107 protein-coding genes, 1 tRNA gene and 1 riboswitch (1 of these 109 running past the window's edge) are annotated in these 111,372 nt (G+C 63.7%); of the genes, 73 read left to right on the top strand and 35 right to left on the bottom strand.

The genetic code is table 11. The features are described 5' to 3' along the window. Positions 1–122: the beginning of a LacI family DNA-binding transcriptional regulator gene (locus AZ34_RS15525; RefSeq protein WP_035609695.1), read on the bottom strand. 904 nt of this gene lie to the left of the window's left edge; only the first 122 of its 1,026 coding nucleotides appear in the window; the start codon lies at positions 120–122; its stop codon lies off the left edge, out of view. Positions 123–315: 193 nt separating this feature from the next. On the opposite strand from AZ34_RS15525, the gene AZ34_RS15520 reads away from it, so the two are divergent. From AZ34_RS15520 to AZ34_RS15505, 4 genes are read left to right on the top strand one after another with little or no spacing between them, the layout of a single operon-like run. Then, complete coding sequence (locus AZ34_RS15520) at positions 316–873, top strand: gluconokinase (RefSeq protein ID WP_035611945.1); 558 nt, start codon at positions 316–318, stop codon at positions 871–873. Continuing rightward, complete coding sequence (locus AZ34_RS15515; RefSeq protein ID WP_035609692.1) at positions 870–1,376, top strand: TRAP transporter small permease subunit; 507 nt, start codon at positions 870–872, stop codon at positions 1,374–1,376. The genes AZ34_RS15520 and AZ34_RS15515 overlap by 4 nt, the downstream gene beginning before the upstream one ends. A gap of 3 nt (positions 1,377–1,379) precedes the next feature. Next, positions 1,380–2,675 carry a TRAP transporter large permease gene (locus tag AZ34_RS15510; RefSeq protein ID WP_231495551.1) on the top strand — a complete coding sequence of 432 codons (1,296 nt, stop codon included), beginning with the start codon at positions 1,380–1,382 and terminating at the stop codon, positions 2,673–2,675. 38 nt (positions 2,676–2,713) lie between these two features. After that, positions 2,714–3,733, top strand: coding sequence for a TRAP transporter substrate-binding protein (locus AZ34_RS15505; protein ID WP_035609690.1), 1,020 nt, complete (start codon positions 2,714–2,716; stop codon positions 3,731–3,733). 126 nt (positions 3,734–3,859) lie between these two features. On the opposite strand, the gene AZ34_RS15500 is transcribed toward AZ34_RS15505, so the two are convergent. Continuing rightward, on the bottom strand, positions 3,860–5,074 hold the full coding sequence (locus tag AZ34_RS15500; RefSeq protein WP_035611941.1) for a XylR family transcriptional regulator: 1,215 nt from the start codon (positions 5,072–5,074) through the stop codon (positions 3,860–3,862). A 349-nt stretch (positions 5,075–5,423) separates the two neighbouring features. Between AZ34_RS15500 and xylF the strand changes: the two genes are divergently transcribed. The 5 genes from xylF (at position 5,424) to AZ34_RS15475 (ending at position 11,002) form a co-directional block, all read left to right on the top strand. Continuing rightward, the gene (xylF, locus tag AZ34_RS15495) at positions 5,424–6,449 is read left to right on the top strand and encodes a D-xylose ABC transporter substrate-binding protein (RefSeq protein WP_035609687.1); all 1,026 of its coding nucleotides are present in this window, start codon (positions 5,424–5,426) and stop codon (positions 6,447–6,449) included. 59 nt (positions 6,450–6,508) lie between these two features. Then, on the top strand, positions 6,509–8,077 hold the full coding sequence (gene xylG / locus AZ34_RS15490; RefSeq protein ID WP_419670221.1) for a D-xylose ABC transporter ATP-binding protein: 1,569 nt from the start codon (positions 6,509–6,511) through the stop codon (positions 8,075–8,077). Continuing rightward, positions 8,074–9,270: a sugar ABC transporter permease gene (locus tag AZ34_RS15485; protein ID WP_035609682.1), complete on the top strand. Its 1,197-nt coding sequence runs from the start codon at positions 8,074–8,076 to the stop codon at positions 9,268–9,270. Before xylG ends, AZ34_RS15485 begins: the two co-directional genes overlap by 4 nt. Before the next feature lie 69 nt (positions 9,271–9,339). After that, a complete protein-coding gene (locus AZ34_RS15480) occupies positions 9,340–10,107 on the top strand; it encodes an SDR family NAD(P)-dependent oxidoreductase (protein WP_035609681.1) in 768 nt (255 codons plus the stop codon). After that, positions 10,085–11,002, top strand: a complete 918-nt coding sequence (locus AZ34_RS15475) for an SMP-30/gluconolactonase/LRE family protein (protein WP_051509931.1) — start codon at positions 10,085–10,087, stop codon at positions 11,000–11,002. Before AZ34_RS15480 ends, AZ34_RS15475 begins: the two co-directional genes overlap by 23 nt. A 4-nt stretch (positions 11,003–11,006) precedes the next feature. On the opposite strand, the gene miaB is transcribed toward AZ34_RS15475, so the two are convergent. After that, the gene (gene miaB, locus AZ34_RS15470) at positions 11,007–12,401 is read right to left on the bottom strand and encodes a tRNA (N6-isopentenyl adenosine(37)-C2)-methylthiotransferase MiaB (protein ID WP_051509930.1); all 1,395 of its coding nucleotides are present in this window, start codon (positions 12,399–12,401) and stop codon (positions 11,007–11,009) included. A 111-nt stretch (positions 12,402–12,512) separates the two neighbouring features. On the opposite strand from miaB, the gene AZ34_RS15465 reads away from it, so the two are divergent. Both AZ34_RS15465 and AZ34_RS15460 read left to right on the top strand, forming a co-directional pair. Then, positions 12,513–12,590 (top strand) — tRNA-Met (locus AZ34_RS15465). 142 nt (positions 12,591–12,732) lie between these two features. Next, positions 12,733–13,569 carry an LOG family protein gene (locus AZ34_RS15460; protein WP_035609679.1) on the top strand — a complete coding sequence of 279 codons (837 nt, stop codon included), beginning with the start codon at positions 12,733–12,735 and terminating at the stop codon, positions 13,567–13,569. Between the two features lie 28 nt (positions 13,570–13,597). Here the strand turns inward: AZ34_RS15460 and AZ34_RS15455 are convergent, their stop codons facing one another. After that, positions 13,598–13,960, bottom strand: coding sequence for a GFA family protein (locus AZ34_RS15455; RefSeq protein WP_231495550.1), 363 nt, complete (start codon positions 13,958–13,960; stop codon positions 13,598–13,600). Positions 13,961–14,217: 257 nt separating this feature from the next. Here AZ34_RS15455 and AZ34_RS15450 point away from each other — a divergent pair, with 257 nt between their 5' ends. Beyond that, entirely contained in the window at positions 14,218–14,604 is a 387-nt protein-coding gene (locus tag AZ34_RS15450; protein WP_035609677.1) for an HU family DNA-binding protein, read from the top strand. Between the two features lie 75 nt (positions 14,605–14,679). On the opposite strand, the gene AZ34_RS15445 is transcribed toward AZ34_RS15450, so the two are convergent. Then, entirely contained in the window at positions 14,680–15,360 is a 681-nt protein-coding gene (locus AZ34_RS15445) for a GNAT family N-acetyltransferase (RefSeq protein WP_035609675.1), read from the bottom strand. Next, entirely contained in the window at positions 15,357–15,866 is a 510-nt protein-coding gene (locus AZ34_RS15440; protein WP_051510204.1) for a MarR family winged helix-turn-helix transcriptional regulator, read from the bottom strand. The genes AZ34_RS15445 and AZ34_RS15440 overlap by 4 nt, the downstream gene beginning before the upstream one ends. A 252-nt stretch (positions 15,867–16,118) precedes the next feature. Here AZ34_RS15440 and AZ34_RS15435 point away from each other — a divergent pair, with 252 nt between their 5' ends. From AZ34_RS15435 to AZ34_RS15415, 5 genes are read left to right on the top strand one after another with little or no spacing between them, the layout of a single operon-like run. After that, positions 16,119–18,278, top strand: coding sequence for a TonB-dependent siderophore receptor (locus tag AZ34_RS15435; protein WP_035611936.1), 2,160 nt, complete (start codon positions 16,119–16,121; stop codon positions 18,276–18,278). A gap of 17 nt (positions 18,279–18,295) precedes the next feature. Further along, entirely contained in the window at positions 18,296–19,045 is a 750-nt protein-coding gene (locus tag AZ34_RS15430) for an ABC transporter ATP-binding protein (protein ID WP_035609672.1), read from the top strand. Next, a complete protein-coding gene (locus AZ34_RS15425; RefSeq protein ID WP_035609669.1) occupies positions 19,042–20,469 on the top strand; it encodes an ABC transporter permease in 1,428 nt (475 codons plus the stop codon). Before AZ34_RS15430 ends, AZ34_RS15425 begins: the two co-directional genes overlap by 4 nt. Then, positions 20,466–21,863 carry a DUF3526 domain-containing protein gene (locus AZ34_RS15420; protein ID WP_035609667.1) on the top strand — a complete coding sequence of 466 codons (1,398 nt, stop codon included), beginning with the start codon at positions 20,466–20,468 and terminating at the stop codon, positions 21,861–21,863. Before AZ34_RS15425 ends, AZ34_RS15420 begins: the two co-directional genes overlap by 4 nt. A gap of 5 nt (positions 21,864–21,868) precedes the next feature. Further along, positions 21,869–22,399, top strand: coding sequence for a hypothetical protein (locus AZ34_RS15415; protein ID WP_051509926.1), 531 nt, complete (start codon positions 21,869–21,871; stop codon positions 22,397–22,399). Between the two features lie 53 nt (positions 22,400–22,452). Here AZ34_RS15415 and AZ34_RS15410 read toward each other — a convergent pair whose 3' ends face one another. From AZ34_RS15410 to ilvA, 3 genes are all read right to left on the bottom strand, one after another. Further along, positions 22,453–22,893, bottom strand: a complete 441-nt coding sequence (locus tag AZ34_RS15410; protein WP_081767253.1) for an SRPBCC family protein — start codon at positions 22,891–22,893, stop codon at positions 22,453–22,455. 388 nt (positions 22,894–23,281) lie between these two features. Next, the gene (locus AZ34_RS15405; RefSeq protein WP_155831840.1) at positions 23,282–26,527 is read right to left on the bottom strand and encodes a hypothetical protein; all 3,246 of its coding nucleotides are present in this window, start codon (positions 26,525–26,527) and stop codon (positions 23,282–23,284) included. Positions 26,528–27,149: 622 nt separating this feature from the next. Then, entirely contained in the window at positions 27,150–28,721 is a 1,572-nt protein-coding gene (gene ilvA / locus AZ34_RS15400) for a threonine ammonia-lyase, biosynthetic (RefSeq protein ID WP_035609660.1), read from the bottom strand. Between the two features lie 156 nt (positions 28,722–28,877). Here ilvA and AZ34_RS15395 point away from each other — a divergent pair, with 156 nt between their 5' ends. Next, positions 28,878–29,330 carry an OsmC family protein gene (locus AZ34_RS15395; RefSeq protein ID WP_035609658.1) on the top strand — a complete coding sequence of 151 codons (453 nt, stop codon included), beginning with the start codon at positions 28,878–28,880 and terminating at the stop codon, positions 29,328–29,330. Then, the gene (locus AZ34_RS15390; protein ID WP_035609655.1) at positions 29,327–30,238 is read left to right on the top strand and encodes an SDR family NAD(P)-dependent oxidoreductase; all 912 of its coding nucleotides are present in this window, start codon (positions 29,327–29,329) and stop codon (positions 30,236–30,238) included. The genes AZ34_RS15395 and AZ34_RS15390 overlap by 4 nt, the downstream gene beginning before the upstream one ends. 12 nt (positions 30,239–30,250) lie before the next feature. Here AZ34_RS15390 and ruvC read toward each other — a convergent pair whose 3' ends face one another. The 4 genes from ruvC to AZ34_RS15370 all read right to left on the bottom strand — a co-directional run bounded on the left by ruvC (position 30,251) and on the right by AZ34_RS15370 (position 35,015). Beyond that, positions 30,251–30,799: a crossover junction endodeoxyribonuclease RuvC gene (gene ruvC / locus AZ34_RS15385; RefSeq protein WP_035611934.1), complete on the bottom strand. Its 549-nt coding sequence runs from the start codon at positions 30,797–30,799 to the stop codon at positions 30,251–30,253. 40 nt (positions 30,800–30,839) lie between these two features. Then, positions 30,840–31,646 (bottom strand): transglycosylase domain-containing protein, encoded by an 807-nt coding sequence (locus AZ34_RS15380; protein WP_035611933.1) that lies wholly within the window; start codon positions 31,644–31,646, stop codon positions 30,840–30,842. A gap of 329 nt (positions 31,647–31,975) precedes the next feature. Next, entirely contained in the window at positions 31,976–32,857 is an 882-nt protein-coding gene (locus AZ34_RS15375) for an energy transducer TonB (protein WP_035609652.1), read from the bottom strand. Positions 32,858–32,921: 64 nt separating this feature from the next. Next, positions 32,922–35,015 (bottom strand): ribonuclease catalytic domain-containing protein, encoded by a 2,094-nt coding sequence (locus AZ34_RS15370; RefSeq protein ID WP_035609649.1) that lies wholly within the window; start codon positions 35,013–35,015, stop codon positions 32,922–32,924. Between the two features lie 186 nt (positions 35,016–35,201). On the opposite strand from AZ34_RS15370, the gene AZ34_RS15365 reads away from it, so the two are divergent. The 6 genes from AZ34_RS15365 to AZ34_RS15340 all read left to right on the top strand — a co-directional run bounded on the left by AZ34_RS15365 (position 35,202) and on the right by AZ34_RS15340 (position 41,002). After that, a complete protein-coding gene (locus tag AZ34_RS15365) occupies positions 35,202–35,825 on the top strand; it encodes an outer membrane beta-barrel protein (protein ID WP_035609646.1) in 624 nt (207 codons plus the stop codon). 58 nt (positions 35,826–35,883) lie between these two features. Then, positions 35,884–36,681 carry a hypothetical protein gene (locus AZ34_RS15360; RefSeq protein ID WP_155831839.1) on the top strand — a complete coding sequence of 266 codons (798 nt, stop codon included), beginning with the start codon at positions 35,884–35,886 and terminating at the stop codon, positions 36,679–36,681. A gap of 186 nt (positions 36,682–36,867) precedes the next feature. Beyond that, the gene (locus AZ34_RS15355) at positions 36,868–37,695 is read left to right on the top strand and encodes an SDR family oxidoreductase (RefSeq protein WP_035609644.1); all 828 of its coding nucleotides are present in this window, start codon (positions 36,868–36,870) and stop codon (positions 37,693–37,695) included. Positions 37,696–37,718: 23 nt separating this feature from the next. Then, complete coding sequence (locus AZ34_RS15350) at positions 37,719–39,032, top strand: flavin-containing monooxygenase (protein ID WP_155831838.1); 1,314 nt, start codon at positions 37,719–37,721, stop codon at positions 39,030–39,032. A 48-nt stretch (positions 39,033–39,080) separates the two neighbouring features. Continuing rightward, on the top strand, positions 39,081–40,010 hold the full coding sequence (locus AZ34_RS15345; RefSeq protein WP_081767252.1) for a bile acid:sodium symporter family protein: 930 nt from the start codon (positions 39,081–39,083) through the stop codon (positions 40,008–40,010). Continuing rightward, positions 40,007–41,002 carry an SDR family oxidoreductase gene (locus AZ34_RS15340; protein ID WP_035609641.1) on the top strand — a complete coding sequence of 332 codons (996 nt, stop codon included), beginning with the start codon at positions 40,007–40,009 and terminating at the stop codon, positions 41,000–41,002. Before AZ34_RS15345 ends, AZ34_RS15340 begins: the two co-directional genes overlap by 4 nt. Before the next feature lie 26 nt (positions 41,003–41,028). On the opposite strand, the gene AZ34_RS15335 is transcribed toward AZ34_RS15340, so the two are convergent. Then, complete coding sequence (locus AZ34_RS15335; protein ID WP_035609638.1) at positions 41,029–41,697, bottom strand: Smr/MutS family protein; 669 nt, start codon at positions 41,695–41,697, stop codon at positions 41,029–41,031. 57 nt (positions 41,698–41,754) lie between these two features. Beyond that, the gene (gene radC, locus AZ34_RS15330) at positions 41,755–42,426 is read right to left on the bottom strand and encodes a RadC family protein (protein ID WP_035609635.1); all 672 of its coding nucleotides are present in this window, start codon (positions 42,424–42,426) and stop codon (positions 41,755–41,757) included. A 134-nt stretch (positions 42,427–42,560) separates the two neighbouring features. On the opposite strand from radC, the gene AZ34_RS15325 reads away from it, so the two are divergent. From AZ34_RS15325 to AZ34_RS15300, 6 genes are all read left to right on the top strand, one after another. Beyond that, positions 42,561–43,010 (top strand): FKBP-type peptidyl-prolyl cis-trans isomerase, encoded by a 450-nt coding sequence (locus AZ34_RS15325; protein ID WP_035609633.1) that lies wholly within the window; start codon positions 42,561–42,563, stop codon positions 43,008–43,010. Positions 43,011–43,036: 26 nt separating this feature from the next. Beyond that, the gene (gene ispH / locus AZ34_RS15320; RefSeq protein WP_035611928.1) at positions 43,037–43,972 is read left to right on the top strand and encodes a 4-hydroxy-3-methylbut-2-enyl diphosphate reductase; all 936 of its coding nucleotides are present in this window, start codon (positions 43,037–43,039) and stop codon (positions 43,970–43,972) included. A 488-nt stretch (positions 43,973–44,460) separates the two neighbouring features. After that, positions 44,461–45,774: a serine--tRNA ligase gene (serS, locus tag AZ34_RS15315; protein ID WP_035609630.1), complete on the top strand. Its 1,314-nt coding sequence runs from the start codon at positions 44,461–44,463 to the stop codon at positions 45,772–45,774. A gap of 102 nt (positions 45,775–45,876) precedes the next feature. Next, positions 45,877–46,437 carry a peroxiredoxin gene (locus AZ34_RS15310; protein ID WP_051509924.1) on the top strand — a complete coding sequence of 187 codons (561 nt, stop codon included), beginning with the start codon at positions 45,877–45,879 and terminating at the stop codon, positions 46,435–46,437. A gap of 20 nt (positions 46,438–46,457) precedes the next feature. Next, positions 46,458–47,135: a response regulator transcription factor gene (locus AZ34_RS15305; RefSeq protein ID WP_035609628.1), complete on the top strand. Its 678-nt coding sequence runs from the start codon at positions 46,458–46,460 to the stop codon at positions 47,133–47,135. Next, the gene (locus AZ34_RS15300) at positions 47,132–48,472 is read left to right on the top strand and encodes an ATP-binding protein (protein WP_035609625.1); all 1,341 of its coding nucleotides are present in this window, start codon (positions 47,132–47,134) and stop codon (positions 48,470–48,472) included. Before AZ34_RS15305 ends, AZ34_RS15300 begins: the two co-directional genes overlap by 4 nt. 21 nt (positions 48,473–48,493) lie before the next feature. Here the strand turns inward: AZ34_RS15300 and AZ34_RS15295 are convergent, their stop codons facing one another. From AZ34_RS15295 to AZ34_RS15275, 5 genes are read right to left on the bottom strand one after another with little or no spacing between them, the layout of a single operon-like run. After that, positions 48,494–49,192: a hypothetical protein gene (locus AZ34_RS15295; RefSeq protein WP_081767251.1), complete on the bottom strand. Its 699-nt coding sequence runs from the start codon at positions 49,190–49,192 to the stop codon at positions 48,494–48,496. Beyond that, on the bottom strand, positions 49,189–49,971 hold the full coding sequence (locus AZ34_RS15290; RefSeq protein WP_035609622.1) for an SDR family oxidoreductase: 783 nt from the start codon (positions 49,969–49,971) through the stop codon (positions 49,189–49,191). The genes AZ34_RS15295 and AZ34_RS15290 overlap by 4 nt, the downstream gene beginning before the upstream one ends. After that, positions 49,968–50,684: a TenA family transcriptional regulator gene (locus AZ34_RS15285; RefSeq protein ID WP_035609619.1), complete on the bottom strand. Its 717-nt coding sequence runs from the start codon at positions 50,682–50,684 to the stop codon at positions 49,968–49,970. Before AZ34_RS15285 ends, AZ34_RS15290 begins: the two co-directional genes overlap by 4 nt. 11 nt (positions 50,685–50,695) lie before the next feature. Beyond that, a complete protein-coding gene (locus tag AZ34_RS15280) occupies positions 50,696–52,135 on the bottom strand; it encodes an AMP-binding protein (RefSeq protein ID WP_035609616.1) in 1,440 nt (479 codons plus the stop codon). Further along, positions 52,132–52,767, bottom strand: coding sequence for a thermostable hemolysin (locus AZ34_RS15275; protein ID WP_035609613.1), 636 nt, complete (start codon positions 52,765–52,767; stop codon positions 52,132–52,134). Before AZ34_RS15275 ends, AZ34_RS15280 begins: the two co-directional genes overlap by 4 nt. A gap of 196 nt (positions 52,768–52,963) precedes the next feature. Then, positions 52,964–53,057, top strand: a riboswitch (glycine riboswitch). A gap of 186 nt (positions 53,058–53,243) precedes the next feature. Here AZ34_RS15275 and AZ34_RS15270 point away from each other — a divergent pair. From AZ34_RS15270 to AZ34_RS15255, 4 genes are all read left to right on the top strand, one after another. Then, entirely contained in the window at positions 53,244–54,500 is a 1,257-nt protein-coding gene (locus tag AZ34_RS15270; RefSeq protein WP_035609610.1) for a D-amino acid dehydrogenase, read from the top strand. 144 nt (positions 54,501–54,644) lie between these two features. Beyond that, entirely contained in the window at positions 54,645–55,592 is a 948-nt protein-coding gene (tal, locus tag AZ34_RS15265; RefSeq protein WP_035609607.1) for a transaldolase, read from the top strand. Between the two features lie 25 nt (positions 55,593–55,617). Next, complete coding sequence (gene pgi, locus AZ34_RS15260) at positions 55,618–57,216, top strand: glucose-6-phosphate isomerase (protein ID WP_035609604.1); 1,599 nt, start codon at positions 55,618–55,620, stop codon at positions 57,214–57,216. Further along, positions 57,213–57,872 carry an HAD family hydrolase gene (locus tag AZ34_RS15255; RefSeq protein WP_035609603.1) on the top strand — a complete coding sequence of 220 codons (660 nt, stop codon included), beginning with the start codon at positions 57,213–57,215 and terminating at the stop codon, positions 57,870–57,872. The genes pgi and AZ34_RS15255 overlap by 4 nt, the downstream gene beginning before the upstream one ends. Positions 57,873–57,911: 39 nt before the next feature. Here AZ34_RS15255 and AZ34_RS15250 read toward each other — a convergent pair whose 3' ends face one another. Further along, on the bottom strand, positions 57,912–58,673 hold the full coding sequence (locus tag AZ34_RS15250; protein WP_035609600.1) for a CPBP family intramembrane glutamic endopeptidase: 762 nt from the start codon (positions 58,671–58,673) through the stop codon (positions 57,912–57,914). A 195-nt stretch (positions 58,674–58,868) separates the two neighbouring features. Between AZ34_RS15250 and AZ34_RS15245 the strand changes: the two genes are divergently transcribed. From AZ34_RS15245 to AZ34_RS18120, 9 genes are all read left to right on the top strand, one after another. Further along, entirely contained in the window at positions 58,869–59,846 is a 978-nt protein-coding gene (locus AZ34_RS15245; protein WP_035611922.1) for an MBL fold metallo-hydrolase, read from the top strand. Between the two features lie 280 nt (positions 59,847–60,126). Further along, positions 60,127–61,434, top strand: coding sequence for an ABC transporter substrate-binding protein (locus tag AZ34_RS15240; RefSeq protein WP_035609597.1), 1,308 nt, complete (start codon positions 60,127–60,129; stop codon positions 61,432–61,434). A 48-nt stretch (positions 61,435–61,482) separates the two neighbouring features. Next, positions 61,483–62,340 (top strand): carbohydrate ABC transporter permease, encoded by an 858-nt coding sequence (locus AZ34_RS15235; protein ID WP_035609594.1) that lies wholly within the window; start codon positions 61,483–61,485, stop codon positions 62,338–62,340. A gap of 178 nt (positions 62,341–62,518) precedes the next feature. Then, the gene (locus AZ34_RS15230; RefSeq protein ID WP_035609592.1) at positions 62,519–63,337 is read left to right on the top strand and encodes a carbohydrate ABC transporter permease; all 819 of its coding nucleotides are present in this window, start codon (positions 62,519–62,521) and stop codon (positions 63,335–63,337) included. A 20-nt stretch (positions 63,338–63,357) separates the two neighbouring features. Beyond that, positions 63,358–64,404: an ABC transporter ATP-binding protein gene (locus AZ34_RS15225; protein WP_035609589.1), complete on the top strand. Its 1,047-nt coding sequence runs from the start codon at positions 63,358–63,360 to the stop codon at positions 64,402–64,404. Positions 64,405–64,479: 75 nt separating this feature from the next. Further along, complete coding sequence (gene dalD, locus AZ34_RS15220; RefSeq protein ID WP_051510203.1) at positions 64,480–65,895, top strand: D-arabinitol 4-dehydrogenase; 1,416 nt, start codon at positions 64,480–64,482, stop codon at positions 65,893–65,895. A gap of 19 nt (positions 65,896–65,914) precedes the next feature. Further along, positions 65,915–66,904, top strand: coding sequence for a carbohydrate kinase family protein (locus tag AZ34_RS15215; protein WP_035609586.1), 990 nt, complete (start codon positions 65,915–65,917; stop codon positions 66,902–66,904). 81 nt (positions 66,905–66,985) lie between these two features. Next, positions 66,986–67,927: an AraC family transcriptional regulator gene (locus AZ34_RS15210; RefSeq protein WP_035609583.1), complete on the top strand. Its 942-nt coding sequence runs from the start codon at positions 66,986–66,988 to the stop codon at positions 67,925–67,927. 145 nt (positions 67,928–68,072) lie between these two features. Further along, positions 68,073–68,396, top strand: coding sequence for a J domain-containing protein (locus tag AZ34_RS18120; protein WP_081767250.1), 324 nt, complete (start codon positions 68,073–68,075; stop codon positions 68,394–68,396). A gap of 151 nt (positions 68,397–68,547) precedes the next feature. On the opposite strand, the gene groL is transcribed toward AZ34_RS18120, so the two are convergent. Beyond that, positions 68,548–70,194 (bottom strand): chaperonin GroEL, encoded by a 1,647-nt coding sequence (gene groL / locus AZ34_RS15205; RefSeq protein WP_035609581.1) that lies wholly within the window; start codon positions 70,192–70,194, stop codon positions 68,548–68,550. Between the two features lie 134 nt (positions 70,195–70,328). Further along, positions 70,329–70,619, bottom strand: a complete 291-nt coding sequence (gene groES, locus AZ34_RS15200; RefSeq protein WP_006298219.1) for a co-chaperone GroES — start codon at positions 70,617–70,619, stop codon at positions 70,329–70,331. Positions 70,620–71,363: 744 nt separating this feature from the next. Here groES and AZ34_RS18570 point away from each other — a divergent pair. The 3 genes from AZ34_RS18570 (at position 71,364) to AZ34_RS15190 (ending at position 74,019) form a co-directional block, all read left to right on the top strand. After that, positions 71,364–71,501 carry a hypothetical protein gene (locus AZ34_RS18570; protein WP_197026573.1) on the top strand — a complete coding sequence of 46 codons (138 nt, stop codon included), beginning with the start codon at positions 71,364–71,366 and terminating at the stop codon, positions 71,499–71,501. A 348-nt stretch (positions 71,502–71,849) separates the two neighbouring features. After that, on the top strand, positions 71,850–73,256 hold the full coding sequence (dbpA, locus tag AZ34_RS15195) for an ATP-dependent RNA helicase DbpA (protein WP_035609577.1): 1,407 nt from the start codon (positions 71,850–71,852) through the stop codon (positions 73,254–73,256). A 1-nt stretch (position 73,257) separates the two neighbouring features. Further along, positions 73,258–74,019, top strand: coding sequence for an RNA pseudouridine synthase (locus AZ34_RS15190; protein WP_081767249.1), 762 nt, complete (start codon positions 73,258–73,260; stop codon positions 74,017–74,019). Positions 74,020–74,124: 105 nt separating this feature from the next. Here the strand turns inward: AZ34_RS15190 and AZ34_RS15185 are convergent, their stop codons facing one another. Beyond that, positions 74,125–75,039 carry a LysR family transcriptional regulator gene (locus AZ34_RS15185; RefSeq protein ID WP_035609575.1) on the bottom strand — a complete coding sequence of 305 codons (915 nt, stop codon included), beginning with the start codon at positions 75,037–75,039 and terminating at the stop codon, positions 74,125–74,127. Positions 75,040–75,156: 117 nt separating this feature from the next. Between AZ34_RS15185 and AZ34_RS15180 the strand changes: the two genes are divergently transcribed. The 8 genes from AZ34_RS15180 to AZ34_RS15145 all read left to right on the top strand — a co-directional run bounded on the left by AZ34_RS15180 (position 75,157) and on the right by AZ34_RS15145 (position 83,293). After that, complete coding sequence (locus AZ34_RS15180) at positions 75,157–75,582, top strand: GlcG/HbpS family heme-binding protein (RefSeq protein ID WP_035609572.1); 426 nt, start codon at positions 75,157–75,159, stop codon at positions 75,580–75,582. Between the two features lie 60 nt (positions 75,583–75,642). Further along, positions 75,643–75,915, top strand: a complete 273-nt coding sequence (locus AZ34_RS15175; RefSeq protein WP_035609569.1) for a hypothetical protein — start codon at positions 75,643–75,645, stop codon at positions 75,913–75,915. Between the two features lie 43 nt (positions 75,916–75,958). Then, positions 75,959–76,990, top strand: a complete 1,032-nt coding sequence (locus tag AZ34_RS15170) for an amidohydrolase family protein (RefSeq protein WP_035609566.1) — start codon at positions 75,959–75,961, stop codon at positions 76,988–76,990. After that, positions 76,987–77,895 (top strand): VOC family protein, encoded by a 909-nt coding sequence (locus AZ34_RS15165; protein ID WP_035609563.1) that lies wholly within the window; start codon positions 76,987–76,989, stop codon positions 77,893–77,895. Before AZ34_RS15170 ends, AZ34_RS15165 begins: the two co-directional genes overlap by 4 nt. Before the next feature lie 18 nt (positions 77,896–77,913). Further along, entirely contained in the window at positions 77,914–78,777 is an 864-nt protein-coding gene (locus AZ34_RS15160) for a fumarylacetoacetate hydrolase family protein (RefSeq protein WP_035609561.1), read from the top strand. A gap of 2 nt (positions 78,778–78,779) precedes the next feature. Continuing rightward, the gene (locus AZ34_RS15155; RefSeq protein WP_051509923.1) at positions 78,780–80,345 is read left to right on the top strand and encodes a bifunctional 3-(3-hydroxy-phenyl)propionate/3-hydroxycinnamic acid hydroxylase; all 1,566 of its coding nucleotides are present in this window, start codon (positions 78,780–78,782) and stop codon (positions 80,343–80,345) included. 46 nt (positions 80,346–80,391) lie between these two features. Beyond that, a complete protein-coding gene (locus AZ34_RS15150; protein WP_051509921.1) occupies positions 80,392–81,375 on the top strand; it encodes a Bug family tripartite tricarboxylate transporter substrate binding protein in 984 nt (327 codons plus the stop codon). A 187-nt stretch (positions 81,376–81,562) separates the two neighbouring features. After that, complete coding sequence (locus AZ34_RS15145) at positions 81,563–83,293, top strand: tannase/feruloyl esterase family alpha/beta hydrolase (protein ID WP_197026572.1); 1,731 nt, start codon at positions 81,563–81,565, stop codon at positions 83,291–83,293. Positions 83,294–83,323: 30 nt separating this feature from the next. On the opposite strand, the gene AZ34_RS15140 is transcribed toward AZ34_RS15145, so the two are convergent. Further along, the gene (locus AZ34_RS15140) at positions 83,324–84,244 is read right to left on the bottom strand and encodes a LysR family transcriptional regulator (RefSeq protein WP_035609557.1); all 921 of its coding nucleotides are present in this window, start codon (positions 84,242–84,244) and stop codon (positions 83,324–83,326) included. Positions 84,245–84,404: 160 nt separating this feature from the next. Here AZ34_RS15140 and AZ34_RS15135 point away from each other — a divergent pair, with 160 nt between their 5' ends. After that, the gene (locus tag AZ34_RS15135) at positions 84,405–84,797 is read left to right on the top strand and encodes a RidA family protein (protein ID WP_035609555.1); all 393 of its coding nucleotides are present in this window, start codon (positions 84,405–84,407) and stop codon (positions 84,795–84,797) included. On the opposite strand, the gene AZ34_RS18450 is transcribed toward AZ34_RS15135, so the two are convergent. Continuing rightward, complete coding sequence (locus AZ34_RS18450; protein WP_197026571.1) at positions 84,794–85,036, bottom strand: hypothetical protein; 243 nt, start codon at positions 85,034–85,036, stop codon at positions 84,794–84,796. The two genes, AZ34_RS15135 and AZ34_RS18450, sit on opposite strands and share 4 nt — an antisense overlap. A gap of 25 nt (positions 85,037–85,061) precedes the next feature. Here AZ34_RS18450 and AZ34_RS15125 point away from each other — a divergent pair, with 25 nt between their 5' ends. Then, positions 85,062–85,838, top strand: coding sequence for a phosphatase PAP2 family protein (locus AZ34_RS15125; RefSeq protein WP_197026570.1), 777 nt, complete (start codon positions 85,062–85,064; stop codon positions 85,836–85,838). Here AZ34_RS15125 and AZ34_RS15120 read toward each other — a convergent pair. Continuing rightward, positions 85,835–87,139 (bottom strand): NAD(P)/FAD-dependent oxidoreductase, encoded by a 1,305-nt coding sequence (locus AZ34_RS15120; protein WP_035609553.1) that lies wholly within the window; start codon positions 87,137–87,139, stop codon positions 85,835–85,837. The two genes, AZ34_RS15125 and AZ34_RS15120, sit on opposite strands and share 4 nt — an antisense overlap. Before the next feature lie 45 nt (positions 87,140–87,184). After that, a complete protein-coding gene (metK, locus tag AZ34_RS15115; RefSeq protein ID WP_035609550.1) occupies positions 87,185–88,369 on the bottom strand; it encodes a methionine adenosyltransferase in 1,185 nt (394 codons plus the stop codon). A gap of 142 nt (positions 88,370–88,511) precedes the next feature. On the opposite strand from metK, the gene AZ34_RS15110 reads away from it, so the two are divergent. Together AZ34_RS15110 and AZ34_RS15105 are read left to right on the top strand one after the other, a co-directional pair. Beyond that, positions 88,512–89,348: a lysophospholipid acyltransferase family protein gene (locus AZ34_RS15110; protein WP_035609547.1), complete on the top strand. Its 837-nt coding sequence runs from the start codon at positions 88,512–88,514 to the stop codon at positions 89,346–89,348. Beyond that, positions 89,348–90,217 carry a lysophospholipid acyltransferase family protein gene (locus tag AZ34_RS15105; RefSeq protein ID WP_035609543.1) on the top strand — a complete coding sequence of 290 codons (870 nt, stop codon included), beginning with the start codon at positions 89,348–89,350 and terminating at the stop codon, positions 90,215–90,217. Before AZ34_RS15110 ends, AZ34_RS15105 begins: the two co-directional genes overlap by 1 nt. Here the strand turns inward: AZ34_RS15105 and AZ34_RS18115 are convergent. Further along, entirely contained in the window at positions 90,211–90,825 is a 615-nt protein-coding gene (locus tag AZ34_RS18115) for a YrbL family protein (protein WP_081767247.1), read from the bottom strand. The two genes, AZ34_RS15105 and AZ34_RS18115, sit on opposite strands and share 7 nt — an antisense overlap. Positions 90,826–91,094: 269 nt before the next feature. Between AZ34_RS18115 and AZ34_RS18110 the strand changes: the two genes are divergently transcribed. From AZ34_RS18110 to AZ34_RS18095, 5 genes are all read left to right on the top strand, one after another. After that, positions 91,095–92,441: a 3-deoxy-D-manno-octulosonic acid transferase gene (locus AZ34_RS18110; protein WP_081767246.1), complete on the top strand. Its 1,347-nt coding sequence runs from the start codon at positions 91,095–91,097 to the stop codon at positions 92,439–92,441. 68 nt (positions 92,442–92,509) lie between these two features. Then, on the top strand, positions 92,510–93,517 hold the full coding sequence (locus tag AZ34_RS18105; RefSeq protein WP_081767245.1) for an NAD-dependent epimerase: 1,008 nt from the start codon (positions 92,510–92,512) through the stop codon (positions 93,515–93,517). A gap of 67 nt (positions 93,518–93,584) precedes the next feature. Further along, entirely contained in the window at positions 93,585–94,448 is an 864-nt protein-coding gene (locus AZ34_RS15095) for a glycosyltransferase family 2 protein (RefSeq protein WP_197026569.1), read from the top strand. A 13-nt stretch (positions 94,449–94,461) separates the two neighbouring features. Next, on the top strand, positions 94,462–95,583 hold the full coding sequence (locus AZ34_RS18100) for a hypothetical protein (RefSeq protein WP_081767244.1): 1,122 nt from the start codon (positions 94,462–94,464) through the stop codon (positions 95,581–95,583). A gap of 54 nt (positions 95,584–95,637) precedes the next feature. Further along, on the top strand, positions 95,638–96,933 hold the full coding sequence (locus tag AZ34_RS18095; protein WP_081767243.1) for an O-antigen ligase family protein: 1,296 nt from the start codon (positions 95,638–95,640) through the stop codon (positions 96,931–96,933). Here AZ34_RS18095 and AZ34_RS15085 read toward each other — a convergent pair. Then, complete coding sequence (locus AZ34_RS15085) at positions 96,904–97,608, bottom strand: glycosyltransferase family 29 protein (protein ID WP_035609537.1); 705 nt, start codon at positions 97,606–97,608, stop codon at positions 96,904–96,906. The genes AZ34_RS18095 and AZ34_RS15085 overlap by 30 nt on opposite strands. Here AZ34_RS15085 and AZ34_RS18445 point away from each other — a divergent pair. Further along, entirely contained in the window at positions 97,607–98,290 is a 684-nt protein-coding gene (locus AZ34_RS18445; protein ID WP_155831836.1) for a hypothetical protein, read from the top strand. The genes AZ34_RS15085 and AZ34_RS18445 overlap by 2 nt on opposite strands. A 12-nt stretch (positions 98,291–98,302) precedes the next feature. After that, positions 98,303–99,055, top strand: coding sequence for a hypothetical protein (locus AZ34_RS18440; RefSeq protein ID WP_155831835.1), 753 nt, complete (start codon positions 98,303–98,305; stop codon positions 99,053–99,055). An 80-nt stretch (positions 99,056–99,135) separates the two neighbouring features. Here the strand turns inward: AZ34_RS18440 and AZ34_RS15080 are convergent, their stop codons facing one another. Next, entirely contained in the window at positions 99,136–99,960 is an 825-nt protein-coding gene (locus AZ34_RS15080; protein ID WP_035609535.1) for a hypothetical protein, read from the bottom strand. A 69-nt stretch (positions 99,961–100,029) separates the two neighbouring features. Here AZ34_RS15080 and AZ34_RS15075 point away from each other — a divergent pair, with 69 nt between their 5' ends. Next, positions 100,030–101,049 carry a polysaccharide pyruvyl transferase family protein gene (locus AZ34_RS15075; protein ID WP_035609532.1) on the top strand — a complete coding sequence of 340 codons (1,020 nt, stop codon included), beginning with the start codon at positions 100,030–100,032 and terminating at the stop codon, positions 101,047–101,049. Between the two features lie 38 nt (positions 101,050–101,087). Here the strand turns inward: AZ34_RS15075 and AZ34_RS15070 are convergent, their stop codons facing one another. Together AZ34_RS15070 and yihA are read right to left on the bottom strand one after the other, a co-directional pair. Further along, entirely contained in the window at positions 101,088–102,086 is a 999-nt protein-coding gene (locus tag AZ34_RS15070) for a Stealth CR1 domain-containing protein (RefSeq protein WP_035609530.1), read from the bottom strand. 87 nt (positions 102,087–102,173) lie between these two features. Beyond that, on the bottom strand, positions 102,174–102,887 hold the full coding sequence (gene yihA, locus AZ34_RS15065) for a ribosome biogenesis GTP-binding protein YihA/YsxC (RefSeq protein ID WP_081767242.1): 714 nt from the start codon (positions 102,885–102,887) through the stop codon (positions 102,174–102,176). Positions 102,888–103,099: 212 nt separating this feature from the next. Here yihA and AZ34_RS15060 point away from each other — a divergent pair, with 212 nt between their 5' ends. The 5 genes from AZ34_RS15060 (at position 103,100) to AZ34_RS15040 (ending at position 109,332) form a co-directional block, all read left to right on the top strand. Beyond that, on the top strand, positions 103,100–103,747 hold the full coding sequence (locus AZ34_RS15060) for a c-type cytochrome (RefSeq protein WP_035609528.1): 648 nt from the start codon (positions 103,100–103,102) through the stop codon (positions 103,745–103,747). 178 nt (positions 103,748–103,925) lie between these two features. Then, positions 103,926–106,061 (top strand): cytochrome c biogenesis protein ResB, encoded by a 2,136-nt coding sequence (locus tag AZ34_RS15055; RefSeq protein WP_155831895.1) that lies wholly within the window; start codon positions 103,926–103,928, stop codon positions 106,059–106,061. A gap of 4 nt (positions 106,062–106,065) precedes the next feature. Next, complete coding sequence (ccsB, locus tag AZ34_RS15050; RefSeq protein WP_035609525.1) at positions 106,066–107,433, top strand: c-type cytochrome biogenesis protein CcsB; 1,368 nt, start codon at positions 106,066–106,068, stop codon at positions 107,431–107,433. A 179-nt stretch (positions 107,434–107,612) separates the two neighbouring features. Beyond that, a complete protein-coding gene (gene msrP / locus AZ34_RS15045) occupies positions 107,613–108,608 on the top strand; it encodes a protein-methionine-sulfoxide reductase catalytic subunit MsrP (RefSeq protein WP_035609523.1) in 996 nt (331 codons plus the stop codon). A 67-nt stretch (positions 108,609–108,675) separates the two neighbouring features. Further along, positions 108,676–109,332 (top strand): sulfite oxidase heme-binding subunit YedZ, encoded by a 657-nt coding sequence (locus AZ34_RS15040; RefSeq protein WP_197026568.1) that lies wholly within the window; start codon positions 108,676–108,678, stop codon positions 109,330–109,332. Here the strand turns inward: AZ34_RS15040 and lysA are convergent, their stop codons facing one another. Both lysA and lptM read right to left on the bottom strand, forming a co-directional pair. Then, a complete protein-coding gene (gene lysA / locus AZ34_RS15035) occupies positions 109,333–110,664 on the bottom strand; it encodes a diaminopimelate decarboxylase (RefSeq protein ID WP_035609521.1) in 1,332 nt (443 codons plus the stop codon). It abuts the gene before it with no gap. Continuing rightward, positions 110,661–110,999 (bottom strand): LPS translocon maturation chaperone LptM, encoded by a 339-nt coding sequence (gene lptM / locus AZ34_RS15030; RefSeq protein WP_231495548.1) that lies wholly within the window; start codon positions 110,997–110,999, stop codon positions 110,661–110,663. Before lptM ends, lysA begins: the two co-directional genes overlap by 4 nt. 11 nt (positions 111,000–111,010) lie before the next feature. Between lptM and cyaY the strand changes: the two genes are divergently transcribed. Then, positions 111,011–111,340 carry an iron donor protein CyaY gene (gene cyaY, locus AZ34_RS15025; protein ID WP_035609518.1) on the top strand — a complete coding sequence of 110 codons (330 nt, stop codon included), beginning with the start codon at positions 111,011–111,013 and terminating at the stop codon, positions 111,338–111,340. Positions 111,341–111,372: the final 32 nt, after the last annotated feature.

Raw genomic sequence — 111,372 nt, 5'->3', positions numbered from 1 at the left:
GCCACGCCGCGCTCTCCGCGCAGCGCGCGCGAGGCGGTGATGGGGCTGACGTCGGCGGCTTGGGCCACGTCGTTGAGGGTGACGCGACCGCTGGAACGGCTGCGGCGCGGGTGCTGGCTCAAGGGTTATCCCTGCGAATTTGGAAAGCGCGACTGCGGTAGGATAGCGCTACCAACACGGGAATACAAGGCTGCCAGGCCGCGTAAACCGGTCTCTCAGGGTTTTCATCCGGATTTCTCGACTCAGCTTCATGCATTTGCGCGGCAGGCACTTGGCCTGCCGTTTTGACAGAGCATGGGACAGCGCTACCAAATCATGTCCGACACACCCTCCTCCGCACCCGATGCCGGGTCCGCACCGCAACACCTCGTGGTGATGGGCGTGGCCGGCTGTGGCAAATCCAGCCTGGCGCAGGCCGTGGCCCGTGAAATGGGCTGGCGTCTGCACGAGGGGGACGACTACCACTCGCCCGAGAACGTGCGCAAGATGCGCGCGGGCATCCCCTTGACCGATGACGACCGTGCGGGCTGGCTGGAGCGCCTGGGTCAACTGCTCGCCGCCGAACCCGGTGCGGTGCTGACCTGTTCCGCGCTGCGCCGCGTCTACCGGGATCGCCTGCGGGCCGCCGCGCCCGGCCTGCGCTTCGCCTTCATGGGCCTGGACCAGGACGCCGCGCGCCAGCGCGTGGCAGCGCGGCCCGGCCATATCTTTCCGGTGAGTCTGGTGGCGAGTCAGTTCCAGACCCTGGAAGACCCCAGCGGCGAAGCGGGCGTGTTGACGCTCGACGCCCTGCAGCCGCTGGACCTGCTGTGCCGCCAGGTCTGTGACTGGCTGCGCCAGCCCACGCCCCAGACCGGAGCGCCCCAGGCATGAACCACGACGCCTCCACCCCGGCCCCGTCCGCCTTCCAGAAGTTCAGCAGCCTGCTCATGGCCCTGTGCCTGGCCGTGATGGCCTTGGCGGTCTTCATCAATGTGGTGTTGCGCTACGGCTTCGGCAGCGGCGTGGCGGCCAGCGAAGAACTCTCGCGCCTGCTTTTCGTCTGGCTGGTGTGCATCGGTGCGGTTCCGGCCTACGCGCGCGGCGAACACATGGCATTCACCGCCTTGGTCCGGCGTTTTCGCCATCGCGCGGTCATGCCTTGGCTGGCGCGGCTCATCCATGCGCTGGTCGCACTGGCCTGCGCCATGCTGGCTTGGGGTGCCTGGCAACAGGTGCTGGTGGGCATGAGCAGCCACAGCGTGGTGCTGCGTTATCCCGCAGCCTTGTTGCCCTTGCCGGCCTTGTTGTGCAGCGTGGCCATCGGCCTGATGGCCTTGCGCAACCTGGTGCGTGGGCAGTTGCCGGATTTCGGTCATGAAGCCGAAGTGGAGTGAGTGGTGAGTCTCGAAGCGCAAGCCTTTCTTGTTTTCTGCCTGGGCATGGTGTTCTTCATGGGCCTGGGCGTGCCCATGGCCTTTGCCCTGGTGCTGACCGGCGCGGGCATGGCATGGACGCTGGACTTCTGGGACACCCAGTTGCTGGCTCAGAACCTGGTGGCTGGCATCGACAGCTTCCCGCTGCTGGCCGTGCCTTTCTTCATCCTGGCGGGCGAGCTGATGAACGCGGGCGGGATCAGCCGCCGCATCATCGAGATGGCGCGCGCTTGGGTGGGCCACATCCGTGGCGGTCTGGGTTTCGTGACCATCGGCGCGGCCATGCTGATGGCCAGCATGAGCGGTTCGGCCCTGGCGGACACTGCGGCCTTGGCCACCATCCTGCTGCCGATGATGAAGTCGCATGGTTACCCCATGGGCCGCTCGGCCGGCCTGATGGCCGCGGGCGGCATCATCGCGCCCATCATCCCGCCGTCCATGCCCATGGTGATCTATGGCGTGACGACCAACACCTCGATCTCCCAGCTGTTCCTCGCGGGCCTCGTGCCCGGCATCATCATGGGCCTGGGCCTGGTGATCGCCTGGCGCATTGAGAGCACGCGTTTGACTGGCGTGCAGCGCGACGAGCCCATGCCCTACAAAGCACGCCTGCGTGCGACCGGCAAGGCCTTTTGGGCCCTGCTGATGCCGGTCATCATCATCGGTGGCATGAAAACCGGCGTGTTCACGCCGACCGAGGCGGCGGTGGTCGCGGCCTTCTACGCCCTGGTCGTCGCCACCCTGGTGCACCGTGAAATGAGCCTGACGCAGTTGCATGGTGTGCTGGCCCGCGCGGCCAAGACCACGGCCATCGTGATGTTCCTGTGCGCGGGCGCGCAAGTCGCCAGCTACATGGTCACGCTGGCCGACTTGCCCGCCGTGCTGACCGGCTGGCTCGGCGGCCTGACCGAGAACCCCAAGCTGTTGATGCTGGTGATGATGGGCGTGCTGGTCCTGATTGGCACCGCGCTGGACTTGACGCCCACCATCCTGATCTTCGCGCCCGTCATGCTGCCCATCGCGGTCAAGGCCGGCATCGACCCGGTGTACTTCGGCCTGATGTTCGTGCTCAACGGCACCATCGGCCTGATCACCCCGCCCGTGGGCACCGTTCTGAATGTGGTGGCGGGCGTGGGCCGCATGCGGCTGGACGAGGTGATCCGCGGAGTCAGTCCTTATCTGGTGGTCTACCTGGCCATCCTGCTGCTCTTCATCGCTTTCCCGCAGATCGTCACCGCGCCCGTTGCCTGGCTGCGCTGACGACTTTCATTTCTCTCAATGCTTCTAGGAGACTCCCCATGAAATTGATTCGACGCACCTTGCTCGCCGTCACCTCGGCCGCGCTGCTGGCCGCGCCCCTGGCTGGTTTCGCGCAGGACGTGAAGTCGCGCATCATCCGCTTCGGCTACGGCCTGAACGAGCAGTCCAACCAGGGCCGCGCGGTCAAGGTCTTCGCCGACGAGGTGGCCAAGGCGTCCAACGGCAAGCTGCGCTTGCGCGCGGTCGGCGCTGCAGCCCTGGGCTCGGACGTGCAGATGCAGCAGGCCCTGATTGGCGGCGCGCAGGAAATGATGGTGGGCTCCACCGCCACCCTGGTCGGCATCACCCAGGAAATGGCGCTGTGGGACACGCCTTTCCTCTTCAACAACACCCAAGAAGCCGACGCCGTGCTGGACGGTCCGGTGGGCCAGAAGGTGATGGACAAGCTGCAGGAAAAGGGCCTGGTCGGCCTGGTCTACTGGGAAAACGGCTTCCGCAACCTGACCAACAACAAGCGCCCGGTCACCAAGGTGGAGGACATGGACGGCATCAAGCTGCGCGTGATGCAGAACAACGTCTTCCTCGACAGCTTCAAGATGCTGGGCGCCAACGCCGTGCCCCTGCCTTTCTCCGAGCTGTTCAGCGCGCTGGAGACCAAGACGGTCGACGGTCAGGAGAATCCCTACAACACCATCTTGTCGAGCAAGTTCTACGAAGTCCAGAAGTACCTGAGCGTGACCAATCACGTCTACAGCCCCTGGATCGTGACCGTCAGCAAGAAGTGGTGGGACACCCTGTCCAAGGATGAGCAGAAGATCCTGCTCGACGCCGCGAAGAAGAGCCGTGACTTTGAGCGCAAGGACACCCGCGCCGAGGCCGCCCAGGCTCTGGCGGATCTGCGTGCCAAGGGCATGCTGATCAACGAGCTGACCCCGACCGAAACCGACCGCATGCGTGCGCGCCTGACCCAGGTGAACGCCAGCATCGCCAGCAGCGTGGGCCAGGCCCTGTGGGACGAGACCCAGGCCGAACTCAAGCGCCTGCGCGCGAAGAAGTAAACCGCTCCCAGGTTTGCCCCAACCGCCCGCCGCGCACCGCGCCGGGCGGTTTTTTCTTGCGCGGGACCGTCTTGCCTGGACGGTCGTCGCAGAGGAACCCGCGCCCCGTTGCGGCACGCAGGACCTTCATGCGCGGGCGCCCGAGGTCATGCGCTCCTGGTACTCGCGCGGCGTGCAGTCAAGCTCACGACGGAAGACGGCGTACATGTACTGCAGCGTGGTGAAGCCGCTGCGCACGGCGACGTCGGCGCTGGACGCGTCGCGCCGCGCGAGCATCTCCTTGGCGACGTCCAGCTTGTGGTTGAGGATCGCCTGGTGCACGGTGCAGCCCAGGTCGCGGCGGAAATGGTCTTCCAGCGCCGAGCGCGAGATGCCCACGTAAGCGGCCACCTGCTCGGTCTTGATGCCCTGGCAGGCGTACTGCCGGATGAAGTGGCGCGCGCGCATCACATGAGGATTCGACAGGGGTTGATGGCGCGAGGATGCGAGCGCGTTGATGCCCACCGGCGGAATGAGGACCCGGTGCCCGGGCAGTCGCACGCCGCCCAGCATCTGATGCAGGAGGTGCGCGGCGGTGCGACCCATTTCCTCGGTGCTTTGGATGACGGAGGACAGCGGGATGCGCCCGAGGGTACGCGCCAGCGGGTCGTTGTCGATGCCGATGATGGCGACTTGGTCGGGGACGGCGAGATCGGCAAGCAGGCATGCCTGCAGCAGATGGCGCGCGCGCGCGTCGTTGACGGCAATGATGCCGACCGGCTTGGGCAGGGCCCGCAGCCACTCGATCAACTGGGCGCTGGCCTGGTTCCAGGCCATTGCGCTGGTGAGCAGGCCACGGTAAATCTCCTCGCGCGTGCGCGCGCCGGGCTCATCGGTCTGACGCAGCCGCAGATAGATCCGTTCGCGTTCCTGTGCCCAGCGGTAGCCCGCCGCTTCAGGCAGGCTGTAGAGCGCGAAGTTCTGCAGACCCGATGCGATCAGGTGGTTGTAGGCCAGCGATATCAGTTGCGCGTTGTCGATCGCGACGTAGGGGTGCTGACTCGGATAGGCCGCCGGGTCTTCGTAGGACGCACCGATCGCGACGATGGGCAGGCGGCAGTGTCGCAGGGCTTCGGCGACGGCGGGGTCGTCGAAGTCGGCGATGATGCCGTCGCCATCGAAGTGCTCGATGCCGGCGAGCCGGCAGTGGTAATCGTCCTCGAGAAACAGGTCCCAGGTGACGCGCGTCGAACGCAGGTAGTCGCCAATGCCGACGATGACTTCCCGGTCATAGACCTTGTTCGCGCTGAACAGAAGCGCGATCCGATGGATGCGCGGATGCGCGGGCGAGTGGCTGTGCATGGTGGCGGACGCGGTCTCGCTGTACATCGACTTGTCTCCGTGGAGGGCCAGGCGCGGCTCGGAGGCCATGCGTTCTTCTTGTTAGTACCTAGGTGGAACTACCAATTCGGTTGGCTGGGCCCAGGCGTCGACCGCGATGATAAATAAACATTAGATTCTTTGGCCGATTTCACAATCGACCCCGCGAAAGGGGAGGGCTACGATGAAGACGCTCTGCGTGGTGTGTCCCTGAAGGACCGCGAGCGACGGGGGCGGATTCTCACGCGGCGTTGCGCCGCATGCCGGGTCCGCGCTTGCAGTGATGACCGATGCATCGGTCCATCGATCCCTACAAACAGGAGTGAGACAAATGATCTTCAACAAACGTCGCACCGTATTGGGTGCACTGGTGTGCGGCGCGGTCCTCACCGGCTCGCTGCTGGGTCCCTTGGCGCATGCCAGCAAGGAGCGCCCGGAAATCGGTTTCAGCATCGACGACCTGCGCGTCGAGCGCTGGGCGCGTGACCGTGACTACTTCGTAGCCGCGGCCACCCAGCTCGGCGCCAAGGTGTCGGTGCAATCGGCCGATGCCAACGAGGCACGCCAGATCGCCCAGATCGAGAACATGATTTCGCGCGGTATGGACGTGATCGTGATCGTGCCCTTCAACTCCAAGGCCCTGACCAATGTCGTGGCCGAGGCGAAGAAAGCTGGCATCAAGGTATTGTCTTATGACCGCCTGATCCTGGACGCCGATGTCGATGCCTATATTTCCTTCGACAACCACAAGGTCGGTGAAATGCAGGCACAAGGCGTCTTCAACGCGCGTCCGAAGGGCAACTACTTCCTGCTGGGCGGCTCGCCGACCGACAACAACGCCAAGATGCTGCGCGAAGGCCAGTTGAAGGTGCTGCAACCCGCGATTGACCGGGGCGACATCAAGGTGGTCGGCTCACAGTGGGTGCCCGAGTGGAGCCCGTCGACCGCGCTCTCCATCATGGAGAACGCGCTGACGGCCAATGGCAACAAGATCGACGCCGTGGTTGCCTCGAACGACGGCACGGCTGGTGGCGCGATCCAGGCGCTGGCCGCGCAACGCCTGGCCGGCAAGGTGCCGATCTCGGGCCAGGATGCCGATCTGGCCGCCGTCAAGCGCCTGCTGGCCGGTACGCAGACCATGACGGTCTACAAGCCGCTCAAGCAGATCGCGAGCACGGCGGCCCAGCTGGCGGTGGACCTCGCCAAGGGCGTCAAGCCGTCCTACAACGCCCAGTACGACAACGGCCGCAAGAAGGTCGACACCGTGCTCCTGCAACCGACCGTGCTGACCAAGGCGAACATCGATCTGGTCGTCAAGGATGGTCTCTACACCCAGGCGCAGATCAGCGGCAAGTGATCCGTTGCTTCTGATCGTTGGGTGGGTGCGTCCTGTCATGCACCCACCCTCCTTTATGCGTGGAGAACAGCATGGCACAAGCTTTGTTGGCGATGCGTGGCATCGTCAAGGCGTTCGCGGGCGTCAAGGCGTTGGACGGCATCGACTTGACGGTGATGCCGGGTGAGTGCGTGGGTCTGTGCGGCGAGAACGGCGCGGGCAAGTCCACGCTGATGAAAGTGCTGTCGGGTGTCTACCCGCATGGCAGTTGGGACGGTGAAATCCTTTGGGACGGGACGCCGCTGCAGGCGCGGGGCATCCGTGACACGGAACGGGCCGGCATCGTCATCATCCACCAGGAGCTGATGCTGGTGCCCGAACTGTCGGTGGCCGAGAACATTTTCCTGGGCAACGAGATCACGCTGCCCGGTGGGCGCATGAACTATGACGCGATGTACCAGCGCGCCGATGAGTTGCTGCGCGGGCTGAATATCCAGGGCATCAACGTGGCCCAGCCGGTCATGAACTATGGCGGCGGGCATCAGCAACTGATCGAGATTGCCAAGGCGCTGAACAAACGGGCCCGGCTGTTGATCCTGGACGAACCCTCGTCCTCGCTGACGGCCACCGAGATTCACATCCTGCTGGACATCGTGCGGGACTTGAAGAAACGTGGCGTCGCCTGCGTGTACATCTCGCACAAGCTCGACGAGGTGGAGGCGGTGTGCGACACCGTCACGGTGATCCGCGATGGTCGGCATGTGGCCACGGCGCCGATGCATACCTTGACCACCGACCGCATCATCACGCAGATGGTGGGGCGTGAAATCAGCAACCTGTTTCCGCGCGAGCCGCACGAGATCGGCGAGGTCGTTTTCGAGGCGCGCCACGTGACCTGCCACGATGCCAACAATGCGCAGCGCAAGCGCGTGGACGATGTTTCCTTCAGTCTGCGCCGTGGCGAGATTCTCGGCGTGGCCGGCCTGGTCGGCGCGGGCCGGACCGAGCTGATGCAGGCCGTTTTTGGCGCCTATCGTGGCGCGAGCCGCGCGCAAGTGCTGCTTGATGGCAAGCCGGTGAAGATCCGCGCACCGCTGGACGCGATTCGCGCGGGCATCGCGATGGTGCCGGAAGACCGCAAGCAGCACGGCATCGTGCCGCTGATGAGCGTCGGGCACAACATCACCCTGGCCGTCTTGCAGCGCTTCGCGCACGGCGGGCGCATCGAGGCCTCGGCGGAGCTGGACACCATACGCGTCGAAATGCAGCGCTTGTCGGTGCGCGCCGCGCACCCCATGCTGCCGATCGCGAGCCTGTCGGGCGGCAACCAGCAAAAAGCCGTGCTCACGCGCATGCTGCTGACCCAGCCGCGTGTGCTCATCCTCGACGAGCCGACGCGCGGCGTCGACGTGGGCGCGAAGTACGAAATCTACAAATTGATCTTCCGCCTCGCGCGCGAGGGCATGGCCATCATCGTCGTGTCGTCCGAGCTGCCCGAGGTGCTCGGTCTCAGCGACCGCGTGCTGGTGATCGGCGAAGGCGAGTTGCGTGGTGATTTCGTCAACGAGAACCTGACGCAGGAAGACATTCTGACTGCCGCGATCCAACCGGCGCGGCGTTCCCATGGCAGTGAAGTGATGGCAGCATGACCCCTGAAACCTTGTCCCCCTCGGCCCCGGCGCTGCAAGAAGCCGCTGGCGGCTCCGCGCCCCGTCCGCAACAACTGTTCATGCGCTACAAGATCCTGGCCTTGCTGATTGCCGTGGCCGTGATCTGGATTTTCTTCTCGGTGATGACCGATGGCGCCTTCATCACACCGCGCAATGTGTCTAACCTGCTGCGGCAGATGTCGATCACCGGCATGCTGGCCTGCGGCATGGTCTTCGTGATCATCGCGGGGGAAATCGACTTGTCGGTCGGCGCGCTATTGGGCCTGCTGGGCGGCTTGGCCGCCATCCTGGACGTGGTCTTCGGCTGGCCGATCTGGTACACGGTGCCGACGGTGCTGTTGCTGGGAACGGCGGCCGGTCTGTTCAACGGCTGGTTGTCCACCTACGGCGGCATTCCCTCCTTCATCGTGGGCCTGGGCGGCATGCTGGCTTACCGTGGCATCCTGCTCGGCGCCACGGGTGGCTCGACCATCGCGCCGGTCTCGGAGGAGTTTGTCTTCATCGGCCAGGGCTACTTGCCTCAGCTGTTGGGTCATGTCCTGGCCGTGCTGCTCTTCGTGCTGCTGGCGGCGCTGACGATCATGCGCCGACGCAGCCAGCAGCGATATGAGCTGGCGGTCGCGCCGATCTGGCAAGACGTCGCCAAGGTCGTCGTCATCGGCGTCCTGATCGCAGGTTTCATGACCATGCTGGACCAGTACGGCGGCATCCCCGTGCCGGTGTTGCTCCTGCTCGTGATGCTCGGTGTTTTTTCCTGGATCGCCACGCAGACCGTGTTTGGCCGACGCATCTATGCCGTGGGCTCCAACCTGGACGCCACGCGCCTGTCGGGCATCAACACCGACCGTGTGAAGCTGGCGGTCTTCGGTCTGATGGGGCTGATGTGCGCCTTCGCCGGCATGATCAACACCGCGCGCCTGGCGGCCGGTTCCCCGTCGGCGGGGTCGCAGGGGGAACTCGACGCAATCGCCGCCTGCTTCATCGGCGGCACCTCGATGCGTGGCGGCTCCGGCACCGTCTACGGCGCGCTGATCGGCGCGCTGGTGATGGCCAGCCTGGACAACGGCATGTCGATGCTCGATGTCGACGCTTACTGGCAGATGATCGTCAAAGGCGCGATCCTGGTGCTGGCCGTCTGGGTCGACGTGCTCTCCCGGTCGAGCCGAGCCTGATACGCGACAAAGCGCTTGTTCCTGCTCTCTACTCCCGATATCTGATCACTGACGACTGTGACTGTACCCATGGCTTATGCAATCTATCCAACGCTGCTAGACAAGAACGTGGTGGTCACGGGCGGCGGCAGCGGCATCGGCGCCGCCATCGTGGAGGCTTATGTGCAACAAGGCGCGCGCGTCACCTTTCTGGACGTGGCCCGCGCGGATTCCGAAGCTTTGGTTGCCTCCTTGGCCGGGGCACGCAACGCACCAGTGTTCCGCTACTGCGACCTGACCGATATCCAGGCTCTGAACGCGACGTTCGCCGAGATCGAGGCGCAGACCGGGCCGGTCGAAGTGCTCGTCAACAACGCGGCCAATGACGACCGCCATCGACCTGGCGAGATCAGCGCCGCCTATTGGGACCAGCGCATCCAGGTCAACCTGCGGCATCAATACTTCTGCGCGCAGGCCGTGATGGGTGGCATGAAGCGACTGGGGCGCGGGGTGATCTTGAACCTGGGATCGATCTCCTGGCATCTCGCGCAAGCGGACCTGTCGATCTACATGACGGCCAAGGCGGGCATCGAGGGCATGACGCGGGGACTGGCGCGTGATCTCGGTGGCCACGGCATCCGCGTCAACTGCATCGTGCCCGGCGCGGTGCGCACCCCCCGCCAGATGAAGCTGTGGCAAACCCCCGAGAGCGAGGCACAGTTGCTTGCCACCCAGTGCCTGCACAAGCGCGTGGATTCCGTGCATGTGGCGCGCATGGCGCTGTTCCTGTCCTCCGACGACGCCGAGTGCTGCACCGCGCGCGAGTATTTCGTCGATGCCGGCTGGTTCGGCGGCTGATGTGAACCCGCTGCATCACCTGCGGCCCGAGTGCCTGTGGCCCGTCGCTGCGACCCTCGGGGAAGGGGTGGTGTGGCATGCGCAGGAGCATGCCGTCTTTTTCGTAGACATCAAGCAACGCAAGCTGCATCGACTCGACACGGTGACTGGCGCACGGCGCAGCTGGGATGCGCCGGGGCAGATCGGTTTTGCCCTGCCGCATGTCCGCGGCGGCCTGATCTGCGGGGTGCAGGGTGGCCTGCATCGTTTTGATGCGCGCAGCGGGACATTCACGCTTTGCCTGCCGGTGGAGGCTGATCTGCCGGGTAATCGGCTCAACGATGGTCATGTCGATGCCGAGGGCGCGCTCTGGTTTGGCTCGATGGACGATGCCGAAAGCGAGGTCACAGGAGCGCTCTACCGCGTCGGGGCCGACGGCCAGCTGAGCGTTCGCGACCGCGCTTATGTGATCACGAATGGACCGGCCCGCAGCCCCGATGGCGGGACGCTCTATCACAACGACACGCTGCAGCGCGTGGTGTACGCTTTTGATGTGGGGCCTGAGGGCGTGCTGAGCCGCAAACGTGTGTTTGCCCGCATGGAAGGCAGTGGCTATCCCGATGGCATGGCCGTGGACAGCGAGGGAAGTCTGTGGGTCGCGCTGTTTGGCGGTGCACGCATTGAGCGGTTCGCGCCGGATGGCAGCCGGCTCGGTGCGGTTGCTTTCCCCTGTTCGAACATCACCAAGCTCGCGTTTGGCGGTGACGACTTGCGCACGGTCTATGTGACCACCGCCCGCAAGGGGCTGGACGACGCGGCCTTGGCGCAGCAGCCCCTGGCGGGCAGCCTGTTCACGTTTCGGGCGGACGTGGCGGGGCTGGCGCCCACGCTGTGCAGCGCCCCCTTGGGCTTCTGACAGCTCAAGCCTGGGTGGCCGTTTCCTTCGTCAGCACCTCGCCCCGCAGCGAGTGCGAGTAGGCCTGGGTGATCTTCACATCCATCATCTGGCCGATCAGCCGTGAAGTGGCAGCCTGCATGGCCGGCCCGGCGGAGAAGTTCACCGCACGGTTGCACACGGTCTTGCCGGTCAGTTCACCCGGGTCCTTGCGCGAGGGGCCTTCGACCAGGATGCGCTGCGTCGTGCCCACCAGCTTCTGGCTCAGGCGCCGCATATTGCCGTCGATCAGCGCCTGCACTTCCTGCAGGCGGCGCAGCTTGACCGCGTGCGGCGTGTCGTCCTGCAGATTGGCCGCGGGCGTGCCGGGGCGGGGGCTGTAGATGAAGCTGAAGCTGTTGTCGAATTCCATGTCCTCGATCAGCTTGAGCGTCCTGGCGTGGTCGTCTTCCGTCTCGCCGGGAAAGCCGACGATGAGGTCGGTGGCCAGCGCCAGGTCCGGCCGCACGGCGCGCAGCTTGCGCACCGTGCTCTTGTATTCGAGCGACGTGTAGCCGCGTTTCATCGCCATCAGGATGCGGTCGCTGCCGTGCTGCACTGGCAGGTGCAGGTGGCTCACCAGCTTCGGAATGCGGGCGTAGGCCTCGATCAGGCGCGGCGTGAATTCCTTGGGGTGGCTGGTGGTGTAGCGGATGCGTTCTATGCCGGGCATCTCCGCCACCAGTTCGATCAGCGCGGCGAAGTCCAGCCCGTCCTTGTTCCAGGCGTTGACGTTCTGGCCCAGCAGGGTGATTTCCTTCACACCCTGCGCGGCCAGGCCGGCCACCTCGGTCAGCACGTCGTCCAGCGGGCGGTGAACTTCCTCGCCGCGCGTGTAGGGCACGACGCAGTAGCTGCAGTACTTGGAGCAGCCTTCCATGATGCTCACGAAAGCGCTCGCCCCCTCATTGCGCGCGGGGGGCAGGTGGTCGAACTTCTCGATCTCGGGGAAGCTGATGTCCACCTGGGGACGCTTCTGCACCTCGCGGGCGGCGAGCAGCTCGGGCAGGCGGTGCAGGGTCTGTGGACCGAAGACCACGTCCACGTAAGGCGCGCGGGCGATGATGGCTTCGCCCTCCTGGCTGGCGACGCAGCCGCCGACGCCGATCTTCACGCCCTTGGCTTTGAGGTGCTGCACGCGCCCCAGGTCGGAGAAAACTTTCTCTTGCGCCTTCTCGCGCACCGAGCAGGTGTTGAAGAGGATCAGGTCGGCCTGCTCCACGTCGTCGGTCTTTTCATAACCCTGGGCCGCGCCCAGCACGTCGGCCATCTTGTCCGAGTCGTACTCGTTCATCTGGCAGCCGAAGGTTTTGATGAAAACTTTCTTGCTGGGCGCGGCGGGGAGGCTGGCGGATGTGGCTGGGGTGTCCGAGCGGTTCATGGTGTGTATCCAGAGGCTGGGTCGTCAACGGAAAGCGAACCCGCCATGATACCGGGGCGGAGGCCGACGCGCTCGGTGCCTCTGGTGATTGGGCTATAATGCGCGGCTCTTGGAGGTGTAGCTCAGTTTGGTCAGAGCGCAGGATTCATAACCCTGAGGTCGGCGGTTCAACCCCGCCCACCTCCACCAGGATAGACAAAGCCAGCCGTCTCGCGACGGCTGGCTTTTTGTTTTTCCGGAGGGTTCCGGTCGCAGCGATGGGTATGGAGTTTGCTTGCTGGATGGTGTGGGCCCCAAGTGGTGCCTGCATGTTCGGCAATTGGAGTATGTGATGAAGCTGCAACTCTTCCAGCGTCTGTTCATCCTGATCAGCGCCCTCGTCCTGGCCGGCTGCGCGAGCACCATGGACTGCCCCAGCGTGCTACCCAACGCCAGTTATACCGGCCCTTACAAGGGGGTGGACAACAAGCTGAGCGTGGCCGATCTGAGCCGTGACCTGCATTGCGCTCAGACTTTCAAGACCACCAAGTACCCGGGTGGTTTTGTCTCCATCTACGGCAGTTCACGCATCGGCGAAGCCAGCCGTCTGCCCGACCCGGCGCTGGCCCGGCAGAGCGAGGCGCTGTATGCCGACGTGATGGCCTTTGCCGAGACCTGGACACGCAAACACGGCAAGCACTACCCCGTGATGACGGGCGCCGGGCCGGGGCTGATGGAGGCGGGCAGCCGCGGTGCGCTCCAGGCGGGTGGCCCCAGCATCGGTTACACCACCTATTACGATCCGCCGCCGCGTGGTGACGCGACCAAGGTGTTCTGGAAGTACAAGGGCCAGGACTTGATCACTGATGGCCTGATCTTCTCCAGCGTTGGCATCCGCGAGTACGCCATGTTCCTGCATTCAGCGGCCATCGTGATTGGCCCCGGCGGTACCGGGACCGAGTGGGAGCTGTTCCAGATATTGGAAATGACCAAGAGCGACCAGTTGCAGCCCGTGCCCATCTATCTGGTGGGCAACAAGGATGTGCACTGGAAGAGCTTCTACGACCGGCTGGACGATATGATCCGCCGCGGAACCATCCGACAGGGTGAGGTGACACGGCATTTTGAGCATGTGGAACGTGCCGTGGACCTGCTGCCCTTGCTGGAAAAACGCCTGCGCTTGCCCTGAAGGGTTCGCTGCGCTCAAATCCGTTTGCTTACGGCATTGCGGCGCCAACCGCGCGGCGAACCGGCACACCTTCGATGTTTGCCCCATCGAGGCAGTGGACATTGATGCCCAGGTTGTCGGGTGTCACCCGCTTGCGGTGGAAGGGATAGATCCCGCACACCTTGCAGAAGTAGTGCCGGGCTGTTTTGGTGTGGAACTGGTACTCCGTGAGGGCCTCTGCGCCCGCAATGAGGCGGAAGTTGCTCTCATGCACTTTGACCATGAGAGCGTTCTTCTTCTTGCAGATGGAACAGTCGCAGGTGGTCAGTTCCGGGAAATCGGTCTCGATTTCAAAGCGGACCGCGCCGCAGTGGCAACTGCCTTGGAGTTTCTGAATTGCTCGGGATGACATGGTGGCGCTGATCGCAGGGTCTGGCGGGCTGTTGGGGATGGAGGCGGATGCAAGCGATCTTCTCATGGTGCTGTCAGGCGAGGGTCTGCGTCGATACGACTGACTGTGGGTGTCGTGCGTGGTTCCTTCAGGTAAAAGCGCCCACCCGGGGGGACGATGCACTAGTCCACCCCTTCGATAAAATCAGGGGTCGTGCAACACCGCATCCATGTTGCGTTGCGCGAATCATCCCCTTTACAACAACCGAGTTCAAGAAAATGGCAACTGCAAAGAAGAGTACCCGTCCCGCAGCGAAGAAAGCCGCGAAAGCCCCCATCGCTGTCGCGGTGCGTCCCATCAAGGAGACCTTCACCAAGGGCGCCCTGGCCAGCCACCTGGCTGAACAGTCGGGTGTCGAGCCCAAGGCCGTCAAGGCCGTGCTGGCCGCATTGGAGGTGACCGTCCTGGGCGCAATCAACAAGAAGGGCGCAGGCGAATTCACACTGCCCGGACTGCTCAAGATCGGCGTGCAAAAGGTGCCCGCCAAGCCCAAGCGCAAGGGCATCAACCCGTTCACGAAAGAAGAACAGGTGTTCGCCGCCAAGCCCGCCACGGTGCGCATCAAGGCTCGTGCGCTGAAGAAGCTCAAGGACGCGGCGCTCTGATCCAGCCACTCATTCAAGCCGAACTCGTTCAGCAGTTTGGCTTGATGCTGATGGTGGAGGGCAAGCCAAGCGCCCTCAGGCTGGGCCGCGTCGGAGCAACGCGATATTCACCGTTGCGCGCATCTTGTAGCCCAGGCTCTCGTAGAGCGAGATCGCGGCGGTGTTTGTTGTCCAGGCGTGCAGGAATGGCAGCGCGCCGCGATGCTGGATATGGGCTGTCACCGCAGCCGATAGTCGCCGTGCCAGACCGCGACCACGGAAATCGGGGTGGGTGCAGACACCGCTGACCTCGACATGCCCCGCGAAGCGCATGCGCTCCCCGGCCATCGCGGCCAGTTGACCATTGATGCGCAGGCCAATGAAGCGACCCATGGTGTGCGTTCGTGCGAGGAAAGGGCCGGGTTCGGTCAGCTGTGCGAGGGCAAGCATTTCAGGCGCATCGGCATCATCCAGTACCTGCACGTTGTCGTCCGCGTCCAGACGGCGCGACGCAACCATCTGCACGGCCGATGCCGCTTTCACCACCTCCAGGCCGGATGGCACCATGACTGGCGGTACCTGCGCTAGGTAGACGCTGTCGTCGCCCGCTTGCACCAGCGCGTGCAGCGCGGCCAGGCTGTCGGGGGTCTCGTCGGGTGTTGCCGCGAAGCGATGGATGTCAGGATGAAACCGCCGCGCACGCGCACCACCCAGGCCCCAATGCGGCTGGTCTCGCAAACTGGCCCATACAGGTCGGTCAAGGTCGGACACGCTCATGCCTCCTGCGCCCGTTGCAGCAGTGGTCTTTCCGCCAGCGCCTGCTCAAGCGCGGTGAGTTGGGCGAGCAGATCACCCTTCAAGCCTGCGCAGGCCTGGGCCACGCAGGCCTCGATGGCTGGCCAAGCCTCACCCTTGGCGCGTTGCACCAGGGTGCGTCCCTTGCGGCTCAGGCCGACGCGGCGCACCCGCCGATCTTCCTCGCTCGTTTCCGACTGCACGAGGCCATCGCCCTCCAGTCCGCTCAAGGACCGTGTGACGACTGGCTGCCTGACGCCCACCGCCTGACTCAGTTCGCCCACGCTCAAGGCGCCCAACCGGTCCAGCGCCGCGAGCAGCGGGAAGTAGGCCGCGGGTTGATCGAAGCCATGCGCCGAGAGTACCGCTTGCGTCTGCGCTTGCAAGGTCTCGCCGATGCGCTTGAGGCGTGTACCAAGACTCAAATGGCCGAGTTCCTTGACGATATCCGTTGTCACGATGATTCCTTGGATTTGAATGAATAGCATGATATGCATATTCGAGAATCGCGTCAAACCAGGTTTCAACCCAGGACATGGGGTGCCGGACAGCAAGCCAACCAGGGTTCATGGTTGCGCCGAGTGAGCACCGGCTCGGAGGCATCGGCGTTGCTTGCATGGGGGCGCTTCATATTGAGCTGCCGCTCTCGATTATTAATGATAATGAGTTAGCAATATAATTAGAGCTGAAATAAAAACACCACCTCTTGCGTCTGATTCCTCTTGCAGCCTCCAATGACCATGACTTTCTCTTCGTCGCTCCATCGTCCAGGTTTCCTGTCGCCAAGCTGGCTGACTCTGACCATCGCTTCTCTCCATGCCTCCATGGTGGGCGCCCAGACCGCCGGTGATACTTCGTTGCCCACGCTCGCGACGGTCGAAGTGGTCGGCCGCACGGCGTCGGGCGCTTATCACGCGGAAGAGGCCGCCGGAGCCAAGACCGATCTGCCCTTGCGCGAGTTGCCGCAGTCGGTGCGTGTCATCACCCGGCAGGCCATCGACGATCTGGGGGCCACAAAGCTCGACGACGTGCTGGATTACGTCGGTGGTGTTTCGCGTCAGAACAACTTCGGCGGCCTCTGGGACAACATCGCCATCCGCGGTCTTCCCGGCAACGAGAACACCGGCATGGCGACCTTGCTCAATGGCTTTTCGTCCAATCGTGGATTCAACGCGCCGCGCGACCTGGCAGGCGTCGAGCGCATCGAATTTCTCAAGGGCACGGCGGCCGCCCTGTACGGCAGCAGTGAGCCAGGTGGCACCTTGAACGTCGTGTCCAAGCGTCCACTGTGGACCACGGCCAATTCGGTTGAGGGGTATGTCGGCAGTTATGGACTCAAGCGTGGCGCGCTGGATACCACGGGCCCCATAGGCGACAACGTCGCGTACCGGCTCAACGTGGCGGTCGAGGACCGCGACAGCTTTCGCGACCATGTGGACGCCAAGCGCCAGGTTATCGCGCCGGCGTTCACCTGGAAACTCAGTCGCGACAGCATGCTCGAGTACGTGGGCGAGGTCATCCACCACGAGACGCCGCTGGATCGCGGCGTGGTGGCGGTCGACAACAAGCTCGGCAAGATTCCGCGCAGCCGGTTTCTGGGCGAGCCGTCCGATGGCGATGTGGAGGTCGACAACAGCACCCACCAGTTGATCCTCTCCCAGGCCTGGGTGGAAACCTGGCGCAGTCGCCTCGGGCTGTCCTACCGGGAAACCTCGATCGAAGGCTATTCGAGCGAACCGACGTCCCTGCAGGCCAATGGTGATCTGTGGCGGCAGCGCCGTTATAGGGACTATGCGTCTGAAGACATCGCGCTACAGGCCGAAATTCAGGGCATCGTGAATACCGGGACCGTCGAACACGAATTGCTGCTGGGCGTGGAGACCTTCCGGTTTGAAATGGACTCGGTGATGTTGCGCGCCAACCCGAGTGCGGGCAATCCGTACGCGATCAACATCTACAGCCCTGTGTACGGTCAGGCCCAAGCGACACCGGTGGCCAACACCGACACGCTGGAAGAACAGCGCAACACGGCGTTTTATGTGCAGGATGCGATCAAGCTGGCGCCGCAGTGGCGCGTGCTCGCGGGCGTGCGCGTGGACAACTACGAGCAGACCCTGGAGAACCGCAGAACCAACACCACGACGAAGCAAGACCCTTCCTCGACGTCGCCCCGAGTGGGGCTCAGTTGGCTGCCTTCGGAGCAATGGACGGTCTATGCGAATGCAGGTCAATCCTTCCGACCGAACTCAGGCGTGGACGTTGATGGACAGGGTTTTGATCCGGAAGTCGGCAAGGCCTTCGAGCTGGGCACCAAATGGGAAAACGAGGGCCAGCGCATCGGGGTGACGGCCGCGCTCTTCGATATCCGCAAAAGCAATGTGCTGACTGCCGATCCGGACAACGCCGGTTCCTCGATCGCGGCGGGGGAAGTCCGCAGCCGGGGAGCGGAACTGGACTTTGCCGGACAGGTGACCCGCAACTTGCGTGTCAATGCGAGCCTGGTGCTGAACGACGTGGAAATCACCAAGGACAACACCCTAGAGGAGGGCGAACGCCTGCTGAACGTGCCTCGGGTCAATGGCAGCCTGCTGACGGTCTACGAGGACAACTTTGCCAATGGACAACGCTATGGCATCGGGGGGGGCGTGACCTATGTCGGCGAGCGGCTGGGACAGGCCCGCACCCAGGCCGAAGCGGACGCGGGTACGCCGGAATTCAATCTTCCAGCCTACACGACGGCCAAGCTGGTGGGCTACTGGCGCCTGAACTCTTCGGTGCGCCTGACGATGGACGTCGATAACCTGTTCGACGAGACCTACTACACCAGTTCCTACAGCCGCGTCTGGGTCACGCCGGGTGCGCCGCGCACCATCACGGTCGGCATGCAGGCGAAGTTTTGAGCATGCCTGAGACCCCAATGAACGCATCACCTTCTGCTGCCCGCGCGGCCGTGCTGGACATTCGTGGCGTCGTTGCTGGTTATGGCGACACCGTGATACTGCGGGGCCTGGACCTCGCCATCCAGGCGGGGGAGATACATGCCCTGCTGGGTGCTAACGGCGCCGGCAAAACCACCACGCTCAATCTGCTGCTGGGTTTCGTCCAGCCGCGCAGCGGTGAAGTCCGCGTCCATGGCGTGGATCCCGCCACGCAGCCTGTGGCGGCCCGGCGCCAGCTGGCCTACATCCCGGAAAACGTGGCCTTGTACGAGCATCTGAGCGCGGCCGAGAACGTCGCTTATCTGCTGCATTTGGCTGAGCAACCCGCCGATGCCCTGGCCATCGGCGCAGCGCTTTGCGCCGCGGGCCTGGACAGGGCGGCGCACGGCCGCCGCGTCTCGGGTTTTTCGAAGGGGATGCGGCAGAAGGTTTCGATCGCACTTGCGCTCGCGCGCAAGGTCCCGGCCTTGCTGCTGGATGAGCCGACCTCCGGTCTCGATCCTCAAGCTGCCACGGAGTTCAACCATCTGCTCGCTGCCCTGCGTAGCCAGGGGGTGGCCATCCTCATGGTCACGCATGACTTGCTGGGTGCGGCGGACATCGTCGATCGCATCAGCTTCCTGCGCGATGGCCGATTGGCCCTGCAGGTCGCCGCTGGCGCTGGGCCGGAGCGTTTTGACGTGCCCGCGTTGCACCGGTATTACGCTGGCGCGGAGGCCTTGCGATGAGCCCGGTGGTCCGCATTGCCAGCGAGGAGTGGAGACTGCTGCTGCGAGACCGGGTCGCGGTCATCGGGCTGCTGTTGCTCCTGGTCTTGACCCTGGCTTCCGCCTTGACCGCCTGGGAGCAGCGCCGCGCGGCGCATGCCGATCGGATGCGCTACCAGTCACAGGTGGATCATGAATTCGAGGCACAGCCTGACCGGCATCCTCACCGCATGGTGCACTACGGGCACTTCGCGTTCAGGCCGATCAATCCGCTGGCCGCCTTTGATTCCGGCATCGACCCCTATACCGGTCACACGCTCTTCCTGGAGGGCCACCGCCAGAACAGCGCCAACTTCGGCGACGTGCGGCAGTCCTCGCTGATGTTGCGCTTCGGCCAGTTGACGCCGGCCTTCGTGCTCCAGATCACCGTTCCCCTGCTGCTCATCTTCCTCGGCCACGCGGCCGTGGCGCGCGAGCGCGAAGCGGGAACACTGCGCCTGCTGCTGGCGCAGGGTGTGCAGCCAGGCCAGCTGGTCGCGGGCAAGCTGCTGGCCCTGGCGGGCGTGGCCTTGCTCCTGCTGGCCCCCGCTGCTCTGGCGTTGGCTGCTGTGGCCACCGCCACGTCCGCACCGCTCAGCCTTGTCCTGGTGATGCTGCTGGCCTACGGTTTGTGGCTCGCCCTCTGGGTGGTCTGCGTGACGGTGATCTCCACGCTGGCCAGGCGCGGACGGGATGCGCTGATCTTCCTGCTGGCGATCTGGGCCTTGACCGTGGTGCTGGTGCCCCGACTGGCGCCCGAGCTGGTGGCGTCCACGCTGCCCCTGCCCACGCGCATCGAAACAGAGATTGCCGTGGCACGGGACCTGGCCGCCATGGGCGACAGCCACAATCCAGATGACCCTTATTTCGGCGAGTTTCGCAAGAAGGTGCTGGCGCAATACGGTGTCACCCGCGTCGAGGATCTGCCCGTGAATTACAAAGGCATACTGGGCATGGAAGGCGAGCGACTCACGAGCGCCTTGTTCGACCGCTACGCCAAGGAGAGTTTCGGGCTCCAGCAGGCGCAGTTGAACCGGGTGGACGCGTTCTCGCTGGTCAGCCCGGTGATCGCCCTGCGCCGTGTTTCGATGATCGCGGCCGGCACCGACCTGCATGCCTATCGCCGCTTCCTGGAGCAGGCCGAAAGCCATCGTTATGAGCTGGTGCAGCGGCTCAATCGACTGCAGGCGGAGAAACTGAACTTCGCGACCGACAAGGGCAGCCTCTCGGGCCGCATCGACAAGGCGCATTGGCAGGGCATCGCGGATTTCCGCTTCGAACCCGAGGCGACATCCGCCACCCTGCGCCGCGCGCTGCCCATGTCCGGCGTCTTGCTGGCCTGGCTGCTCGGGCTCGCGGGCTTGCTGGCCTTCGTCGCCCGGCGCCTGGCGGGAGGTGCGCGATGAACTGGCTGGTGCACGAGTGGCGTCTTTTGAGTCGTTCGCGGCTGGCCCTGGGCAGCGTGTTGCTCTTGCTGCTTTTGTCCGCGCTGGCCGTGGCTTCGGGTTTGCGGGAAGTCTCCCGCCAACAGCAGACCCTGACCCACCTGGCTGAGCTGCAGCGGCAGGAACTGGCGGCGCAACAGGCCAAGCTGGCGCCCAAGGGCGATCCCGGTTCGGTCGCTTACTACACCTTTCTCGGCACCTGGGACGAGCCAGCCCCCGCGGCCTTCCTGGCCCTGGGCCTGCGCGACACGGCGCCTTATGTGCTGCGCGTGCGCGCGCTCGCGCTGCAGGCACAGTTGCACGAGGGCGAGGTGTTCAACCCCGAGCTGGCGCTGGCCGGACGTTTCGATTTCGCCTTTGTGCTCGTTTATCTGGCCCCCTTGTTCCTGATTGCGCTGCTGTATGACCTGGTGTCGGGCGAGCGGCATGCGGGGCGGCTGGGCACGCTGCAGGCCTTGCCCGGTGTCGGACGACGCCTGTGGCTGCGGCGCGCCTTGCTGCGTGCCGTGCTCGTGTTCACCTGCCTGGCGCTGCCCATGCTGGTCGGCGCCTGGGTCAGCGCCATGTCCGTGGCCGCCTCAGCCCTGGTGCTGGCCACCGTCTGCGCCTATGTGGGTTTCTGGACGGGCCTCGCTCTGATCGTCGCGTCACGGGGCGGCAGCTCCATGGTCAACGCCACCGCCCTCATGGGATGCTGGACCGTGCTCACCTTGGTGCTTCCCACCCTGGGCAATGCCGTGCTGGTGCAAGCCGTTCCCGTGCGCCAGGGGGTGGAGCTCATGCTCGCGCAACGGCAGTCCGTGCACGGCGCCTGGGATCTGCCGCGCGAGGACACCATGCAGCAGTTCTTTCATACTCATCCTCAATGGCAGCACACCGCGCCACTCCCGGAGGGCTTTCACTGGAAGTGGTACTACGCCTTCCAGCAACTGGGGGATGAGAGCGTTGCGCAGCAGGTGAGGGCGTACCGTGAGGGCATGGTGGCGCGCCAGCACTGGACCGACCGCTTGGGCTGGGTGCTGCCTGGCGTGGGCGTGCAATCCGTGCTCCACCGCGCTGCCGCGACCGACCTGTTGGCGCAACTGAGCTACCAGGACGCGGTGGCCGCGTTTCATGCGCAGCTGCGCGATTTCTACTACCCCTATCTGTTCAATGAAACGCGCTTTGAGGCCGAAGACTTCGCCCGGCTGCCGCAGTTCAAGGCGGTGGCGTCGCGTGAGCAGGTGCCGGTCGGCGCGCTCCTGGCTTTGGTGCTGGTTGCGGCGCTCATGACGCTGCTCGGTGTGCATGCGGCCCGTCGGATTGGGCAACACGAGGGGCGTGGGCAGTCCGTGCCCTCACCTGCGGGGGACTAAACGCCATGGTGATCCAAGCTGTGATCAAGGCTTCGAAAGTCGTACGTCAGGGCAAAGGCCTGGCCAGACCCTTGATTGAGCGGGGGCGCAAGCTGGAGCTTGCGTGGGATATCCGGCGTCTGCCGAGCTTTTCCGCCGCGAGTTCATGCGGTGACACGGTGCACGTATCGTTGTCCGACGAACGGCCACTGCGCGGCGGGGACGTGCTGGTCGCGGAAGATGGCTCGCTCGTCAGCATTCTCGCGGCGAAACAGCCGCTGATGCGTGTGTCCCACTGCGCGGAGCACGGAGACGTCATGGACTTGGCACGGGCCAGCTTTCAACTTGGCAAGTGGGGTGCCGCCATGAGCATCGATGGCATGTCCTTGCTCGTCGAGCGCAATCCTGAAATCAAGGTCATGCTTGAAAAAATGCATCTGCGGGTGGATGCTTGCGTAGCAGCGTTCGAACCCGTGGCGGAGCTGGCGCTGCCGCAGCGGTACGTGACAGTCGAACCGCCCAGACGCCGGCTGATCCTGGGGCCTGCGACGCATTGACTACCTCAAGCTTGAGCTACGTTTTGTACTTCTCCGAATTGTTGGGTGGCATATCAGTTGTCAGCGAAACCACCAGCCCAAGCCCTCGATTCATCGTGATTCCGAAGATCCACTCCATAGTCCACCGCAGCTTTCATGGCCATAAGCACGGACACCCATCCCGCTACCATTTCCATGCGAATTGCCTCATCAACTTGTGTGGCGACCAACGAGAGATCAGTTCCGCCTTGGCCATCGTCGCGTAGCGAGAACTCGACGATTGTTCCGAAGTACTCGACTGTGAACAACGAAGGGGCGGCCATTTTCAGGACTTTCCCGGAAAATGGCTCGTAGCCAAGAATATGGAAAGTGATCTTTCCGTCGACTTCCGGCGCCGACTCTGCCCAGTAGCTCGCCCGGCCTTCATCCGTAGAGAGGGCAGAGTAGACCTTGGCCATCGGTGAATTGAAGTGCATGTTCCAGCGGATGACACCGGTTTCGGACTGAAATGACATAAGTGAACGTCCTTGCTATGTGTTTATGCCGCCCAACGTAATGTCCAGAGCAAAGTCTGCATTACAAGTTGGGCGCTGCTCCATAAGTTGGCCATGTGTCCCTCCTGAGAGTGGCCAAACTGTTCTGTGCAATTAAAGTCGAAAACAAGGCTCTAGCATTGGCGCGGCTTTGCGGCCTATTGATTTTAGGGACTGTCGTTGCAAAGTCGAAAACAATCCTTACAGAGCGCTCGGCTTGATCTGAGAGGCTGCTCCGCAGCGGTTGCGGTCGGCGCTCCTCAACTGGCGAACTCACGCTAACTGGCGTCATGCGGTCGTTGGTACTTGCTACCTGGACCGCGCTGCAGCGTCAACTCCACAGGCCCCGTGCGATGGCACTTATCTACGATTAGGCATAGACGAGCCGAACTACGCGCGATTCACCGACTTCAACCTTTCGCGAGAATGTGAGTTTGAGGTCAACGAGGTTCTTGGTGCCATTCAACTCATCCACCTCGACCTTCACAAAGAGATCGTTGCCATAGTTGGTAAAAGTCAAAGCGCGGAATGCCTCCCGAGAAAGCAGGATCGACTGCCCGATCGGCAAAGGTGCTACAAAGACCTCGATGTCGTTGAAATCGCAGAGGTATCCGGCACCTTGGCCTTCGCGGCGACGGACCTGCAGATCATGCGGTCGCTTGTGCTCTGTACCAAAGTCGGAGTGTTGCCAGTCCCATACCCAGTCGGGGCGGGTTGAGTTGTCCAGCAAAAGGATGGGAATTCCTCCCTTTGCCAAGATCTTCTGTGATTCCTCCTTCAGCGCCTTCCAGTAGGCCGCGGAGTCGTGGACTGCAACCTCCTTGATGTCTGATCGATGCAGAACATCACGCAACACAACGATTGCTACCTGCTGCGCCATCGCGTCGGCGAAATACTCCTCCTCGTTGACTGCGCGCTGCTCCATTTGCATCTGCGTCAGTTCACCTCGGCGGATCTGCGTGAAGGAGATGGTGAAGTCCTCCAGAGTCTCGGCCATGCTTCCGATCGGGAATAGGTGAATAGGGAAGCGCCCCTTTTCCTTGTCAAACCCAGTTGACGATGCGAAGCGCCCGATTTCCAGAAGTCGATTCGGGTCGATCGGCTGAGCAGCCAAAGTCTCCTCACGTCGCACATCCAACGCCTGCTGTGCTGCCAGGAGGCCTGTCCTCACGTACTCGATAGCTGCCTGCGCAGTTACGCCGGGCCTGCCGCGGTCCTTCAGAAGGTCAATGTGATCCACCGACAGGCCAGGCTGCTCACCCAGCCGAGCAAGCCAGTTATTCAGGCGGCTTCGAAGTATCTCGATGCTGCTGTACTGGTCGACGCGAGGGTCGAACCAGACATCCAGCTGATGCTGCAATGAACGAGGCAAACCCCAGTCTGAGTTGGCCAGCACCACCAGCAGTTCCAACTGAGACTTCTGGAGCGACTCCACGTCGTCTGCGCCGCCAAACGAGTACACACGAGAGCTGACCATGTTGGGTCTGCGCATGTCCTTCACCCGTTCGACGAAGCGATCCAGCCTTCCCACATAGCCTCCACGCAACTCGCCGGAAGCAGCGAACTGTCGCACCTTCGCTACGAGGTACTCGGGCGGCGAAAGGTCACTGAGCGCATCGACCGCCTGCCCGCCCGTTTTCCATTGCTTGCCTGTAAGGAAACCAGAGGCAATCTCGAACGCCAACGAACTGCCGGCCGTTGCGACCGGAACGGCGCGAACCCAGTCAAGCATCAGCTCTATTGAGAGGAGGCGCACATCGGTCCAGTAATTTCGCAGGGCTGCCTGAAAGGCGCCCTGCTGCAACTCGGGCCTCAGTCGCTCCTGCGCTTCATCGTCAGCGCTTTCCAGACCGAACTTGGCGCAAAAGGCTGGCCAATCCAGTTTCAAATCGTCGACGGTGATGAATGCGGTCTTGTCGTAGAGCTGGTAGGGCCCGTGATCGAAATCCAGCGTGCCCCACCATTTGCTCAGCACATCCGCCAACCACTCTGCGGCAGCTTGGTCGCCGCGCAGCACAGCAGCGAGCAGCATCCGGGCCGTCTCCTCAATGTGCATAACGTTCAATCGGGCGAGCACCGGCATAGCGGCCCAGTTCACCTCCTGCGCATCGCGACTTCGCCGGGGTTTGTCAGGCCTTCCGTTCTCCCATCCCGCGACGAAAGTGGAGAGAACCTCCTCATAGACTCGGTTGAGTGGCGGCCGCAACATCACCATCTGTTTGTGACTGTGCTCGAAAATCCCTTGGTCTTCGACCCTGAACGCCCACCAGTTGCTGAGCTGGTACATCATGAGCGGCGGCATTTGCAGGAGATGTTCCCGAATCTCGACGGGCGACGCACGAAGCTCGTCGCCATCCAGGTGTTGAAGGAGGTGGCACAAGCGGCGCAGCGGCCGCGGGTCCCGACCCATGCCATCTATAGCAGCCTGAAAGACGCCCCTGTAGGCCTCACTCCAGTTTTCGTGCAACGCGCGACTGAAGAAGAGTTTCTCTGTGTCCGGCAACATGGCCCAGCTGCCTTGCTCGCCGGATTCGGTCTTGTCCAGACAGGCAGCCAGCAGCAGTCCGTGCAAGTCGACAAGCGCACTATAGGCGCGCTCGAACCCCTCGTTGTCGGACTTGGCCGCCGCGCTTCGAGCGTCAGCAGCAAGCTCATCAAGAATGGCTTGAACCCGGATGCCGTACCTCTCATGTGAAGTACGGCGAAACACCACTGACCACCTCAGCAACAGCCGTTGCCAACTGACGAGCGCCGGGCCGTCCGAAACCCGTGCCAAGGGAAAATCACCTTCGCAAGGGGTACCTGGTCTCATGGGTAAGGTCAGCAGCGGCCACGACTTGTCGACACCGAACGACTTGGTCTTCTCCGGCCGGGACCATGTCAGCGCCTTGCGATACCACGCACCCACGACCAACCGGACCAGCCATATTCGCACATCGACGAGGCGCATTTGCGACTGCAGATGCAATTCACCCTGCACGGCTCCTTCGCGAAAACCAGACCAGCCGATCTGCAGGCGCGGCCCCTCGGGCGCCTTGTCATCGCCATACGATGGCACTGGAAACCAGCCTTTGGCAATGCCACCAGCCAGCAACTGAAAGGAATTCAAGCGCTGCACGTCTCTGGGCAGGGCCACATTGACGGTGTAGCGCTGAATAACCCTGGCTTGCACCTCCGGCCGGAGGAACTCTACGGTTCGGAACAGAAAGAAGGTCGTCAGCGCCGCATTGAGGACGAACCAGGCCGTGTCGATTGTCGCCCAACCCGGCAACGACTCCGTTCCCCATGTGCTCAGCATCAAGTACTGCAGACCCATTACGACCACCAGAGCAAGGGAAGACAGGCCCGCCGCAAGCGCTCCTGAATCGAGCATGTAGAGGTGAATGAAAGCCTCCGCTGCCGGCCGGCGTTGCAGGTACACGGCGACGAAGGAAATCACGATCGGGTACACCAGCGCTGCCAGCGTGGCCTGGATGGTCCAGACGGTAGTGAAATGCGTAAGCTGCTCTGAAGCTTTCCAGTTGAACCAGGCGGGCACGAACCACTCTGGCGGGAGCATCGACACGAACACGAGCAATGCAATCTGCAGCGCGAGAAGCGAGAGAGAGAACCGCAAGGGGTGCTCGCCAGCAAACAGTAGATCTCGCTCCAACCTGGAGAAGTCAAGACGACGCCTATGGATGTTCTGCGCAAACCACGCCGCTTCATCCCGCTTGATTGCTGACCGCAACGTCCATGGTGTTCGGTAAAGGTCTCGAACCAATTTAAGAAATATGCCCATGTATAGAAGCATACGGTAGCAGCGAGGTTTGCTTGAGCAGTGGCCGAGCGACAACAGTTCAGCGACGATCGGTCTCCAGGATCAGCAAGCTTTGCGACCGCTTTTGGCGACAGCGTCTATTCGCGAGCACTTGTTGTATGACTGCAACCAGCCTGGAGCTGCCATCGCTTTGGCGAAGAGTGTGGTGTAGCGATCGCGGCCAGACTTGGCCACCCAGGTTTGCCCCGGGTACTGCCCGAAAATGGGCAATTCACCCGAAAACCTCACATAGAGCAGTCGACCAACAGGCGTCATAAACGCCCGCTAGGCCGCACCAATGCTAGGGGCCTGTTTTCGACTTCAGCAGAAAACCGGCGGCGCCCCGCTAGGCCGCATAAAACCTAGTTCCTTGTTTTCGACTTTATTTACCTGTTTTCGACTTTAATTGCTCGGAACAAAAAAAAGCAGAGGCTCCTGCTCACGCCTGCAGGAACATTTGATAGGAAGGGTTGAGCGTCTCGTCGATGTAGGAATACCCCAGCGTGGCGAGGAACTGCTTGAAGGCTTTGTCGTCTGATTTGGGCACTTGCAGGCCCACGAGGGTGCGTGCATAGTCCGCACCCTGGTTGCGGTAGTGGAAGAGGCTGATGTTCCAGTTGGGCTGCATCAGACTCAGGAACTTGAGCAGGGCGCCTGGCCGCTCGGGGAAGGTGAAGCGCAGCAGACGCTCGTCCTTGGCCAGTGCCGAACGGCCACCGACGAGGTGGCGGAGGTGTTCCTGCGCCAGGTCGTCGTGCGAGATGTCCAGGGTGGTGAAGCCGTTCCGTTTGAAGTTGGTCGCGATCTTGCTGCTCTCGCCGGGTGCGCTGGTGGTCAAGCCCACGAACACATGCGCCTTTTTCGCGTCGCTGATGCGGTAGTTGAATTCAGTCACGTTGTGCGGCCCGCCCGGCAGTTGGCCCACGACTTCGCAGAAGCGGCGGAAGCTGCCGCGTTCCTCGGGCATGGTGACGGCGAACAGGGCTTCGCGCGCTTCCCCCACCTCGGCGCGCTCGGCCACGAAGCGCAGGCGGTCGAAGTTCATGTTCGCGCCGCAGAGGATGGCCGCGTAGGTTTGCCCCTTGGTCTTGTGCTCGGCGACGTACTGCTTGATGGCCGCCACCGCCAGCGCGCCAGCGGGTTCCACGATGGAGCGTGTGTCGACGAAAACGTCCTTGATGGCGGCGCACACCGCGTCGGTGTCCACGGTGATGTAGCCGTCCACCAGTTTCCTGGCGAGGCGGAAGGTTTCCTCGCCCACCTGCTTGACGGCCGTGCCGTCGGAGAAGAGCCCCACGTCGGGCAGCATCAGGCGCTTGCCGGCCTTGACCGACTGCATCATCGCGCAGGAATCCTGCGTCTGCACGCCGATCACCTTGACCTCGGGCCGCACGGTCTTGATGTAGGCAGCCACGCCCGCGATCAGTCCGCCGCCGCCGATGGCGACGAAGACCGCGTCCAGCGGCCCCTGGTGCTGGCGCAGCATTTCCATGGCCACCGTGCCTTGGCCCGCGATCACGTCGGGGTCGTCGAAGGGGTGGACGAAGGTGAGGCCGTTCTTCTTCTGCAGCTCCATCGCATGGGCGTAGGCGTCGGAGTAGCTGTCGCCGTGCAGCACCACTTCACCACCGAGCGCGCGCACCGCCTCGATCTTGACCCGCGGCGTGGTGGTCGGCATCACGATCACGGCGCGCGTGCCCAGCTTGTGCGCGCCCAGCGCCACGCCCTGCGCATGGTTGCCGGCGGACGCGCAGATCACGCCCTTCTTCAATTGTTCGGGCGTGAGGTTGGCCAGCTTGTTGTAGGCCCCACGCAGCTTGAAGCTGAACACGGGCTGCTGGTCCTCGCGCTTGAGCAGCACGGTGTTGTGCAGGCGGCGGCTGAGGGTCTTGGCCTTGTCCAGCGACGTTTCCACCGCCACGTCGTAGACGCGGGCATTCAGGATTTTCTGCAGGTAGTCGGCGGGGGTCAGGGGGCGTTGCGCGCGGGGTTGGGCGGTTCCGGTTTTCATGCGTGGGGCGATTTCTGCTCAAAGAGACGTCGGTGGGACCAGGGCTGTCCGCTGGGGGTTGCGCGGGCAGGGCGGTGGCGCAGGGATAATTCGCGTCAACGCAAGGCAGGGGCGTGAACCCCATTTCAAACCCCCATTTTGACAAGGAAACAAGCGATGGAATGCACGGTGAGCTGGACGGGCGCAAGCGGCACGCGTTCGGGCATGGGTTTTGTGGCGGAAACGGGCAGCGGCCATGTGTTGATGATGGACGGTGCGCCGGACGCGGCCAAGCCCGAAAACGGCGGTCAGAACCTGGCGCCTCGCCCCATGGAGACGGTGCTGGCCGGCACGGGGGGCTGCACGGCTTACGACGTGGTGCTGATCTTGAAGCGTGGGCGCCATGACGTGCGCGGCTGCACGGTCAAGCTGACGAGCGAGCGCGCGGAGACCGACCCCAAGGTCTTCACCAAGATCCACCTGCATTTCACCGTGACGGGCAAAGGCATCCCGGAGTCGGCGGTGGAACGCGCCATCGCGCTCAGCCACGACAAGTACTGCTCGGCCACCATCATGCTGGCCAAGACGGCGGAGGTCACGACCAGCTTCGAGCTGAAAGAAGCCGCATGATCGATTTCAAGGGCCGGGTGGCCATCGTGACCGGCGCGGGCGGCGGCCTGGGGCGTGAACATGCGCTGGCCTTGGCCCGGCGCGGCGCAAAAGTGCTGGTGAATGACCTGGGCGGCGCGCGCGATGGCAGCGGCGCCTCGGTCAGCTCGGCGCAGGCCGTGGTGGACGAGATTCGAGCGGCGGGGGGCGAGGCCCTGGCCAATGCCGCTTCCGTGACCGATGTCGATGCCGTGCAGGCCATGGTGCGACAGACAGTGGAGGCGTGGGGCCGCGTGGACATCCTGGTGAACAACGCGGGCATCTTGCGCGACAAGACCTTTGCCAAGATGGACCTGACGGATTTCCGCCTGGTGCTGGACGTGCACCTCATGGGCGCGGTGCATTGCACGCAGGCCGTCTGGCCCGTGATGGCCGCTCAGAACTATGGCCGCATCGTGATGACGACCTCGTCCAGCGGCCTGTATGGCAACTTTGGCCAGAGCAATTACGGCGCGGCCAAGATGGCCCTGGTGGGCTTGATGCAGACGTTGGCGCTGGAAGGCGCGAAAAACGACATCCGGGTCAACTGCCTGGCGCCCACGGCGGCCACGCGCATGACCGAGGGCCTGATGCCCGACGTGGTGCTGCGCGCGCTCAAGCCCGAGGCCGTGGTGCCCGCCATGCTGGTGCTGGCCTGCGCCGACGCGCCCACCCGCGCCATCCTGTGTGCGGGCGCGGGCAGCGTGGAGGCCGCGCACATCACGCTGACCAAGGGCGCCTGGATCGGCCTGGGCGACGATGCCGACGAACGACTGCGCGAGCTGCTGGAGAAAGTCAACGACCGCGCGCGCGACAGCGTGCCCGAGAGCGGCGCCGCGCAAGGTTCGCAGGAGGTCAAGCGCGCGATGCTGAACTTCTGGCGGGCTTGAGGGCGCGGAGGATCAGTGCCCGCGCCCGTCCCGGTAGCGGCCGCTGGTCTTGCGTGACAGGGGCGAGGCCGCGCCCAGGCGCGCCAGGGTCAAGCCCGCATGGGCCTGCGTGATGGCCAGGCCCAGTGCATCCGCCGCGTCCGGCCCCGGCAGGCCGGGCAGTTTCAACAGGCGTTGCACCATGGCCTGCACCTCGGCCTTGGCCGCGCGGCCGTGGCCGGCCACGGCCTGTTTCATCTGCAGGGCCGTGTATTCGGCCACCGGAAGATTGCAGGCGACCAGGGCTGTGAGGCAGGCGCCGCGTGCCTGGCCCAGCAGCAGGGTGGATTGCGGGTTGACGTTGACGAAGACGATTTCCACCGCCGCCTGCTCGGGCTGGTAACGCGCCACCACCTCGTTCACGCCGTCGAACAGCACTTTCAGCCGCGCAGGCAGATTGCCCTGTTCCTGCTTGGCGGTGCTGATGGTGCCGCTGGCGATGTAGTGCAGGTGCTGGCCCCGCGCCTCGATGATGCCGAAGCCCGTCGTGCGCAGGCCCGGGTCGATGCCCAGGATGCGCAGTGGCGTTGGCGTGGTCATGGCGCAGGGCAGGTGGCGGGTTTCACTGCGGCAACTGCGCGAACCACAACCGGGATTCGATGACGCTCGCGCGTTCGGCCAGGTAGGCGGAGTTCGGCAGCTTCTCGAAGAAGCGCGGGCGCGGCAGCATCACGGCCAGGCGGGCCGCTTCCTCGGGGCCGAGTTGCCAGGCATTCTTACCGTAATAGCGTTGGGCGGCGGCCTGCGCGCCAAACACCCCTTCGCCCCATTCGACGTGGTTGAGGTAAATCTCCAGGATGCGTCGCTTGTCCAGCACGGCCTCGAGCATCAGCGTCAGCACCAGCTCCTGCCCCTTGCGCAGCAAGGTGCGTTCACCGGACAGGAACAAGTTCTTCGCCAATTGCTGGGTGATGGTGGAGCCGCCCACCACTTTGGGCTGGCGCACCGCCTGCTGGGTGGTGCGCTGTGCGGCGGAGCGCTGGGCCAGCTTCTCGGCGCGCGCCTGGGCGGCCGCGTTGCGCATCCAGGCTTCCTGCAGAGCGTCCCAGTCCACGCCGGAGTGGCTGGCGAAGGCATCGTCCTCGGAGGCGATCACGGCGCGCTTGAGGTGCGTGGACATCCGCTCGTAGTCCACCCACTGCTGGCGCCAGCGCAGCGGTTTGGGCTTGCGCACGACCGCCTTCTTGCCATTCGCCGCAGCGGGCGAGGTGGGGCGGCTTTCCTGCCAAAGACGGAACAGCTCCGAGCGTTCGAAGGCGGTGGATTGCGGGTCGACGCGAGTCATCAGCACGATGCGCGCGAGGAAGAAGAGCTGCAGCGCCAGCCCTGCGATCAACAGCAGGGCCAGCCAGCGCCAGAGGGCTTGCAGGGGCAGGGACAGGAGGCCACGCATGGCAGGTGGGGATCGATGGTTGGGGGCGGGGCGCTGGATGGCGTGCTGGCGATGGGCAAACCTGCTGCTCGATGGGCCGCCAGCTTGGGCATCGCCCAGGGGCGGTGCGGGCGTTGCGGCTTCGTTGGTGGGTTGCTCATTCAGCGCGTGCAACAGGGAGGGGCTGGATTCGGGATGCGGCTCAAGGCGGGTTTGATCGAAGACCGGCTCGTCGCCGCGCGCGCCAGCGCGCTGGCGTCCGGGGCGCAGCCTTCGCAGCAGTCCTTTCAGCATCCGTGCGTTTGTCCTTCAGGGCGCATCGCGGCTCAGCGCGCGGGCGCGTTGCTCACCTGGGTCTGCAGCGTGGCGTCGTGCGCGAAACGGAAGCGCGAGACCACCACGATCTGGTCCGCCTGCTTGCGCATGGCGGGCGTGAAGCTGCCAAAGGGCGAGGCCGCCTGGGCGATGGCCTGGGCGCGCCGGTCCAGTTCGCGGTCGCCGGAGCTTTGCGCCACTTCGGCGCTGACGATGCGACCTTGGGTGTCCACGGTGAGGGCCATGGTCAGCTCGCCATAGAGCTTGCGCCCGTTCACATTCGGGAAGTTGGCCGTGCCCTTGGCTTCGATGGCGCGGCGCAGGCGGTCGTAATACTGGGCGTAGGCTGCTTCGCGCGTGGCCGGGCCGATGTAGTGCTTGCGCGGGCGGGCGCTGTCCTGCTGGATGCGGCGCTCGATCTCGGCCAGCTGTTTGAGCAGCAGGCGCCGTTTTTCTTCCTGGGCGGTGTTGGCGCTGCCCGCGGCCTCACTCTGCGGCGCTGGCGCGGGCAGGCTGGCCAGCTGGGCACGCACCTGGGCCAGCAGCAGGTTCTGCTGTGCTTGCAGGCGTTGGAGCTGTTCGCTGGTTTCCTGGTCCAGGGTGTCGCCTTGCAGGTCGATCTGGGTGGCGGGCAGCGGGCTGGTGGCGCGTCCGGTCTCGAGCTCCCCCCCACCGGCCAGCTTGCTTTGGGCGATGGCCTGGGCGTCCTCGTCGCGTGCGTCGTCTTCTTCGCTGCGCGCGTTGACCAAGATGACTTCCAGCGGTGTGTCCCGGAAGGCGCGGTCAAAGGCTTCGGGTGCGACAAAGCGCACGGTCAACAGCACGGCGTGCAGGCCCAGGGACACGCCCAGGGCCCACTGCAAGGTGTTGAGCTGAAAAGTGGGGAGCCGCATGGATGGGAACAGGCGGGAATTCACGGGGCCGGATTATCGCCGCAGGGCCGCGCCGGGGCAGCCCTCAGGCTCCGCTGGCCCCAGGGTTGGCCTCGGCGTGGGCGGGGGCCTCGTTGACATCCACCGCGATGGCGATGGGGCCGGCGGCCAGGGTGTCGTCGTCCTCGCCCTCGGCAGGGTCGGCGTCGCCTTCGGCTGCGGCGGTGTCGGCATCCAAGCGCGCGATGACCGTGCCACTCACGTCCAGCGCCACTTCATCGACGGCGCCCAGCTTCACCCGCACGCGCGCGCCGCGCGGCAGGCCTTGGGTGCCCAGAACGGGCAGCACCAGAGGAAGGGTGTCAGCGCGCGCCAGGTTGTCCTTGAACACCGTGGCGTCCAGCTCGGTGATGCCTTGCTGCGCGAGGTACTTGAGGGTCCAGTAGCGCTCGATGGTGGCCTGGTAGCCGTTGTAGGCGGTGTAGGCCGCGTCGAAGGCGCTGATGATGGCGAACAGTTCCGCGTCCTTGGGCTTGAAGGGTGCGGCCAGCGCGGCTGTGCGACCGTGGCGTGCGCAGGCGATGATCTGCCACTGGTTGACCAGGTCGGTGTAACGACGCAGCGGCGAGGTGCTCCAGGCATAGCTGGGCACGCCGATGCCGGCATGCGGCAAGGCCTTGACGCCCATGCGCACCTTGACGCCAGGCGCCAGGCTGGCTTGGCTGCGGTAGATGCCGGGCACGCCCAGCTCGGCCAGCCACTGGCCCCAGCTGCTGTTGGCCAGGATCATGGCTTCGGCCACGATCAGGTCCAGCGCCGCGCCGCGCTGGCGCACGCTGATCTGTACCTGTTCCTGGCCTTGCGGCTCGCCCGCGTTGCCCAGCAGGCGGAAGTTGTAGTCCGGCCGGTTGAAGGTCTCCGGCTTGCCACGCACGATCTCGCGCTGCGCTTTGAGGTGTTTCGCCAGGCGGTGCAGAAAGCCCAATTCCCCGCGCAGCGCGGGGGTCAACAAGGCCGCGTGCGAGCCGACCTCGGGAGCCATCGCAGGCGTGAAGCTGGGATCGCTCAGCCACTGTTCCGTCACCACGGCGTCCAGTCGGTCATGGCGCAGGTTGTGGGCGATGGGCACGCGCTCCAGTTTCGTTTCGCTGTCCATCAACTCCAGCGTGTCTTCCTTGAAGCGAACGTAGAGCGACACGGCGGGGCAGGCCTGGCCCTCCTGCAGGGTGTAGCGCTGCACCACCTCGTCGGGCAGCATGGTGATTTTGTAGCCCGGCATGTAGACGGTGGACAGCCGGTCGCGGCCCAGCTTGTCGATGGCGTCGCCGCGTTGCACGGCCAGGCCGGGCGCGGCGATGTGCACGCCCACCGTCACCGTGCCCGAGCCCAGGCCCTGCACCGACAGCGCGTCGTCGATTTCCGTGGTTTGCGAATCGTCGATGGAGTAGGCCTGCACGCTGGCCGTGGGCAATTCGTCCTTGATCTCGGGCGCCACGAGGTTGGCGGGAAAACCGTAGCCCTTGGGGAAGTTGTCGAACAGGAAACGACGCCAGTGGAACTGGTAGGGCGAATCGATGGCGCCCGCCGCCTGCAGCAGGTCCAGCGGCGCCTTCTGCGTGGCGCGCGCCGCCTCGACCACGGCCTTGTACTCGGGCGCGTTCTTGTCCGGCTTGAAGAGGATCTTGTAGAGCTGCTCGCGGATCGGCTCGGGGCAACTGCCCTGGGCGAGTTGCTGCGCCCATTCGCCGATCTGGATCAACAGCAGGCGCTTCTTCTCGATCGCGGCCAGGGCCTGCTGGATGATCTCCGCCGGTGCTTTCTTGTAGCGTCCCTTGCCCGCGCGCCGGAAGTAATGCGGCGCCTCGTGCAGGCGCAGCAGCGCGGCGGCCTGCTGGGTCAATGTGGGCGGGTCCTGGAAGTACAGGGCGGCGAGTTCGGTGAAACCGAAATCATCCTCGGGCGCGAACTCCCAGGCCAGGTCCAGCTCGATGCCCTCGGCCAGGGGCTGGGCCTCGGCCAGCAGCGCGGCCGGCGCGGGTTTCTCGAACTTCAGCAGCACATTGGCCGCCTTGACCTTGACCCGCTTGCCGGTGTCCAGCTCCACTTGGAGCGAGGCGTCGGCTTCGGAGAGGATGCGGCCGGCGAGAAACTTACCGGCTTCGTCGAACAATGCAAACATCGGGGGATTGTCCCATGCCAGATGTGGCCGGTTCCATCGAGCGGGCAGTGGCATGATCGCTGGCGTGGATGGCGTTCAGAGTTACGCTATCCAATAAGAAACTGCCATGTTGGGCTTGGACAGGCAATCTGACTCCCATCCCGGTCTTTGAGTCGGACCGTGAAATCCAATCTGTAAAGGACAGCCATGAAGAAATTGTTGATCGCTGCTGTGATGAGCGTGGCAGCTGCAGGGCCTGTATTCGCCCAAGCGGGCTTCTATTTGGGTGTGGAGGGTGGTTTCACCTTTTTCGAAGACACGACGGACGAGGGGGCTGACTACTACATCAATGAGCTGGGTGCCAGCACGGTGGAAGTGGAAGAAGACAGAGCAGCGTTTCCCATCCGTCCGTTTGCGGGCTTTGAATTGAATGACAACATTGCCTTGGAGTTGGGCGTTTCCTTTTTCTCCCGTGAAATAACCGCAGAGGGGACCGCAGGCGTTAGCACCTTCAAGGACACGTATGAGCAGTCATGGCGCATCGTCGACTACTCCGTCTTGCTGCGTCCGCGGGCTTCGGGGTTCTTTGGTCGTGTCGGTGGGCACTCCACGACGTTTGACGTTGACTACAAGCGTATCGGTACGGGCTCCGTGGCCGATGACTCGAGCACGGATTCCGAAAGCAAATCTGGTCTGCTGCTGGGCTTAGGCTATGACTGGAAGATCGGCCCGGGTGCCTTGCGGGCTTCCTTTACCCACTACACCAATATGCCGGGGTACGAGGACGAGTACTTGAATCTCCTCAAGGTGGGTTACCTGTTCAAGTTCTGATATGGCGTGGCGCTCGGGCTGTCGCGTGGCATGTCTGTTGTTGCGACGAGGCTTGTTGTTGAGCGCCGCCTGCCTGACCACCGGTGCCGCATGGGCGGCCGATCCGGTGGGGCATGCCGGCGTCAGCTATGAACTCGGCCTGACGCATCACGACGAGCTGTACGAGGAGTTTGATGACGATGGCTCCAAGTTCATGCAGGAGTCGGCGTCAATGTATGGCGTCAAGGCTGTATTGCGGCAAGACTTCGCACAGCGCAGGGCGCTCAAGGCTTCGATGACCTACGCCGAGGGCGAGGCGGATTACATCGGTGCGCTGCAAGGCGGCGAATATGGCGAACTGGGCCTGAGCGGCCTGAGCCGGGAGCTGTTCGAGACGGCGCTGGTGTACGAACAAGGCGCTTGGGCCGAGCTGGGTTTCTGGCGCGGTTTCGTGCTCCATGCTGGCCTGGGTTATCGCCGTCTCGTGGACAACCTGCAGGACGCCGGGCCCAGCGGCTACAAACGCATCAACGAGCGGCTCTACACCATCCTGGGGGTCTCCTACAAATTCCAGTTGGATGAATGGGAGATCGTGCCGACGCTGGATTTCAGGCGCAGTCTATGGAGCGAGCATGTCTCGGAGTTGCCCCTGGTGGGTGGTGGCACCTATCGCTTGGTCCATGAGCAAGAAGGGACAGGCGGCGAAGCCAGCCTGATGCTGGTGCAGAGGATCGGTCGTTACCCGCTCGTGATACGCCCCTTTTATCGCTGGTGGGAAATGGACGCTTCCAATGTGGTCTACATCGGGACTGATGGCTACATCGAACCGAGGAACAGCACAAGTGAGGTAGGGCTGGACATCAGCCTGCGGTTTTAAGGCTCTGAACAGGCCCTGAGGCGATTTACTCCGCCGGCAGTACACCACCTGCCCGGCGAACGCTCGGGACCAGTTTGTCCATTGCGCCTGAAGTTTCGGTAACCGGGACGAATTCGGATATTTTTCGAGGTTCCGGGATTGCACAGTCTATGCTGCTGCAAAAGAACGACAAGCGGAGACCCTGCCATGACCTTCCCGTTCAGAAACGCGGTGCTCACGGGCGCCTGTGGTGGCCTGGGCCAGGCGTTGGCGCGTGCGCTGATCGCCCGGGGCGCGGCCATCGCCCTGGTGGGGCTGAACCGTCCGGTGCTGGATGAACTGGCCACACTGGCGCCCGAGCGCTGCTCGGTCTACACGCCCGACGTGGCCGATGCCATCGCCATGTTGGCGTGCGCAAAGGACTGGACGCAGCGCCATGGCGTGCCCGATCTGCTGATCGCCAACGCGGGCGTGGCCGGTGGCTTTGACACCGCGCAGGCCGACGACCTGGTCGTGATGCGCCGCATGCTCGAGATCAACCTGCTGGGCGTGGCCACCACCTTCCAGCCGCACCTCGCGGCGATGCGCACTTCGGGGCGTGGTGCCTTGGTGGGCGTGGCCAGCATCGCGGGCTGGCGTGGTATGCCGGGCAATGGCGCCTATTGCGCGAGCAAGGGCGGCCTGATCCGCTACCTGGAGAGCCTGCGTGCCGAATTGCGCGGCACGGGCCTGAGTGTGCACACGGTGAGCCCGGGTTACCTGCGCACCACGCTGACCGCGGGCAACCGCTTCGCCATGCCCGGCCTCATGGAGCCCGACGACGCGGCGCACACGCTGCTGGCCGGTGTGGCGCGCGGGTGCACGCACATCGTGCTACCGCGACGCATCGGCTGGCTGTCACGCGCCTTGTCTTTGCTGCCGGCCGCATGGCACGACCACCTGCTGCTGAAGCAGCCGCGCAAGCCGCGCGTGGGCGAGGCCGGTGCCACCGCCATCCCCGGCTTGCCTGCGCAGCACGACACGTCTTCTTCTTAACCCCGACGCTGACCTCTCCAACCATGAGCACCATCGACACCCGCACCCAGATTGCCCTCATCGGCGCCGGCCCCAGCGGCCTGGCTGCCGCGCGCAATCTGCAGAAACTCGGTTTGCCCTTCCAGGGTTTCGAGGCCTACACCGAGGTCGGCGGCCTGTGGAACATCCACAACCCTCGCAGCACCGTCTATGAATCGGCGCACCTGATCTCCAGCAAGACCACGACCGAGTTCAGCGAATTTCCCATGAAGGCTGAGGTGGCCGATTACCCGAGTCACCGCGAGATGCGGCAGTACTTCATCGATTTCGGGACGCACTTCGATCTGCAGAAGCATTACCGCTTTGGTGCCCAGGTGGTGGCTGCCGAGCCGGTGGGTGAGGGCGCGGCTCCGCTGTGGCGCATTCGCTGGCGTGACGCGCAGGGTGAGCACAGTGCCGATTTCAAGGGGCTGGTCATCGCCAACGGCACGCTGGCCGAACCCAATCTGCCGAAGTTTGAGGGGCAGTTCAGTGGCGAACTCATCCACACGGCGGCCTACAAGAGCGCCGAGCAGTTCCGTGGCAAGCGCGTGCTCGTGGTGGGGGCGGGCAATTCCGGCTGCGACATCGCGGTGGACGCCGTGCACGCGGCCGACAGCGTGGACATCTCGGTGCGCCGGGGCTATTACTTCGTGCCCAAGTATGTCTTCGGCAAGCCCGCTGACACTCTGGGTGGCAAGCTGCGCCTGCCGGTGTGGCTCAAGCAGAAGATGGACGCCCTGGTGTTGGGTTGGTTCACGGGCGACCCCGCGCGCTTCGGCCTGCCCAAACCCGACTACAAGATGTACGAGTCGCACCCCGTGGTGAACTCGCTGATCCTGCACCACCTGGGCCATGGTGACATCCACGTCAAACCCGATATCGCGCGCCTGGATGGCCGCACTGTGCACTTCAAGGACGGCCACGCGCAGGACTACGACCTCATCCTCTGCGCCACGGGCTACCGCCTGCACTACCCCTTCATTGCGCCCGAACTGCTCAACTGGCAGGGCATGGCACCGCGGCTCTACCTCAACATCTTCACGCCGCGCTTCGACAATCTGGCCGTGATGGGCATGATCGAGGCCAGCGGCATCGGCTGGCAGGGGCGTTATGAGCAGGCCGAACTGGTGGCGCGTTATTTCAAGGCTCAGGCCGAGGGCAAGGCGGCGGCGCAGGCGCTGAACGCCGCCAAGCGCGGACCCGCGCCCGACCTCAGCGGCGGCTTCAAGTACCTCCAGCTTGAGCGCATGGCCTATTACGTCCACAAGGACACCTACCGCGCCGCCGTGCGCGCGGCCAGCGCGGCGCTGGCCTGAGACCTGTACGTCTTCATCCATCCGCATCGACCGCCAAGGGAGAAACGCATGCTGCCTGTCGACGAGATCCGCCTCAACTTCAACCCTGCCTCGTTGGTCATCCTCAACGTGGTGCTGGGTTTCCTGATGTTCGGCATCGCGTTGGACACGCGCGGGGCCGATTTCAGGCGCGTGCTGCGCATGCCCTGGGCCATGGGCGTGGGCATTGCCGCGCAGTTCCTCGTGCTGCCGGCCGTGACCTTTGGGCTCACGCTGCTGCTGCAAGCCTCGCCCAGCATCGCGCTGGGCATGATCCTGGTGGCCTGTTGCCCGCCGGGCAATGTGAGCAACATCCTCACGCACCGGGCGCGCGGCAATGTGGCGCTGTCCGTCTCCATGACGGCCATCTCCAACGCCCTGTCCATCGTGCTCATGCCGCTGAACTTCGCCTTCTGGGCCGGTTTACACCCCACGGCCGCGCCGCTCTTTCGCAGCATCGCGCTGGACCCGGCGGAGATGGCGGGACACATCGTGGCCATCATCGGCATTCCCTTCGTGCTGGGCATTGTCTGCGCCGAGAAGCTGCCGCGCTTGACCGCGCGCATCCGCAAGCCCGCGCGTTTCCTGAGCTTCTTCTGCCTGATCGCCTTCATCCTGGGAGCCGTCGCGGGCAACTGGCGCTACTTCCTCGACTACGTGGGCCTGGTGCTCCTGGCCGTGGTGCTGCACGACGCACTGGCCTTCCTCACGGGCTACCTTTGCGCGCGTGCCAGCGGCCTGCAGGACTACGACCGCCGCGCCGTGTCCATCGAGGTCGGCATCCGCAACGCGGGCCTGGGCCTGGTGCTGATCTTCAGCTTCTTTGGCGGCCTGGGCGGCATGGCCGTGGTGGCCGGTGTCTGGGGCTTCTGGGACATCATCGCTGGTCTGGCCCTGGCCAGCTGGTGGGGCCGCAAGCCCGCCGAAGGCGCGCCTGATACGACGGAGACTGGGGCATGAGCGCAACGGCCGGTGCGCGTCGTGTCTTCATCACCGGCGCCGACGGTTTCCTGGGCCGCAGCCTGCTGGCCGAACTGGTGCGCGAGAGTCGTTTTGAATGCATCGTGGCGGCCGATGTGCGACCGGTGCCCGAGTCGGGGCGCCGGCCTGGCGTGGTCTATCTCGAGCAGGACGTGCGCGAGCGGGCGCTGGGCGAGCAGTTCGCGAAGTACCGCATCGACACCGTGGTGCACCTGGCGTCCATCGTCACGCCAGGGCGGGACTCCAACCGCGCCTTCGAATACTCGGTGGACGTGCTGGGCAGCCGCAACGTGTTGCAGGCCTGCGTGGCCCAGGGCGTGCAGCACATCGTGGTGAGCTCCAGCGGCGCGGCCTACGGCTACCACCGCGACAACCCGCCCTGGCTGCGCGAGAGCGACGCGTTGCGCGGCAATGTCGCTTTTGCCTACGCCGACCACAAGCGCCAGGTCGAGGAGATGCTGGCCGACTACCGCGTCGCCGCACCCGACCTGCGCCAGACGGTGCTGCGCATCGGCACCATCCTGGGCGAATCCGTGGACAACCAGATCACCGCCCTGTTCGAGAAGCCGCGCCTGCTGGCCATCCGCGGCAGCGAGAGCCCCTTCGTGTTCATCTGGGACAGCGACGTGACGGGCGCCATCGTGCATGCCCTGCGCACGCGCACGGCCGGCTGCTACAACTTGGCCGGTGATGGCGCGTTGCCGCTGCGCGAGATCGCGCGACGCCTGGGCAAGCCGCTGCTGGTGTTGCCGGCCTGGGTGCTCAAAGGGGCGTTGGCCCTGGGGCATGCGCTGCACATCAGCCGTTATGGTCCCGAGCAGCTCGACTTCCTGCGCTACCGCCCCGTGCTGCTCAACACCGCGCTCAAGACCGGGTTCGGCTACCTGCCGTCCAAGACCAGCAGCGAGGCGTTTGACGCCTTTGTCGCCGCGCGTGCGGCCCAGGGGCGGCCGCTGACCCGTCGGAGCTGAGGTGATGAGCGGGAGCCCGCCTGTGCTCAAGCGCCGGGCTGCAGCAGCACCACCAGCGCCCCGGCACCACCTTCAGCCGGCCGTGCCTGCACGAACGCCAGAACGTCTTTTTTTTGCGCCAGCCAACCCTGCACCCGGCCCTTGAGCACGGGGGTCTTGCCGGGTGAGCCCAGGCCCTTGCCGTGGACCACGCGCACGCAGCGCAGGCCTTGCTTGCGGGCCTCGCGGATGAAGGTGGCGAGTTGTTCGCGCGCTTCGTCGGTGCGCAGCCCGTGCAGGTCGACCTGGGCCTGGATGGCCCAATCGCCCTTGCGCAGCTTGCGGGTGACGTCAGGGCCGATGCCGGTGGCCCGATAGCTCAGGTGTTCGTCGGTGTCGAGCAGGGTGGAGACGTCGAATTCGTCGCTGATGGATTCACCCAGCACGGCGGCCTCGTCGCGTTGACGCTGGAACGGAATGGGCGCGGGTTTGTCGGTCTGCAGTTCCGCTCGCCGGGCGCTGCCGTGCTTGGCGGCGAGTTTGGGCGGCAGGGCCTGCACGGCACCGGCAGCGCGGCGGAACAAATCACCGTCGCTCTGGCTTTGGCGGGCGCGCTTTTTCTCCTCGGCCAAGCGCTCGGCCGCTTGCCGGGCCTGCGTTTCGAGCGCTTTCTTGACCTGTTTGAGGTCAGCCAGGGTATTGAACTTCGCCTTCATGTCCCGGGTTGTACACCAGTGCTCGCGGCGTTTTTCGCGCACTTGAAAACCCAGGCTTCACAACAACCCCCGTTCCGCCATGGACAGCGCCTGCCCGGGTGCGACGATCACATGGTCCAGCACGCGCACGTCCACCAGGGCCAGGGCGTTTTGCAGGTTGCGCGTCAGCAGCTCGTCGGCGCGCGAGGGCAAAACGCTGCCGCTGGGATGGTTGTGCGCCAACACGACCGCGGCGGCGTGGTGGTGCAGGGCGCGCAGCACTACCTCGCGCGGGTAGACACTGGTCTGCGCCAGCGTGCCACGAAACAGTTCTTCCAGTGCCAGCAGGCGGTGCTGGCTGTCCAGGAAGAGCACTGCAAAGCACTCGTGGGGCTTGGCCGCCAGGTGCAGTTGCAGGTAATGCTTGACCGCCTCGGGCGTGTCGAGCGCGGAGCGCGCACGCAGTTGCTGGGACAGCGCGCGGCGGGCCAGCTCCAGCACCGCCTGCAACTCGGCGCGTTTGGCTGGACCCAGGCCTTTGATGCGTTTCAGCTCATCCTGGCCGCTTTGCAGCAGGCCGGCGATGCCTTCGAAGCCGTCCAGCAACTCCTGCGCGAGCTGCAGCACGCCCTTGCCAGCAACGCCGGTGCGCAGCAGCAGGGCCAGCAGCTCAGTGTCGGACAGCGCGCCCGGTCCCCGGGCCAGGAGTTTTTCGCGCGGGCGCGCTTCGGTTGGCAAGTCTTTGACCATGGGGCGGGTATTTCGGGGCGGCGTGGCTGGGGAGGCGCCTGCTTTCTACAATGGCGGGCTACGCGCGGCCAGGGTCTGGACTTTTGCTGTCTGCGCCGTTTCAGTCTTCCACTTTTCAACCGGCAGGTTTTTTCATGAGCGCCACGCCCGCGCGGGTAGTCCCCGGCTCCTTTTTGACCCTGCATTACCGCCTGGCTGGCCCGGCCGGTGATGTGGTCAACACCTTCGGTGGCAAACCCGCTACGCTGACCATCGGTTCGGGCGAACTCGCGCCGGGCATCGAAACCGCATTGATTGGCTTGGAAGAGGGCGTGCACACCACGCTGGACCTGCCGGCGGGTGTGTACGGCGAGAAGAACCCAGACATGCAGCAATGGCTGTCACGCAAGGAGCTGCGCGAGCTGGGTGATCCGAACGAGGAGTACCGCGTGGGCGATGTGGTGCAGTTCCCCACGCCCGATCGGCAGGGGCAGTTCGGCGGCGTGGTGGTGCAGACCGGTGAGCAGGCCGTGCTGTTCGACTTCAACCATCCGTTGGCCGGCCAGCCGGTGACGTTCGAAGTGCAACTGATTGGCGTGTTGTGATGGGAGCGGTGAACGTGGGAGGCTTCATGGACGCAAGCGCAGAAATCCTTTTGGCAGAACCCCGTGGTTTTTGCGCGGGCGTGGACCGGGCCATCGAAATCGTGGAGCGCGCACTGGCCAAGTTCGGCAGGCCGATCTACGTGCGGCATGAGATCGTGCACAACACCTATGTGGTGAACGACCTCAAGGCCAAGGGCGCCATCTTCATCGAGGAGCTTGACGATGTGCCGCCGGGCGCGACCCTGGTGTTTTCCGCCCACGGCGTGAGCCGGGCCGTGCACCGCGAAGCCGAGCGGCGGGGTTTCCAGATTTTCGACGCGACCTGCCCGCTGGTGACCAAGGTGCATGTGGAGGTGGCCAAGCTGCACAAGGAAGGTTACGAGTTCATCATGATTGGCCACAAGGGGCACCCCGAGGTCGAGGGCACGATGGGCCAGCTCGACAGCGGCATCCATCTGGTCGAGGACGAGGCGGACGTGGCACGCGTGCAGCCCGCGCAGAGCGAGAAGCTCGCGGTGGTGACGCAGACCACGTTGTCGGTGGACGATGCGGCCGGCATCCTCGCGGCGGTGAAGGCGCGCTTCCCGCAGGTGCGCGAGCCCAAGCAGCAGGACATCTGCTACGCCACGCAGAACCGGCAGGACGCGGTGAAGGTCCTGAGCAGTCAGGTGGACGTGCTGGTGGTGGTGGGCAGCCCGACCAGTTCCAACAGCAACCGTTTGCGCGAGGTGGCGCACAAGCGCGGCGTGGCCGCTTACATGGTGGACAACGCGGACGAGTTGCAGGCTGACTGGTTCGAGGGCAAGGGCCGTGTCGGCCTGACGGCGGGTGCGTCCGCGCCGGAAATCCTGGTGCAGCAGGTGATCGAGCGCATCAAGGCCCTGGGTGCGGTGGCGGTGCGCAAGATGGATGGGGTGGAGGAGACGGTGAAGTTTCCGCTGCCCAAGGGTTTGAAAGTCTGAGTTTTCCGCGTGGCTTTGTGTCCTTGGTGGCGGCGCGCCTTGGGCCTGGGGGCCGGGGCGCTCATGCGGGGGCGGTCGGCTGCGCCGACTTCGCATCGCCAGGGGCCTGAACGCCTGTCCGGCATAACTCGCTGCGCGCCTTTGGCGCTCCGCTCAAACACGATGCCGGAAAACAGATGACGATGCGCCGCTCATTTCATGTGCGGCGCGGCGGCGTTCACGCCCCTGGCGATGCCACCCACCCCCGAAATCGCGTCCCGGCCCCCAGGCCCAAGGCGCTGGGTCACCCGTGTTGGCATATCACTCGTCGCGTGCCAACCATGCTGATCGAGCAGGCGTGCGGGCAGGGGGCGACCACGCCTCATGTGATTTTGCTGAACGCAAAATCGAAATCGGCGGGTTCGCCCCCTGCCCGCGCGCCTGCGACCCGCCACAGACACAGCCGCAGGTCATCAAGAGGCAGCAGCCCCCTACAATCCACCCCCATCATGCTAGACCTCAACCTGCTCCGCAAAGACCTCGACGGCGTGCTGGCCCGTCTGGAAACCCGCAAGAAGCCGCAGCCCTACCTCGACGCCGCCCAGTTCCGCGCCCTCGAAGCCGAGCGCAAGACCTTGCAGACCCGCACCGAGGAACTGCAGGGCAAGCGCAACAGCCTGAGCAAGCAGATTGGCGCCCTCATGGGCCAAGGCAAGAAGGATGAGGCCGAAGCCGCCAAGGCCGAGGTCAACGCGCTCAAGGGCGAACTGGACAGCTCCGCCGCGCGCCTGGAGCAGATCCAGGAACAGATGCAGACCCTGCTGCTGGCCGTGCCCAACCTGCCGCACGAGAGCGTGCCCGTGGGTTCCGACGAGCACGGCAACGTGGTCGTGCGCAAATGGGGTGAGCCCAAGCAATACGGTTTCACGGTCAAGGATCACGTGGATCTGGGCGAGCCCCTGGGTCTGGACTTCGACACCGGCGCCAAGCTCACCGGCGCGCGCTTCACGGTCATGAAAGGCCAGATTGCCCGCCTGCACCGCGCGCTCGCCCAGTTCATGTTGGACGTGCAGACGCGCGAGCATGGCTACACCGAGTGCTACACACCCTACATCGTCAACGGGGACACGCTGCGTGGCACGGGCCAGTTGCCCAAGTTCGAGGAAGACCTGTTCGCCGCCAAAAAAGGCGGTCAGGAGGGTGAGACCGAGAACGTGCCGCTCTACCTCATCCCCACCAGCGAAGTCACGCTGACCAATTTCGTGCGCGACGAGATCGTCGCCGAGGGTGACCTGCCCCTCAAGTTCACCGCGCACACGCCCTGCTTCCGTTCCGAAGCCGGCTCCTACGGTCGCGACACCCGCGGCATGATTCGCCAGCACCAGTTCGACAAGGTCGAAATGGTCCAGATCGTCCACCCCGAGAAGAGCTACGAGGCGCTAGAAGAAATGACTCGCCACGCCGAGGCCATTTTGCAGAAGCTGGGCCTGCCCTACCGCGTGATGAGCCTGTGCACGGGCGACATGGGTTTCGGCGCCGCCAAGACCTACGACCTGGAGGTCTGGCTGCCCGCGCAGAACACCTACCGCGAAATCAGCTCGGTCTCCAACTGCGAAGCCTTCCAGGCCCGCCGCCTGCAGGCGCGTTTCAAGAACGCCCAGGGCAAGAACGAGCTGCTGCACACCCTCAACGGCTCCGGCCTCGCGGTGGGGCGCGCGCTTGTTGCGGTGTTGGAAAATTATCAACGTGCAGACGGCACCGTTGAGGTGCCGTCTGCACTCCGCCCCTACATGGGCGGCGTGTCGGTGCTGGCGCCCGTCTGAGTTCACATGGCGGGTCCGGTATAAAGCAGACCACGCCAGTCCGGTCCGCTTTCGCGCACCGCGGCGTCCGGGGCCGCCCGCCCCGACCGAAGGAGTGAACCCATGATCTCACGACTGCGCCGCACCCTCTGTTTCGCAGGACCGGCCCTGCTGCTGGCAGGTTCCGCGCGAGCCACCGACACCCTGGCCGCCGGTCAGCCCGCCCCGGATTTTTCCCTGCCGGATCAGGACGGGCGCACGCGCCGCCTGGCCGAATGGCGCGGTAAATGGCTGGTGCTGTATTTCTATCCCAAGAACGACACCCCGGGCTGCACCACCGAGGCCTGCAACTTCCGCGACGACTGGCTGCAATTGCAAGAGCTGGGCGCCGAGGTGGTGGGCGTGAGCGTGGACACCAGTGCTTCGCACGCCGCCTTTGCCCAGAAGTACAAGCTGCCCTTCCCGCTGCTCGCGGACGCACGGGGCGAGGTGGCAGCGCGATATGGCGCGCTGTCCGACTGGATGGTCGTGAAGATGGCCAAGCGCCAGACCTTCATCATCGACCTCCAGGGGCGCATCGCCCGTATCTACCGCGCGGTGGATGCCGACAAGCATTCGGCCGAGGTGGTGGCCGATCTGCGGCGCCTGCAATCCCAGCCTCGTGCCGGTGCGACGCCGGCCTGAAATAGCACTGAGGCCTGATCGTGCGCCTGCTCATCCTCGAAGACGATCCGCAACTGGGCGAAGCGCTCAGCGGTGGCCTGCGCCAGCAGGGCCATGTGGTGGACTGGTTCACCTCCGGTCCGCCGGCCGACGCGGCCCTGCGCGGCACGCCCTACGACGCGCTGGTGCTCGATCTGGGCCTGCCCGGCACCGACGGCCTGGTCTGGCTGCGGCGCTGGCGCCAGGGTGGTCTGGCCCTGCCCGTGCTGGTGCTGACCGCGCGCGATACGCTGGAGCAACGCATCGAGGGGCTGGACCTGGGTGCCGATGATTACCTGATCAAGCCCATCGCGCTCGATGAACTGGCCGCGCGCCTGCGTGCCATGCTGCGCCGTGCCACGGGCCGCGCGACCCAGGCCGAATGGGTGCATGGTGACTTGCGTTACGACCCGGCGAGCAAGCAGGTGCGCTGGAAGGACAAGCCGGTGGAGCTGACGGGGCGTGAAACCGCCTTGCTGGAGGTTCTGCTCAAGAACCCCCAGCGTGTGCTGTCCAAGAACCAACTGCTGGAGCAACTCTACGACTGGGGCGGCGGCGAACCCGAGAGCAATGCGCTGGAGGTGCACATCCACCACCTGCGCCGCAAGATCGCGCCCGGCCTGGTGCGCACCATCCGCGGCCTGGGCTACGCACTGGGCGCCGCGGAGGACCAAGCATGAGCCTGCGCCGTCGCCTGCTGCTCTACCTGCTGATCTGCGCGCCCGTGGTCTGGCTGCTGGCCCTGGCTGGTTCATTTTTTCAGGCCCGCACCGAGGTCAACGAACTGTTCGATACCGAGATGATCCGCCTCACGCGTCAGGTGCAACTGACCCTGACGCGCGTTGGCGCCGGCGCGGACACGCGGGCGGAGTCCGAGATGCCGGCCCCGATGGTGGATGGGCAGGCCGATTTGGATTCCCTGGCCATCGTGGTCTGGGACCGTGATGGCCAGGTGGTGCTGGCTGATCGCGAGGGCGCGCAACTGCCGCTGCGGTCGGACGGCGCGGGCTTCATTGATTTGGACATCCAGCAGGAGTCCTGGCGTGTCTATTACCTGCAGTCGGCCGATGGACGCTGGCTGGTGGCCGCCGGGCAGAACCTCTACGAGCGCGACGAACTGGTGTACGGCCTCATCGGTAGCCAACTGCTGCCCTGGTTGCTGATGCTGCCCATCTTGCTGATCGCCATGGGCTGGGCTGTGCGCCAGGCACTGGCGCCCATGCGCGCCCTGAGCGATGAGCTGGGACGACGCGGTGCCGACGAACTGCAGCCTTTGCCCGCGCGCGAAGCGCCCGTGGAATTGCGCCCCCTGCTGGAAGCCATGAACGGTCTGTTCGACCGCATCGCCGCGACCTTGGCGCGCGAGCGCCGCTTCACGGCCGACGCTGCGCACGAGCTGCGCACGCCACTGGCCGTGCTCAGCGCTCAGTGGGATCGCTTGCATGGCGCGCGCGCGGACGCCGAGCGCGACCAGGCCATGCAGGCCTTGCGCGCCGGCATCGAGCGCATGGCCCGCCTGGTGGACCAGTTGTTGCGCCTCTCCAGATTGGAAGCCGCCCAGGGCTTGCCGCAAACGGGCGAACTGGATTGGCCGGAGATTGCACGCCAGGCCATGAGCGATGTGCTGCCCCTGGCCGAGCGCCGGCAAATTCAGCTGGATTGCCTGTGGCCCGAACCGCCGCAGGGGCCGCCGCAGTGGCTGGGTGATCCCAACCTCATCGTCGTGCTGCTGCGCAACCTGCTGGACAACGCCACCCGCTACGCGCCCGAGGGCAGCACGGTCAGCCTGGGTTTCGAGGTGGACCGGCTGCGGGTGGACAACGCGGGGCCGGCGTTGTCGGCCGAGCTGCTTGAGCGCCTGGGTGAACGTTTCCATCGCCCAGAGGGACAGGCCGAGAGTGGCAGCGGCTTGGGGGTGTCGATCGCCCGACGGATTGCCGAGCTGCATGGCCTCAGCCTGAGTTACGGCGCCCGCGCCGATGGCACGGGCGTGGAGGTCGTGCTGGCGCGGGCCTGACGCCCGACAGGGCGGTGCCGGTCAGTCGGCCCTGGCCTTGCCCAGCAGGGCGCGGATTTCCTCGCGTCGGCCTGTGTCGGCGATATGGCGGCCCGGGCGCGGGGGGGCTTGCAGCGCGCGCTCCAGGTAGCCGATGCCTTCGGCCTTGCGCTTGTTCTCGATCAGGAATTCGCCGTAGAAGAAATTGGGGTCGATGGCCATGGGGCTGATCTCCAGCGCTTTCTTCAGCAAGGTTTCGGCCTTGTCCTTGTCGCCAAAACCCAGCGGCCAGCCCGGTACCTTGTAGTACAGCACGCCCAGGCTGCCGTAGGCCGAGCCATCGAGCGCGCTGCCATCGATGGCGATGGCCTGTTCGTACAGGGCCTTGGCCTGCTTGACCAGGCCCAGCGCGCCCAGACCGCCTTTTTCACCCGCCAGGGAACTCACGATGATGCCTTCCCAGATCAGCGGTTCGCTGCGACCCGGATAGCTCGCGCTGACCTGATGGGCTTTGCGGGCCAGGGTTTCGAAATGCTGGGCGCGTTCCGAAGCCGGGGTCTGGTATCGGATCGCCTCCCAATCCCGCTGCAGGTTGGCGACGGCATCGTCCACCGGTGCGGCATGGGCGTTGCTCAGGAACAGCGCGAAGGCCGCGAGCAGGGGAAAGAAGACCGAGATGAGCGCGTGGCGGATGGCGGTGGTGGGACGGGCGACATGGCTCGTGTGCGGTGCGGTGTTCACGAAGTGGCTCCTTGGATGGTTTGAGCTTGGGTTTGGTTGAGATGGCGGCGGTGTTTGTCGAAGCTGCCGTCGAGCAGGGGGCCGACGGCGCCGTTCAGGCGCGCGGCCAAGCGTTCGGGCCAGCCGATGTAGCGTTCGGCGGCTTCGTCCCGAATCAGGTTGACCAGGGCTTGCGCCACGGTCTCGGGGCTGTCGCTGGCGGTGCCGGTGGCGCGGTTGTAGGCCTCGGCCTCACCCGTGTTGAAAGCAGTGCGCGTGCTGCGCGGGGCGAGCAACTGGACCAGGATCGGGGTGTCCGACAGTTCACGGCGCAGGGCTTCGGCGAAACGGTGCACGCCGGCCTTGCTCGCGCCGTAGAGGCTGAACCCAGGCAGGCCGATCGCGCCCAGGGCTGAACCGACGAAGACGATCTGTGCCTGGGACTGGCGCTGCATGTGTGGCAGCAGGGCCTGCGTGAGCAGCATGGGCGCCAGCAAATTGGTCTGCAGCACCTGCTGCATTTGCGCGGCGTCCAAGTTGTGCAGCGTGCCGAAGCCCGCCTCGCCGGCCGCGTGCACGACCACGTTGATGTCGAGCATGGCGCAACTCTCGGCGACGTGCGCGATGTCCCGGGGATCGTTCAGGTCGGCCCGGACCCAATGCCGACCCGAAGCGCTGGTCTGCTGCGCGCGGCTCACGCCCAGAACCTGAGCGCCGGCTTGGCGCAGGGCCTGGTCCATGGCGGCGCCTATGCCGCCACTGGCGCCGGTCAACAGTACACGTGCGTTTTGCAGTTTCATGCGGGTACTCCTTGCGCTTGCGGCGCGGCCTTGGCGTGTGCCGTCGCTGCGGCAGTCAACTGCGGCAAGGGCAGTCCGCGGAACACGTCGCCGTAGAGACGGAAGAAGGCGCGTGCCGCGTGCACGATGTCGGCCTGGTCGGCCGGGTCTTCGATCTGGTCCATCAGCAGCGCGAAATGCGCTGTGTGTTCCTGATCCAACGTGCCGTGCGAACGCAGGTAGCTGAAGGCGCTGTCGGGCAGGCCCAGCGGTTTCTGGATGGCATCGGCCGCCTGCAGCGCCAGGGCCACGCTGGTGCCTTCCAGCACATGGACCATGCCGAAGAAGCCCAGCGGGTTGCCGCGCGCGATGGTGTCGTAGGCGTAGGCCACCATGACTTCGGTGGCGTGCGAGGGCTGGCCATGGCGCACGGCCTCGGCGTCGCCGCCACAGGCGCGGATGTCGTTGAGGATCCATTCGTCGTGGCCGATTTCCTCCTCGACGTATTCGTCCATCGCGTCGTTCAGCCAGGCATGGTGCGCGGGCAGCGCGGCCTTGGCCGCGCGCAGCAGCGGCACGGTGTGCTTGACGTGGTGGTAGGCCTCGGTCAGGAAGGCGATGTAGCTGGGCAGGGAGACTTCCCCGCGCAGCAGCACGCCCTGGATGATGGGCGCGGACAGCAGACCCAGGCGGGCTTGTGTGGTGTCGTTCAGGAGACGGTTGTGAAAGTTCATGGTGGAGGTCCTCAGGAGTTCAGGGTTTCGGGAAGGAGGGCGCGCATGTCGCCATGCGCGTTCAGGATGGCGGCGCGTTGCGGGCGGCCGTTGGCGGTGGCGTAACCGGTCTGCGCGCTGAAGGCGGCGCGGCCCCGGGCCCAGCGCGCCACCCGCGCGTAGTCGGGCAGGGTGGTGTTGGCGGCATCGACCGCAGCTTGTAGTGCGGCGTCGGGCAGTTGGTCCTGCAGGGGCCAGAGCACGGCCCACAGGCTGGGTTCACCGTCGCCGTAGACCACGGCCTGGCGGATGGCCGGCTGGCTGCCGAGCGCTGTTTCCACCCACTCGGGCGAAATGTTGCGGCCGTAGGCGCTGATCAGCAGGTTCTTCTTGCGGCCTTGGATGTGCACATGGCCCTCGGCATCGATGTGGCCCAGGTCGCCGCTGGGCCACCAGTCGGGCGCCGGCTGGGCGTCGCCCAGGTAGCCCGCGAACAGGCTGCCCGCGACTTCGATTTCACCGTCGGCGGCCACGCGCAGGCGCGCATGGGGCAGCGGCCGGCCCACACTGCCCAAGCGCTGGGCCCCGGGCAGGTTCAGCGTCTGCACCGAAGCGCCCTCGGACAGGCCGTAGCCCTCGTAGGCGGGAATGCCCAGGGTCTGGGCGGCGGCGATCAGCGGCGCGCCCACGGCGGCACCACCGACGGCGACGAACTTCAGGCCCGCCGGCGCGCGCTGGCTGGTCTGGCGCAGCAGGCCGACCCAGGCACGCAGCATCTGCGGCAGCAGGATCATGCTGTCGGGCGCATGACGCAGCACCGCCGCGTGGAAGGTTTCCACGTCGAACTGCGAGGAGCCCTGCCAACCCAGCTCTGCCAGGGGCGGCGTGATCAGCAGCGCGCCCTGGCGGCGCGCGGCCATCTGACCGGCCACGTTTTCCAGCAGCACGGCGAAGGGCAGCACACTCAGGTGGCGGGTGATGCCCAGCGGCCCCAGGGCTTGCACCACGCCATCGGCCACGCGTTCCATGGCGGCCTGGCGCAGGCAGACGCCCTTGGGCGCGCCGGTGCTGCCCGAGGTGTAGGTGATCTTGGCCGTGCCAGCGGGTTTGGTCAGGCCCTGCGCGGGCAGGCGCGCCAGACTCAGTGCTTGGCCGGCGACCTCGAGGGCCTGCCAGGGCAGGATCTTCCAGGCGGTGGCCGCGGCTGGAGCGGCCACCAGGGTGTCCACGCCGGCGGTCTGCAGCGCGTGCCGGATCTGGTCGGGCGTGAAGAAAGGCGGCAGCGGCACGTGCACGATGCCGGCGCCTGCGGCGGCTTCGTCCAGCACCGTGATGGCAGCGCCGTTGTCCAGCAGCGTGGCCAGCACCCGGGTGCCTGCCTGATGCAGTGCCTGCTGCGTCGCACGCACGGCTGTGCTCAGCTCGGTGGCGGTCCAGTCACGCTGGCCGTCATGAAGGACGACGTGGTTCATGACAGGCTCCAGCGCCGGGCGAGCGCGCGCAGGCCCAGGTCGAGGCGGCCGGCCACGACCACCGGACGGTGGTCGTAGTAGCTGCCCCAGTCCGCCGCGTCGGCGCCGAGTTGGGCGGGGTCGGCCATGCCCAGCGCCAGCGGCGTGATGCCCAGGCGCACGAAGAGGTGCTGCAGTTCCTGCGTCAGGGTGCTGACCACCCATTCCAGGTCCAGGCTGGCCAGGTGTGGCCCCATGAGGTGGATCAGACGCTTGCCCGCGCCGGGCTGTACGGCCGAGAGGTGGCCTACCTCGACGATGCGCGCGCGCGAGACGCCCGCGGGGCTGTCGCGCCCGAGCAGGGCTTCGACGGGGTCGGACAGGTAACGCTCCAGGAACAGCGGGCCGCCGTCCGCGACGCGGTAGCCGGCGGCGGCGCTGATGTCGCCAGCCTCGTCGCGCAGGCTGACCAGCATGGGCGCGAAATGGCGGACACGGGCGCCGTAACGTTCCAGATAGACATCGTGGATGAAGCGTTCGACCTGAACGCGCTCTTCATCGTCCACGGCGTGGACAGCGAGGTGCCGCCGGCCCGGGGGCAGTGCGGCGACCGAGAGACCGTTGGAAGGATGGTGGGATACCTGGGCCAGCATGTGCAATCCTTTGCGCGAGGGGCGTGGTTGGGATGGCGTGATCTTGGGCGCCGAGCCTTAAGCGCAAATTAAGTGGCGCATCGCGGTGCCGCCACCGCGCGCGGCGAATCGTGAGCATTTGTGACCGAAGCCACACCTGTGCCGCTGGCCGATCCGGCGTGGTCACGGTAGAATCCGGTCCAGCCACATCCGTGGCACCCCTTGATCGGGAGAGACCGCCGCCACCGCGCGACGGCGCCGAAGGAGCAACCGCCCCGGAAACTCTCAGGCAAAAGGACCGGTCAAGATCTATTCACACTCTGAAGAGCCACTGCGTTTCGTCAACGCGGTGCACCGCAGGAGCAAGCGCCTCATCGTTCTTCAACGGATGACGGCGTGAATCTCTCAGGTTCCAAACAGAGGGGGCGCGCATGGCACATGCATTGCTTGCATGGCATGTGTTGGCGCCTTCCTCAACGACGTTTGGAGTGCTTTCCATGAAAACCATCGCCGTCATCGGCGCCGGCATCACCGGCGTCACCACAGCCTACGCCCTGTCGCTGCGTGGCTACTCCGTCACCCTGTTCGAACAAAACCGCTACGCGGCCATGGAAACGTCCTACGCCAACGGCGGCCAGCTTTCGGCTTCCAACGCCGAGGTCTGGAACCATCCCTCGACCATCATCAAGGGCCTGAAGTGGATGCTCAAGAGCGACGCCCCCCTGCTGGTCAACCCCAAGCCGAGCTGGCACAAGTTCAGCTGGTTCGCCGAGTTCCTCTTCAACCTGGGCAAGTACAAGCAGAACACCATCGAAACCACGCGCCTGGCCATCGCCGCGCGCCAGCACATGTTCGCCTGGGCAGAGGCAGAAGGGCTGGACTTTGACCTGAAGAAGCAAGGCATCCTGCACATCTACCGCAGCAAGCAGGAATTCGACAACGCGGCCAAGGTATCCAAGCTGCTGGCCGCTGGCGGCCTGGAGCGCCGCGCGGTGACGCCCGAGGAAATGCGCGCCATCGAACCCACGCTCGCGGGTGACTACCACGGGGGCTATTACACCGAGAGCGATTCGACGGGCGACATCCACAAGTTCACCAACGGTCTGGCCATCGCCGCCGAGCGTCGCGGCGTGAAGACCCTCTACGGACAGGAAGTGCTGCGCCTGGACAGCGACGGCCAGCGTGCACGCGTGACGGTGCGTTCGGGCGAGGGTGAAGAGACGCTGGGCTTCGACGGTCTGGTGGTCTGCGCGGGCGTCAAGAGCCGTGCCTTCGCCTCCCAACTGGGCGACCGCGTGAACATCTACCCGGTCAAGGGCTACTCCATCACCGTGAACCTGCAGGACGCCACGAGCCAGGCCGCCGCGCCCAATGTCAGCCTGCTGGACGACGCCGCCAAGCTCGTCACCAGCCGCCTGGGCGCCGACCGCCTGCGCGTGGCGGGCACGGCCGAGTACAACGGCTACAACAAGGACATCCGCGCTGACCGCATCCGCCCGCTGGTGGACTGGGTGAACCAATGCTTCCCCGGCGTGAGCACGCGTCAGGTCACGCCCTGGGCCGGCCTGCGTCCCATGATGCCGGACATGATGCCCCGCGTGGGCCGCGGGCGGCGCGCCAATGTGTTCTACAACACGGGCCACGGCCACCTGGGCTGGACGCTCTGCGCCGTGACAGCCGACATGGTGGCCGAGGTGGTGCAGCAGAGCGGCGGCGCCGTGCCCACCAGTGCGCCGACGCTGAAGACGGCGTGAAGGTCGGATGACGTGACGGTCTGAATGCCGTCCCGCACGCGGGCGCCCGATGGCTCATCGGGCGCCCGTTTTCATGGGGCGGACGCGCGCCGCAAACAGGCCCCGGCCCAAGGGTCACGCGCCGAGGCCATAATGAGCCCCGCCATGAACCAACTTGAAGCCCTGCGACAGTACACCGTGGTGGTGGCCGACACCGGAGACTTCCGGCAGCTCGCCGCTTACGCGCCCCAGGACGCGACCACCAATCCCTCCCTCATCCTCAAGGCGGTGCAGAAGCCGGATTACGCGCCGCTGCTCAAGGACACCGTGACGCGGCATCCGGGCCTGCCGATGGACGAGATCGTCGATCGCCTGCTCGTGCGCTTCGGCCGCGAGATCCTGGCCCTGATTCCGGGTCGGGTGTCGACCGAGGTGGACGCCCGCCTCAGCTTCGACGTGGCGGCCACCGTGGCGCGGGCGAAGCGCATCCTCGCGCTCTACCGTGCCGAGGGCGTGGACACGCGCCGGGTGCTCATCAAGGTCGCGGCCACCTGGGAGGGCATCCAGGCCGCAGCAGCGCTGGAGCGCGAGGGTGTCCACACCAATTTGACTTTGCTGTTTTCCTTTGCCCAGGCCGTGGCCTGTGGCCAGGCCGGCGTGCGGCTGATCTCGCCCTTTGTCGGGCGCATCTACGACTGGTACAAGAAAAACGCGGGCGCTGCCTGGGACGAGGCCGCGAACGCGGGGGCCAACGACCCCGGCGTGCGCTCGGTGCGTCGCATCTTCGAGCACTACAAGCGCTTCGGCATCCATACCGAGATCATGGGGGCAAGCTTTCGCAACGTCGGGCAGATCACCGCGTTGGCTGGCTGTGACCTGCTGACCATCGCGCCTGAGCTGCTGGCCCAACTGGCCGCCAGCGAGGCCCCGGTGACCCGCCACCTGGATCCGGCCGCCGCGCGCGCGCTGGATTTGTCGCCCGTGTTGTACGACGAAGCGGGTTTCCGCTACGCGCTCAACGAGGACGCCATGGCCACCGAAAAACTGGCCGAGGGCATCCGCGCCTTCGCCGCCGACGCGGTGAAGCTTGAGCAACTGATCCAGACCGTTTGAATTCAAACAAAAGAAGGGGACCGCATTGACGACGCAAGCCACGCGCTGTGACCGCGCGCCTGCCTGGGGCCTGTTGCAGGATCTGTACGAACGCCAGGGCCGCGCCCTGGATCTGCGCGAGGCCTTCGCGCGCGATGCCGGGCGCTTCGAGCGCTACAGCCTGCAGGCGCCCCAGGTCTTCGCCGACCTGTCCAAGAACCTGGTGGACGATGAGATCAACGACGCCCTGACCGAGCTGGCGCGCCAGTGCGGTCTGGAAGCCCAGCGCGACGCCATGTTCGCGGGCGAGCACGTCAACCGCACCGAGGACCGCGCGGCCATGCACTGGCTGCTGCGCCATCCGCGCAGCGCGGCCCTGGGCCTGCCAGACAGCCTGCGCCCCGCCCTCACCGAGGTGCACACCGTGCTGGACGCCATGTTGGCCTACGCCGAGTCGGTGCGCACGGACGCCGACATCACCGACGTGGTCAACATCGGCATCGGCGGCTCGGACCTCGGCCCACTGCTGGCCGTGCAGGCGCTGGACCCGTACGTGGACCACCGCAAGCGTTACCACTTCGTCTCCAGCGTGGACGGGCATGAACTGAGCGCCGTGTTGCGCAGCCTGCGGCCCGAGCGCACCGTGTTCCTCGTGGCCTCCAAGACTTTCACGACCATGGAGACCATGACCAATGCCTGCACGGCGCGGGACTGGTTCCTGGGCAAGATCGGCTACCACGACGAACCGCGCAACCCGGCGGACATGGCGCGCTACATGGAGCGCCACTTCTGCGCCCTGACCAGCAACACCGCGGCGGCCGCGGCCTTCGGTGCCACACGCACCTTCCCATTCTGGGACTGGGTCGGCGGGCGTTATTCCATGTGGTCGTCCATCGGGCTGATGATCGCCATCGCCGTGGGGGCCGAGCGCTTCCGCGCCCTGCTCGCGGGCGCGCATGCGATGGACCGGCATTTTCGCGAGGCTCCGCTGGAAAAAAACCTGCCCGTGCGCATGGCCTTGCTCGACATCTGGCACCGCAATTTCCACGGCTTCGGCAGCCGCAACATCGCGCCTTACCACAGCGGGCTGAGCTGCCTGCCGGCCTACCTGCAGCAGCTGGCGATGGAGAGCAATGGCAAGCGCGTGGACATGGCGGGCGAGACCCTGCCCTATGCCACCGCGCCCGTGGTCTGGGGCGAACCGGCGGCCAACGGCCAGCACGCTTACTTCCAGATGTTGCACCAGGGCAGCGACGTGATCCCCATGGAGTTCGTGGCCGTCAAGCGTGCCCTGCACGATCTGCCCGGTCACCACGTCAAGCTGCTGGCCAACGCGCTGGCGCAGGCGCAAGCCTTCATGCAGGGCCGTCATACCGAGGACGGCCACCGTCACATGCCGGGCAACCGGCCCAGCACTTTCCTGCTGCTGGAGGCGCTGACGCCCGAAAGCCTGGGCGCGCTGATCGCACTCTACGAGCACCGCGTGTTCGCGGCCGGCGCGCTCTGGGGCATCAACAGCTTCGACCAGTTCGGTGTCGAGCTGGGCAAGGTGCTGGCCCTGGACATCGAGCCGCGTCTGACCAGCGGCGACGCGAGTGGCCTGGACGGCTCGACAGCGGGCTTGCTGGCGCGGCTGCGCGCATGAACATCGTCTTCGATTTCGGCGCAGTGCTGTTCACCTGGCAGCCGGCCGAGCTGGTGCGGCGCCATTTTCCGCACCTCACGCCCACCGCGCAGGCGGCGGAGGACCTGGCGCGGTCCCTGTTCCATCACGAGGATTGGCAGGGCTTCGACCGCGGCGACCACGCGCTGGACGAGGCGGTCGCACGCATCGCGGCGCGCCTGTCCCTGCCGGGCGATGCGCTGCATGATTTGCTCGCGCCCATCGGCGAACGGCTCGCCCCCATCGACGCCACGGTGGCCTTGCTGGCGCGCCTGCGCGAACGGCGCGACGCTGCCGGTGACCTGCGGCTGTATTACCTGTCCAACATGCCGGCACCTTATGCGCGGGTGCTGGAGCAGCGGCACGAATTCATCGGCTGGTTCGACGGCGGCATCTTCTCGGGCGACGTGCAACTGGCCAAGCCGCAAGCGGAAATCTACCGCCTGCTCGAGTCCCGCCACGGTCTGGAGCCAGCCCGCACCGTTTTCATCGACGACATGCAGGCCAACGTCGAGGCCGCGCGTGGCCTGGGCTGGCAGGCGATCCACTGCACGCAGCCCGAGCGGCTGGGTGCGCAGCTGCAGGCCCTGCTGCCGCAGTGGATGCCCGCAATGGGAATGGCGGGATCTCGACGCTGAAGCCATCGATATGCGGCTGGACGCCTTACCGCATTGCCGTCACGCCAAACGTAACGGATAGCTCAACAGCAAGATATGCAGAAGATTGACCGCTGCGTGCAGCGCGATGGCCAGGCTCAGGCGGCCGCTGTAGTGAAAGGCCAGGCCGTAGCCGAGGCCTGCGCAGGTCGCCACCACGGCAAATAGTGCGTTGAAAGGCAGGTGGGCCGCACCGAACAGGCCCGCCGCCAACAGCAAGCCAGGCCAGACGCCCAGGCGCTTGATCAGGGCAGTCTGCAACAGACCGCGAAACAGCAATTCCTCCGCCAGCACCGCTACACCGAGATTGACCGCCAGCCACAAGAGCAGGCCCTGCGGCCATTTGGGTTGCCAAGCGACCAGGCCCAGCGCCATGGCCAGCAGAGGCATGAGCAGCAAGGTGGCGATGCATGTCAGCCAGGCATGCTTCAGCGAAATGACAGACCTGTGTGCTTGCCCCAACCACCAGGCGAGCAGGGCAGTGCCCAGCAGCAGCTTGTCCCAGGACAGGCGCAGAGCGTAAGGCGTCGCGTCCGTGCTGATGAGGCGCGGCTGCCACAGTTGCCAGGTGCTGAAACCGGGTACGAGGTGTGCTGCCAGGGCGATGCCGCCGAGCAGGATCATAGGCAGCCATAACCAGTCCGGCAGACGCGCTTGTCCGACCAGAAGGACGATGACGAAAGCACTGCCCAGCAGCAGGCCGATGGGCTGGATGAAACCCAGGCCGGTGCCCAAGGCGAGCGTGAGAGTGGGGAGCAGCAAGCGCAAATGCAGGAGCGGCATGGCACCTTTCTTGAAAAGGCGCGCAGTCTAGCAAGTCGCAGCTGCAGGCCCTGCTGCCGCAGCGGGGCTGGCCTTGAACCGCGTCTCCCCACGCCGCGCGGGCCTTTGCCGAGATGCAACTTGCGCGCTGGCATGGCTTGCTTCAGCATTCGCCGGTTTCTTCCAACCCCAAACCTAGGAGCGATACCCATGAAGATGAGTCGACGTGATCTGTTGGTCGGAGGCGGCGCGGCTGCCGCGGCTTCCATGGCCACCTACCTCGGCGTGTCCTTGCTGCCTTTGCAGGCCCAGGCCCAGGACTTCGGCGCACCCAGTGTGGTCCAGGTGGGCTACCGCAAGCAGAAGGTCGGTGACTTCGAGGTCATCGCGCTCAACGACGGTGTGGTGCGCCGTGCCCTGCAGGCCGAGTTCGTGCGCAACGCGCCGCTGGCCGAGGTGCAGGAGCTGCTGCGCTCGCAGAACCTGCCCACCGAATACGTGGACGTGCCCTACACCGCCTTCCTGATCGTCGCGGGTGGGCGTCGCGTGCTGATCGACACCGGCTTCGCCGACAACGGACCGCCGACCACCGGGCGTCTGGTGGGCAATCTGAACGCGGCCGGCTTCAAGGTGGAGGACATCGACACCGTGGTCATCAGTCACCACCATGGCGACCACATCAACGGCCTGCGCAACAAGGCCGGACAACTGGTCTTCCCCAAGGCCAAGATCATGGTGCCGGCCGTGGAGCATGCCTTCTGGATGGACGACGCCAAGATGGAGGCCGCCCCGGCCTCGGCCAAGGGCGCGTTCCAGAACGTGCGCCGGGTCTTTGGCGGGCTGGGGCCGGACCAACTGGTCCCGTTCCAGGCCGGCCAGGAACTGCTGCCCGGCATCCGCACCGACGCAGCCTACGGTCATACGCCGGGCATGGTCACGGTCACGGCCCAAAGCCGGGGCCAGAAGTTCATGTACCTGGCTGACCTGACCAATGTGCCCCAGCTCTTCGCCCGCAACCCCGACTGGGCCGTGGTTTTCGACATGAACCCCGAGGAAGCGCGCCAGACCCGCCGCCGGGTGTTCGAGGCGGTCGTGAAGGACAAGACCCTGGCGGGTGGCTTCCACTTCCCCTTCCCGGCCTTCGGCCGCATCGAGGCCCTGGGCCAGGGTTACGACTTCAAGCCGGTGGCCTGAGCGGTTTCGTTCGGCGTCAGCACAAAACCGCCGCAGTCTCCTGCGGCGGTTTTTTTTGAGATGCACGGTTCCATGCGCATCCTAGGGATAGCACCAGGGTAGATGGCGCATGAAAGTATCGATGGATGGCCTGAGGGTACCGGGACGTGCGCATTTCCTCACCAGAATGGGCGCCCTGCGGTAACGCGCATGACGCGTGCACAGAGCGCCACGCACGAACAAGAGAGGGATGGCGCCGGCAGACCGCAGCCACCGTTCCATACATCAGAAGGAGACAGACATGCACCGTTTTCTCAAGACCGGCCTGGCCCTGGCCTTCGCGGCTGCGGGCTGCGCGCAGGCGGCCACCGAACTCGTGGTGGCCACCGTCAACAACGGCCACATGATCGAGATGCAAAAGCTCACGCCGGCCTTCGAGAAGGCGCATCCCGGCATCAAGCTCAAGTGGGTGACGCTGGAGGAGGGCGTGCTGCGCCAGCGCGTGACGACGGACATCGCCACCAAGGGCGGCCAGTTCGACGTGATGACCGTGGGTATCTACGAGGTGCCGATCTGGTCGAAGCAGGGCTGGCTGATGCCCATCAACACCGACGCGGCCTATGACGCCAACGACCTGCTGCCCGCGATCCGCGCGGGCCTGTCGCACGAGGGCAAGCTCTACGCCTCGCCCTTCTATGGTGAAAGCTCCATGCTGATGTACCGCAAGGACCTGGCCGACAAGGCCGGCGTGCAGATGCCCGAACAACCCACCTGGGCCCAGGTGAAGGACTTCGCGGCCAAGGTGCACAACCCGGCCGCTGGCGTCTACGGCATCTGCCTGCGCGGCAAGCCGGGCTGGGGCGACAACATGGCCCTGCTGACCACCATGGTCAACACCCACGGCGGCCAGTGGTTCGACATGCAGTGGAAACCTCAGATCGACACCGCCCCCTGGAAGCAGGCCATCGGGTTCTACGTGGACCTGATGAAGGCTTACGGCCCGCCCGGCGCCGCGGCCAATAGCTTCAACGAGAACCTGGCGCTGTTCAATGAGGGCAAGTGCGGGGCCTGGGTGGACGCGACCATCGCGGCCTCCTTCATCAGCGACCCCAAGCAGTCCAAGGTGGCCGACAAGGTGGCCTTCGCGATGGCGCCGGTCGCCGTCACGCCCAAGGGCGCCAACTGGCTCTGGACCTGGAACCTGGCCATTCCCTCCAGCTCCAAGAAGGCCGAGGCGGCGCAGACCTTCGTGAAGTGGGCCACCTCCCGTTCCTACATCGAGCTGGTGGCCAAGGAACATGGCTGGCACGCCGTGCCCACGGGCACCCGCCAGTCCACCTACGCCAACCCCGCGTTCCAGAAGGTGGCCAAGTTCGCCGCCGCCGAGCGCAAGGCCATCGACAGCGCCAACCTGAACGACAGCACCCTGCCCAAGTCGCCGTATGTGGGTGTGCAGTACGCGGCCATCCCCGAGTTCCAGTCCATCGGCCTGGCGGTCGGGCAGCAGATCAGCGCGGCACTGGCGGGCAAGGTGACGGTGGAGCAGGCGCTCAAGACCTCGCAGACCCTGGCCGAGCGCGAGATGCGCCGGGGCGGGTACTACAAGTAAGCCCAGCCTGAGTCGCACTGAGCCACGCCTGAGCACGACCTTGCCGCCATGACCCGCCTGCTGCCGCGCGCCTTGCTGGCGCCCGCCGTGGGAGCCTTGCTCCTGTGGATGTTGGTGCCCCTGCTGATGACGGTGTATTTCTCCGTCGTCCGCTACAACCTGCTGCAGCCGGGCGATCACCCCTTCGTGGGGCTGGAGAACTTCGCCTTCTTCGTGACCGACCCGGACTTCGGTCCGGCGGTCTGGAACACTCTGGTCTTCCTGGCCAGCGTGGTGCTGATCACCGTGGTGCTGGGCATGGCGCTGGCTCTGCTGGTGGATGCGCCGTTTCCCGGGCGGGGCATCGTGCGGGTGTTGCTCATCTCTCCTTTCTTCGTCATGCCGGCGGTCAACGCCCTGCTGTGGAAGCACATGATTATGAACCCCATCTATGGCGTGCTGGCTCAGCTGTGGCGGACTTTTGGCCTGGAGCCGGTGGATTGGCTCACCCATGCGCCGCTGTTCTCGGTCATCGTCATGGTGGCCTGGCAGTGGCTGCCCTTCGCCTGCCTGATCTTCATCACCTCGCTGCAATCGCTGGACCGTGAGCAGATGGAGGCCGCGCGCATGGACGGCGCGGGGCCGTTCCAGCGTTTCTGGTACTTGACCCTGCCGCACCTGGCGCGTCCGGTCGCGGTGGTGGTGATGATCGAGATGATCTTCCTGCTGGCCGTGTTCGCCGAGATCGCCATCACCACGGCGGGCGGGCCCGGCAACGAAAGCACCAATCTGACCTACCTGATCTTCAAGCAGTCCCTGCTGAGTTTCGATGTGGGCGTGGCCTCGGCCGGTGCGCTGTTCGCCGTGCTGCTGGCCAACATCGTCGCGATCTTCCTGATCCGCATGGTCGGCAAGAGTCTGGATTGATATGAAACACCCCCCTGTGCCGCTGCGCGGCTTCCCCCCGCTCTTGCCGCGCTGCTCGCGGCAGGCAGGGGGACGACGCCAGTGGCCTGGCAAAGCCAATCCCACGGCGTCCGCTGGTATGGCCTGCTCCGCGGCCATCGGACGGGTGGCACGCGGCGCCATGGACAACTGACACGCCATGGCGACCATCTTTTTCATCTTCGCGCGCACCGTCCTGGCCTGGGGCGCGGCGCTGCTGCTCTTCTTTCCGCTCGGTTGGCTCTTCCTGACGGCCTTCAAGACCGAGCTGCAGGCCATCGCGGTGCCGCCGCTCTTCCTGTTCGAGCCGACGCTGGAGAACTTCGGCGAGGTGCAGCGCCGCAGCGACTACCTGCTGTACGCGCGCAACTCCCTGGTCACCAGCGTGGGCTCCACCCTGATCGGTCTGGCCATCGCCGTGCCTGCCGCCTACTCGATGGCTTTCTTCCGTACCCGGCGCACGCGCGACATCCTGATGTGGATGCTCTCGACCAAGATGATGCCGGCCGTGGGCGCCTTGCTGCCGGTCTACGTGCTGGCGCAGACGGCGGGGCTGCTGGATTCGCTGACCGTGCTCACCGTGGTCTTCACGCTGTCCAACCTGCCCATCATGGTCTGGATGCTCTACAGCGCCTTCAAGGACATCCCGGGTGAAATCCTTGAAGCCGCGCGCATGGACGGCGCCACACTCTGGGGCGAGTTCCGCCACGTCGTTATGCCACTGTCTCTCGGCGGCATCGCCTCCACCGGCCTGCTGTGCCTGGTGCTGAGCTGGAACGAGGCCTTCTGGGCGCTCAACCTCAGCAGCGCCAAGGCCGGCACGCTGGCCACCCTGATCGCCTCCTACTCCAGTCCGGAAGGGCTGTTCTGGGCCAAACTCTCCGCCGCTTCGCTGCTGGCCATCGCGCCCATCGTGGTCTTCGGCTGGTTCAGCCAGAAGCAACTGGTGCAGGGCCTGACCTTCGGCGCCGTCAAATGAACCCGGGCAAGGACGCTCTTATGGCCTATCTGCAACTCAAGGACATCCGCAAGCGCTTTGGGGAGACCGAGATCATCCAGGGCATCGATCTCGCGATCCAACAGGGCGAATTCATCGTCTTCGTCGGCCCCTCGGGCTGCGGCAAATCCACGCTGCTGCGCCTGATCGCGGGGCTGGAACCCATCACCGAGGGGCAACTGGTGCTGGACGGTCGTGACATCACGCAACTGCCTTCGGGCAAGCGCGACCTGGCCATGGTGTTCCAGAGCTACGCGCTTTACCCGCACATGAGCGTGTACGACAACATGTCCTTCGCGCTGCGCCTGGCGGGCGCGCCCAAGGACGAGATCCGCCGCAAGGTGGAACAGGCCGCCGCCACGCTCAACCTCACGCCCTACCTGCAGCGCACGCCGCGTGAACTCTCGGGCGGCCAGCGCCAGCGCGTGGCCATCGGCCGTGCCATCGTGCGCGCGCCCAAGGTCTTTCTGTTCGATGAACCCTTGTCCAACCTGGACGCCGCCCTGCGCGGCAACACGCGGGTGGAGATCCACAAGCTGCACAAGGCCCTGGGCGCCACCACCATCTACGTCACGCACGACCAGGTGGAAGCCATGACCCTGGCCGACCGTGTGGTGGTGCTGCGCGATGGCCGCATCGAGCAGGTGGGCGCGCCCTTGGAGCTCTATGACCGGCCCGTCAACCAGTTTGTCGCGCAGTTCATCGGCATGCCGCCCATGAACCTGATCCCGGCTACCGCTGTACCGGTTTTCTCTGAGGCCACGCAGGGCCGGTTGCCCATGGACGGCTCCCTGGGCGTGCGGCCCGAAGGTTTGCGTGTGCAGGCCGCTACCGATGTCGCAACCCCGTCCAGCGTGCTGGGCCGGGTGGAACTGATCGAGGCGCTGGGTGCGGACACCCTGGTCCATGTGGATCTGGGCGGCCTGTCTGTCGTGGCGAGGCAGTCCGAGCGTGTGGCCTTGGCCGCAGGGGATGCCGTGCGTATCACGCTGGACCCGGCCGCGCTCCACTGCTTTGACCGCGAAGGCCGTGCCCTCGCGCCAGCCTGAAGCCTTGCTGTTTGCTATCCCATCCTCTATTCCGGAGACACGGACGTGACTTCCCCGCAAGCCCCCCGCCGCACGGTGCTGCATCTAGGCCTGGGCTCCTTCCACCGCGCGCACCAGGCGGTGTACCTGCAACAGTTGATCGAGCTGGGTGAGCAGCAATGGTCCCTGGTCGGCGCCAATCTGCGGCCCGACATGGCCGAGACCCTGGACGCCCTGGCGCGTCAGGGCGGCGCTTACACGCTGGAGACCATTTCGCCCCCGGGTGAGGTGCGCTACCAGCGCATCTCCGCCATCCGCGAAGTGATTCGCTACGTGCCCGGCATCGCGCCCGTGGTGGCGCGGGGGGCCGACGCGGCCACGCGCATCGTGTCCTTCACGGTGACCGAGGCCGGGTATTACCTGGACGAATCCGACCGCCTGGATATCCAGGCGCCCGAGCTGCTTGAGGATCTGGCGCGCATCCGGCGCGGCGTGGCCGGCCAGACCATCTACGGTGCCGTCACCGCCATCCTGCGTGCGCGTCAGGTCCAGGGCGCGGGTGCGCTCACCCTGCTCAACTGCGACAACCTGCGCCACAACGGCGACCGCTTCCGCGCCGGTCTGCTGGCCTTCATCCGCCACGCGGGTCTGCCCGATCTGGCCGCCTGGGCCGAGGCCCACACCACTTGCCCCAATGCCATGGTGGACCGCATTACCCCGCGCCCGCCGTCCGAGTTGCGCGCGCGGGTGCGCGCCGCCACCGGCTGGGACGATGCCGCGCCCGTCACGGCCGAGAGCTTCATCCAGTGGGTGATCGAAGACCGCTTCATCGCCGGCCGTCCTGCCTGGGAACGCGTGGGCGTGGAACTGGTGCCTTCGGTCGCGCCCTACGAGGAGGCCAAGATCCGCATCCTCAACGCCAGCCACAGCTGCATCGCCTGGGCCGGCACCCTGGTGGGTTTGCAGTTCATCCATGAAGGTACGCATACGCCTGCCATCCGCCAGATGGCCTGGGACTACGTGACGCAGGACGTGATGCCCTGCCTGTCGCGCCCCGGCCAGCCCAGCCCGGTGGACCTGCCCGCCTACCGCGACGTGGTGCTGGAGCGCTTCGGCAACCCCGCCATCCGCGACACCAACCAGCGCGTGGCGGCCGATGGTTTCGCCAAGATCCCCGGCTTCATCGCGCCCACCGTGCGCGAGCGCCTCGCGCAGGGCGCCAGCATCGAGAGCGTGGCCGTCTTGCCTGCGCTCTTCCTCGCCTTTTTGCAGCGCTGGCACGCGGGCGCGCTGCCCTATGCCTACCAGGACCAGGCCATGGACCCCGCCGTGGCCCACGCGATCTGCGATGCGGCCGACCCCGTGGCCGCGCTCTGCGCCGACCGCACGCTCTGGGGTGAGCTGGCGGGCGACGCACGCCTGGTCGACGCGGTGCGCCGTGCCGGGCAGAGGGTGGATGCCTTCGTGGCCACGGCGCAGGCCACGCCAACCACCACACACCCGAGCCACTGACCACAGGACCGGGGGCACCATGCGCATCGCAATCGTCGGCGAATCCCTGATCGACTTCACCGCCACCGGCCCGCTGGCCTTCCAGGGCCACGAAGGCGGTGGGCCCAGCAACTGCGCCGTGGCCGCCGCGCGGCTGGGGCAAGCCACGGGCTATATCTCGCAGCTCTCGCGTGACCTGTTCGGCGAGCGCCTGTACGCCTACCTGGGCGCCAAGGGCGTGGACCTGCGCTTCGTGCTGCGCAGCGATGCCCCGTCCACCCTGGCCTTTGTCGAGCGCACGCCCACCAGCAACCACTACGCGTTCTACATGCAGGGCACGGCCGACACGCTGTGGGCGCCCGCGCAGCTGCCGGAGCTGCCGCAGAGCTGCCGTTTCCTGCAGTTCGGCTCCATCGCGCTGTTGCAGGAACCCGCGGCCAGCCGCATCGTGGATTTGGTCCGGGCCGAGCGCGGGCGGCGCATCGTGGTGTTCGACCCGAACGCGCGGCCTACCCTGGTGCGCGATGCGCAGGACTACCGTGCACGCTGCCAGGGTTGGTTGGCTCTGGCCGACCTGGTCAAGCTCAGCGACGAGGATGCCGCCTACATCCTGCCCGGCCTGTCCGCTGATCAAGCCGCCGCGGCCGTGCTCGCGCTGGGCCCGCGCGCCGTGGTGCTGACGCGTGGCGGGCAGGGCGCCACGCTCTACCGCGCGGGGCAGGCGCCACTGGCTGTGCAGGCACCCGTGGTGCCGGTGGTGGACACCATCGCCGCGGGCGACACCTTTGGCGCGGCGCTGATGGTGGCGCTGCTGGAGCAGGGTGTGGAGAGCGCGGGGCAATTGGCCCCTGCATCGGCTGAACGCTCCCCTGAGGCGGATGCCTCTGGCGCACCACCTACCTTGTCCGACGACGCCTGGCGCGCGGTGCTGCGCTTCGCGGCCATGGCCGCCGCGCTTAACTGCACGCGCGCCGGGGCCAGCCCGCCCACGCGCGCCGAACTGGACATGGCGCTGGCCCGCCCCGAGTGATAAGGTCGCGGCCTCGCGCCTTGTTTGTGTCTGGCACGCGGCGCGGTTTCAGCCATCCACGACGACCACGCCCTGTCCGCCATGACCGTCACGACCACCCCGCGTACCCGCCGGCCCCGCCAACGCCAGCCCGAGCTGGAGCGCGAATTCGCCCGTTCGCCCGCCCTGGGTTACGAGGATGCCGAGGAGGCCGGCCTGGTGCGCTGCCTCGCGCATGGTTTTCCGAGCCCGTTGGTGCGCTGGCATTTCCACGAGGAATACGAGTTGCACCTCATCACCGAGACCTCGGGCCGTGCCTTCGTCGGTGACTGGATCGGCCCTTTCGAACCTGGCCATCTCGTGCTCTGCGGCCCGCGCCTGCCGCACAACTGGATTTCGCTCGACGTGCCCGAGGGCGGTGCGCCCGGGCGCGACCGCGTGATCCAGTTCCGCCACGAACCCGTGGCCCGCGCCGCCGAGGAAATCCCCGAGTTGCGCGGCGTGCTGCAACTGCTGGACCGCGCGCGCCACGGCATCGAATTCTTCGGCATGGCAGAGGCCGCGCAAGCGCATTGGGACGCCGTGAAAGCCACCCGCGGCCTGCGCCGCCTCGCCGCCTTCTGCGACTTTCTGGCCGATCTGGCCGACTGCAATGACTACCGTCTGCTCTCCACCGTGCAGATGCAGGGCGTGGCGGGCGAGGCGCAGATGGAGCAGATCAACCACATCGTCAACCGCATCATGGCCCGCGTGTCCGAACCGCTCAGCCTCGCGGACGTGGCGGACGAACTGGGCATGAGCCAGAGCCGTTTCAGCCGCTTCTTCCATCGCGCCACCGGCAACAGTTTCACCGACTTCGTGAACCGCGTGCGCATCAACCAGGCCTGCCACCTGCTGATGCAGACCGAGGACTACGTCACCGACATCTGCTACCAGGTGGGCTTCAGCAACGTGGCTAACTTCAACCGTCGCTTCCTGGAACTCAAGGGCATGACGCCCACCGAGTTCAGGCGGCAGGCTGAGAGTCGGTTTGGGGCGGTGTGAGGGGAGGGTGGGGAGATCTGTTTCGGATTGCGCCGCTGTTGGGGGTGTACGCCAACCAACAGACGTGGCTTTGTATCGGAAATATTCTTCCAGTGGTTGGTGGTGTTATTTGGATCAGACCGCTGGGAATTCAATCTGGAACGTCATGAAATCACATTACGATACGTTGGAGGTTAGTCCTCATGCGAGCAATGCCGTGATCCGGGCTGCCTATCGTTGCCTCGTTCAACACCATCACCCGGACAAGAATCCACAAGACGTAAGTGCTGGACAGAAGATTGCGGACTTCAATCAGGCCTACTCAATACTTTCGAACATTGAGAAGCGCAAGAAATACGACCGCCACCTGGGCATTGCGCATATTTCTGGAGAGCGCCGGAGCGACGCTGTGAGTACGTTCAATGAACGAAAATTTTCTGAGACGAGGGCCAATACAATTCGTCCGTTTGCGTTTCGACCTTTAGACTGAATTTGGCGAGCGACCGCTTTGGGCGCACAACCTGAGTGTCTGCGATTGGCGGTTGTCACCATTCTTCGAAGCCGCCACCACGTAACCAAACATAAAAAAACCCGCGGTGGCAACACCGCGGGTTTTTTGTTTCAGGCCGTGAGGCTGGGGATCACATGCCCATGTCGCCCATGCCACCCATGCCACCCATGCCACCACCGGGCATGGCGGGGGCGTCGTCCTTCGGCGCCTCGGCGACCATGGCTTCGGTCGTCAGCAACAGCGAAGCGACGGAAGCGGCGTTCTGCAGCGCGGTGCGCGTGACCTTGGTCGGGTCCAGAATGCCCATCTCGATCATGTCGCCGTAGGTGTCGTTGGCGGCGTTGAAGCCGAAGTTGCCCTTGCCTTCCAGCACCTTGTTCACCACGACGGAGGCTTCGCCACCGGCGTTGAACACGATTTCGCGCAGGGGCGCTTCGATGGCCTTGAGCACCAGCTTGATGCCGGCGTCTTGGTCGGGGTTGTCACCCTTGATGGTGCCGATCGCTTGCTTGGCGCGCAGCAGGGCCACGCCACCACCGGCGACCACGCCTTCTTCCACCGCAGCACGCGTGGCGTGCAGGGCGTCTTCGACGCGGGCCTTCTTTTCCTTCATCTCGACTTCGGTGGCGGCACCGACCTTGATGACGGCCACGCCGCCAGCCAGCTTGGCCACGCGCTCTTGCAGCTTCTCACGGTCGTAGTCGCTGGTGGCTTCCTCGATCTGGACGCGGATCTGCTTGACACGCGCTTCGATGTCAGCGGCGGCGCCGTTGCCGTCGATGATGGTGGTGTTTTCCTTGCCCACTTCGATGCGCTTGGCTTGGCCCAGGTCGGCCAGCGTCACCTTCTCGAGCGACAGACCCACTTCCTCGGCAATGACCTTACCGCCCGTCAGGATGGCGATGTCTTCCAGCATGGCCTTGCGACGGTCGCCGAAGCCCGGAGCCTTGACGGCCACGACCTTCAGGATGCCGCGGATGGTGTTGACCACCAGGGTGGCCAGCGCTTCGCCTTCGACTTCCTCGGCGATGATCAGCAGCGGACGGCCCGACTTGGCGACTTGCTCCAGCGTGGGCAGCAGGTCACGGATGTTGCTGATCTTCTTGTCGAACAGCAGCACGAAGGGGTTGTCCAGCAGGGCAACCTGCTTGTCGGGGTTGTTGATGAAGTAGGGCGACAGGTAGCCGCGGTCGAACTGCATGCCCTCGACGACGTCGAGTTCATTGTTCAGGCTCTTGCCGTCTTCCACGGTGATCACGCCTTCCTTGCCGACCTTGTCCATGGCGTCGGCAATGATCTTGCCGATGGACTCGTCGCTGTTGGCGGAGATGGAGCCGACTTGCGCGATTTCCTTGCTGGTGGTGGTGGGCTTGGAAGCCTTCTTCAGCTGCTCGACCAGGGCGGTCACGGCCTTGTCGATGCCGCGCTTCAGGTCCATGGGGTTCAGGCCGGCGGCCACGTACTTGCTGCCTTCGCGCACGATGGCTTGGGCCAGCACGGTGGCGGTGGTGGTGCCGTCACCAGCGTTGTCACTGGTCTTGGACGCGACTTCCTTCACGAGCTGGGCGCCCATGTTCTGGATCTTGTCCTTGAGTTCGATTTCCTTGGCCACGGACACGCCGTCCTTGGTCACGGTGGGGGCGCCGAAAGAGCGCTCGAGCACCACATTGCGGCCCTTGGGGCCCAGGGTCACCTTGACCGCATTGGCCAGGATGTTCACGCCTTCGACCATGCGAGCGCGTGCGTCGCCACCGAAAACAACGTCTTTAGCTGCCATTTGAATTCTCCGAATGAATTAAGTACGAATGAAAGGGGAGATGCGGAGGATTACTTTTGTCTTCAGCCGGGCCGTTGGCCCTTAACCTGGCTGCGCCAAGTTAGCCTGCGACGAAAGTAAATCGCTGCCGCGATTTACTTTTCGACCACTGCGAAGAGGTCGTCTTCCTTCATCACCAGCAGTTCATCGCCATCGACCTTGACGGTCTGGCCGCTGTACTTGCCGAACAGAACGCGGTCACCGACCTTGACGTTCATGGCAGCCAGTTCGCCCTTGTCGTTCTTCTTGCCCGGGCCCACGGCCAGCACCTCGCCCTGGTCGGGCTTCTCGGCGGCGCTGTCAGGGATGACGATGCCGGAGGCGGTCTTGGTCTCGTTTTCGACGCGCTTGACGATCACGCGATCGGCCAGAGGACGCAGTTTCATCAGGAATCTCCTAAAAGTTGAAACAGAAAAAGGAACAGCGAACTGCGCTTCCCCGCGGGGCAGGTCGGCGCTTTTGACTTGGCTGGGCGCGCATTCTTTTGCACACCGATGAGTACCGACATCCTTGTTAGCACTCATCTTCAGCGAGTGCTAATCATAAGGCTTTTTGCGGGGGTTTCAAGAGAGAGCAGACGGTTTGTGGGCGCTTTGCAGGACGCTTGTCGTGCTGGTGGTCGACTTTTTTTGTCGGGTTTCGCCTCTGCCCGCATCGGGTAGCGGCTAGGCGCCACATTGACCAGGATTCCAAAATGGATGTTACAGTCGGGCGGTTTGCAGATCGCGCTTGGTGTCTGCAAACAGTTTGACTTTGGCTCTCGGCGCTAATCAGCCGTCCTCTTTTTAGCCACCGACCCGGCATCACGCACGGCTTTTTCTGGTGGTCACGCTCCCCTATACCGGCTCAACAGGTAGTGCGTCTTACGGCCACGGTCGTCGCCCGATCCATGGGCACGATGGCAGGTGCTTGGCGCGTGCGTGTATGTGTATATGGGTTGGTCGGCGTGAAATCGTCGTCAATATCGTGCAACCCGAAGAGACGAGTTCGGGCTATGGCGACCGCCAACGCGAACAACGTCGTTCGAACCAATGCAAGGCTGTTCCTCTGAAGCGGGCTCGTGAGCCCGCTTTTTTTACGCCCCGCGCGCATACCGGCAAATTGAGTTCTTCACTATTTAGGAGTCCATGATGGCAAAACCCAACTACCAATACGAAAAGCGCCAGAGAGAGGCCGCGAAGTTGAAGAAGAAGCAGGAAAAGGCACAACGTAAAGCGGCGCCGGTTCTGCCGACTGAAACCGAGCTGATTCCAATCGCAGCTCCGTGACGTTGGCGCAAGCACTCGCAAAATCGCTCGAGTGAAATCGCATGAATGCGTCACCCACCTTCCCGAACCTCCCGACCCATCAGACTTCTTAGATGACGGTATGCCCTGGCAGCAAGGCCCTTGGACTCCGGTCGACTCTGCGCAGGGCTCGCCGTCATCAGGGAAAAGTAGACGAGCAGGTATTCACCATCGACTCTAAACATACGTCATCCAGATGACGCACCGATTTCCCCTTTGCAGCGGTGGCCGTCTTTCACTTTGGAACCACAGCAGCTGGTTGCGTCCCGCAGTGGGCTCTGGTGATATGACACGACGCCTTTAAGCCGGCTTACTGCGTAAGATTCATTCATGACCTTGTCTACTACAGTCTCTAAAAGCTTCGACACGCTTCCCCTTTCTGCCGCAGCTCAGGAGAACCTTCGCCGGCTGGGCTACCTCGAAATGACCGCCATCCAGGCGGCCAGCCTGCCCGCCGCGCTGCAAGGCCGAGACGTGATCGCCCAGGCCAAGACGGGCAGTGGCAAGACCGCAGCGTTCGCCTTGGCCTTGCTGGCCAAGCTCGATGCGCGTCGCTTCGCGGTTCAGTCCCTGGTGCTGTGCCCCACCCGTGAGCTGGCCGATCAGGTGACGACCGAGATCAGACGGCTGGCGCGCGCAGAAGACAACATCAAGGTCGTCACGCTCGCCGGTGGCGTGCCGCTGCGCGGACAGGCCGCCAGCCTGGAGCACGGCGCCCACGTCGTCGTCGGCACCCCCGGGCGTGTGATCGACCACCTCGAGCGCGGCAACCTCGCACTCGATGCGCTCGCGACACTGGTGCTTGACGAAGCAGACCGCATGCTGGACATGGGCTTCGTCGACGACATCGTGAAGGTGGCCCGCAGGTGCCCGGCGCAGCGGCAGACCCTGCTGTTCTCGGCGACCTACCCGGAGGGCATTGCCAGGCTCGCCGCGCAGTTCCTGCGCGAGCCCGTGACGGTGAAGGTGCAAGCGCAGCACGGCAGTGAGCAGATCGAACAGCGTTGGTACGAGGTGCGCGAGGAGCAGCGGCTACCCGCGGTGGCGCGCCTGCTGGAGCACTTTCGCCCGGTCAGCACCCTGGCCTTCTGCAACACCAAGGCGCGCTGTCGCGAACTGGCCGAGTTGCTGCAGGCACAGGGCTACAGCGCGCTCGCGCTGCACGGCGACCTGGAGCAGCGCGAGCGCGATCAAGTGCTGGTGCGCTTCGCCAACAGCAGCTGCTCGGTGTTGGTTGCCACCGACGTCGCTGCGCGCGGCCTGGACATTGCGGGCCTCGCCGCCGTCATCAACGTGGACATCTCGCCCGATCCGCAAGCGCATGTGCACCGGATCGGCCGCACCGGTCGCGCCGGAGAGACTGGGCTCGCGCTGAGCCTGGCTTCCCTCGACGAGATGGGGGCGGTGGGGCACATCGAACAGCTGCAGGGCCAGCCTTCCGTCTGGCATGCGCTCTCCGAACTCACGCCGGCCTTGGGTGGGCGCTTGCTGCCGGCCATGGCGACCGTGCACATCCAGGCCGGGCGCAAGGAGAAGATCCGCCCGGGCGACGTGCTGGGTGCGTTCACCGCCGACCTGGGCTACACGCGGGAGCAAGTGGGCAAGATCGATATCAACGAGTTCGCCACTTACGTGGCGGTGGAACGTGGCATCGCGCACGAAGCGGTTGCGCGCCTGAACAGCGGGCGCATCAAGGGCCGGACCGTGAAGGCGCGGCTGCTGACGGACGGGGCATAGCATGGGCACGGGCACACCCGCTTCGAGTCCGCCATTGCCGGGTGCTGGTGCTGGTGATGCACAGCGCCTTGCCAAGGTGGTCGCTGGGCTGGTGCCCTGTTCACGCCGCGAGGCGGAGCAATACATCGTGGAAGGATGGGTGCGCGTGGACGGGCAGTGTGTTGACTCGCCGCAGGTGCGCGTCACCGCCAGCCAGCGTGTCGACATCGATCCGCAGGCGCGCTTGCAGCCCGTCGTGGCCGCGACCTTCCTGGTCCATAAGCCGGCGGGCATGACGACCGAAGCGGCGATGGACCTGCTCGCGGAGAGCAGTCACTGGAGCGGGGATGTCTCGGGTATCCGCCGCAGCAAGGCCCATCATCTCGGGCTCAAGATGCTACTGGCGCTGCCAGTGCAGGCGAGTGGCCTGTGCGTCTTCAGCCAGGACTTTCGCGTGGTGCGCAAGCTCACCGAAGACGCGGCCTTCGTCGAGCAGGAACTCGTCGCCGAAGTGCAGGGCGTGATCGCGCCCGACGGTTTGGCGCGCCTTGGCCATGGCCTGTCGCGGGACGGGCGGCCGCTACCGCCAGCGCGCGTGAGCTGGCAGAGCGAGACGCGCCTGCGCTTCGCGACGAAAGGCATCGCCCCGGAATGGACAGGGTGGATGTGCGCGCAGGTCGGCCTGGAACTTCGCGCGCTGCGGCGCATCCGTATCGGGCGCATCGCCATGGCGGGCCTACCGCTGGGGCAGTGGCGTTATCTGCCAGCGGGCGAGCGGTTCTAGCCACGCAGGCGTGCGCAGATCGGCTTCAGATGGCGCCGATGTGAGGATGCGTGGCGCGCGGTCAAAAATGCGGGGGTCCGTCGTGACGAGTCGACCCGGCGCGGTTCAACTCACCTTGTCCTTGCGGAACATTTCGTAGACCAGCTTGCGCAGCCAGGTGTGGGCCATGTCCTTCTGGTAGCGCTGGTGCCAGAAAAGATGCACGTCGATGACGGGGGGCTTGACGGGCGCGTCCACGTAGCGCACTTCGCCGTGGTGGACGAAGAAATCGGCCAGGTCCTTGGGCACGGTGGCGATGATGTCGGAGTTCTCGACGATGGGCAGCAGGCTCATGAAGTGCGACAACTCGACGACCACGCGGCGCTGGATGCCCTTTTCCTGGATGAAGCGCTCGAACACATGCTCGCGACCGTCGGGGTGAACCACGGCGTGCGAGGCGGAGAGAAACTGCTTCATGCTCAGCTTCTTGCCGATACTGCTGTGCTGCTTGCGCAGCAGACAGACATGCGAGCTGCGAAACAGTCGCTGTTGGTAAAAGCCTGCCCGGTGGAGATCGGGGAAGTAACCGATGGCCAGTTCGGCCGCGCCTGATTCAAGCGCCGATGCCGCCATGTGGCGTGGCATGGCCAAGGTCTTGAGGTTCACGCCAGGCGCCAGCTCGGACAAATGCGCCAGCAGGCGCGGCAGGAAATTCATTTCGGCGATGTCAGGAGTGAGCAGCGTGAAGGTGCGCGTGCTTGTCGCTGGATCGAACATCGTCGGCAGCAGGATGTCTGATTCGATCGTCTGCACGACGCGGTGTATCGCACTACCCAGGCTCTCCGCGCGTGGGGTTGGGCTCATCTGCGCGCCCGATCGCACGAACAGGGCATCGTCGAAAAGCGTGCGCAGGCGTGCCAGGGCGGCGCTCATGGCGGGCTGGCTGAGTCCCAGGGCTTCCGCCGCGCGCGTCACGCTGCGGTGCTGGCGCATCGCCTCGAAAACAACCAGCAGGTTCAGGTCGACGGAACGTATATCCATGGCGTGGATTCTATTTATCCAAAAAATCGACTAGATGAATAGAAGGGCTCTCCCTAGACTGCGCCATCAAAGAACTGATCCGCGTCAATGCAGATCAGAAATAAAGAGGAGACCCGCTTGGAAACACTGACGCTGGAGCAGGCGCAGCAGATCATTGCTGGCGCATTGATCCATTCACGCGCGGCAGGCTACCAACCCATGGCCATCGCCGTGCTGGACGCCGCAGGCCATCTCAAGGCATACGCTGGCGAGGATGGCGCAAGCATGTTTCGCTTCGACATTGCCCGCGCCAAGGCCTGGGGGGCGGTGGGCATGGGCGTTCCCAGCCGTGTGCTGGGCGAGCGTGCCAAGGAAAACCCGAACTTCTTTGTTTCCCTGTCGTCCACATCGGGGGGGCGCTTTTTGCCCCAGACAGGCGCCGTGCTCATCAAGAGCGCGGCAGGACTGTTGCTCGGCGCGGTCGGTGCGAGTGGCGGCACCGGTGACCAAGACGAGGCGATTTGCATGGCGGGAGTCAAGTCCGCTGGGCTGCGGCATGACTGATGCCCGGGTCCGGCGCACGACCGGTCCGCACGCGAAGACCCAACGACAGAGGAGACAACCATGATTGATCGCCGTTTCATCCTGCTGGCTTGCACCGCGAGCCTGTTCCCGCCAGCCCGTGCCCAGACCGCGGGCACGGCCTCCATCGTCTCCGGCTTTCCGGCTGGTGGCATGGGCGACCATGTCGCGCGGCCGCTGGCCGGCGAGGTCGTGATATGCGCCGATGCCGTCGCCAGCGCCTTGGAGCGCGCCTTGGCTTCGGGTTTGCTGCGGTGTTGGACTGCCGTACCCGTTTCGTTCCGCATCCCTCGATGCCGGTGTTCGGCAGCATGAACCGCTACGGTTTTGATGCGCTGACTCGCGTGGGCGAGACGCAATGAGCGCTTGCAGCTGCCTAGGCGTGGATGTACACGCCCATGTCGTTCCACGCGAATTTCCCGCTTACCTGGGTGCCAGCGCCGCGCCCGCGGGCTGGCCGTCGATGGTGCCTGGGCAGGACTGCCAGCACCGCAACGTGATGATCGATGGCAAGAACTACCGCACGGTGACCGACAAGAGTTGGACCACCTCGCGCCGCCTGGCGGATTTCGAGGAAATGGGCCTGGCCGTGCAGGCGATTTCGCCCATGCCGGAGTTGCTGTCCTACTGGATGCCCACAAGCGCCGCCGCCCAGTTGGTGCGTTACCTCAATGAACAGATCGCGGGCATGGTGGCCGAATCCGCGGGCGGGCTGGTCGGCCTTGGCGCCGTGCCGCTGCAGGACATGGATCTGGCCATCTGCGAATTGAGTTACATCAAAACCTCGCTCGGCTTGAAGGGGGTGGAGATCGGCAGCAACATCAACGGCGTGGTCATGGGCGACGTGCGCTGGTTTCCCTTCTTCGAAGCCTGCGCCGCGCTGGACCTGTCGGTGTTCGTGCACGCGCTGCGTCCGGCCGGCATGGACCGCTTGGTCGGTCCGCCGCCCTTGCAGCAGGTACTGGCCTATCCCACCGACGTGGGCTTGGCGGCGGCTTCCGTGCTGACCGGCAATTTGATGTCCCGTGTGCCCTGCCTGCGCCTGGCCTTCAGTCACGGTGGCGGCACGCTGGCCATGCTGTTGCCACGGCTGCAGCAGGCGATCAGCGTATTCCCGTCGCTCAAAGACAGCGTGCGGAGGTCTCCCCTCGAGCAGGCACGCGAACTCTACTACGACACCTTGGTGTTCGATACGCCGACCCTGCAGCATTTGGTGCGGACCTTCGGCGCCTCACAGCTCATGGTGGGCACCGATTACCCCTTCAATTTCCACGACGCGCGTCCTCTGGAGCGTTGCCGCGCGGCCGACTTTGACGATGCCGTCATGGACCAGCTGACGCACACCAATGCTCGCCGTTTCCTTGGGCTCACGAAAGGAACTCTCCCATGACCCATGCCTCGTCCCTTGTCAGCGGCCTGCGCAGCGTTGCGCTGAATGTCCCCGACCTCGTGCTGGCCGAGAAGTTCTACACCGACACCTGGCATCTGAGCGTGGCGGCTCGCACCTCGGAGGGCTTGTATCTCCGGGCGACCGGGGCGGACCACCATGTGCTGGCCTTGCATCGCGCCGAGGGACCCGCGCGCATCCGCCATGTGACGCTGCGCGCGCGCAGCCGCGAAGCGCTCGACGAGGTGGTCCGACGGGCGCCGCAGCAGGGCGGCCGGGTGCTGACCCCGGCAGGGTCCGTGGATGAGCCCGGTGGAGGCATCGCGGTGACCGTGGCCGATGCCGACGGCCGTGCCTTCCGTCTGGTGTGGGACGACGCACGCCACGCCGACGCACGCGAGGAGAAAGACCGCCCCGTTCGCCTGGCCCATGCGGTGCTCAACTGCCACGACGTCGAGACTACACGGGCCTTCCTGGAGCAAGTCCTGGACTTCTCTCTGTCGGACCGCACGCGCATCATGGCTTTCATGCGTTGCGGCAATGACCACCACAGCATCGCACTGGGCGACACCGACAACGACGCCCTCAATCACATCGCCTTCCTCATGCCCGACCTGGACTCGGTCATGCGCGGCGGCGGCCGCATGAAGGACGCAGGCTACGGCATTCAGTGGGGGCCGGGGCGGCATGGCCCTGGCGACAACGCATTCAACTACTTCGTGGGGCCCTTCGACGTGGTCATTGAATACACCGCGGAGGTCGAACAGATCGACGACAGCTACCAAGCTGGCGGTCCATCGGACTGGACCTGGCCGCCTGGCCGCATCGACCAGTGGGGTATCGGCGTTTCGCCCACAACCCAACTCAAGCAGGCTCAAAAAGCCATTTTTTTCGAAACGAATTCCTGAGATTTTCCAAGGAGCACCATGCGCTACACCACATACATCGATCACGGCGAGCCGCGTCTCGGCGTGGTTCACAACAACGAGGTCATCGACCTGAACCGCGCGCAACCGCACATCAGCGCCGATCTGCGCGCCGCGCTCAAATCCGGTCAGAACCTCGACGCGGCCGCCAAGGCCGCCATTGCCTCCGCCGCGCCGCGCAGAAAGCTGGAAGACTTGGAACTCGCGCCCCTGCTGCCTGAGCCAGGCAAGATCGTCTGCCTGGGCCTGAACTACTACGACCACGCCAAGGAGGGAGGCCGTGAGAAGCCGGTCTACCCTTGGTTTTTCCTGCGCTGCGCCACGTCGCTGCTGGCCCACGGCAAGGCGGCCCTGCGTCCCAAAGTTTCCGAGCGTCTGGACTGGGAAGCCGAACTCGCCGTGGTGATCGGCAAGACCGCCAAGCATTGCACGATGGAAAACGCGCTCGACGCGGTCTTCGGTTATACAGTCTTCAACGACATCTCGGTGCGCGACTACCAGAAGAAGACGCCGCAGTGGACCATCGGCAAGAACTTCGACCGCACGGGCCCGCTGGGCCCCACGCTGATCACGGCCGACGAGCTGCCGCCCGGCGCGGTCGACCTGCGCATCCAGGCCCGTCTCAATGGGCAGGTCATGCAAGACGCCAATACCCGCGAGATGATCTGGGGCGTGGCCGAGACCATCCAACTGCTCAGCGAGTGCATGACGCTGGAGCCGGGTGACCTCATCGTCATGGGCACGCCCGCGGGCGTGGGCCAGGCCCGCACCCCACCCGTTTGGATGAAGCACGGCGACAAGATCGAGATCGAGATCGAGCGCGTGGGCTTGCTGCGCAACACCATCGAGGACGAGGCGGCTTGAACATGGGCACAGTGAGCAAGGCCGGACTGACCGCGCGCGACGCGGGAGTGTATGACGTCGCGATTGTGGGCTTTGGCCCCACGGGCGCCATCGCCGCGGGCTTGTTGGGCGCGCAAGGCGTGTCCACGTACGTCTGCGACAAATTGCACGATGTCTATGACAAGCCGCGTGCGATTGCGCTGGACCACGAGATCACGCGCCTGTTCCAGCAGATGGGCGTGGCCCAGAAGATCAAGCCCCATCTCGAGCCCTTCACCGATTCGGTCTATTACGGGATGGATGGACAAGTCATCAAGCGCATGTCCACCGTGACGCCGCCGTATCCGCTGGGTCACGTGCCCTCGGTCGTTTTCACGCAGCCGCCCGTGGAGCGCATCCTGCGCGCGCATGCGCAGTCCTTTCCCAACGTGACGGTCGAGCTCGGTCTAACCTTGACGCAGGTGACGCAAGACGAGCATGGCGCGCTGCTCGCGCTGCGGAGCGAAGATGACCGCTCCTCCAGCGTGCGGGCGCGCTACGTGATCGCTTGCGACGGCGCGTCGAGCCTCGTGCGCGGGCAAGTCGGCATCACGCTGGAAGATCTGGACTTCGACGAGCCCTGGCTGGTGGTGGACGTGCTGGTCAACGAGCGGGGCCTGGCCAAGCTGCCGACCACCAGTGTGCAGTACTGCACTCCCCAGCGACCCAGTTCCTTCCTGATCTGTCCGGGCAAGCACCGCCGCTGGGAAATTTCCATCAATCCCGGCGAAGACCCCAAGGAACTTGCGACACCCGAAGGCGCGTGGCGCCTGCTCGCACCCTGGCTCACGCCCGAGGACGGAACGCTTTGGCGCCAGGCCAGCTACCGTTTCCATGCCCTCGTGGCGGACGAATGGCGCAAGGGCCGTGTCTTTGTCGCGGGCGACGCCGCGCACCAGCAGCCGCCCTTTTTAGGCCAGGGCATGTGCCAAGGTGCACGCGACGTGGCCAATCTCTGCTGGAAGCTCGGGAGTGTGTTGCGTGGCGACGCCGGGGACGCGGTGCTCGACAGCTATGGCGTGGAACGCAAAGCCCACGTTGCCGAGCTGACGACGCGCATCAAGGCGATTGGAAAGATCATCAGCGAGCGCGATCCCGTTCGCGCTCGCGAACGGGATGCACGTCTGCTGGCCGAGTGCGGCGGCGTGGTCGGGTCCACACCGCGCCAGGATGTGCAGCCCGCGCTGCAATCCGGCTTGCTCGCCGCCGATGCGCATGCTGCGCGGGGCACCATCTTTCCACAACCTTGGTTGCACAAGGAGGGTGCCGATGCGGTGCGGATGGACGATACCCTGGGCTGCGGCTGGCGCCTCGTGCTGGCCGCTGACGCTGATGCCGCGCTGCAGGCGGCCGCGCGCGCGGCTGGGTTGCCGGGGCTGCGCACCGTGCAGCTCGGCACGCCCAAATTCACCGAGCGCGATGGCGTGCTTGCGGCATGGTTCCAGCACCATGGCGTGCGTGCCGCGCTTGTGCGACCTGACCACTACGTCTATGGCGTCGCAGCCAACGCCGTGGCGCTGAGTGAACAGCTGGCCGCCTTGCGGCTGTAGTGAGAGTGTGCTGAGTTCGACCACCATAACCACGAGGAGACAAAGAATGAAACGCAGAAACTACATCCAGGCCATCGTGCTGGCCGCGGTCGTGTCCACCATTCCTGGTGCCTGGGCTCAAGGTCCTGGCGCATGGCCCGACAAACCCATCAAGTTCGTGCTCTCTCAGCCACCGGGCTCAGGTCCTGACAACGTGGCACGTCTGCTGGGTGACAAGCTCAGCCGCTCGCTGGGCCAACCCATCGTGATTGAGAACAAACCTGGAGGGCAGAACGTGATCGGGGCGCAGGCAGCTGCCCAGGCCGCGCCTGACGGCTATACCTTCTACTTCGCGACCACGGCGGCCTTGGTGTCGAACAAATACTTGTTCAAGACCCTGCCTTACGACGCGCAGAAGGACTTCACGCCCGTGGCTTTCGTCGCCAAGAGTCCGTTCGCCGTGTTGGTCAAGGCTGAGTCGCCCATCCAGTCCATGCAGGATCTGATCGCGCGCTCCAAGGCCCAACCCGGCACGCTGGCCCTGGCCAACGAGGGCGGGCGCACATTCGGCGGCATCATCGCGCGCCTCATCAACGCACGCACCAAGATGCAGGTCAACCTCGTGGGCTACACCTCGGTGGGCGTGGCGGTACAGGACGTGATCGGCGGCCATGCCGACGCCGTGGTGGCCGATCTGGCTTCGACGGCTCAGCTCGTGCGCCAGGGCCGCCTGCGCCTGCTGGCGGTCACGTCGGCCAAGCGCGTGCCCGGTTGGGAGTCCGTGCCCGCCTTGTCCGAGCTGCTGCCCGGTTTCGAGATGGTGGGCTGGTTCGCCGTGGTCGCGCCAGCCGGTACCCCGGCGGCGGCGGTGCAGCGTCTCAACAAGGAGATCAATGCACTGCTGGCCGATACCGAGCTGGTGCAGCGCATGACGACCATGGGTCCGCTGGCCGAGGCACTGGGCACGCCCCGGCAACTGGCAACCTTCCTCGGCGCCGAGCATGAGCGCTGGGGCAGTGTGGCCAAGGAAATCGGCTTGTTGCCAGAGTGAGCGCTTCGAGCGTGGTCCATGGATCGGTAAGAGCGGCAGGGAAAGCCGGGCGGCCCGGGCCGCATCCGAGCTTACCCGTGGCCTGGGTTCCCCCGATTTTGAGGCGTCACCCAACTGCGTAGAGTGCAATCTAAAGCAACCTGACAGTTGTTAGGTTATGGATTCAGTCATTGCTTCAGGTGTCCTCATGAAAGATTTGCACCCATCGTCGTCGCTCGCGCAACGCCCGGCGCGCCTCTGGTGGGTCTTGCCCAGCGCCTTGCTGGCTGGCTGCGGTCTTTCGCCACTGTCCTCGTCCGGCCCAAGGTCGGTCCCCGTGATGGAGGCGGCCCGCCCCGGCCCCCTCCAGCAGTGCGAAACATTGGCGGGCCTGTTCTCGTATGCCGGGACGCGCCTCACCTCGGCAGCCAGCACGCCCGCGGGCGCGCTGACCGTGGGCGGCGCCCCGGTGGCGGAGCACTGCCTTGTGCGAGGCGCGATGAACGAGCGCGTGGGCATCGATGGTCTCGCGTATGCGATCGGTTTTGAGATGCGCCTGCCGCGACTATGGAACGGGCGTTTTTGGTACCAGGCCAACGGCGGCATCGATGGCAGCGTGGTTCCCGCCACGGGCCAGTTCGGCGGCGGCCCCGTGACCTCGGCCCTGAGCCAAGGTTTTGCCGTCATCAGCTCTGATGCTGGGCACGACAACCGCGTGACGCGCGGCCCTGGTTTTGGCCTCGATCCGCAAGCCCGCCTTGATTACGGGTACAACGCCGTGGCCGCGCTTACGCCCATGGCCAAGGCACTGATCGCGCAGGCCTATGGCCGGCCGCCGGACCGCTCCTACATCGGCGGTTGTTCAAACGGCGGGCGCCACGCCATGGTGGCCGCCGCGCGCCATCCCGAGATGTTCGACGGGTATCTGGTCGGTTCACCCGGCTACCGCTTGCCGCTGGCCGCCGTGGCCAACATTTATGGCGCGCAGCAGTACAAGCGCGTGGCCACCGATCCGAAGGATCTGTCCACTGCCTTCACCACGGCCGAGCGGCAGACCGTGGTCGACGCGGTGCTGGGCAAGTGCGACAGCCTGGACGGAGCGCGCGATGGGATGATCCAGGACACGAATGCCTGCGCGGCGGCCTTTGACCTGGCGCGTGACGTGCCGACGTGCAAGGGCGCGCGGGATGGCAGTTGCCTCTCGGCCGAGCAAAAGCGCGCGATCGGACCGATTTTCAGCGGCGCGACCACCAAGAACGGCCAACCCTTCTACGCCAGCTTCCCCTTCGATGCCGGTCTGGCCAGCGCCGATGTCGCGAGCTGGGAATTCAACGCGCCGCTGACGCGGGACTCGGGTGCGGTGGGCTTCATCTTCGCGACGCCGCCTTACGACCCCAAGACCTTCCAAGCGCAGGACTTCGTGCTGGCGGGCGATGTCGATGCGATGCTGGACGCCGTGCAGGCGCGGGGCGGCATGTTCACCCAATCGGCGATGGAATTCATGACGCCGCCGAATGACAGCGACCTCTCGAAGCTGCGGGCGCGGGGCGCACGCATGCTGGTCTACCACGGTGTGAGCGACGCGATCTTCTCGGTCAACGACACCGAAGCCTGGTACCGCCGCGTGCAAGCACGCGATGGCGCACAGACGGCCGATTACGCGCGCTTCTTCCGCGTGCCCGGCATGGCGCATTGCCGAGACGGCATGTCCACCGACCAGTTCGACGCCATCTCGCCGCTGGTGCGCTGGGTAGAGCAGGGCCAGGCGCCTGAGCGCATTGAGGCCCGCGCACGCGGTGCTGGCAACCCCGGTGGCGTCAACAAGGAACTGCCCGCCGACTGGGCGCAGGACCGTAGCCGTCCGCTCTGTCCTTACCCGACCGTTGCCCGCTATCAGGGGGGTGATGTGGAACAAGCCTCCAGTTTCCGTTGCCAGTGAGGCTGTAGCGGACCGGGGTCGGCGGTTCCGTCACCTTCGCGCCGACAGCGGCGCGTGGAGGGCCATCAACTCGACCACCCAGTCGATGAAGACGCGCAGCCGGGCACCCACATGGCGGTTGGGCGGATAGGCCAGGTAAAGCGGCATCGGGGCGATGGTCCAGTCCTCGAACAGCGGCACCAGTTCGCCCCGGGCCAGATGAGGTGCTGCCAGGTAGTGGGGCAGCCACAGCGCGCCCACCCCGGCCAGGCCGGCTGCCAGGTAGGCATTGCCATCGTCCACCGCGAGGGCGTAACGGCCGCGCACTTCCACGCGTTCGTCGTTGCGCTGCAAGCTGCAGGGCAGGATGCGTCCGGTGCTGGACCACAGAAAGCCCACAATCTGGTGCGGCGGCGCCTCCAGGTCACGGGGATGCGCGGGCATGCCGGTGCGCGCCAGGTAGGACGGTGCCGCATACAGCCGGATGGCCAGGTCGCCCACGTGCCGCGCCACCAGCGAGGGGTCGCCCGGTTCGCCGCCGCGGACCACGCAATCCACGTTCTCGCCGATCAGGTCGACCACCCGGTCGCTCACGCCCATGTGCACCTGGATGTCGGGGTAGCGCGCGTGGAAGTCCGGGAAGGCCGGCACCAGGATCAGGCGGGCCAGCGGGCTGGGCACGTCCACCCGCAGGCGGCCGCGAGGCGCGGCGGACGCGCTGCTCAGGCTGGTCTCGGCGTCCTGCATGTCGGCGAGCAGGCGCACGACCCGTTCGTAATAGGCGGCGCCGTCGGCCGTCACGTTCACTTGACGGGTGGTGCGGTTCAGCAGCCTGACCCGCAGGCGCGCTTCCAGCTGCTGCACCAGCTGGGTCACGGTGGTCTTGCTCATGTGCAGCGTCTGTGCCGCCTGGGTGAAGCTGCGGGTCTCCACGACGCGGGCAAAAGCCTGCATGGCATCGAAACGGTCCATGGCGGTTTTGGGGTGGCGAGACGGTTGGGTTGGGCTCGCAGTGCGTGCGGATTGTCCTGATTATGCAAATAGTCTTGGACAAACTTTGCTGTTTATTCAAACGGTTGTCTTCCCTACAGTGCCTGTTTCCGTCAATTCTTCACGCAATGAAAGGCATGTGATGACCCCACGCGATGTGGTTTTCCCCTCTGGGCGGCAGGCCCTGTACGAGCGCAACCGCTACTCGCCGGCTGTCCGGTCGAACGGTTTTCTGTTTGTTTCGGGCCAGGTCGGTAGCCGCGAGGACGGCTCACCCGAGCCGGAACTGGAGGCCCAGGTGCGCCGTGCCTTCGACAACCTGAACGCGGTGCTGAGCGCGGCCGGCTGCACCTTCGACGACGTGGTCGACGTGACCGTCTTCATCGTCAACCCGGAGCAGAACTTCGAGCGCATCTGGCACATCTGGCCGGAGTACTGGGGCGAGGCGCCGCACCCCACGCTGACCGGCATCGGCGTGACCTGGCTCTATGGCTTCCAGTTCGAGATCAAGGTGATCGCCAAGCTGCCGGTCTAAGCTGCGGCCGGAGGGATGCTGGCGGCAGGGAACTGCACACGCACGCTGAAGCCCTGGCCGTCCAGGTCCGTGCCCGTGACGATGGCCGCACCATGCAGGCGCGCGATGCCCGCGACCAGAGACAGGCCGATGCCACTGCCGCGCCCGCCGTTGCCCGGCACACGATGGAAGCGACTGAGACTGCCCCCTTCGCCACGCAGACCAAGGTGGGAGAAAATGCCGGATTCGATTAAATGCAAAGATCAAGTCCGGCTAGGAAAAAGAATGAGCGTCATATCCCCTTCTTCCATGTTTCCCAGGCTGCGCCGTGCGCGTTACCGGGAACTGCTGCAATTGCTGGCTTTCGCCCTGACCTTGGCGCTGCTGTTCAGCGTCTGGCCCATACTGGATCTGGCAGTGAGCAGCTGGTTCTACGCGGGCGACGGCCAGTTTCCGGCCAAGCAATGGGCTTGGGTGAGGGCGATCTACGACTACCCAAAGGCGGGGCAATGGTTGGTGGTGGCTGCCTTGTTGGCGCTGCTGTTGGGCCGCTTCCTGCCCGGGCGTTGGCGTGTGACGCGTCCCTGGCGGCGGCGCTGCCTGGCGTTACTGCTGGCTGCCGCGCTGGGCGTGGGTTGGTTGGTGCATGACGTGGTGAAGGAGGTCTTCAACCGTCCGCGCCCGCACCAGACGCAGGAGTTGGGGGGGGACTACAGCTTTGTGCCGATTTTGCAGCCCGGTGTGCAATGCAAAGACTGCGTGTCTTTCGTCAGCGGCCATGCTGCAGGCGGTTTTGTCTACATGGCCTGGGGCCTGTTTGGGGCGCCCGCGACGCGTCGGCGCTGGCGTCGTATAGGCTGGTTGGCGGGAGGTGTCCTTGGCGCGGTTCGCATCCTGCAAGGCGGGCATTTCCTCAGCGACGTGCTGTTCGCCGCGGTGGTGATGTGGTCTTGTTGCTGGCTGTTGCGCGAGCTGTGGTTGCGGCTCGCCTGCTGGCGTCGATCACGCAGGCTGAAGGCCAGGGCGCGCAGGCTGGCGCCCGTGGTCGGCGCTCAGGGCTAGATGCCCAACCTGTCGCGCAGGCTGTAGTACCAAGCGCCCAATGCGGTGAGTGGTACCCGGAACAGCCGACCGCCAGGAAAGGGGTAGTGCGGCAGGGCGCCGAAGGCGTCAAAGCGTTCGGCCTGGCCGCGCAGGGCCTCGGCCAGCACCTTGCCCGCGACGTGGGTGAAGGTGACGCCGTGACCGCTGCAGCCTTGTGAGTAATAAATGTTGTCGCCCAGTCGGCCCATCTGCGGCAGACGCGAGAGCGTGAGCAAGAAGTTGCCGGTCCAGGCGTAGTCGATCTTCACGCCCTGGAGTTGTGGGAAGGTCTTGAGCATCTTGGGCCGGATGATGGCCTCGATGTCCGCCGGGTCCCGCGCGCCATAGACAACGCCGCCGCCGTACAGCAGGCGACGCCCGCGTCCCTGGTCATTGGCTGAGAGACGGAAATAGTCGAGCAGGTAGTTGCAGTCTTCCACGCAGTAATCCTGCGGCAGCAGGGTACACGCCAGATCCTCGGGCAGAGGCTCGGTGGCAATGACCTGAGTGCCGCAGGGCATGGACTTGGCCGCAAGCTCGGGCAGCAGGCCGCCTAGATAGGCATTGCCTGCCACGACCACGAAGCGGGCCCGCACCTGGCCTTGCGGCGTGTGCACGACGGGTGCTGCCTGCGCGGAGCCCCGGTCGATACGGATGGCTGGGCTGTGTTCATGGATCACGCCGCCCAGCGACACTATTGCATCTGCCTCGCCCAGGGCCAGGTTGAGGGGGTGGATGTGGCCGCCGCCATGGTCCAGTGCTCCGCCGATGTAGCGCTCGGTGGCGACTACGCCGCGGATGGCTTGGGTGTCGAGTAGTTTCAGCTGGGTGTAGCCGTGGCGGGCCCAGAGCTTTTGTTGGGCTTCCAAGTGGCGCATCTGCTTGGCAGTGAAGGCAGCGAACACGCCGCCGTCCTTGAGGTCGCAGGCAATACCGTACTTGGCCACGCGCTCGCGGATGATGCGTCCGCCCTCGAAGGCCATGGCGGCCAGCAGGCGGGCCTGATCAGCGCCGACCTGCCGCTCGATGGTGTCGATGTCTCGGCTGTAGCTGTTGACGATCTGACCGCCGTTGCGGCCGGAGGCGCCGAAGCCGACCTGGACGGCTTCGAGCACCGTGACCTTGAAGCCCTGCTCCAGCAGGTGCAGCGCGGCGGACAGGCCCGTGTAGCCTGCGCCGATGACGCAGACATCGGTGTCCACCTTCCCGACCAGCGCCGGGTACGCCACCCGGGGGTGGCGAGAGGCGGCGTAGTAGCTGTGTATGTGCTGCTGTGGCATCGGCGAGTTCAGTAAAACGGGCTCCCGTGCCACCCGTGCCGATGCTTACTTCAGGCCGGCCGCCGCGCGGAGGGCGGCAGCCTTGTCCGTGCGTTCCCAGGTGAACTCAGGCTCCTCGCGGCCGAAGTGGCCGTAGGCGGCGGTCTTCTGGTAGATCGGGCGCAGCAGATCCAGCATCTGGATGATGCCCTTGGGACGCAGGTCGAAGTGTTCGTTCACCAGTGCGGCGATCTTGTCGTCAGCGATGACACCCGTGCCTTCGGTGTAGACCGTCACGTTCATGGGCTTGGCCACGCCGATGGCGTAGGCCACTTGCACCTGGCATTGCTTGGCCAAACCCGCGGCCACCACGTTTTTGGAGACGTAGCGGGCGGCGTAGGCGGCCGAGCGGTCCACCTTGGACGGGTCCTTGCCCGAGAACGCGCCGCCACCGTGCGGGCAGGCGCCGCCGTAGGTGTCGACGATGATCTTGCGACCGGTCAGGCCGCAATCGCCTTGCGGGCCGCCGATGACAAAACGGCCGGTCGGGTTGACCAGGTAGCGCGTGTCCTTCAGCCATTCCTTGGGCAGCACGGGCTTGATGATCTCCTCGATCACGGCTTCGTAGAAGCTGGCCTTGAGCTTGGTCGCGCTTTCGCTCTGATCGGGGCTGTGCTGGGTCGACAGCACCACTGTGTCGATGCTGTGCGGCTTGCCGTCCACGTAACGCATCGTCACCTGGCTCTTGGCGTCCGGGCGCAGGAAAGGCAGCTTGCCGCTCTTGCGCAGTTGGGCCTGGCGCTCGACCAGACGGTGCGCGTAATAGATGGGCGCCGGCATCAGCTCGGGCGTTTCGTCGCAGGCGTAGCCGAACATCAGGCCCTGGTCACCGGCGCCGGTGTTCAGGTGGTCGTCGCTGGCATGATCCACGCCCTGGGCGATGTCGTTCGACTGCTTGTCGTAGGCCACCAGCACGGCGCAACCCTTGTAGTCGATGCCGTACTCGGTGTTGTCGTAGCCGATGCGTTTGATGGTGTCGCGCGCGGTCTGGATGTAGTCGACGTTGGCGTTGGTGGTGATTTCACCCGCAAGCACCACGAGGCCGGTGTTGGTCAGCGTCTCGGCGGCGACCCGGCTCTTGGGGTCTTGGGCGAAAATTGCGTCGAGGATCGCGTCCGAGATCTGGTCTGCCACCTTATCCGGGTGACCTTCAGACACGGACTCGGAAGTGAAGAGAAAGTCGTTCGCCATTGAATAAACTCCGGTATTTGCCGCCGCGCCGGCCTGGAGTTCAGGGCGAACGCTTTAGCAGAATTGTTTTACGTCGCCCTGCAAGTTGCTCATTTAACTCAGCGACCAGGGCATTCTAGCCTGGAAATTTCGTCCTCTCTTCATGATCCTCCTGTTCCGTTTTTTGTCTCGGTGGCCCTTGGTGCTGCTGCATGTCCTGGGCTGGTTGCTGGGTTGGCTGGTGTTCGGAGTGTCCCCGGCGTACCGGCGCCGGTTTGTCGCCAACATCCGACAGGCCGGCCTGAGCTGGCGGCAGGCAAGCGCGGCCGTAGGGCAAACGGGCTGCATGGTGCTGGAAACCCCGCGTCTGTGGTTTGGCCGGCCAGCACGGGTACAGTGGGCAGCAGGAAGCGACGTGGTGGTCCAGCAGGCATTGGACGCGGGCAAGGGTATCCTGATATTGACGCCCCATCTGGGCTGCTTCGAAAGTATTCCTCAAGAATACGCCCGACGCTTCGGTGCGCAACAGCCCATCACCGTGCTCTATCGTCCCTCGCGTCAGCCCTATCTGCGTGAGATCGTGGCAACCGCACGCCAGCGTGAACATTTGCTGACCGCGCCCACTACCATGGGTGGCGTCAAGCAGATGCTCAAGGCTTTGCGTGCGGGGCAATGTGTCGGTCTGCTGCCAGACCAAGTGCCTCCCGAGGGGCTCGGCGTGTGGGCGCCCTTCTTCGGGCGTGAGGCCTATACCATGACCCTTTCAGCTCGGCTGGCGCAGCAGACCGGCGCTGCGGTGCTGTTGTTTCGCGGCGAGCGTTTGAGCTGGGGACGGGGCTATCGGCTGCATGTCCAGGCTTGGCGGCAATCATTGCCCGATGATCTGGTCGCTGCAGCTACTGCCATCAATCAGGCCATGGAGACAGTGATACTGAATAGTCCTGGTCAGTATCTCTGGGGCTATTCTCGATACAAGCAACCGCGTAAGGAGTCGGTCTGATGTGGGCGAAAGTGGGGATCTGGTGCATGCGCGTGATTGCACCCTTGCCGTTAGGGTGGGTGAGAGCTTTGGGGTCCGTCCTGGGCCATGCGCTGTATCTGTTCATGGCATCCCGGCGCCGCATCATCATGATCAACTTGGCCTTGTGCTTTCCGGAGCAGCCGCTGGCGCAAAGGCGCCGCTGGGCACGGGCTTGTTGTGTCTATTTCGCGCAGACCCTGCTGGACCGCGCTTGGCTCTGGCATGGCCGACCGGAAGTGGTGCGTCAGCGCTTGCGTTTGACTGGTGCAGCCCATGAGCTTGACGGCGACATGCCCACTGTGATTTTTGCGCCGCATTTTTTTGGCCTGGATGCGGCCGGTACGGCGTTGGGTCAGCAAATTGATCGGCGTTTTGCCAGCATCTACCTGCCACAGCGCAACAAGGTGTCCGATGCGTGGCTGCGAGCTGGACGCAAGCGATTCGGCGACGTGCAATTGTTTGAGCAGAAGGATGGAAGCCTCAAGAGCATCATCGCTGCAGTGCGCGCTGGAGGGCTCCTATATCTGCTGCCTGACATGAACTACGGGCGCAAGGATTCAATTTTTGTCCCATTTTTTGGCGTGCAGACTTCCACTGTGCCTTCACTGCCGAGGTTTGCCCGGCTGGGTCGTGCCAAGGTCGTACCTGTGACAGCGCGCGTGACTAATACGGGGTACGACATCGAAGTGCATCCTGCCTGGACCAATTACCCCACCGGGGACGAGAACGTGGATACGACGTTCATGAATCGCTGGTTGGAGGGCGTCATTGCCACCATGCCTGAGCAGTATTACTGGGTGCACAAACGATTCAAGACCCGGCCGCGAGGCGAGAAAAGAATCTACTGAGCATTGGATAAGACTGCTTTCTGAGCTACAAGAGCTTGGATTTTCTGCAGCATGACCTTGCGTCGAATTTTGATCTTCTGCCGCGCCCTCCAGTATTCATATGGGCGGAAGAAACAAGCCAAGCGATATGGAAGTGCCGTCAGATTGTAGGTGCCCAAGCCATCAATGAGAACCAACCATTCACCTGACGATGGGTGCCCGCTGATCACAAAGTTCTGAGGTCTGGCGTCGAGAACGATCACGCCGTGCTCAGTCGCCCAATCGAACGCGTCGCTGACAAGTTGGGTTGCCCTATTTTCGTCCACCAGACCATTGAGTATCGCAAACCGCAAGTCGGGAGCGGGTGTGCCATCAGGGGTAAGGATCAAATCCGTCACAAGTCCTAACCCATGATTAGTGTTCACCCATCCATGGCTACGCGGCAGGTGTCTGCTTTGCACGCCACGAGCTGACAAGTGGCGCAAGTAGTGATGCTCGTTGGCGTTGTCGTTCTTGCTTGCGCCAGGAATGGAAACCTTAACGCACAAAGACAAATCTAGCGGGTGACGCCAGCACATTCGATACCGGCCGGCCGCGAATTTTTCAGTCAGGATCAGTGGGGGGGACATTTTGCGTGTCTCGACCAGAATGTCGTCAATCGGTCAAAGTGGAAGATTGTGAGTCAAGCAGCTTCGCCTAGCAGATGCAACTATCTATGACTTGTAGTAATTGCACATGGCATGACAGCCTGAGATTAGCCGCAGATACCATCGTACACTAGCCTCATGATCGATTCTTATAACTCGATGTCGTTGTTAACGCTTGTATCTCTGTGCAAAATAAAGCGGGATGGCACTTCGCAGGGTATGTCGCGCGGCATCAGCGCTTGAGGCGAACGATGAGTCAATCTGCTTTTCGAGCGGCCTGGGGAAGCCCCAGATATTTTCTCTGGACGATAGGGGCAATCCTATGTTTTCCATTGCTATTGCTTGCCGAGCTAACTGGCCGTAAAACATACAAAGGGGGCTTGTTCAGGCGCATCTGGCCGCGTCATGTACCGAAACAGATCGGTGAACCTAGTGTCATCGGGCCATGCATCGCGATGGTATTCAATGGTGTTGGCGAGATGGTGATGGCTGATCACATCACGCAATCAATACGAGCGGCGTTCAAAAATATCCGGATTGTCTGGGCGCCAGTCAATCACGAAATTATTGAGCGCAGTCGAGCACTTGGACGAAGAGAGGAGATAGTTACCACCCCCCAAGATTGGGCAGGAGGTGTGCAGCGCTGGTTGGAACTTGCTCAGCCGGATATCGTCGTGTTTATTGAGCGCCCTTTGTTCTATGGGCTTGCATTATGTGCAAACCGGTTTGGGGCCAGAGTTTTGCTTGTCAATGGTGAAGTACGGCGCTTGCCCCGAAGGCTCAGTCCTCGTCGCTTTGGGCTGATTTCCACCCTTCATAGTTTTCATCGACTTAATATGAGAACGGAAGAGCGTGCCGCGATGTTGCGTCCCTTCCTTCCCTCCGGTGCATCTGTCGATGTGACCGGTAGCATCAAGTTCGGTATGACTACCTTTTCACTGTCGACAACACAGCAGCAGTCATTGCGGGAGTGGATCATGGCAGGCAGCCACGGCGCCCTATTGATTGCCGGCAGCACGTCGCCAGGTGACGAGGAAATCGTACTGCAGGCTTTTCGGGATGCCAGCTCTGGGCAGGCAGCCACGCTGTTGCTCGCACCGCGCCGTACCGATCGTTGTGACTACGTCGAAAAGCTTTGTACTTCTGCGGGGCTCAGCATTGCCAGGCGGACACAAGGCACACCAAAAGGAGTCGTGGATGTTCTTCTCCTGGACACTTGGGGGGAATTGGGGGAGGTCTATCGGTTTGGTGTGGCCGCATTCATCGGCAACACATTCCATGGCAGCGGGCACAATGTGCTGGAGCCTGTATCAGCAGGAATACCTGTTGCATATGGTCCCCAACGCGGTGTCTTCAAAGAAGAGCAATTAGCGGTTGAGGCTGCGGGGCTCGGGTTTCGTGTTTCAGGTGCAACTGAGCTAGCGGAATTCTGGCTAAAAATCCTAAACGACAGATCATTCAGGACAACTTGCAGTCGGTCTGCAGAGAGTTTCTTGGCGGACAACACGGCCCCAATGTCAAGAACGCTGGACCTGATTTTTCAAGAAATTCGAAGAGTGGAGAAGTCCGGCCGCTCAGTGTCGGGAAAAATGATTTGAAGCAATGTCGATGATCACTTCAGCTCGGTCCATTTAAAACACACGCTTTAAAGATTGCTCGCAAAGGTATGAACATCTTAGTCACTGGTGCGGCCGGGTTCATCGGCTTTCATTTGGCGCGTAAGCTTCTCCTAGAAGGGCATCATGTCAAAGGCATAGATAACCTCAATGCCTACTACGATCCTGGGCTCAAAAGTGGGCGGTTGCAACAACTGGAAAAATTCTCTGGTTTTTCTTTTGAGCAGATAGACATTGCCGATCAGAGTCTTGTTTCAAAATTGTTTGCGCAAAATCAGTTTCACCGTGTATTGCACATGGCAGCACAAGCTGGGGTGCGCTACTCGCTTGAGAATCCACACGCCTATGTCAGCAGCAACTTGGTGGGCTTTCTTAATATTTTGGAGGCGTGTCGACACAATGGCATTGCTCACCTCGTTTATGCCTCTTCCAGTTCAGTATACGGTGCAAATCAGAGCGTACCTTTCAGTGAAAACATCAACGTTGATCACCCCGTTTCACTGTACGCTGCAACCAAGAAATCTAATGAACTGATGGCGCATTCCTACAGTCATCTTTTTGGTCTGCCAACCACAGGATTGCGATTCTTTACGGTGTATGGGCCATGGGGAAGACCTGATATGTCACCTATTCTCTTTGCGCAAGATATTTGTAGAGGGAAACCACTCAATATTTTCAACTACGGTAAGCATAAAAGAGATTTCACCTATGTTGAAGATGTCGTCACCGGTATCGTGGCGGTGATGGAAAAAATCCCTAAGGGGAATGAGGCGTGGTCAGGCTTTTTGCCAGATCCTGCAACAAGTCGAGCCCCTTGGAGGATCTATAACATCGGCAACAATCGACCTATCGAGCTGCTCTATTTCATCGAGCTGCTCGAAAAAGAACTCGGGCGCAGCGTGGAAAAGAACTTTTTGCCCATGCAGTCTGGCGACATGGAGTCTACGCATGCAGATGTGGATGCATTGCAGCTTGAGGTTGGATACGCTCCTTCAACTTCTATAGAAGAAGGACTTCGTCAATTTGTTGATTGGTTCAAATCTTATTACAAGTATTAATCAACTGATTATTCTGATAATTTCAAAAATCATTGAATCAGAAGGCTAAGAGTTTATGAAGCTGGTAATGACCTTGTTGGTGAAGAATGAACAGGATATTGTCGAAAACAACATCAGGTTCCACGCAATGCAAGGTGTGGACGCCTTTCTCGTCATGGACAACGGCTCGGAAGATGGCACGGTCGAAATTCTGAAAAGATTGAGCATGGAGTATGAGCTCACCATTGTTGAAAATCCTTCGACTTCGTATCAACAAAAGGAATGGATGACAGCCTTGGCCAAACGCGCCCGCAAGGAAATGCAAGCTGATTTGGTCATAAGCAACGATGCGGATGAGTTCTGGAGTACGCGCGACGGCAGTTCGTTGAAAAGTAAACTGTCCATGAAAGACACGGTCGTCACTGTCCGTCGATACAACTTCGTTCTTGATGAGGGTAGTGAAAGTGAACGAGACGCGTATATCACCTGTTGCAATCGCGTCATCAATCCCATTCTCTATGGCACTCACGACTATGAGCTGCAAAAGAAGATGTCCATGCCGCTGCAGAAAATCAGTCCAAAGGTGATTGTCAATCCCCGAGGACTGAGGAGGATCAGCGGTGGAAATCATCGTGCTGATCATCTTTTTTTCTGGCGTGATCGTTTTTCAGATGACATTGTTGTGGATCACTATCCGATTCGGAGTTTTACGGAGTTTGAAAGCAAAATTCTGAATCGTCAGCGTTTACGCCTTAGGCATCCAGAGCGAAAACAGAGTGCCCACTATCTTCGCTGGCTATCTAGTTTGGATAAAGGTGAACTGATGCAAGAGTACCGTCAAATGCAAATCAGCAAACAAGAGCGTGATGTTTTGTTGCGATTGGGTGTGCTCGATCATGTTGAGCCGACTGCGCTAGCTCGCTGGCATGCGGCTTGGAAGGTTAGCGCATGAAAGTATGTAGACGATGGTGATATTCTTTGCCAATACCCGGGCATCCGTAAGCTATTTCAACAAGCTGGCTACTTTCATTAGCGGTTCCTCGTTGGTGTACCGCCCCAGGGTGCTGGCTGTACCTGCTTGGCGTGCTCTTCTAGATATGCCTAGGAGCCTCTTGATTGAGTATCTTTCTCGCTCAACCAAAGAATTCCAAGCGCATCACCAGCGATTGCCAGGGGTTCTTTGGACAATTCGTCAGTGGCTTGCCGCGCATTGGCACTATGCGTGTGATAGAAGGTTTCTAGATCGTGTCACTCCGACCATGGTCGTGGTTTGGAACGGTTTACAGCCACGCCGCTCCATATTCGTTGCTGTCGCTCAACATAACCGTGTTCCTTGTGTCTACATGGAGAATGGCCTGTTGCCCCAGACCACCGTATGTGATGGTCAGGGTGTGAATGCAAATAACTCGATGCCTCGCGATCCGGATTTTTATCGTCGCCTTCCTTTGGCCCCAGAACCTGAGCAGATAAATTTGACTGTGCGAGAAGTGCGGGCAACTCGCCAGATATCCGGCAAGAGTCTTCCCGATCGCTATATCTTCGTTCCGTTTCAAGTGGATTTCGATACGCAGATCGTATTGTTTTCTCCATGGGTGAGGGATATGCGGGGCTTGTTCCGAGAGATGTTGGAGCAGTCTCATGCCATGGGTTCTACTCAGTTGGTATTCAAGGAGCACCCATCAAGCAAACGTGACTATCGGCATCTGCACGACATGCTCCCGCCTGGGAGAGGAATCTTTGCGAACGAATATGCCACGCAGACTTTGATAAAAGGCGCGGAGGCTGTAGTCACCATCAATTCGACGGTGGGAATTGAAGCGTTGCTATTCGGCAAGAAAGTGGTCGTGCTGGGTGACGCGTTTTATGCCATCCCGGGATTGACGCTGTCTGCGCGCGACTCCAAAGAATTGGCGTCGGCATTGGCTCGACTAGATCAATTCACTCCTGATGAAATTCTGCGGAGGAATTTTCTTGCCTATTTAAAAGAACACTACCTGATCTCGGGATCTACGAGAACGGCAGATATGGAACATTGTCGGTTGGTTAAGGAGCGGTTTGATGTAATCCTGCAGGCAAATAAAGGTTAATTCGCTTGTAGTGCGCGGATTGTTTGTTTGTAGTTTCGGCATGAAGAGTATTCGATGCATTTTACGCACATAACTTTTTCCTATGATTCTTGGCGAAAGTGCTTATTAGGAGTTTCCTTTTTTTCAGTTTTTGGGTTGCTTTTTTGGCAAGGAGGTCGACTGCCAATTACGGACCTTCTCATTCTACTTACAGTAGTAACAGCCTTTTCTAATGCTGAGGCACGCGCAGCTATCTGGAGTCTCTTCTTTAAACGCCAAGATCCTGATATCCGTTGGGTTGCCTGGCCCTACTTAATTTGGTTCTTAGCGAATATTCTCTCTTGGGCGGTTTCTGCCTCAGAGTTTTCAAATTTCCCTCATTGGACACTTCGTTTTCCATTGGCTCTTTGTATCCTCGCATTGGCTTCGCAAGAGCGCTTTGTTTCACGATATCTGCTGGTTGGTATCTGTGTCGCAGCTGTGAGTGCGGCGGGACAGGCCGCCTGGGATTTGTATCTAGACAAGTCTCGTGCCACGGGGCTAATGAACAAGTCCATTGATTTTGGCAATTGGTGTGCTCTGCTGGGAATGCTTTTGATAATGGCGGCGGCGTTGGCGAGTCATGTTCGTGCTGGTTGGCGGCTTGGATTGTTGTTGTTGAGTATTTTGCCTCTAGGGGCTAGTCTTGTTTCCGCGACCCGTGGCTCGCTCCTTGCGTTGCCCGTGCTGGCTTTGATATTGATCTTCTTACGTAAAGATCGCTTTCATCGATGCATAGTGGTACTTGGAGTGGCATTTATGTTGCTTGCCGGTGCTCTTTTTTTCACATCATCCACAATGCATGAACATCTGCGCCTTTCGGAGGCGAAGCAGGATATTGCGGAGGCTAGCGAGAAAAACTATGCGACTTCCATCGGCGCCCGATTTGTGATGTGGCAAGCTGCTCTGGAAATGTTCAAGAAGAATCCGGTTTTGGGCGTTGGTCCGGGAGTTTTTGAACAAGAGCTTGCCGGTTTGCTAGAGACCAACGTACTCCCCCCTATTCAGAAGGTATTTGGTCATGCACATTCAGATATTCTGCACACACTCGCAACGAACGGTGCGATTGGGGTGGCAGCTTATTTTTTGCTTCTGATAGGACAATTACGATTTTTTGGGCGCTCGCTTGCTATTTCCAGCAAGGTAGGAAATGCCAATCAGCGAGTTTATGCGGCGGCTGGAATCTTGGTGGTTGGGGCTTGGTTCTGTTTTGGTCTGACGGACTCAAATGTCGTCAAGAAAATTCATAGCTCTGCCTTTCCTTTATTGGTCTGTGCGTTGGCTACACAGTTGAAATCAATCTCACCTCCGACGAAACAGTGTGTCAATTAGTCGATGCATGCAACGCAAAACCCAACTTAAAATTGTGTGCATCGGAGTTTTCGGTTCTAAATTTCTATTGCCGTGCTTTCTTATTTCCAGGCATGAATAGGCGGCGCAGAGTTCTTCCACCCACACTTCTTCCGCATGAAAATCATGCGGCTTGTTCTTCGGCAGACGTTTTTCGTAAAAAGTCTTGGTCTTGAAGAAATCGAAGCCATACAGCCGAACCCGTGACGGCTTGCAGTGCTTGACGACCAAGTTGATGACCATGGCGCCAGTAGTGGGGCGCGCCTGTCTATCACCCAGGGCGCCTACCTCTTTTTGCAAGACCTCCCAGAATTCCACTGGATGCAAAAAAAGCTTGCGGCGAAAGTCTGGGCTGTAATTTGGCAAGCTTCTACGCCTGGGAGTCATCCACATGGCATAGATCGGTGCGAAGTATTCTTGTACTTCGTGCTCATTCAGCGCGACTGAGCCCGCCCAGATTGTGGTTTTGCTGCCCTGGGCGACAGGATTCTTGATACATCCGTGGTTGATGCGTATCACCACCTCGTGCGCGTCAATCTCTGCACCCAGCCTGTCATTAAAGATGCTGCTGGCATTTCCAATGATCGCAACAGATTTCCCAGACAGAAATGATTGCAATTCGACGAGACTGAGGTTGTCGGTAGAATCTGCTTCCATGTCTGCAGGGTCCTTGTTTCCATCTATTATCGTCTTTGACGACCTGCGTTTGATGCAGGAATCTCTCTATATTGGTGACTCCCCATATCAAGTTTCAGTCGGCGCATGGGCTTTTTGGGTCCCCGCTTTTCGGGTCAAGATTCTGCACGCATTCGGCGGTCAAGCGCATTGCTTGGCGAGTTCGGCGCCTCCGCGAGAGCAATTACTGGCAGGAAAATTCACCATCCCTGATGGTGGCCGCTATAGCACGAAGGACTGGCACGATGCCTTGTCCAAGAATGTTCTGCAACGTGCAGCAGAAAACTTCCTGGCCGCCCAGCGTTTGCACGCGGCAGGTCTAGGCCCTGCAGCACTGGGTGTTTGCCTCGTCAGGCGTTTTCAAGCTTGGTATGCGTCGGAGCCTGGTTACACCGCAGGTATCATGGTTGAAGACCTGAACCTTCTTCCTCGTAAATGGAGAAAGGTCACTGCTCAGCAGATGCTTGATGCAGGTGTACGGCCCGATCGGATCCTTTCCAGCGTGCGGCAGCAGATTCGTGGCTATGTGAGCGACTTGAATTCAGTCGTTGGTGTGATGCCGATCGACGCGGAGCATGATATTCAGAGATTGACAGTTGTCTTGCGCGATTGCCTGCGAACTTGCGAGAGCGGGAGCGAAGTGGTATTTGTTTCTCGTGCGTAGAGGTCGGCGTCAATGTCATTGCTCGAGCGCCTGTTCAAAAGACAAAAAAACTATCCAGTGGAGTACATCGACGGAGACCAAGATGTACCTGCCAAACTCTATTGGCAAGGTGAATCTCCTGTGTTCTGGCTTCCTCCAGGTATGTTGACTTGGCATGGAACGCAGAGATTTGTTGCCAATCACCCTCTGGTACAAGCGATCACTCAGGGAGAACATGCCCTCGAGCGCTATTACGCAGAGTTTCGACCTGCCAATCTAGCGCAGATGCACAGCGTCGTCGAAACTGGTCTGCAAGGTGAAAATCTGCCACCTTGGTGTCTGCCGTGGTGTGCATGGGCCGAGCAAAGACCTCCTTCTGCTGAAGCCGGCCTTGATGCTGAGCATGGAGTTTCTTATTACGGTCCTTGCTCTTCACAAAAAGTCACCGTCGAGTACCAGCGGATGTGTTCCGTGATGGATAGCATCGTCGCCAAGGGGTACCAGCCCGCACGCAACGGGCATATCGAGGGATATTTCATGCGTTCAGGGGCGCAGTTCCGATTTTTTGTCCAAGGCGGAAAGCACCGAGCGGCTGCTCTGGTTGCGCTGGGATTCGAGCGGATCCCGGTGCGTATAAGACAAACATGGCCACGCGTCATCGCGGCAGGCTCTGAGAAGGACTGGCCCATGGTTCGGGATGGGCAAGTGGCACCTGAGTTAGCACAGCGCGTATTGGCGCGTTACTTTCAAGACGATATAGAAGCTCCAAATGATGGCTTGATTTGACATGGGCGCGTGAGATCAAACCAGACACCGCTGTGGCATTGCCCATGTGACGCCAGTGATGGCCGCCGCTCTGTCTTGTTTCACGATGCGTTCTGTGCGGTGATCTCCTGCATGGCGGTTATTACGTTCTTTCCCAGAAGAATTTTTTTCTCCGCGTTGCCAATCTGATCCAGCCAAATCTGGAGCAAGGTCGCCTCCCGACGCGGTTCATGCCTGTTGTGTCGACGGATGCGCTCGAGCGATTGCGTGTCGCTGGCCACCGCGTCGTTGTAGCCAGCCACGTAGCGGGTCGTGAAAAAAGTGAATCCGGCGATGGTGAGGCTGGTGACAGGTGCATCCAGAAAATAGCGAATGCTGACCAAGCCACTGGTCGGTCTGTACCCTCCCAGTTGTGGCCGCAGGCTCTTGTAATCTTTGGATGGGATCAAGTTCACGGAAATCGGCGGTTTCAGAGCACCGTACTCCTCAATCGTTTGCTCTAACTCAGGATAAAAGACGCGGGAAGCCGAGCGATAGACGATGTGCTGCACGCCAGCCCGGTGAAGGTCCTCAACAGCCACGGCGCGTGTGTCATCCTTGAAGTTGTGGAACAACACATCGCAGCGCCAAGCGTCTGAACCGAGCGTTGTGATGGGTGTGCTCAGTCCGTTATTCATCTTCACGATGAAATCGTAGTCCCCGCTTTGCACGCCCAGATCGCTCAGATCGTCGTCGATGGTGCGAGCCGGGCCCGCAATCAGCACGCGCTTTCCGGCGAAGATCTGCGGATTCAGTGCATGGCGTCTCTCGAAGTCCTCGAACTTGCGCCTGAACAAGCGGGAGTAAATCGAATACAAAGGCTTGGGAACATAGCGCAGGCTGGCAGCTAGGCTGTCTACCGGGCGTTGTGATGGGTGCTTGTCCATGGTGCTGGGATATATTGTATTGTTCAAGGCTTGGCGCTTGATCCCGTTTTGTTGTCTCTTGATCCATCCATGAAATTTGTCATTCTTAACGACACGCGGGAGCAACCCCACTTCGGTTGTCATCGTGTCATGCGCACGATCGAGGAACTGCTTGGGAAACGAGGAGCCACGGTGTCAGCGCGTGTCTTTGGTACTGATCGCTGGGAGAAAGACCAGCGGTTTCTGAAAGCACTGCGAGTTTGCGATGCGATTCTGATCAACGGCGAGGGGTCTCTGCATCACGGCCGCCCAAGGGCGGAACGGGTACTCAAGGTGGTGGACCATCCCTTGCGCCAAGGCAAGCCGGTTTACATCGTCAATGCGCTTTATCAGGCCAACCCGCCTGAATGGTCCAGGTATCTGGACAAGGTGGACTTGATCCTGACGCGTGACAGCAGGAGCAGCCGGGAGCTGAGTCGTGTGTATTCGGGGCCCTTGCATCAGGCACTGGATTTGTCCATGCATGTCCAGCACCCAGCCGATTCCATAACCTCGCGTCAGCGCCTGGCCTTTGGGGATTCGGTCGATCCTGCAACCACCCAGCTCTTGGTGGATGCCTACCGAAAAACCCAAGGATCGGTCTTTTTACCCGTCATGCGGACACTCAAGAGTCGCAGGCCCAGTTGGCCAGCCCCCTTGCGCGCGTGGCGTGATTTTTATATACACGTTCATGCCAAGTTGAACCGCTGGCGCGACGACAGTATCCGGTTTGTCGCGGATGACCACGCGTTTTTGCATGAGCTTGAAAATTCCGCGCTGCATATCACAGGGCGTTTTCATGGCGTTTGCCTGAGTCTGCTCGCGCAGACACCAGTTCTGACCGTGGCATCCAATTCTTGGAAGATAGAGGCCCTGCTGGATGATCTGGGCCTTTCACGTCAGCGCTTGATCACACCACAGGCTTTGCGTGAGCTGGATATGACTCAGCTGCGGCTTGACTTCTCCGCGCAGGAGAAAGAGCGCATGACTGAAGCTCTGGCGGCGAGCCGTCGCATGGTCGAGTCGGTTTTTGATCGCATGGCTGGCGTCACCAGACCTACAAGCGCCTGAGGCGCCAATCCAGCGGACCGTCTGAAGGTCCTTGGCCCTCATTGCTTTTCGAAGGCCGATTTGTTGGGAAGAATGCTCTCGAACGCCGCGCCTATCTCCTGCATCACCTTCGCATAGTTGCGGATGTGAACGTTGTCGTTGATGCAAACAAGTTTGTAGGTTTGGTCGCGAATTGCCGCAATTGCCTGCTTGGGTTTGATCAACAGCGGAAACATCTTGGTGTCCGCATAGGTGTTGTAGGGTTCGAAGTTGGAGCGACAAATCTGCCAGGTCCGGAAGAGTTCGGGCGAAAAATCATCCGGACTGCGGAATCGGTTCTTCGACGTCGCCGTCAATTCTTGTCCCGCGTAGTCCCAGACTTCGTCGAAAGTCGATTTCAGGTAAGGCTGGGCGTTGTGCGGTGTGCGCAGCGTGACGAACTTGCCATAAAACTGCAAGAAACGCGTCAATCGGGCCTTGCTTCCGTAAGACGGATGGAACCATTTGGCATGGTCGCGCCGCAGTACCTCGCGCTTGTCGAATCTTTGGTTGATGACGCGTAGATGGTTCTTCAGGGTCTTGGCCCACAGCCCCATGCCCGTGTTGTGGCGAAAGGCGGCAATGTCCTGGGGTAGGCCGTTCTCCGCGAAAAAGCGGCTCTCGGGCAGGTGGTTGGTGATGAAAAAATCATCATTGAAGTAGACAAACCGGTCGGCCAGGTCGGGGATCCGGTGCATATACCGTTCAATGACCACCGAGTTGAAGGTCGGCAGAAATTCATCCGGGATGTAATCCGAATGCTTGACGAGGTTGAGCTTGGGGTGGTTTTCGTCCAACCACTGCGGCTTTTGTCCGGAGGTGACGAAGTGGATTTTGCGCACCCAAGGGGCGAAATTCTCCACGCCTCTGAACCAGTATTTCAGAAAGCCGTAGTCGCGAAAGCGTGCTTCCGAGACTTCGTTCTTGGAGTTATCAATCTTGCCTGAGTACTTGAAGAAATCGGCTTTCCATTGGGGGTCGTCCATGTCCACCCAGGTGATCACAAAATCCATTTTCATCGTTATGGTTTTCTTCAGCTTGATAGGAAAGTTTCGGGGCAGAGTGTAAAGGGAACGCACCGTGCTGGAGCCCGGGTGGCGATGGTGTCATTCCGAGTTGGCGTCCGCCGCTTGCGCTCCTGCCGTTTCATGCGTCCAGTCCCACAACAGGCGAGAAACCTCTTCCACCCCCGTGCGTTTGGTCGCCGAGAAGAGCCGGACTTCACCGCCGCCAGCATTCAGCTTGGCGATGGACAAGGCCTTGGCCCCTTCGCTGCGGGTGAGTTTGTCCGCCTTGGTCAGCACGATCAGGAACTGCAGCCCTTGTTCCACGCGCGGGCGAATCACTTCCAGCAGCACTTCATCCAGCTCGGTCAAGCCGTGGCGCGGGTCACACAGCAGCACGATGCCGGCCAGGTTTTCGCGGGTGACCAGGTAGTTCGCCATGACCTGCTGCCAGCGGATCTTGTCCTGCTTGGGCACGGCGGCATATCCGTAACCCGGCAGGTCGGTCAGCACGGCATCGGTCACCCCCTGTTTGCCCAGGGAAAACAGGTTGATGTGCTGGGTGCGTCCGGGTTTCTTGGAGGCGAAAGCCAATTGTTTTTGCTGCGTCAGCGTGTTGATGCACGTGGATTTGCCCGCGTTGGAGCGGCCGACGAAGGCGATTTCCGGCACTTCCAGTGCCGGCAGGTGCTGGAGATCTGGCGAGGTCGTCAGGAAACGGGCCGTGTGCAGCCAGCCCAGGGAGGGGTGCTGGGGCACAGCGACCGGGGCGGACTTCCTAGGGGGCGTGGGTGCACGGACGACGGCACGACGCATGGGGGCTTTGGGAGCGGGGGTGGGAGGCATGGCGTCGGGCGGGCAAGGGTGGGGCGCCACAGTGGCGGGGCGGGGAGGGTGCGCGAGGCCGGGCACGAAAAGGCGCGGCGGGCGGCGCATTGTAGAATCGCCGCGTTTGATCCGGGTCATCGGGGCTGAATTGCAGGTCCCGGGCCGACCACTGTTTAGCCCAACAACCCTAGAACCAGACCATGAAGTTGTTTGCCCCCCTGATGTTGGCTGCCGCGCTGGCAGCGCCCGCCTTTGCCATCGCCGAGGAAGCCCAGAAGGCCGCAGCCCCTGATCTGGCCAAGGGTGAGGCCAAGTTCGCCGCGCTGTGCGTGGCCTGCCATGCGGCGGATGGCAACTCCGCCGTGGCCGCCAATCCCAAGCTGGCGGGCCAGCACCCGCAGTACCTGCTCAAGCAGCTGCAGGAATTCAAGACGGGCAAGCGCGACAACGCCATCATGAAGGGTTTCGCCGCCATGCTGAGCGACGAGGACATGGTCAACATCAGCGCCTGGCTGGCCACGCAAAAGCCCAAAACCGGTTTCGCGACCGACCAGGACCTGGTGCAGTTGGGTGAGCGCATCTACCGCGGCGGCATTCCCGATCGCCAGATCGCGGCCTGCGCGGGTTGCCACAGCCCCAATGGCGCTGGCATTCCGGCGCAATACCCGCGTCTGTCTGGCCAGCATGCCGCCTACACCGAGGCCCAGCTGAACGCCTTCCGTGCTGGCGCCGCCAATGCCAAGGCCGGCGGTGCCCGCCTGAATTCCACGCCCATGATGCAGGTCGCCGCCAAGATGAACGACCGCGAAATCAAGGCGGTGTCCGATTACATCGCCGGCCTGCGCTGATCTCGGCGCAGACACCGACCGCCACAAAGCAAATTCATAACAAGGCGGGCTGCTCACAAGGCAGGCCCGCCTTTTTCATGCCCGTTTTCTTTCGACCTTGCCCGTGACCACCGTATCTCCTCCCGACGCCACCTTGAGCGGTTTTCGAGCACGCGCCATGCATGGGCTGCGCCAGGCCATGGAGCTGCTGGCTTCCATGCGTTTCGCCATTGCCTTGCTGACGGTGATCTGCATCGCCTCGGTCATCGGCACGGTGTTGCGGCAATCGGAGCCCTATGTCAACTACGTCAATCAGTTTGGCCCCTTTTGGGCCGAGGTGTTCGGCAAGCTGAATCTCTACACGGTCTACAGCGCTTGGTGGTTTCTGCTGATCCTGGCCTTTCTGGTCATCAGCACCACGCTGTGCATCGTGCGCAACACGCCCAAGATACTGAGCGATCTGCGCACCTACAAGGAGAACATCCGCGCCCAGTCGCTTCAGGCCTTCCGCCATCGGGCCCAGTCCAGCCTGGGCGAAGCCCCCGAAGCCGCAGCGCGGCGCATGGGGGTTGTGCTGGCCGCGCGCGGCTGGAAGGTGAAGCTGCAGCAACGCGACGGCGCGGAAGGCGCTGCCCCGGCGGGTTGGATGATCGCAGCCAAGGCCGGTGCGGCCAACAAACTCGGTTACCTGGCGGCGCATGGCGCCATCGTCATGATCTGCCTGGGCGGCTTGTTGGATGGCGATCTGATCGTGCGCGCCCAGATGTGGCTGGGTGGCAAGACCGTCTACAGCGGTGGCGGCCTTGTGTCCGAAGTTCCGCCGCAACACCGGCTGTCCGAACGCAACCCGACCTTCCGTGGCAACTTGCTGGTGCCCGAGGGTTCGGCGGCCGACACGGCCATCCTGACCCAGCCCAACGGCATCGTGCTGCAGGACTTGCCCTTTGCGGTGGAACTGAAGAAATTCATCGTCGAGTACTACCCGACCGGCATGCCCCGCTTGTTCGCGAGCGAGATCGTGATCCACGACAAGGCCACGGGTGAATCCCAGCCCGCGCGGGTGGAGGTCAACCATCCGGCCAGCTACAAGGGCGTGCAGATCTACCAGTCCAGCTTTGACGACGGCGGGTCCCTCGTGAAGCTGCAGGCCTTGCCCATGGACGGCGTGAGCGCGCCCTTCTCGGTGGAGGGGCGGATCGGCGAGAGCACGCAGCTCACGCGTGCGACACGCGAGCCGGGCGCCGCCCCCGAGCAAATCACGCTCGAATACACCGGCTTGCGCGTCATCAACGTCGAGAACATGGCCGACGCCCAGGCAGGCGCCATGGGCAATGGCGATACCGGCGTCGACGTGCGCAAGGTGGATCTGGGCAATCCCCTGAGTGGCCTGCACCAGCGTCTGGGCGCAGCCAACAAACACGACGCGCCGCAAACCCTGCGCAACGTCGGTCCCAGCGTGAGCTACAAGCTGCGCGACGCGGCCGGCCAGGCGCGCGAGTTCAACAACTACATGGTGCCGGTGGACCTGGGCGAAGGTGCGCCGGTGTTCCTGTGGGGCCTGCGCGAATCCCCCGCCGAGCCCTTCCGCTACCTGCGCGTGCCCATGGATGCCGAAGGCACGAGCGCCGACTTCTTCCGCCTGCGCGCCGCGCTGGCCGACCCGGCCATGCGCGAGAGGGCGGTACGCCGGTATGCAGCGCGCATGGTGGACGCCGATCGTCCCGATCTGCAGGCCCAGCTGGGTGCTTCCGCGCTGCGGGCCTTGATGCTGTTCGCCGGGGCGGAGGCGGCCCAGGCCGGACGTGAACCGGTGGGTGGCCTGCAGGCCATGGCCGACTTCATGGAAAGCCAGGTGCCGGCGGCCGAGCGCGAGCGCGCGGGCGAGATGCTGATGCGCATCCTGAACGGTGCCCTGTTCGAGCTGCTGCAGACGGCGCGCGAGCGCGCACGCCTGGCACCGTTGCCGACCGATGCCCAGACTCAGGCCTGGATGGCGCAGGCGGTGCTGGCCTTGGGCGATGCCTGGTTCTACCCCGCGCCCTTCGTGCTACAGCTCAGCGATTTCACCCAGGTTCAGGCCAGCGTGTTCCAAGTGGCGCGCGCGCCGGGCAAGAACGTGGTCTACCTGGGCTGCGCCTTGTTGATCATCGGCATTTTTGCGATGCTGTACGTGCGCGAGCGCAGGCTCTGGGTCTGGGTGTCCCCCGCAGCGGGCGGGGATGCCGGGAACGCAACGGCCAGCCAGGCCACCCTGGCGCTGTCGACCAACCGCGAGACACTGGACACAGACAAGGAATTTGAGCAACTGCGCAAGCTGTTGCTTGGCAAGGAGTGACGAGATGAACACCACCACCCTGACATTGAACGAGGGCTACTTTGCCCGCCGCAACGCCTTCGACTGGGTATTTGCCTTGCTTTTACTCATCGGCGGTTCCTATGCGTTCGCGCGTTATCACACGGCGATGGATGTTTACGAACAGGGCATCCTGATCTTGTCCATGCCCTCGCTGATCGCGCTGGGCTGGTTCTGGCGTCCGCTGCGTGCCCTCAGCCTGGGCGTGGCGCTGCTGGCCTTGCTGGCCATCGCTTCCTACCAGGGCGTGGACGCGCAGGGCCTGCCAGGCGGAGATCTGGCGCGGGCCGAGCAGGTGTTCTGGCTCAAGTACTTCCTGTCCAGCCAATCCGCCATCCTCTGGATGAGCCTGCTCTTTTTCATGGGCACCGCGTTCTACTGGCTGGGTCTGCTGGTCAGTGCCAAGGAAAACGCGCAGAGCGCCGCTTTCGAGCTGATCGGTTCGCGGCTGACCTGGGCTGCCGTGGTGATGGCGCTGACCGGCACCCTGGTGCGCTGGTACGAAAGCTACCTGATCGGCCCCGGCATAGGCCACATCCCGGTGAGCAACCTCTACGAGGTGTTCGTGTTGTTCTGCTGGATGACCGCGCTGTTCTACCTCTATTTCGAGCAGAAGTACGCGACGCGCGCCATGGGTGCCTTCGTGATGCTGGTGGTCAGCGCGGCGGTCGGTTTCCTGCTCTGGTACACCCTGGTGCGAGAGGCCCACGCCATCCAGCCTCTCGTGCCGGCCTTGCAGAGCTGGTGGATGAAGGTGCATGTGCCGGCCAACTTTGTCGGCTACGGCACCTTCGCGCTGGCCGCCATGGTGGCCTACGCATATCTGATCAAGAGCCAGGCCGAGCAGGAGGCCCAGAACGGCCTGCGCTGGTACAAGCTGGCGCCGCTGTGGATCTTCGGTGTCGTTTTGTGTTTCGTGCCCATCGCCTTCCGCCAGAAGATGGATGGCGGCGGCAGCTACTGGCTGGTCTATTTCATCGTCGCGGCCTTGATCGTCGTGGGCATCCTGCTGGGCCGCAAGCGCATCGCCGAGCGCTTGCCCTCGGCCGAGGTGCTGGACGACGTGATGTACAAGTCCATCGCCGTCGGCTTCGCCTTCTTCACCATCGCCACGGTGCTGGGCGCCCTCTGGGCCGCCGAGGCCTGGGGCGGCTACTGGAGCTGGGACCCGAAGGAAACCTGGGCCCTGATCGTCTGGCTCAACTACGCGGCTTGGCTGCACATGCGGCTGATGAAGGGCCTGCGCGGCACGGTGGCCTCCTGGTGGGCGCTGGCCGGCCTGGGCATCACGACCTTCGCCTTCATTGGCGTGAACATGTTCCTGTCGGGCCTGCACAGCTACGGAACCCTGTAAGGACAGGGACGGGTACCGACACGTCGGCCGCCCGTGCCTCCCCGCGTGGCTGGCGGTGCTCGGGCCAGACGCCTTCGGCCCAAGGTTGACCCATGCACCGGGTATCCCTCCTCGATTGGGGGCGTGCATGTTTTTTACGCTGGGTGTAGGCTTGTGCGCTCGGAACAAGGAAGACCACCATGCTGATACGGACGCAGAACCAGGGTTACGACCACGCCATTTCCAGCGAAATCACATCGGCCTCCCTCTACCACCGACGGCGAGACTGGTTGCGCCTGATGGCAGCCGGAGCGGCGGGCGGGGCTATGGCAAGTTGGGCGAGTCGCGAGGCGCTTGCACAGACAACGCGCCCCGGCAAGCTGGCGCCGCTGCCGGGTGGGAAATCGGTGGTGACAGGTGCCGTCACGATGGAAAAACCGACCCCCTACGAGGACGCGAGCACCTACAACAACTACTACGAGTTCGGTACGGACAAGGCCGATCCGGCGCGCAATGCCCATCGCCTCAAGACCACGCCCTGGACGGTGAGCGTCGAGGGTCTGGTCAAGAAGCCGATGCAGTTCGCGCTGGAAGACTTGCTCAAGCTGGCCCCGATGGAGGAGCGCATCTACCGCATGCGCTGCGTCGAAGGCTGGTCCATGGTGATTCCCTGGGTGGGGTATTCGCTCTCGGCCCTGGTCAAGAAGGTGGAGCCCTTGGGCAGCGCCAAGTATGTCGAGTTCGTGACCCTGGCCGACCGCAAGACCATGCCATTCGTGGGTTCGCGCATTCTGGATTGGCCCTACACCGAAGGGTTGCGCATGGACGAGGCTCTGCACCCGCTGACCCTGCTGAGCTTCGGCATGTACGGCGAAGTGCTGCCGAACCAGAACGGCGCACCGGTGCGCCTGGTCGTGCCCTGGAAATACGGTTTCAAGAACGCCAAGAGCCTGGTGACCATCCGCTTTACCGAGCAGCAGCCCGGCACGGCCTGGAACAAGGCGGCGGCCAATGAATACGGCTTTTATTCCAACGTGAACCCGGACGTGCCGCATCCGCGCTGGAGCCAGGCCACCGAGCGCCGCATCGGTGAAGACGGCCTGTTCGCCAAGAAGCGCAAGACCCTGATCTTCAATGGCTACGAAGCCCAGGTGGGCCAGTTGTATGCGGGCATGGATCTGAAGAAGTTCTACTGAGGATGGCCTGGGTTTTCACGTCCACCCCGGTTCTGTCTGGGGCGTCCGCCCGCAAGGGATCACGCGGATGAACAAGCTGCTCCTGCATCCGGTGACCAAGCCGCTGGTCTTCGTGCTGGCGCTGCTGCCCTTCGCCGGGCTGTTCCATGGCGCGCTGACCGACCAGTTGGGGCCCAACCCCGCGGAACACCTGATCCGTTCCACCGGTGAATGGGCCCTGCGTTTCCTGTGCCTGACCTTGGCGGTCACGCCCTTGCGCGTGCAATTCGGCTGGGCCGCGCTGGCGCGCCTGCGGCGCATGTTGGGGCTGTACGTCTTTTTCTACGCACTGCTGCATTTCCTCTGCTACGCGGTGTTCGACATGGGCGTGGGCCTGGATGAGGGCGCCTGGGGCGAGATCGTGCGCGACATCCCCAAGCGCCCCTTCATCCTCGTGGGCTTCGTCGCCTTGCTGCTGTTGTTGCCCCTGGCCCTGACGTCCTTCAACCGCGCGATCCGCGCGCTGGGCGCGCCACGCTGGCGGATGTTGCACCGGCTGGTCTACGCCGTGGCCGCCTTGGCCGTGCTGCATTTTTACTGGATGCGCGCGGGCAAGCAGGACTTTGCAGAGGTGGCGGTCTATGGCGCCATCCTGGGACTGTTGCTGGGCTGGCGTGCCGTCCACCGCTGGCGCGGTACGCGCGCTCAAGGCAGTGGTCAGGCCCGGCTGACTCCTCGCGCCTGATCAGAGCAGGATGTCGTGGCGGAAGCTGTCCGCCGCGCTTTCGCGCCGACGAATGACGGTGGCCTGCTCGCCCTGCACCAGCACTTCGGCGGCGCGTCCTCGCGTGTTGTAGTTGCTGGCCATGCTCATGCAGTAGGCGCCCGCCGATAGCACAGCCAAGTGATCACCTGCCTGCACGGCCAGCACGCGGTCATGGCCCAGCCAGTCGCCGCTTTCACAGACCGGTCCCACCACTTCGTAGTTCAGTTGGCTCACTGTCCCGCCGGCCTGCGCCGATGTGCGCGGGGCCAGTGGAACGATCTGGTGATAAGCCTCGTACATGGCCGGGCGAGGCAGGTCGTTCATGGCCGCGTCGACGATGCAGAAGTTTTTTTGTTCGCCGGGCTTGAGGTAGAGCACCTCGGTCAGGCAGACGCCCGCGTTGCCGACCAGGGAGCGGCCGGGCTCGATGTAGATGGCCTTGGCGCCGTGGCCACGCGCATCCAGACGGGCCAGCAGCTTGTGCCAGAGTGCATCGGCCGCAGGTGGGGTGTCGCCGTGGTAATCGATGCCCAGGCCGCCGCCCAGGTCGATGTGCCGCAGCGGGATGCCAGCGGCTTCGATGGCCTCGACCAGGTCCAGCACGCGTTCCAGCGCGTCCAGGTAAGGCCGCTCTTCGGTGATCTGCGAGCCGATATGGCAGTCGATGCCCACCACCTTCAAGCCCCGCAGCCGCGCGGCGTGCTGGTAGACGGCCACGGCACGTTCGTGCGCGATGCCGAACTTGTTGCCCTTCAGACCGGTGGAGATGTAGGGGTGGGTCTTGGCGTCCACGTCGGGGTTGACTCGGATGCTCACCGGTGCCACCTTGCCCTGCCCGGTGGCGACCTCGTTCAGCACGTCCAGCTCGGCCTCGCTCTCGACGTTGAAGCAGCCGATTCCGGCGCCATTCCCGGCATTCAGGGCCTGGCGCATTTCCGCACGGGTCTTGCCCACGCCCGAGAAGATGATCCGGGCCGGATCGCCGCCAGCAGCCAGCACGCGTTCCAGTTCGCCGCCCGAGACGATGTCGAAACCACAGCCCGCGCGCGCGAACAGTTGCAGGATGGCCAGGGAGGAATTGGCCTTGAGCGCGTAACAAATGAGGGCCTTGCCCTGTGCGAGGCGGCTGGCCAGTCCGCGCTGGTAGGCGGCCAGCGCGTCCAGCATGGCCTGCCGCGAATAGACGAAGAGTGGTGTGCCGTGCGCGCGGGCCAGGTCGGCCAGGCGCACCCCTTCCAGGTACAGATCCTGGCCGGACGGGGTGGCGCGGTAGGCCAGATGCGGGTGGCCAGGCAGCAAGGGAGTGGTCATGGTTGTGGTTGCGGGGGAAGAGTGTTGGCAGGGGTTGGGGCGGGGGTGCTCGCGCCTGGTTTCGGATCGGCCTCGGGCTGTGCCTCGTCCTTTTTCTTCGACGGCATCAGGGGCCAGAGTGATTTCGGCAGGCTGGCCCGCTGGGCCGCCGCTGGCTCGGTCGGCAGGTAAAGCACGCCGGTCTGGCCGCAGCCCGCGAGCAGCAGCGACCCGGACAGGCCGATGACGGCGAGCGCGACAGGGGCAAAAACGCGGCGCGGGGAGGAGGCGGGGGGGCTGACTAGAATCGGCAGGGACCTGACAGTGGCACGGACGATCGATCGAGCTTTCAACATCATGAAATTGTATGACTGACCTGGAATTCCTGGACCGCGCCGAGGCCGTGCTGCGCGCCATCGAGGCGAACTGCGACCGCATCAACGAGCAGAGCGATGCGGACATCGACAACCAGCGCACGGGCGGCATGGTGACCCTGGTGTTCCCCGATGGGAGCCAGATCGTCGTGAACCTGCAAAAGCCCTTGCATGAAATCTGGCTGGCCGCGCGGGCTGGTGGTTTCCACTTCAAGTTCGACGGCCAGCGCTGGATGGACACCAAGGGCCAGGGCGAATTCTTCGCCAGCCTGTCGCGTTACGCCAGCGAGCAGGCGCGCGTGCCCCTGGCATTTTCGGCCTGAGCTAAGGGCTACTGCGGGCCTGAAGAAAAACG

Origin of the sequence: Hylemonella gracilis str. Niagara R (assembly GCF_000600295.1) — a bacterium.
Classification (GTDB): Bacteria; Pseudomonadota; Gammaproteobacteria; order Burkholderiales; family Burkholderiaceae_C; genus Hylemonella; species Hylemonella gracilis_A.
Note: the sequence above shows the minus strand (reverse complement) of the source record. Positions and strands in the feature narration are given on the sequence as shown.

What these genes read in the sequence shown, in the direction of transcription:
- AZ34_RS15140 (WP_035609557.1), bottom strand. Translation starts at nt 84,244, where the DNA reads ATGGACCGTTTCGATGCCATGCAGGCTTTTGCCCGCGTCGTGGAGACC.
- AZ34_RS15070 (WP_035609530.1), bottom strand. Translation starts at nt 102,086, where the DNA reads ATGAAAATGGATTTTGTGATCACCTGGGTGGACATGGACGACCCCCAA.
- AZ34_RS18570 (WP_197026573.1), top strand. Translation starts at nt 71,364, where the DNA reads ATGGCAAAACCCAACTACCAATACGAAAAGCGCCAGAGAGAGGCCGCG.
- AZ34_RS15285 (WP_035609619.1), bottom strand. Translation starts at nt 50,684, where the DNA reads ATGAACTTTCACAACCGTCTCCTGAACGACACCACACAAGCCCGCCTG.
- AZ34_RS15155 (WP_051509923.1), top strand. Translation starts at nt 78,780, where the DNA reads ATGGGCACAGTGAGCAAGGCCGGACTGACCGCGCGCGACGCGGGAGTG.
- radC (WP_035609635.1), bottom strand. Translation starts at nt 42,426, where the DNA reads ATGGTCAAAGACTTGCCAACCGAAGCGCGCCCGCGCGAAAAACTCCTG.
- msrP (WP_035609523.1), top strand. Translation starts at nt 107,613, where the DNA reads ATGCTGATACGGACGCAGAACCAGGGTTACGACCACGCCATTTCCAGC.
- AZ34_RS15460 (WP_035609679.1), top strand. Translation starts at nt 12,733, where the DNA reads ATGAAGCTGCAACTCTTCCAGCGTCTGTTCATCCTGATCAGCGCCCTC.
- AZ34_RS15455 (WP_231495550.1), bottom strand. Translation starts at nt 13,960, where the DNA reads ATGTCATCCCGAGCAATTCAGAAACTCCAAGGCAGTTGCCACTGCGGC.
- AZ34_RS15290 (WP_035609622.1), bottom strand. Translation starts at nt 49,971, where the DNA reads ATGAAACTGCAAAACGCACGTGTACTGTTGACCGGCGCCAGTGGCGGC.
- AZ34_RS15190 (WP_081767249.1), top strand. Translation starts at nt 73,258, where the DNA reads ATGGGCACGGGCACACCCGCTTCGAGTCCGCCATTGCCGGGTGCTGGT.
- AZ34_RS15235 (WP_035609594.1), top strand. Translation starts at nt 61,483, where the DNA reads ATGACCCGCCTGCTGCCGCGCGCCTTGCTGGCGCCCGCCGTGGGAGCC.
- AZ34_RS15325 (WP_035609633.1), top strand. Translation starts at nt 42,561, where the DNA reads ATGAGCGCCACGCCCGCGCGGGTAGTCCCCGGCTCCTTTTTGACCCTG.
- AZ34_RS15255 (WP_035609603.1), top strand. Translation starts at nt 57,213, where the DNA reads ATGAACATCGTCTTCGATTTCGGCGCAGTGCTGTTCACCTGGCAGCCG.
- AZ34_RS15160 (WP_035609561.1), top strand. Translation starts at nt 77,914, where the DNA reads ATGCGCTACACCACATACATCGATCACGGCGAGCCGCGTCTCGGCGTG.
- AZ34_RS18120 (WP_081767250.1), top strand. Translation starts at nt 68,073, where the DNA reads ATGAAATCACATTACGATACGTTGGAGGTTAGTCCTCATGCGAGCAAT.
- AZ34_RS15500 (WP_035611941.1), bottom strand. Translation starts at nt 5,074, where the DNA reads ATGCACAGCCACTCGCCCGCGCATCCGCGCATCCATCGGATCGCGCTT.
- AZ34_RS15210 (WP_035609583.1), top strand. Translation starts at nt 66,986, where the DNA reads ATGACCGTCACGACCACCCCGCGTACCCGCCGGCCCCGCCAACGCCAG.
- AZ34_RS15150 (WP_051509921.1), top strand. Translation starts at nt 80,392, where the DNA reads ATGAAACGCAGAAACTACATCCAGGCCATCGTGCTGGCCGCGGTCGTG.
- AZ34_RS15280 (WP_035609616.1), bottom strand. Translation starts at nt 52,135, where the DNA reads ATGAACCACGTCGTCCTTCATGACGGCCAGCGTGACTGGACCGCCACC.
- AZ34_RS15300 (WP_035609625.1), top strand. Translation starts at nt 47,132, where the DNA reads ATGAGCCTGCGCCGTCGCCTGCTGCTCTACCTGCTGATCTGCGCGCCC.
- AZ34_RS15350 (WP_155831838.1), top strand. Translation starts at nt 37,719, where the DNA reads ATGAGCACCATCGACACCCGCACCCAGATTGCCCTCATCGGCGCCGGC.
- lysA (WP_035609521.1), bottom strand. Translation starts at nt 110,664, where the DNA reads ATGACCACTCCCTTGCTGCCTGGCCACCCGCATCTGGCCTACCGCGCC.
- tal (WP_035609607.1), top strand. Translation starts at nt 54,645, where the DNA reads ATGAACCAACTTGAAGCCCTGCGACAGTACACCGTGGTGGTGGCCGAC.
- AZ34_RS15450 (WP_035609677.1), top strand. Translation starts at nt 14,218, where the DNA reads ATGGCAACTGCAAAGAAGAGTACCCGTCCCGCAGCGAAGAAAGCCGCG.
- AZ34_RS15515 (WP_035609692.1), top strand. Translation starts at nt 870, where the DNA reads ATGAACCACGACGCCTCCACCCCGGCCCCGTCCGCCTTCCAGAAGTTC.
- AZ34_RS15105 (WP_035609543.1), top strand. Translation starts at nt 89,348, where the DNA reads ATGTGGGCGAAAGTGGGGATCTGGTGCATGCGCGTGATTGCACCCTTG.
- AZ34_RS15520 (WP_035611945.1), top strand. Translation starts at nt 316, where the DNA reads ATGTCCGACACACCCTCCTCCGCACCCGATGCCGGGTCCGCACCGCAA.
- AZ34_RS15355 (WP_035609644.1), top strand. Translation starts at nt 36,868, where the DNA reads ATGACCTTCCCGTTCAGAAACGCGGTGCTCACGGGCGCCTGTGGTGGC.
- AZ34_RS15095 (WP_197026569.1), top strand. Translation starts at nt 93,585, where the DNA reads ATGACCTTGTTGGTGAAGAATGAACAGGATATTGTCGAAAACAACATC.
- AZ34_RS15340 (WP_035609641.1), top strand. Translation starts at nt 40,007, where the DNA reads ATGAGCGCAACGGCCGGTGCGCGTCGTGTCTTCATCACCGGCGCCGAC.
- AZ34_RS15215 (WP_035609586.1), top strand. Translation starts at nt 65,915, where the DNA reads ATGCGCATCGCAATCGTCGGCGAATCCCTGATCGACTTCACCGCCACC.
- yihA (WP_081767242.1), bottom strand. Translation starts at nt 102,887, where the DNA reads ATGCGTCGTGCCGTCGTCCGTGCACCCACGCCCCCTAGGAAGTCCGCC.
- AZ34_RS15165 (WP_035609563.1), top strand. Translation starts at nt 76,987, where the DNA reads ATGACCCATGCCTCGTCCCTTGTCAGCGGCCTGCGCAGCGTTGCGCTG.
- AZ34_RS15225 (WP_035609589.1), top strand. Translation starts at nt 63,358, where the DNA reads ATGGCCTATCTGCAACTCAAGGACATCCGCAAGCGCTTTGGGGAGACC.
- metK (WP_035609550.1), bottom strand. Translation starts at nt 88,369, where the DNA reads ATGGCGAACGACTTTCTCTTCACTTCCGAGTCCGTGTCTGAAGGTCAC.
- AZ34_RS15120 (WP_035609553.1), bottom strand. Translation starts at nt 87,139, where the DNA reads ATGCCACAGCAGCACATACACAGCTACTACGCCGCCTCTCGCCACCCC.
- dbpA (WP_035609577.1), top strand. Translation starts at nt 71,850, where the DNA reads ATGACCTTGTCTACTACAGTCTCTAAAAGCTTCGACACGCTTCCCCTT.
- AZ34_RS18105 (WP_081767245.1), top strand. Translation starts at nt 92,510, where the DNA reads ATGAACATCTTAGTCACTGGTGCGGCCGGGTTCATCGGCTTTCATTTG.
- AZ34_RS15245 (WP_035611922.1), top strand. Translation starts at nt 58,869, where the DNA reads ATGAGTCGACGTGATCTGTTGGTCGGAGGCGGCGCGGCTGCCGCGGCT.
- AZ34_RS15475 (WP_051509931.1), top strand. Translation starts at nt 10,085, where the DNA reads ATGCCGGCTGGTTCGGCGGCTGATGTGAACCCGCTGCATCACCTGCGG.
- AZ34_RS15055 (WP_155831895.1), top strand. Translation starts at nt 103,926, where the DNA reads ATGGAGCTGCTGGCTTCCATGCGTTTCGCCATTGCCTTGCTGACGGTG.
- AZ34_RS15080 (WP_035609535.1), bottom strand. Translation starts at nt 99,960, where the DNA reads ATGGACAAGCACCCATCACAACGCCCGGTAGACAGCCTAGCTGCCAGC.
- ispH (WP_035611928.1), top strand. Translation starts at nt 43,037, where the DNA reads ATGGACGCAAGCGCAGAAATCCTTTTGGCAGAACCCCGTGGTTTTTGC.
- AZ34_RS15185 (WP_035609575.1), bottom strand. Translation starts at nt 75,039, where the DNA reads ATGGATATACGTTCCGTCGACCTGAACCTGCTGGTTGTTTTCGAGGCG.
- AZ34_RS15370 (WP_035609649.1), bottom strand. Translation starts at nt 35,015, where the DNA reads ATGTTTGCATTGTTCGACGAAGCCGGTAAGTTTCTCGCCGGCCGCATC.
- AZ34_RS15415 (WP_051509926.1), top strand. Translation starts at nt 21,869, where the DNA reads ATGGTGATCCAAGCTGTGATCAAGGCTTCGAAAGTCGTACGTCAGGGC.
- AZ34_RS15110 (WP_035609547.1), top strand. Translation starts at nt 88,512, where the DNA reads ATGATCCTCCTGTTCCGTTTTTTGTCTCGGTGGCCCTTGGTGCTGCTG.
- ilvA (WP_035609660.1), bottom strand. Translation starts at nt 28,721, where the DNA reads ATGAAAACCGGAACCGCCCAACCCCGCGCGCAACGCCCCCTGACCCCC.
- xylF (WP_035609687.1), top strand. Translation starts at nt 5,424, where the DNA reads ATGATCTTCAACAAACGTCGCACCGTATTGGGTGCACTGGTGTGCGGC.
- AZ34_RS18110 (WP_081767246.1), top strand. Translation starts at nt 91,095, where the DNA reads ATGAGTCAATCTGCTTTTCGAGCGGCCTGGGGAAGCCCCAGATATTTT.
- AZ34_RS18445 (WP_155831836.1), top strand. Translation starts at nt 97,607, where the DNA reads ATGTCTGCAGGGTCCTTGTTTCCATCTATTATCGTCTTTGACGACCTG.
- AZ34_RS15395 (WP_035609658.1), top strand. Translation starts at nt 28,878, where the DNA reads ATGGAATGCACGGTGAGCTGGACGGGCGCAAGCGGCACGCGTTCGGGC.
- AZ34_RS15310 (WP_051509924.1), top strand. Translation starts at nt 45,877, where the DNA reads ATGATCTCACGACTGCGCCGCACCCTCTGTTTCGCAGGACCGGCCCTG.
- AZ34_RS15040 (WP_197026568.1), top strand. Translation starts at nt 108,676, where the DNA reads ATGAACAAGCTGCTCCTGCATCCGGTGACCAAGCCGCTGGTCTTCGTG.
- AZ34_RS18115 (WP_081767247.1), bottom strand. Translation starts at nt 90,825, where the DNA reads ATGTCCCCCCCACTGATCCTGACTGAAAAATTCGCGGCCGGCCGGTAT.
- AZ34_RS15175 (WP_035609569.1), top strand. Translation starts at nt 75,643, where the DNA reads ATGATTGATCGCCGTTTCATCCTGCTGGCTTGCACCGCGAGCCTGTTC.
- AZ34_RS15240 (WP_035609597.1), top strand. Translation starts at nt 60,127, where the DNA reads ATGCACCGTTTTCTCAAGACCGGCCTGGCCCTGGCCTTCGCGGCTGCG.
- AZ34_RS15230 (WP_035609592.1), top strand. Translation starts at nt 62,519, where the DNA reads ATGGCGACCATCTTTTTCATCTTCGCGCGCACCGTCCTGGCCTGGGGC.
- AZ34_RS15275 (WP_035609613.1), bottom strand. Translation starts at nt 52,767, where the DNA reads ATGCTGGCCCAGGTATCCCACCATCCTTCCAACGGTCTCTCGGTCGCC.
- AZ34_RS15250 (WP_035609600.1), bottom strand. Translation starts at nt 58,673, where the DNA reads ATGCCGCTCCTGCATTTGCGCTTGCTGCTCCCCACTCTCACGCTCGCC.
- AZ34_RS15145 (WP_197026572.1), top strand. Translation starts at nt 81,563, where the DNA reads ATGAAAGATTTGCACCCATCGTCGTCGCTCGCGCAACGCCCGGCGCGC.
- AZ34_RS15440 (WP_051510204.1), bottom strand. Translation starts at nt 15,866, where the DNA reads ATGCTATTCATTCAAATCCAAGGAATCATCGTGACAACGGATATCGTC.
- AZ34_RS15060 (WP_035609528.1), top strand. Translation starts at nt 103,100, where the DNA reads ATGAAGTTGTTTGCCCCCCTGATGTTGGCTGCCGCGCTGGCAGCGCCC.
- AZ34_RS15505 (WP_035609690.1), top strand. Translation starts at nt 2,714, where the DNA reads ATGAAATTGATTCGACGCACCTTGCTCGCCGTCACCTCGGCCGCGCTG.
- ccsB (WP_035609525.1), top strand. Translation starts at nt 106,066, where the DNA reads ATGAACACCACCACCCTGACATTGAACGAGGGCTACTTTGCCCGCCGC.
- AZ34_RS15085 (WP_035609537.1), bottom strand. Translation starts at nt 97,608, where the DNA reads ATGGAAGCAGATTCTACCGACAACCTCAGTCTCGTCGAATTGCAATCA.
- AZ34_RS15445 (WP_035609675.1), bottom strand. Translation starts at nt 15,360, where the DNA reads ATGAGCGTGTCCGACCTTGACCGACCTGTATGGGCCAGTTTGCGAGAC.
- AZ34_RS15420 (WP_035609667.1), top strand. Translation starts at nt 20,466, where the DNA reads ATGAACTGGCTGGTGCACGAGTGGCGTCTTTTGAGTCGTTCGCGGCTG.
- groES (WP_006298219.1), bottom strand. Translation starts at nt 70,619, where the DNA reads ATGAAACTGCGTCCTCTGGCCGATCGCGTGATCGTCAAGCGCGTCGAA.
- AZ34_RS15335 (WP_035609638.1), bottom strand. Translation starts at nt 41,697, where the DNA reads ATGAAGGCGAAGTTCAATACCCTGGCTGACCTCAAACAGGTCAAGAAA.
- AZ34_RS15390 (WP_035609655.1), top strand. Translation starts at nt 29,327, where the DNA reads ATGATCGATTTCAAGGGCCGGGTGGCCATCGTGACCGGCGCGGGCGGC.
- lptM (WP_231495548.1), bottom strand. Translation starts at nt 110,999, where the DNA reads ATGTTGAAAGCTCGATCGATCGTCCGTGCCACTGTCAGGTCCCTGCCG.
- AZ34_RS18095 (WP_081767243.1), top strand. Translation starts at nt 95,638, where the DNA reads ATGCATTTTACGCACATAACTTTTTCCTATGATTCTTGGCGAAAGTGC.
- serS (WP_035609630.1), top strand. Translation starts at nt 44,461, where the DNA reads ATGCTAGACCTCAACCTGCTCCGCAAAGACCTCGACGGCGTGCTGGCC.
- AZ34_RS15270 (WP_035609610.1), top strand. Translation starts at nt 53,244, where the DNA reads ATGAAAACCATCGCCGTCATCGGCGCCGGCATCACCGGCGTCACCACA.
- AZ34_RS15410 (WP_081767253.1), bottom strand. Translation starts at nt 22,893, where the DNA reads ATGTCATTTCAGTCCGAAACCGGTGTCATCCGCTGGAACATGCACTTC.
- groL (WP_035609581.1), bottom strand. Translation starts at nt 70,194, where the DNA reads ATGGCAGCTAAAGACGTTGTTTTCGGTGGCGACGCACGCGCTCGCATG.
- AZ34_RS15170 (WP_035609566.1), top strand. Translation starts at nt 75,959, where the DNA reads ATGAGCGCTTGCAGCTGCCTAGGCGTGGATGTACACGCCCATGTCGTT.
- AZ34_RS15485 (WP_035609682.1), top strand. Translation starts at nt 8,074, where the DNA reads ATGACCCCTGAAACCTTGTCCCCCTCGGCCCCGGCGCTGCAAGAAGCC.
- AZ34_RS18100 (WP_081767244.1), top strand. Translation starts at nt 94,462, where the DNA reads ATGGTGATATTCTTTGCCAATACCCGGGCATCCGTAAGCTATTTCAAC.
- miaB (WP_051509930.1), bottom strand. Translation starts at nt 12,401, where the DNA reads ATGAACCGCTCGGACACCCCAGCCACATCCGCCAGCCTCCCCGCCGCG.
- AZ34_RS15375 (WP_035609652.1), bottom strand. Translation starts at nt 32,857, where the DNA reads ATGCGGCTCCCCACTTTTCAGCTCAACACCTTGCAGTGGGCCCTGGGC.
- AZ34_RS15365 (WP_035609646.1), top strand. Translation starts at nt 35,202, where the DNA reads ATGAAGAAATTGTTGATCGCTGCTGTGATGAGCGTGGCAGCTGCAGGG.
- AZ34_RS15430 (WP_035609672.1), top strand. Translation starts at nt 18,296, where the DNA reads ATGAACGCATCACCTTCTGCTGCCCGCGCGGCCGTGCTGGACATTCGT.
- AZ34_RS15435 (WP_035611936.1), top strand. Translation starts at nt 16,119, where the DNA reads ATGACTTTCTCTTCGTCGCTCCATCGTCCAGGTTTCCTGTCGCCAAGC.
- AZ34_RS15480 (WP_035609681.1), top strand. Translation starts at nt 9,340, where the DNA reads ATGGCTTATGCAATCTATCCAACGCTGCTAGACAAGAACGTGGTGGTC.
- AZ34_RS18440 (WP_155831835.1), top strand. Translation starts at nt 98,303, where the DNA reads ATGTCATTGCTCGAGCGCCTGTTCAAAAGACAAAAAAACTATCCAGTG.
- cyaY (WP_035609518.1), top strand. Translation starts at nt 111,011, where the DNA reads ATGACTGACCTGGAATTCCTGGACCGCGCCGAGGCCGTGCTGCGCGCC.
- AZ34_RS15345 (WP_081767252.1), top strand. Translation starts at nt 39,081, where the DNA reads ATGCTGCCTGTCGACGAGATCCGCCTCAACTTCAACCCTGCCTCGTTG.
- AZ34_RS15125 (WP_197026570.1), top strand. Translation starts at nt 85,062, where the DNA reads ATGAGCGTCATATCCCCTTCTTCCATGTTTCCCAGGCTGCGCCGTGCG.
- AZ34_RS15135 (WP_035609555.1), top strand. Translation starts at nt 84,405, where the DNA reads ATGACCCCACGCGATGTGGTTTTCCCCTCTGGGCGGCAGGCCCTGTAC.
- AZ34_RS15425 (WP_035609669.1), top strand. Translation starts at nt 19,042, where the DNA reads ATGAGCCCGGTGGTCCGCATTGCCAGCGAGGAGTGGAGACTGCTGCTG.
- AZ34_RS15075 (WP_035609532.1), top strand. Translation starts at nt 100,030, where the DNA reads ATGAAATTTGTCATTCTTAACGACACGCGGGAGCAACCCCACTTCGGT.